Source organism: Rhodococcus sp. ACS1, from assembly GCF_002300155.1.
In the GTDB taxonomy this organism is placed as follows: Bacteria; Actinomycetota; Actinomycetes; order Mycobacteriales; family Mycobacteriaceae; genus Rhodococcus_F; species Rhodococcus_F koreensis.
This window is the reverse complement of record NZ_NSDZ01000010.1, coordinates 111,096-220,603: the sequence shown is the minus strand read 5'-3', so window position 1 is coordinate 220,603 and position 109,508 is coordinate 111,096. Positions and strand designations below refer to the sequence as shown.

At 63.0% G+C, this 109,508-nt stretch carries 137 protein-coding genes, 3 tRNA genes and 2 pseudogenes (2 of these 142 cut by a window edge); 92 read left to right on the top strand and 50 right to left on the bottom strand.

All coding sequences use genetic code 11. The annotated features are described in order from the left end of the window. From CJ179_RS39285 to CJ179_RS39260, 6 genes are all read right to left on the bottom strand, one after another. Window positions 1-8 carry the beginning of a thioesterase family protein gene (locus CJ179_RS39285; RefSeq protein ID WP_095865126.1) on the bottom strand. Its footprint begins 418 nt before the window's first position, so the window shows 8 of its 426 coding nt (coding positions 1-8); its start codon is at window positions 6-8; its stop codon lies beyond the left edge, outside the window. Beyond that, window positions 5-4,906, bottom strand: coding sequence for an NAD-glutamate dehydrogenase (locus CJ179_RS39280; protein ID WP_095865125.1), 4,902 nt, complete (start codon window positions 4,904-4,906; stop codon window positions 5-7). Before CJ179_RS39280 ends, CJ179_RS39285 begins: the two co-directional genes overlap by 4 nt. A 108-nt stretch (window positions 4,907-5,014) precedes the next feature. Next, window positions 5,015-5,437: a thioesterase family protein gene (locus CJ179_RS39275; protein WP_072947066.1), complete on the bottom strand. Its 423-nt coding sequence runs from the start codon at window positions 5,435-5,437 to the stop codon at window positions 5,015-5,017. 4 nt (window positions 5,438-5,441) lie between these two features. Next, on the bottom strand, window positions 5,442-7,121 hold the full coding sequence (gene ettA / locus CJ179_RS39270; protein ID WP_072947065.1) for an energy-dependent translational throttle protein EttA: 1,680 nt from the start codon (window positions 7,119-7,121) through the stop codon (window positions 5,442-5,444). Window positions 7,122-7,254: 133 nt separating this feature from the next. Beyond that, window positions 7,255-7,683 carry a single-stranded DNA-binding protein gene (locus CJ179_RS39265; protein WP_095865124.1) on the bottom strand — a complete coding sequence of 143 codons (429 nt, stop codon included), beginning with the start codon at window positions 7,681-7,683 and terminating at the stop codon, window positions 7,255-7,257. A 168-nt stretch (window positions 7,684-7,851) separates the two neighbouring features. Further along, window positions 7,852-9,882: a cytochrome c oxidase assembly protein gene (locus CJ179_RS39260; protein ID WP_095865123.1), complete on the bottom strand. Its 2,031-nt coding sequence runs from the start codon at window positions 9,880-9,882 to the stop codon at window positions 7,852-7,854. A gap of 103 nt (window positions 9,883-9,985) precedes the next feature. Here CJ179_RS39260 and CJ179_RS39255 point away from each other — a divergent pair, with 103 nt between their 5' ends. The 3 genes from CJ179_RS39255 (at window position 9,986) to CJ179_RS51055 (ending at window position 11,115) form a co-directional block, all read left to right on the top strand. Next, window positions 9,986-10,363 carry a DUF4345 family protein gene (locus CJ179_RS39255; protein ID WP_072947062.1) on the top strand — a complete coding sequence of 126 codons (378 nt, stop codon included), beginning with the start codon at window positions 9,986-9,988 and terminating at the stop codon, window positions 10,361-10,363. A 57-nt stretch (window positions 10,364-10,420) separates the two neighbouring features. Continuing rightward, window positions 10,421-10,496, top strand: a tRNA-Arg gene (locus CJ179_RS39250). 133 nt (window positions 10,497-10,629) lie between these two features. Continuing rightward, a complete protein-coding gene (locus CJ179_RS51055) occupies window positions 10,630-11,115 on the top strand; it encodes a hypothetical protein (protein ID WP_143549037.1) in 486 nt (161 codons plus the stop codon). 57 nt (window positions 11,116-11,172) lie between these two features. Here CJ179_RS51055 and CJ179_RS54265 read toward each other — a convergent pair. From CJ179_RS54265 to CJ179_RS39190, 12 genes and pseudogenes are all read right to left on the bottom strand, one after another. Then, window positions 11,173-12,255, bottom strand: a pseudogene (locus tag CJ179_RS54265) (recombinase family protein); the annotation flags it as partial. 47 nt (window positions 12,256-12,302) lie between these two features. Then, a complete protein-coding gene (locus CJ179_RS39240) occupies window positions 12,303-13,013 on the bottom strand; it encodes an ImmA/IrrE family metallo-endopeptidase (RefSeq protein WP_095865122.1) in 711 nt (236 codons plus the stop codon). A gap of 75 nt (window positions 13,014-13,088) precedes the next feature. Further along, window positions 13,089-13,496, bottom strand: coding sequence for a helix-turn-helix domain-containing protein (locus tag CJ179_RS39235; protein WP_095865121.1), 408 nt, complete (start codon window positions 13,494-13,496; stop codon window positions 13,089-13,091). A gap of 134 nt (window positions 13,497-13,630) precedes the next feature. Beyond that, the gene (locus CJ179_RS39230) at window positions 13,631-14,308 is read right to left on the bottom strand and encodes an antirestriction protein ArdA (RefSeq protein ID WP_095865120.1); all 678 of its coding nucleotides are present in this window, start codon (window positions 14,306-14,308) and stop codon (window positions 13,631-13,633) included. A 175-nt stretch (window positions 14,309-14,483) separates the two neighbouring features. Then, window positions 14,484-14,843, bottom strand: a complete 360-nt coding sequence (locus tag CJ179_RS39225; RefSeq protein ID WP_095865119.1) for a hypothetical protein — start codon at window positions 14,841-14,843, stop codon at window positions 14,484-14,486. A gap of 80 nt (window positions 14,844-14,923) precedes the next feature. Beyond that, window positions 14,924-15,583, bottom strand: coding sequence for an MT-A70 family methyltransferase (locus CJ179_RS39220; protein WP_257016018.1), 660 nt, complete (start codon window positions 15,581-15,583; stop codon window positions 14,924-14,926). After that, complete coding sequence (locus tag CJ179_RS39215) at window positions 15,580-16,578, bottom strand: replication-relaxation family protein (RefSeq protein WP_095865118.1); 999 nt, start codon at window positions 16,576-16,578, stop codon at window positions 15,580-15,582. Before CJ179_RS39215 ends, CJ179_RS39220 begins: the two co-directional genes overlap by 4 nt. Further along, window positions 16,575-18,803 (bottom strand): type IV secretory system conjugative DNA transfer family protein, encoded by a 2,229-nt coding sequence (locus CJ179_RS39210; RefSeq protein ID WP_095865117.1) that lies wholly within the window; start codon window positions 18,801-18,803, stop codon window positions 16,575-16,577. Before CJ179_RS39210 ends, CJ179_RS39215 begins: the two co-directional genes overlap by 4 nt. Next, window positions 18,793-19,086, bottom strand: a complete 294-nt coding sequence (locus CJ179_RS39205) for a hypothetical protein (protein WP_143549036.1) — start codon at window positions 19,084-19,086, stop codon at window positions 18,793-18,795. The genes CJ179_RS39210 and CJ179_RS39205 overlap by 11 nt, the downstream gene beginning before the upstream one ends. Window positions 19,087-19,293: 207 nt before the next feature. Then, a complete protein-coding gene (locus tag CJ179_RS39200; RefSeq protein ID WP_095865311.1) occupies window positions 19,294-19,494 on the bottom strand; it encodes a hypothetical protein in 201 nt (66 codons plus the stop codon). 3 nt (window positions 19,495-19,497) lie between these two features. Then, the gene (locus tag CJ179_RS39195) at window positions 19,498-20,682 is read right to left on the bottom strand and encodes a hypothetical protein (RefSeq protein ID WP_095865115.1); all 1,185 of its coding nucleotides are present in this window, start codon (window positions 20,680-20,682) and stop codon (window positions 19,498-19,500) included. 225 nt (window positions 20,683-20,907) lie between these two features. Then, window positions 20,908-22,065, bottom strand: coding sequence for an OmpA family protein (locus CJ179_RS39190; protein ID WP_179377854.1), 1,158 nt, complete (start codon window positions 22,063-22,065; stop codon window positions 20,908-20,910). Between the two features lie 195 nt (window positions 22,066-22,260). Here CJ179_RS39190 and CJ179_RS39185 point away from each other — a divergent pair, with 195 nt between their 5' ends. Beyond that, on the top strand, window positions 22,261-22,641 hold the full coding sequence (locus tag CJ179_RS39185) for a site-specific integrase (protein ID WP_179377853.1): 381 nt from the start codon (window positions 22,261-22,263) through the stop codon (window positions 22,639-22,641). Window positions 22,642-22,898: 257 nt separating this feature from the next. Here CJ179_RS39185 and CJ179_RS39180 read toward each other — a convergent pair whose 3' ends face one another. From CJ179_RS39180 to CJ179_RS51040, 3 genes are all read right to left on the bottom strand, one after another. Further along, entirely contained in the window at window positions 22,899-24,017 is a 1,119-nt protein-coding gene (locus CJ179_RS39180) for a WD40 repeat domain-containing protein (RefSeq protein ID WP_218834908.1), read from the bottom strand. 215 nt (window positions 24,018-24,232) lie between these two features. Continuing rightward, window positions 24,233-24,454 (bottom strand): hypothetical protein, encoded by a 222-nt coding sequence (locus CJ179_RS51815; RefSeq protein ID WP_218834907.1) that lies wholly within the window; start codon window positions 24,452-24,454, stop codon window positions 24,233-24,235. 727 nt (window positions 24,455-25,181) lie between these two features. After that, on the bottom strand, window positions 25,182-25,565 hold the full coding sequence (locus CJ179_RS51040) for a hypothetical protein (RefSeq protein ID WP_143549035.1): 384 nt from the start codon (window positions 25,563-25,565) through the stop codon (window positions 25,182-25,184). Window positions 25,566-25,913: 348 nt separating this feature from the next. Here CJ179_RS51040 and CJ179_RS54260 point away from each other — a divergent pair, with 348 nt between their 5' ends. Next, window positions 25,914-26,396, top strand: coding sequence for an E2/UBC family protein (locus CJ179_RS54260; protein ID WP_143549034.1), 483 nt, complete (start codon window positions 25,914-25,916; stop codon window positions 26,394-26,396). Window positions 26,397-26,414: 18 nt separating this feature from the next. Further along, window positions 26,415-27,923 (top strand): ThiF family adenylyltransferase, encoded by a 1,509-nt coding sequence (locus CJ179_RS39170; protein WP_095865110.1) that lies wholly within the window; start codon window positions 26,415-26,417, stop codon window positions 27,921-27,923. Between the two features lie 155 nt (window positions 27,924-28,078). Here the strand turns inward: CJ179_RS39170 and CJ179_RS54255 are convergent, their stop codons facing one another. Beyond that, window positions 28,079-28,513 (bottom strand): transposase, encoded by a 435-nt coding sequence (locus CJ179_RS54255; protein WP_373560188.1) that lies wholly within the window; start codon window positions 28,511-28,513, stop codon window positions 28,079-28,081. Between the two features lie 454 nt (window positions 28,514-28,967). Next, a complete protein-coding gene (locus tag CJ179_RS39160) occupies window positions 28,968-30,275 on the bottom strand; it encodes an IS256 family transposase (protein ID WP_095864843.1) in 1,308 nt (435 codons plus the stop codon). Between the two features lie 412 nt (window positions 30,276-30,687). On the opposite strand from CJ179_RS39160, the gene CJ179_RS39155 reads away from it, so the two are divergent. The 3 genes from CJ179_RS39155 to CJ179_RS39145 are packed head-to-tail and all read left to right on the top strand — an operon-like array spanning window position 30,688 to window position 34,893. Next, complete coding sequence (locus CJ179_RS39155; protein WP_095865108.1) at window positions 30,688-32,271, top strand: class I SAM-dependent DNA methyltransferase; 1,584 nt, start codon at window positions 30,688-30,690, stop codon at window positions 32,269-32,271. Continuing rightward, the gene (locus CJ179_RS39150) at window positions 32,268-33,389 is read left to right on the top strand and encodes a restriction endonuclease subunit S (RefSeq protein ID WP_095865107.1); all 1,122 of its coding nucleotides are present in this window, start codon (window positions 32,268-32,270) and stop codon (window positions 33,387-33,389) included. The genes CJ179_RS39155 and CJ179_RS39150 overlap by 4 nt, the downstream gene beginning before the upstream one ends. A gap of 52 nt (window positions 33,390-33,441) precedes the next feature. After that, window positions 33,442-34,893: an NF041680 family putative transposase gene (locus CJ179_RS39145; RefSeq protein ID WP_257015423.1), complete on the top strand. Its 1,452-nt coding sequence runs from the start codon at window positions 33,442-33,444 to the stop codon at window positions 34,891-34,893. 39 nt (window positions 34,894-34,932) lie between these two features. On the opposite strand, the gene CJ179_RS39140 is transcribed toward CJ179_RS39145, so the two are convergent. Beyond that, complete coding sequence (locus CJ179_RS39140; protein WP_179377868.1) at window positions 34,933-35,748, bottom strand: IS5 family transposase; 816 nt, start codon at window positions 35,746-35,748, stop codon at window positions 34,933-34,935. A 161-nt stretch (window positions 35,749-35,909) separates the two neighbouring features. Here CJ179_RS39140 and CJ179_RS51810 point away from each other — a divergent pair, with 161 nt between their 5' ends. From CJ179_RS51810 to CJ179_RS51025, 3 genes are all read left to right on the top strand, one after another. Then, window positions 35,910-36,107, top strand: a complete 198-nt coding sequence (locus CJ179_RS51810) for a restriction endonuclease subunit S (RefSeq protein ID WP_095865105.1) — start codon at window positions 35,910-35,912, stop codon at window positions 36,105-36,107. Next, on the top strand, window positions 36,104-39,214 hold the full coding sequence (locus CJ179_RS39130; protein WP_095865104.1) for a type I restriction endonuclease subunit R: 3,111 nt from the start codon (window positions 36,104-36,106) through the stop codon (window positions 39,212-39,214). Before CJ179_RS51810 ends, CJ179_RS39130 begins: the two co-directional genes overlap by 4 nt. Window positions 39,215-39,280: 66 nt before the next feature. Further along, window positions 39,281-42,082, top strand: a complete 2,802-nt coding sequence (locus CJ179_RS51025) for a TrlF family AAA-like ATPase (RefSeq protein ID WP_143549033.1) — start codon at window positions 39,281-39,283, stop codon at window positions 42,080-42,082. Between the two features lie 176 nt (window positions 42,083-42,258). Here the strand turns inward: CJ179_RS51025 and CJ179_RS51020 are convergent, their stop codons facing one another. Together CJ179_RS51020 and CJ179_RS54250 are read right to left on the bottom strand one after the other, a co-directional pair. Continuing rightward, on the bottom strand, window positions 42,259-42,459 hold the full coding sequence (locus tag CJ179_RS51020; protein ID WP_218834906.1) for a hypothetical protein: 201 nt from the start codon (window positions 42,457-42,459) through the stop codon (window positions 42,259-42,261). Window positions 42,460-42,584: 125 nt separating this feature from the next. Beyond that, window positions 42,585-43,052, bottom strand: coding sequence for an FRG domain-containing protein (locus CJ179_RS54250; RefSeq protein ID WP_095865101.1), 468 nt, complete (start codon window positions 43,050-43,052; stop codon window positions 42,585-42,587). Between the two features lie 132 nt (window positions 43,053-43,184). Here CJ179_RS54250 and CJ179_RS39110 point away from each other — a divergent pair, with 132 nt between their 5' ends. After that, a complete protein-coding gene (locus CJ179_RS39110; RefSeq protein WP_218834905.1) occupies window positions 43,185-43,652 on the top strand; it encodes a transposase family protein in 468 nt (155 codons plus the stop codon). Window positions 43,653-43,820: 168 nt separating this feature from the next. On the opposite strand, the gene CJ179_RS39105 is transcribed toward CJ179_RS39110, so the two are convergent. Then, window positions 43,821-44,345 (bottom strand): DUF6431 domain-containing protein, encoded by a 525-nt coding sequence (locus CJ179_RS39105; RefSeq protein WP_257016041.1) that lies wholly within the window; start codon window positions 44,343-44,345, stop codon window positions 43,821-43,823. A 358-nt stretch (window positions 44,346-44,703) separates the two neighbouring features. Between CJ179_RS39105 and CJ179_RS39100 the strand changes: the two are divergent. Then, window positions 44,704-45,552: pseudogene (locus tag CJ179_RS39100) on the top strand (ISL3 family transposase); the annotation flags it as partial. A gap of 243 nt (window positions 45,553-45,795) precedes the next feature. Next, a complete protein-coding gene (locus CJ179_RS39095; RefSeq protein ID WP_095861532.1) occupies window positions 45,796-46,686 on the top strand; it encodes an IS982 family transposase in 891 nt (296 codons plus the stop codon). Between the two features lie 63 nt (window positions 46,687-46,749). On the opposite strand, the gene CJ179_RS39090 is transcribed toward CJ179_RS39095, so the two are convergent. Continuing rightward, on the bottom strand, window positions 46,750-47,097 hold the full coding sequence (locus CJ179_RS39090) for a hypothetical protein (RefSeq protein ID WP_095865099.1): 348 nt from the start codon (window positions 47,095-47,097) through the stop codon (window positions 46,750-46,752). A 575-nt stretch (window positions 47,098-47,672) separates the two neighbouring features. Then, entirely contained in the window at window positions 47,673-47,975 is a 303-nt protein-coding gene (locus CJ179_RS53420; protein ID WP_257016017.1) for an Ig-like domain-containing protein, read from the bottom strand. 553 nt (window positions 47,976-48,528) lie between these two features. Here CJ179_RS53420 and CJ179_RS39080 point away from each other — a divergent pair. After that, a complete protein-coding gene (locus CJ179_RS39080; RefSeq protein WP_143549031.1) occupies window positions 48,529-48,843 on the top strand; it encodes a hypothetical protein in 315 nt (104 codons plus the stop codon). A gap of 147 nt (window positions 48,844-48,990) precedes the next feature. Continuing rightward, a complete protein-coding gene (locus CJ179_RS39075; protein WP_095865096.1) occupies window positions 48,991-49,659 on the top strand; it encodes an ISAs1 family transposase in 669 nt (222 codons plus the stop codon). 112 nt (window positions 49,660-49,771) lie between these two features. Here the strand turns inward: CJ179_RS39075 and CJ179_RS39070 are convergent, their stop codons facing one another. From CJ179_RS39070 to CJ179_RS39040, 8 genes are all read right to left on the bottom strand, one after another. Next, window positions 49,772-50,011 (bottom strand): hypothetical protein, encoded by a 240-nt coding sequence (locus tag CJ179_RS39070; protein ID WP_095865095.1) that lies wholly within the window; start codon window positions 50,009-50,011, stop codon window positions 49,772-49,774. A gap of 3 nt (window positions 50,012-50,014) precedes the next feature. Continuing rightward, the gene (locus CJ179_RS39065; RefSeq protein WP_257016039.1) at window positions 50,015-50,329 is read right to left on the bottom strand and encodes a hypothetical protein; all 315 of its coding nucleotides are present in this window, start codon (window positions 50,327-50,329) and stop codon (window positions 50,015-50,017) included. A gap of 903 nt (window positions 50,330-51,232) precedes the next feature. Next, the gene (locus tag CJ179_RS51015; protein WP_143549030.1) at window positions 51,233-51,448 is read right to left on the bottom strand and encodes a hypothetical protein; all 216 of its coding nucleotides are present in this window, start codon (window positions 51,446-51,448) and stop codon (window positions 51,233-51,235) included. A gap of 1,416 nt (window positions 51,449-52,864) precedes the next feature. Further along, window positions 52,865-53,290: a hypothetical protein gene (locus CJ179_RS39060; RefSeq protein ID WP_143549029.1), complete on the bottom strand. Its 426-nt coding sequence runs from the start codon at window positions 53,288-53,290 to the stop codon at window positions 52,865-52,867. Window positions 53,291-53,426: 136 nt separating this feature from the next. Next, a complete protein-coding gene (locus CJ179_RS39055; protein ID WP_179377847.1) occupies window positions 53,427-54,395 on the bottom strand; it encodes an alpha/beta fold hydrolase in 969 nt (322 codons plus the stop codon). 28 nt (window positions 54,396-54,423) lie between these two features. After that, window positions 54,424-55,248, bottom strand: a complete 825-nt coding sequence (locus CJ179_RS39050; protein ID WP_072947060.1) for an alpha/beta fold hydrolase — start codon at window positions 55,246-55,248, stop codon at window positions 54,424-54,426. A gap of 230 nt (window positions 55,249-55,478) precedes the next feature. Next, window positions 55,479-56,042 (bottom strand): PaaI family thioesterase, encoded by a 564-nt coding sequence (locus CJ179_RS39045; RefSeq protein ID WP_072947059.1) that lies wholly within the window; start codon window positions 56,040-56,042, stop codon window positions 55,479-55,481. Further along, window positions 56,042-56,758, bottom strand: a complete 717-nt coding sequence (locus CJ179_RS39040) for an SDR family oxidoreductase (RefSeq protein WP_072947058.1) — start codon at window positions 56,756-56,758, stop codon at window positions 56,042-56,044. Before CJ179_RS39040 ends, CJ179_RS39045 begins: the two co-directional genes overlap by 1 nt. A gap of 87 nt (window positions 56,759-56,845) precedes the next feature. Between CJ179_RS39040 and CJ179_RS39035 the strand changes: the two genes are divergently transcribed. Together CJ179_RS39035 and gdhA are read left to right on the top strand one after the other, a co-directional pair. After that, window positions 56,846-57,349: a helix-turn-helix domain-containing protein gene (locus tag CJ179_RS39035; RefSeq protein WP_072947057.1), complete on the top strand. Its 504-nt coding sequence runs from the start codon at window positions 56,846-56,848 to the stop codon at window positions 57,347-57,349. A gap of 101 nt (window positions 57,350-57,450) precedes the next feature. Beyond that, on the top strand, window positions 57,451-58,794 hold the full coding sequence (gene gdhA, locus CJ179_RS39030) for an NADP-specific glutamate dehydrogenase (protein ID WP_095865092.1): 1,344 nt from the start codon (window positions 57,451-57,453) through the stop codon (window positions 58,792-58,794). Window positions 58,795-58,858: 64 nt separating this feature from the next. On the opposite strand, the gene CJ179_RS39025 is transcribed toward gdhA, so the two are convergent. The 4 genes from CJ179_RS39025 to CJ179_RS39010 all read right to left on the bottom strand — a co-directional run bounded on the left by CJ179_RS39025 (window position 58,859) and on the right by CJ179_RS39010 (window position 61,747). Continuing rightward, on the bottom strand, window positions 58,859-59,071 hold the full coding sequence (locus CJ179_RS39025; protein WP_095865091.1) for a hypothetical protein: 213 nt from the start codon (window positions 59,069-59,071) through the stop codon (window positions 58,859-58,861). Window positions 59,072-59,211: 140 nt separating this feature from the next. Continuing rightward, window positions 59,212-59,421, bottom strand: coding sequence for a hypothetical protein (locus CJ179_RS39020; protein ID WP_072947054.1), 210 nt, complete (start codon window positions 59,419-59,421; stop codon window positions 59,212-59,214). A 13-nt stretch (window positions 59,422-59,434) separates the two neighbouring features. Beyond that, window positions 59,435-60,607 carry an acyl-CoA desaturase gene (locus CJ179_RS39015; RefSeq protein WP_095865090.1) on the bottom strand — a complete coding sequence of 391 codons (1,173 nt, stop codon included), beginning with the start codon at window positions 60,605-60,607 and terminating at the stop codon, window positions 59,435-59,437. Between the two features lie 30 nt (window positions 60,608-60,637). Then, window positions 60,638-61,747 (bottom strand): ferredoxin reductase, encoded by a 1,110-nt coding sequence (locus CJ179_RS39010; RefSeq protein WP_095865089.1) that lies wholly within the window; start codon window positions 61,745-61,747, stop codon window positions 60,638-60,640. 118 nt (window positions 61,748-61,865) lie between these two features. Here CJ179_RS39010 and CJ179_RS39005 point away from each other — a divergent pair, with 118 nt between their 5' ends. The 3 genes from CJ179_RS39005 to CJ179_RS38995 all read left to right on the top strand — a co-directional run bounded on the left by CJ179_RS39005 (window position 61,866) and on the right by CJ179_RS38995 (window position 64,104). Then, the gene (locus CJ179_RS39005) at window positions 61,866-62,576 is read left to right on the top strand and encodes a TetR family transcriptional regulator (protein ID WP_072947107.1); all 711 of its coding nucleotides are present in this window, start codon (window positions 61,866-61,868) and stop codon (window positions 62,574-62,576) included. Between the two features lie 23 nt (window positions 62,577-62,599). Continuing rightward, window positions 62,600-63,448, top strand: coding sequence for an alpha/beta fold hydrolase (locus CJ179_RS39000; protein ID WP_095865088.1), 849 nt, complete (start codon window positions 62,600-62,602; stop codon window positions 63,446-63,448). 77 nt (window positions 63,449-63,525) lie between these two features. Then, a complete protein-coding gene (locus tag CJ179_RS38995) occupies window positions 63,526-64,104 on the top strand; it encodes a DUF4203 domain-containing protein (RefSeq protein WP_095865087.1) in 579 nt (192 codons plus the stop codon). On the opposite strand, the gene CJ179_RS38990 is transcribed toward CJ179_RS38995, so the two are convergent. Next, a complete protein-coding gene (locus CJ179_RS38990; protein WP_072947047.1) occupies window positions 64,101-65,426 on the bottom strand; it encodes an MFS transporter in 1,326 nt (441 codons plus the stop codon). The two genes, CJ179_RS38995 and CJ179_RS38990, sit on opposite strands and share 4 nt — an antisense overlap. A gap of 126 nt (window positions 65,427-65,552) precedes the next feature. Here CJ179_RS38990 and CJ179_RS38985 point away from each other — a divergent pair, with 126 nt between their 5' ends. From CJ179_RS38985 to cmrA, 3 genes are read left to right on the top strand one after another with little or no spacing between them, the layout of a single operon-like run. Continuing rightward, window positions 65,553-66,083 carry a PadR family transcriptional regulator gene (locus CJ179_RS38985; RefSeq protein WP_095865309.1) on the top strand — a complete coding sequence of 177 codons (531 nt, stop codon included), beginning with the start codon at window positions 65,553-65,555 and terminating at the stop codon, window positions 66,081-66,083. 16 nt (window positions 66,084-66,099) lie between these two features. Continuing rightward, the gene (locus CJ179_RS38980) at window positions 66,100-68,124 is read left to right on the top strand and encodes an NADPH-dependent 2,4-dienoyl-CoA reductase (RefSeq protein ID WP_095865086.1); all 2,025 of its coding nucleotides are present in this window, start codon (window positions 66,100-66,102) and stop codon (window positions 68,122-68,124) included. An 18-nt stretch (window positions 68,125-68,142) separates the two neighbouring features. Beyond that, entirely contained in the window at window positions 68,143-68,946 is an 804-nt protein-coding gene (gene cmrA, locus CJ179_RS38975; RefSeq protein ID WP_095865085.1) for a mycolate reductase, read from the top strand. A gap of 63 nt (window positions 68,947-69,009) precedes the next feature. Here cmrA and CJ179_RS38970 read toward each other — a convergent pair whose 3' ends face one another. Further along, entirely contained in the window at window positions 69,010-70,746 is a 1,737-nt protein-coding gene (locus tag CJ179_RS38970) for a helicase HerA-like domain-containing protein (protein WP_095865084.1), read from the bottom strand. Between the two features lie 85 nt (window positions 70,747-70,831). Between CJ179_RS38970 and orn the strand changes: the two genes are divergently transcribed. Further along, on the top strand, window positions 70,832-71,431 hold the full coding sequence (orn, locus tag CJ179_RS38965) for an oligoribonuclease (RefSeq protein WP_072947105.1): 600 nt from the start codon (window positions 70,832-70,834) through the stop codon (window positions 71,429-71,431). 86 nt (window positions 71,432-71,517) lie between these two features. Beyond that, window positions 71,518-71,593 (top strand) — tRNA-His (locus CJ179_RS38960). Window positions 71,594-71,653: 60 nt separating this feature from the next. On the opposite strand, the gene CJ179_RS38955 is transcribed toward CJ179_RS38960, so the two are convergent. Then, entirely contained in the window at window positions 71,654-72,889 is a 1,236-nt protein-coding gene (locus CJ179_RS38955; RefSeq protein WP_095865083.1) for an Ig-like domain-containing protein, read from the bottom strand. Between the two features lie 546 nt (window positions 72,890-73,435). Between CJ179_RS38955 and CJ179_RS38950 the strand changes: the two genes are divergently transcribed. The 16 genes from CJ179_RS38950 (at window position 73,436) to CJ179_RS38875 (ending at window position 81,293) form a co-directional block, all read left to right on the top strand. Then, entirely contained in the window at window positions 73,436-73,681 is a 246-nt protein-coding gene (locus tag CJ179_RS38950; protein ID WP_095865082.1) for a hypothetical protein, read from the top strand. Next, the gene (locus CJ179_RS38945) at window positions 73,678-73,896 is read left to right on the top strand and encodes a hypothetical protein (protein ID WP_095865081.1); all 219 of its coding nucleotides are present in this window, start codon (window positions 73,678-73,680) and stop codon (window positions 73,894-73,896) included. Before CJ179_RS38950 ends, CJ179_RS38945 begins: the two co-directional genes overlap by 4 nt. Window positions 73,897-74,264: 368 nt before the next feature. Then, window positions 74,265-74,456, top strand: coding sequence for a hypothetical protein (locus tag CJ179_RS38940; RefSeq protein ID WP_143549028.1), 192 nt, complete (start codon window positions 74,265-74,267; stop codon window positions 74,454-74,456). A gap of 100 nt (window positions 74,457-74,556) precedes the next feature. Next, complete coding sequence (locus CJ179_RS38935) at window positions 74,557-74,766, top strand: hypothetical protein (RefSeq protein WP_095865079.1); 210 nt, start codon at window positions 74,557-74,559, stop codon at window positions 74,764-74,766. A gap of 20 nt (window positions 74,767-74,786) precedes the next feature. After that, on the top strand, window positions 74,787-75,095 hold the full coding sequence (locus CJ179_RS38930; RefSeq protein WP_095865078.1) for a hypothetical protein: 309 nt from the start codon (window positions 74,787-74,789) through the stop codon (window positions 75,093-75,095). A 187-nt stretch (window positions 75,096-75,282) separates the two neighbouring features. After that, on the top strand, window positions 75,283-75,885 hold the full coding sequence (locus CJ179_RS38925; protein WP_095865077.1) for a 3'-5' exoribonuclease domain-containing protein: 603 nt from the start codon (window positions 75,283-75,285) through the stop codon (window positions 75,883-75,885). Further along, entirely contained in the window at window positions 75,882-76,160 is a 279-nt protein-coding gene (locus CJ179_RS38920; protein WP_143549027.1) for a hypothetical protein, read from the top strand. The genes CJ179_RS38925 and CJ179_RS38920 overlap by 4 nt, the downstream gene beginning before the upstream one ends. Further along, the gene (locus CJ179_RS38915) at window positions 76,157-77,230 is read left to right on the top strand and encodes a hypothetical protein (protein WP_095865075.1); all 1,074 of its coding nucleotides are present in this window, start codon (window positions 76,157-76,159) and stop codon (window positions 77,228-77,230) included. Before CJ179_RS38920 ends, CJ179_RS38915 begins: the two co-directional genes overlap by 4 nt. Further along, window positions 77,230-77,418: a hypothetical protein gene (locus CJ179_RS38910; RefSeq protein ID WP_095865074.1), complete on the top strand. Its 189-nt coding sequence runs from the start codon at window positions 77,230-77,232 to the stop codon at window positions 77,416-77,418. The genes CJ179_RS38915 and CJ179_RS38910 overlap by 1 nt, the downstream gene beginning before the upstream one ends. Next, window positions 77,415-77,570 carry a hypothetical protein gene (locus CJ179_RS51805; RefSeq protein WP_179377846.1) on the top strand — a complete coding sequence of 52 codons (156 nt, stop codon included), beginning with the start codon at window positions 77,415-77,417 and terminating at the stop codon, window positions 77,568-77,570. The genes CJ179_RS38910 and CJ179_RS51805 overlap by 4 nt, the downstream gene beginning before the upstream one ends. Then, window positions 77,570-77,866 (top strand): hypothetical protein, encoded by a 297-nt coding sequence (locus CJ179_RS38905; protein WP_095865073.1) that lies wholly within the window; start codon window positions 77,570-77,572, stop codon window positions 77,864-77,866. Before CJ179_RS51805 ends, CJ179_RS38905 begins: the two co-directional genes overlap by 1 nt. A gap of 373 nt (window positions 77,867-78,239) precedes the next feature. Then, window positions 78,240-78,542, top strand: a complete 303-nt coding sequence (locus tag CJ179_RS38895) for a hypothetical protein (protein ID WP_095865071.1) — start codon at window positions 78,240-78,242, stop codon at window positions 78,540-78,542. Further along, entirely contained in the window at window positions 78,539-79,372 is an 834-nt protein-coding gene (locus tag CJ179_RS38890; RefSeq protein WP_095865070.1) for a ribose-phosphate pyrophosphokinase, read from the top strand. The genes CJ179_RS38895 and CJ179_RS38890 overlap by 4 nt, the downstream gene beginning before the upstream one ends. Further along, window positions 79,369-80,838, top strand: a complete 1,470-nt coding sequence (locus CJ179_RS38885; RefSeq protein ID WP_257016016.1) for a nicotinate phosphoribosyltransferase — start codon at window positions 79,369-79,371, stop codon at window positions 80,836-80,838. The genes CJ179_RS38890 and CJ179_RS38885 overlap by 4 nt, the downstream gene beginning before the upstream one ends. Continuing rightward, window positions 80,835-81,179: a hypothetical protein gene (locus CJ179_RS38880; protein WP_095865069.1), complete on the top strand. Its 345-nt coding sequence runs from the start codon at window positions 80,835-80,837 to the stop codon at window positions 81,177-81,179. The genes CJ179_RS38885 and CJ179_RS38880 overlap by 4 nt, the downstream gene beginning before the upstream one ends. A 40-nt stretch (window positions 81,180-81,219) precedes the next feature. Continuing rightward, window positions 81,220-81,293: transfer RNA gene (locus CJ179_RS38875), tRNA-Lys, on the top strand. Between the two features lie 285 nt (window positions 81,294-81,578). On the opposite strand, the gene CJ179_RS38870 is transcribed toward CJ179_RS38875, so the two are convergent. The 4 genes from CJ179_RS38870 to CJ179_RS38860 form a co-directional block, all read right to left on the bottom strand. Further along, on the bottom strand, window positions 81,579-81,884 hold the full coding sequence (locus CJ179_RS38870; protein ID WP_143549026.1) for a hypothetical protein: 306 nt from the start codon (window positions 81,882-81,884) through the stop codon (window positions 81,579-81,581). A 157-nt stretch (window positions 81,885-82,041) separates the two neighbouring features. Beyond that, the gene (locus CJ179_RS53415) at window positions 82,042-82,164 is read right to left on the bottom strand and encodes a hypothetical protein (protein WP_257016015.1); all 123 of its coding nucleotides are present in this window, start codon (window positions 82,162-82,164) and stop codon (window positions 82,042-82,044) included. Further along, entirely contained in the window at window positions 82,157-82,522 is a 366-nt protein-coding gene (locus CJ179_RS38865) for a hypothetical protein (RefSeq protein ID WP_095865067.1), read from the bottom strand. Before CJ179_RS38865 ends, CJ179_RS53415 begins: the two co-directional genes overlap by 8 nt. Window positions 82,523-82,766: 244 nt before the next feature. Continuing rightward, window positions 82,767-83,273 carry a hypothetical protein gene (locus CJ179_RS38860; protein WP_095865066.1) on the bottom strand — a complete coding sequence of 169 codons (507 nt, stop codon included), beginning with the start codon at window positions 83,271-83,273 and terminating at the stop codon, window positions 82,767-82,769. A gap of 221 nt (window positions 83,274-83,494) precedes the next feature. Here CJ179_RS38860 and CJ179_RS38855 point away from each other — a divergent pair, with 221 nt between their 5' ends. Further along, entirely contained in the window at window positions 83,495-83,815 is a 321-nt protein-coding gene (locus CJ179_RS38855) for a hypothetical protein (protein WP_143549025.1), read from the top strand. Between the two features lie 67 nt (window positions 83,816-83,882). Here the strand turns inward: CJ179_RS38855 and CJ179_RS38850 are convergent, their stop codons facing one another. Then, window positions 83,883-84,329: a helix-turn-helix transcriptional regulator gene (locus tag CJ179_RS38850; RefSeq protein WP_179377844.1), complete on the bottom strand. Its 447-nt coding sequence runs from the start codon at window positions 84,327-84,329 to the stop codon at window positions 83,883-83,885. A gap of 289 nt (window positions 84,330-84,618) precedes the next feature. Here CJ179_RS38850 and CJ179_RS38845 point away from each other — a divergent pair, with 289 nt between their 5' ends. The 17 genes from CJ179_RS38845 (at window position 84,619) to thyX (ending at window position 94,088) form a co-directional block, all read left to right on the top strand. Further along, window positions 84,619-84,921 carry a hypothetical protein gene (locus CJ179_RS38845; protein ID WP_095865063.1) on the top strand — a complete coding sequence of 101 codons (303 nt, stop codon included), beginning with the start codon at window positions 84,619-84,621 and terminating at the stop codon, window positions 84,919-84,921. Between the two features lie 107 nt (window positions 84,922-85,028). Beyond that, on the top strand, window positions 85,029-85,235 hold the full coding sequence (locus CJ179_RS38840; protein WP_095865062.1) for a hypothetical protein: 207 nt from the start codon (window positions 85,029-85,031) through the stop codon (window positions 85,233-85,235). Between the two features lie 2 nt (window positions 85,236-85,237). Beyond that, window positions 85,238-86,164 (top strand): YqaJ viral recombinase family protein, encoded by a 927-nt coding sequence (locus tag CJ179_RS38835; protein WP_179377843.1) that lies wholly within the window; start codon window positions 85,238-85,240, stop codon window positions 86,162-86,164. Beyond that, window positions 86,161-86,406: a helix-turn-helix domain-containing protein gene (locus CJ179_RS52340; RefSeq protein WP_095865060.1), complete on the top strand. Its 246-nt coding sequence runs from the start codon at window positions 86,161-86,163 to the stop codon at window positions 86,404-86,406. Before CJ179_RS38835 ends, CJ179_RS52340 begins: the two co-directional genes overlap by 4 nt. A gap of 99 nt (window positions 86,407-86,505) precedes the next feature. Beyond that, a complete protein-coding gene (locus CJ179_RS38825; RefSeq protein WP_095865059.1) occupies window positions 86,506-87,381 on the top strand; it encodes a recombinase RecT in 876 nt (291 codons plus the stop codon). Beyond that, a complete protein-coding gene (locus tag CJ179_RS51800; RefSeq protein ID WP_179377842.1) occupies window positions 87,359-87,658 on the top strand; it encodes a hypothetical protein in 300 nt (99 codons plus the stop codon). Before CJ179_RS38825 ends, CJ179_RS51800 begins: the two co-directional genes overlap by 23 nt. Continuing rightward, complete coding sequence (locus CJ179_RS38820) at window positions 87,655-87,846, top strand: excisionase family DNA-binding protein (protein WP_179377841.1); 192 nt, start codon at window positions 87,655-87,657, stop codon at window positions 87,844-87,846. The genes CJ179_RS51800 and CJ179_RS38820 overlap by 4 nt, the downstream gene beginning before the upstream one ends. After that, window positions 87,846-88,271 (top strand): hypothetical protein, encoded by a 426-nt coding sequence (locus tag CJ179_RS38815; RefSeq protein ID WP_095865057.1) that lies wholly within the window; start codon window positions 87,846-87,848, stop codon window positions 88,269-88,271. Before CJ179_RS38820 ends, CJ179_RS38815 begins: the two co-directional genes overlap by 1 nt. Before the next feature lie 152 nt (window positions 88,272-88,423). After that, window positions 88,424-88,666, top strand: coding sequence for a hypothetical protein (locus CJ179_RS51010; protein ID WP_143549023.1), 243 nt, complete (start codon window positions 88,424-88,426; stop codon window positions 88,664-88,666). Continuing rightward, on the top strand, window positions 88,666-89,571 hold the full coding sequence (locus tag CJ179_RS51005; protein ID WP_143549022.1) for a hypothetical protein: 906 nt from the start codon (window positions 88,666-88,668) through the stop codon (window positions 89,569-89,571). Before CJ179_RS51010 ends, CJ179_RS51005 begins: the two co-directional genes overlap by 1 nt. After that, window positions 89,568-90,047 (top strand): hypothetical protein, encoded by a 480-nt coding sequence (locus tag CJ179_RS38810; protein ID WP_095865056.1) that lies wholly within the window; start codon window positions 89,568-89,570, stop codon window positions 90,045-90,047. The genes CJ179_RS51005 and CJ179_RS38810 overlap by 4 nt, the downstream gene beginning before the upstream one ends. A gap of 3 nt (window positions 90,048-90,050) precedes the next feature. After that, entirely contained in the window at window positions 90,051-91,346 is a 1,296-nt protein-coding gene (locus CJ179_RS38805) for a DnaB-like helicase C-terminal domain-containing protein (RefSeq protein WP_095865055.1), read from the top strand. 314 nt (window positions 91,347-91,660) lie between these two features. Next, window positions 91,661-91,921, top strand: a complete 261-nt coding sequence (locus tag CJ179_RS38795; protein ID WP_095865054.1) for a hypothetical protein — start codon at window positions 91,661-91,663, stop codon at window positions 91,919-91,921. Then, window positions 91,911-92,069: a hypothetical protein gene (locus tag CJ179_RS51795; RefSeq protein ID WP_179377840.1), complete on the top strand. Its 159-nt coding sequence runs from the start codon at window positions 91,911-91,913 to the stop codon at window positions 92,067-92,069. Before CJ179_RS38795 ends, CJ179_RS51795 begins: the two co-directional genes overlap by 11 nt. 160 nt (window positions 92,070-92,229) lie before the next feature. Next, the gene (locus tag CJ179_RS51000) at window positions 92,230-92,436 is read left to right on the top strand and encodes a hypothetical protein (protein ID WP_143549021.1); all 207 of its coding nucleotides are present in this window, start codon (window positions 92,230-92,232) and stop codon (window positions 92,434-92,436) included. Between the two features lie 30 nt (window positions 92,437-92,466). Further along, window positions 92,467-93,306 (top strand): VWA domain-containing protein, encoded by an 840-nt coding sequence (locus tag CJ179_RS38790; protein ID WP_095865053.1) that lies wholly within the window; start codon window positions 92,467-92,469, stop codon window positions 93,304-93,306. Next, window positions 93,303-94,088, top strand: coding sequence for an FAD-dependent thymidylate synthase (gene thyX, locus CJ179_RS38785; protein ID WP_257016014.1), 786 nt, complete (start codon window positions 93,303-93,305; stop codon window positions 94,086-94,088). The genes CJ179_RS38790 and thyX overlap by 4 nt, the downstream gene beginning before the upstream one ends. A gap of 240 nt (window positions 94,089-94,328) precedes the next feature. Here thyX and CJ179_RS51790 read toward each other — a convergent pair whose 3' ends face one another. Next, a complete protein-coding gene (locus CJ179_RS51790) occupies window positions 94,329-94,736 on the bottom strand; it encodes a hypothetical protein (protein WP_257016013.1) in 408 nt (135 codons plus the stop codon). Window positions 94,737-95,225: 489 nt separating this feature from the next. On the opposite strand from CJ179_RS51790, the gene CJ179_RS38775 reads away from it, so the two are divergent. The 31 genes from CJ179_RS38775 to CJ179_RS38640 form a co-directional block, all read left to right on the top strand. After that, the gene (locus CJ179_RS38775; protein ID WP_095865052.1) at window positions 95,226-95,711 is read left to right on the top strand and encodes a single-stranded DNA-binding protein; all 486 of its coding nucleotides are present in this window, start codon (window positions 95,226-95,228) and stop codon (window positions 95,709-95,711) included. A 267-nt stretch (window positions 95,712-95,978) separates the two neighbouring features. Then, window positions 95,979-96,521 carry a hypothetical protein gene (locus CJ179_RS38770; protein WP_095865051.1) on the top strand — a complete coding sequence of 181 codons (543 nt, stop codon included), beginning with the start codon at window positions 95,979-95,981 and terminating at the stop codon, window positions 96,519-96,521. After that, window positions 96,521-97,300 (top strand): PE-PPE domain-containing protein, encoded by a 780-nt coding sequence (locus CJ179_RS38765; protein ID WP_095865050.1) that lies wholly within the window; start codon window positions 96,521-96,523, stop codon window positions 97,298-97,300. Before CJ179_RS38770 ends, CJ179_RS38765 begins: the two co-directional genes overlap by 1 nt. A 92-nt stretch (window positions 97,301-97,392) precedes the next feature. Further along, the gene (locus CJ179_RS54245) at window positions 97,393-97,659 is read left to right on the top strand and encodes a WhiB family transcriptional regulator (protein ID WP_095865049.1); all 267 of its coding nucleotides are present in this window, start codon (window positions 97,393-97,395) and stop codon (window positions 97,657-97,659) included. Beyond that, entirely contained in the window at window positions 97,656-98,033 is a 378-nt protein-coding gene (locus tag CJ179_RS38755; protein WP_095865048.1) for a hypothetical protein, read from the top strand. Before CJ179_RS54245 ends, CJ179_RS38755 begins: the two co-directional genes overlap by 4 nt. Further along, window positions 98,030-98,242 (top strand): hypothetical protein, encoded by a 213-nt coding sequence (locus CJ179_RS38750; RefSeq protein ID WP_095865047.1) that lies wholly within the window; start codon window positions 98,030-98,032, stop codon window positions 98,240-98,242. Before CJ179_RS38755 ends, CJ179_RS38750 begins: the two co-directional genes overlap by 4 nt. Beyond that, window positions 98,239-98,610 (top strand): hypothetical protein, encoded by a 372-nt coding sequence (locus CJ179_RS38745; protein WP_095865046.1) that lies wholly within the window; start codon window positions 98,239-98,241, stop codon window positions 98,608-98,610. Before CJ179_RS38750 ends, CJ179_RS38745 begins: the two co-directional genes overlap by 4 nt. Window positions 98,611-98,613: 3 nt before the next feature. Beyond that, window positions 98,614-98,925: a hypothetical protein gene (locus tag CJ179_RS38740; protein ID WP_095865045.1), complete on the top strand. Its 312-nt coding sequence runs from the start codon at window positions 98,614-98,616 to the stop codon at window positions 98,923-98,925. Then, window positions 98,918-99,109 carry a hypothetical protein gene (locus CJ179_RS38735; protein WP_095865044.1) on the top strand — a complete coding sequence of 64 codons (192 nt, stop codon included), beginning with the start codon at window positions 98,918-98,920 and terminating at the stop codon, window positions 99,107-99,109. Before CJ179_RS38740 ends, CJ179_RS38735 begins: the two co-directional genes overlap by 8 nt. Next, window positions 99,106-99,633 carry a hypothetical protein gene (locus CJ179_RS38730; protein WP_095865043.1) on the top strand — a complete coding sequence of 176 codons (528 nt, stop codon included), beginning with the start codon at window positions 99,106-99,108 and terminating at the stop codon, window positions 99,631-99,633. The genes CJ179_RS38735 and CJ179_RS38730 overlap by 4 nt, the downstream gene beginning before the upstream one ends. 132 nt (window positions 99,634-99,765) lie before the next feature. Then, entirely contained in the window at window positions 99,766-100,041 is a 276-nt protein-coding gene (locus CJ179_RS38725; RefSeq protein WP_095865042.1) for a hypothetical protein, read from the top strand. Further along, a complete protein-coding gene (locus CJ179_RS38720; protein ID WP_143549018.1) occupies window positions 100,041-100,439 on the top strand; it encodes a hypothetical protein in 399 nt (132 codons plus the stop codon). The genes CJ179_RS38725 and CJ179_RS38720 overlap by 1 nt, the downstream gene beginning before the upstream one ends. A 32-nt stretch (window positions 100,440-100,471) precedes the next feature. Further along, window positions 100,472-100,621 carry a hypothetical protein gene (locus tag CJ179_RS51785; protein WP_179377839.1) on the top strand — a complete coding sequence of 50 codons (150 nt, stop codon included), beginning with the start codon at window positions 100,472-100,474 and terminating at the stop codon, window positions 100,619-100,621. Continuing rightward, window positions 100,618-101,364, top strand: a complete 747-nt coding sequence (locus CJ179_RS38715) for a DNA polymerase beta superfamily protein (RefSeq protein ID WP_179377838.1) — start codon at window positions 100,618-100,620, stop codon at window positions 101,362-101,364. Before CJ179_RS51785 ends, CJ179_RS38715 begins: the two co-directional genes overlap by 4 nt. Beyond that, window positions 101,358-101,519, top strand: a complete 162-nt coding sequence (locus tag CJ179_RS51780; protein ID WP_179377837.1) for a hypothetical protein — start codon at window positions 101,358-101,360, stop codon at window positions 101,517-101,519. The genes CJ179_RS38715 and CJ179_RS51780 overlap by 7 nt, the downstream gene beginning before the upstream one ends. Window positions 101,520-101,527: 8 nt before the next feature. After that, entirely contained in the window at window positions 101,528-102,001 is a 474-nt protein-coding gene (locus CJ179_RS38710; RefSeq protein ID WP_095865039.1) for a hypothetical protein, read from the top strand. Beyond that, entirely contained in the window at window positions 101,998-102,417 is a 420-nt protein-coding gene (locus CJ179_RS38705) for a hypothetical protein (RefSeq protein WP_095865038.1), read from the top strand. The genes CJ179_RS38710 and CJ179_RS38705 overlap by 4 nt, the downstream gene beginning before the upstream one ends. Window positions 102,418-102,482: 65 nt before the next feature. Next, on the top strand, window positions 102,483-103,742 hold the full coding sequence (locus tag CJ179_RS38700) for an RNA ligase family protein (RefSeq protein ID WP_095865037.1): 1,260 nt from the start codon (window positions 102,483-102,485) through the stop codon (window positions 103,740-103,742). Beyond that, window positions 103,739-104,314 carry an NUMOD4 motif-containing HNH endonuclease gene (locus CJ179_RS38695; protein ID WP_095865036.1) on the top strand — a complete coding sequence of 192 codons (576 nt, stop codon included), beginning with the start codon at window positions 103,739-103,741 and terminating at the stop codon, window positions 104,312-104,314. The genes CJ179_RS38700 and CJ179_RS38695 overlap by 4 nt, the downstream gene beginning before the upstream one ends. Further along, window positions 104,311-104,490, top strand: coding sequence for a hypothetical protein (locus CJ179_RS38690; protein ID WP_095865035.1), 180 nt, complete (start codon window positions 104,311-104,313; stop codon window positions 104,488-104,490). The genes CJ179_RS38695 and CJ179_RS38690 overlap by 4 nt, the downstream gene beginning before the upstream one ends. Further along, entirely contained in the window at window positions 104,487-104,870 is a 384-nt protein-coding gene (locus tag CJ179_RS38685; RefSeq protein WP_095865034.1) for a hypothetical protein, read from the top strand. Before CJ179_RS38690 ends, CJ179_RS38685 begins: the two co-directional genes overlap by 4 nt. A 25-nt stretch (window positions 104,871-104,895) precedes the next feature. Continuing rightward, window positions 104,896-105,120, top strand: a complete 225-nt coding sequence (locus tag CJ179_RS38680) for a hypothetical protein (protein WP_095865033.1) — start codon at window positions 104,896-104,898, stop codon at window positions 105,118-105,120. Beyond that, window positions 105,117-105,305, top strand: a complete 189-nt coding sequence (locus CJ179_RS51775; RefSeq protein ID WP_095865032.1) for a hypothetical protein — start codon at window positions 105,117-105,119, stop codon at window positions 105,303-105,305. Before CJ179_RS38680 ends, CJ179_RS51775 begins: the two co-directional genes overlap by 4 nt. A 37-nt stretch (window positions 105,306-105,342) precedes the next feature. After that, a complete protein-coding gene (locus tag CJ179_RS38670; RefSeq protein WP_179377836.1) occupies window positions 105,343-106,260 on the top strand; it encodes an AAA family ATPase in 918 nt (305 codons plus the stop codon). Beyond that, complete coding sequence (locus tag CJ179_RS38665; RefSeq protein WP_095865030.1) at window positions 106,260-106,496, top strand: hypothetical protein; 237 nt, start codon at window positions 106,260-106,262, stop codon at window positions 106,494-106,496. The genes CJ179_RS38670 and CJ179_RS38665 overlap by 1 nt, the downstream gene beginning before the upstream one ends. A gap of 130 nt (window positions 106,497-106,626) precedes the next feature. Further along, window positions 106,627-106,941 (top strand): glutaredoxin domain-containing protein, encoded by a 315-nt coding sequence (locus tag CJ179_RS38660; protein WP_095865029.1) that lies wholly within the window; start codon window positions 106,627-106,629, stop codon window positions 106,939-106,941. Beyond that, window positions 106,938-107,519 carry a TerD family protein gene (locus tag CJ179_RS38655; RefSeq protein ID WP_095865028.1) on the top strand — a complete coding sequence of 194 codons (582 nt, stop codon included), beginning with the start codon at window positions 106,938-106,940 and terminating at the stop codon, window positions 107,517-107,519. The genes CJ179_RS38660 and CJ179_RS38655 overlap by 4 nt, the downstream gene beginning before the upstream one ends. A gap of 162 nt (window positions 107,520-107,681) precedes the next feature. Beyond that, on the top strand, window positions 107,682-107,942 hold the full coding sequence (locus CJ179_RS50990; protein WP_143549017.1) for a hypothetical protein: 261 nt from the start codon (window positions 107,682-107,684) through the stop codon (window positions 107,940-107,942). 125 nt (window positions 107,943-108,067) lie between these two features. Continuing rightward, window positions 108,068-108,718 carry a metallophosphoesterase gene (locus CJ179_RS38650; protein WP_257016012.1) on the top strand — a complete coding sequence of 217 codons (651 nt, stop codon included), beginning with the start codon at window positions 108,068-108,070 and terminating at the stop codon, window positions 108,716-108,718. Beyond that, window positions 108,708-108,908, top strand: a complete 201-nt coding sequence (locus CJ179_RS38645; protein WP_095865026.1) for a hypothetical protein — start codon at window positions 108,708-108,710, stop codon at window positions 108,906-108,908. The genes CJ179_RS38650 and CJ179_RS38645 overlap by 11 nt, the downstream gene beginning before the upstream one ends. Window positions 108,909-108,925: 17 nt before the next feature. Then, window positions 108,926-109,508 carry the 5' portion of a hypothetical protein gene (locus CJ179_RS38640; RefSeq protein WP_095865025.1) on the top strand. Its footprint extends 74 nt past the window's final position, so the window shows 583 of its 657 coding nt (coding positions 1-583); it begins with the start codon at window positions 108,926-108,928; its stop codon lies off the right edge, out of view.

The following is a 109,508-nucleotide window of genomic DNA, read 5'->3' as shown; positions in this document are numbered from 1 at the left end:
AACGTCATACCTCCGATCGGGTGCCCATACCGCGCACCATGCTGCGTACCTGACGCGCCGCCACCGAGAGCGTCGCGAGGTCAAGGGTCCCAGACTCGAAAATCTCGGTGAGAGCGGACCTCGCCCTGGCCAGCCGGGACGCGTTCGTCGACTCCCAGTCGTCGATCTTCTCCTGCGGGGTCTCGTGAGGTTCGCCACCGAGGAGCACTTCCATCGTGAGCTGGCGCAGCGAACTGTAGAGGTCGTCGCGCAACGCGAGGCGGGCCAGCGAATGCCAGCGGTCACCGCGCGCGAGGGTGGACACCGCGCTGAGCAGCCAGTCGATGCCGAGGTGCGCGTCGAGTTCGTAGTACAGCTCGGCAACCTCGTCGATATCGCGCTCGGCGATGTCGGCGATGTCGATGATGTCGAGCAGACAGAACTTGTCCAGAAGCCGGAACACCTCGAAGGCGAGGTCTTCGGGCGCTCCGCGGACGACCAGCGGCCGCGCCCGCAGCTCCACGTCGGTGAGCTGATGCCCCCGCACGAGCTGCGGGACCTTCGGCGAGAGGGCCCGGAAGTCGGCCGAGTAGCGGGCGATCTCGGCGCCCACCGCGAGAGGCTGGGGCCGATTGGTCAGTAACCAGCGCGACGCCCGGTCGAGAACCCGGCCCGACTCGAGGATCAGGTCGTCCTCGATGTCCGCGGCGATGTTCGCCGACCGGATCCTCGACCACAGGTCGGGCAGGGCGAAGATCTCGGTGACCGCCGCATACGCGCGGATGGCGTCGGTGCTGCTCGCTCCCGCCTCGTCCGCCAATCGGTACGCGAAGGTGATGCCGCCGTTGTCGATGGTCTCGTTCGCGAGCATCGTGGCCACGATCTGCCTGCGCAGGGGATGCGCCTTGATCGCCGTCCGGAACCGCTTGCGCAGCACCGTCGGGAAGTACCGCGGCAGGCGCGGCGCGAACGTCTCGCTGTCGGGCAGGTCCGTCGCGAGGAGGTCGTCCTTGAGCGCCAGCTTCACGTGCGCGGTGAGGGTCGCGAGTTCCGGGGACGTCAGCCCCTGCCCGGCCTGCCTGCGACGGGCGATCTCCTCCTCGGTGGGCAGGGCCTCGAGTTTCCGGTCGAGGCCGCGGCGGGACGCGAGGTGCTCGATCTGGCGGCGGTGCACGCTCAGCATCGGGACCGCGCTCGTCCGGGAGACACCGAGGAGGTTGTTCTGGGCGATGTTGTTCGCGAGAACAAGGTGGGCCACCTCGTCGGTCATCGACGCCAGCAGCGGATTGCGGTCCTCCCGCGGCAGACCGCCGCTGCTCACCAGCGAGTCCAGCAGGATCTTGATGTTCACCTCGTGATCGGAGCAGTCCACGCCCGCGGAGTTGTCGATCGCGTCGGTGTTGATCCGGCCGCCGTTCTGGCTGTACTCGATGCGGCCGAGCGCCGTCACCCCCAGGTTGCCGCCCTCACCGACCACCCTGGCCCGCACCTCGTTGCCGTCGACGCGCACCGAGTCGTTGCTCTTGTCGCCCACCATCGCGTTGGTCTCGGTGGACGCCTTGACGTACGTGCCGATGCCGCCGTTCCACAGCAGATCCACCGGGGCACACAGGATCGCCCGGACCAGTTCCGGTGGGGAGAGTTCGGTGACGGTGTCGTCGAGTCCGAGGGCGGCGCGCGCGGCGGCGCTGATCGGGACCGATTTGCGGGTCCGGTCCCACACTCCCCCGCCCTCGCTGATGAGGCTGGTGTCGTAGTCGGCCCACGACGACCGGGGCAGCGCGAACATCCGGGACCGTTCCTCGAACGACGTCGCGGCGTCGGGATCGGGGTCGAGGAAGACGTGCCGGTGGTCGAACGCCGCCACCAACCGGATGTGCCTGCTCAGGAGCATGCCGTTCCCGAACACGTCGCCGCTCATGTCGCCGACACCGACCGTCGTGAAGTCCTCCGTCTGGGTGTCGACCCCCATCTCCCGGAAGTGCCGTTTCACGCTCTCCCAGGCGCCGCGGGCGGTGATGCCCATCCCCTTGTGGTCGTAGCCGGCAGACCCACCGGACGCGAACGCGTCGCCGAGCCAGAAGTTGTACTGCTCGGCAACCGAATTGGCGAGGTCGGAGAATTTCGCGGTGCCCTTGTCCGCGGCCACGACGAGGTACCGGTCGTCGCCGTCCCGCCGCACCACCCGGGTAGGAGGCACGATCTCGCCCGACACCTGATCGACGTTGTCGGTGAGATCCAGGAGCCCGGAGATGAACGTGCGGTAGCAGTCCTGGCCCGCCTCGAGCGCGGCGGCGCGGTCGGCCGCCGCGTCCCCCGACGGCGTCGGGGGATTCTTGACGACGAAGCCGCCCTTCGCCCCGACCGGGACGATCACCGCGTTCTTCACGGCCTGCGCCTTCGCCAATCCCAGGATCTCGGTGCGGAAGTCCTCACGCCGGTCGGACCAGCGCAATCCGCCACGGGCGACGGACCCGAACCGCAGGTGCACACCCTCGACGTCGGGTGAGTACACGAAGATCTCGTACTTCGGCCGGGGCTTCGGCAGTTCCTGGATCGAGGTCGGATCGAGCTTGATCGACAGATGCGCCGGCGGCTCCCCTGTCTCGCCGGTGACGAAGTAGTTGGTGCGCAGCGTCGACTTGATCAGCCCGAACAGACCGCGCAGGATGCGGTCCGCGTCGAGGCTGACCACGGAGTCGATGTACTCCCGCAGACGGGTGTCGAGTTCGGCCACCAGGTCGGGTGAGGGCGTTTCCGGGTCGAACATCGCCTCGAACAACTCGACGAGCGTGTACGCCGACCGGGGATTGGCCAGCGCAACCCCCTCGATGTGGAACTGGCTGTAGGGAAAACCCGCCTGGCGCAGATACTTTGCGTACGCACGCAGGATCACGGCCTGCCGCCACGACACTCCCGCCCGCAGGATCAGTTCGTTGAACCGGTCGGCCTCCGCCCGCCCGAACCAGACCGCGGTGAACGCGTCCGTGAACCGTTCCTGAAGCTTCGGTTCGGCCGCGGATGCCTCTTCGGCGGCGAGTTCGGCATCCAGGTCGTCCTCCACCGAGGAGCGCAGCAACTCCGCCGGCACCGACAACCCGAAATCGTAGATCCAGCACGTCAACCCGTCGGGCCGCGGAATCTGGTAGGGCCGTTCGTCCAGGACCTCCACGCCCAGGCTCTGCAGCACCGGGAGCACCTGGCTCAGCGAAATACCGTCGCCGCCCACGTACAGGGTGAACCGCCAGTGCCCGACCTCCGCCCCGCGGTCGCGATACAGCAGCAGGTCGATGGAGCCGCCTTCGAGCGCCTCGAGCCTCGCGAGATCCGACAACGCGCGGGTGGCGTCGAAATCCTCCTTGTACCCCTCGGGCAGCACGTCCGCATACCGCTGCGCCAGAATGGGATCCACACCGGCGGTGACCGGCAGGAGGTCCCCGAGGTGGTCGTCCCAGCTGCGGCTCGCCTCGGCCAGCATCGCCTGGACCCGTTCGCGGTCGGCGTCCGACAGGTCGAGCCGCGACCCCATCTGTTCGGTGTTCTTGCGAATCGTCACGTGCAGCAACGCCAGATCGGACTCCGTGACGCGTGCAGTGTATTCCAAAGTGCCGCCGCCGAATTCCCGCAGCAGGATGTCCTGCATAGCGAGCCGGACCCGGGTGGTGTACCGATCCCGGGGCAGGTAGATCAGGCAGGAGACGAACCGTCCGAGAAAGTCCTCGCGCACGAACAGGCGCACCTGGCGCCTGAGCCCGATGCTGTGCACGGCCGTCACCGTGTCGAACAGGGTGTCCGCGTCGCTGGAGAACAGTTCGGTGCGCGGGAACGACTGGATTACCTCCAGCATCGCCTGCCCCGAATACGAGTTCAACTGGAACCCGGCCCGGTCGATCACCTTGCGCACCCGGCGGGCGATCACGGGAATGTCGAGGACGTTCTCGTGCAGGGCCGTGACGGTGAAGACGCCGAGGAAGCGGTGCTCACCGGTGATGTTGCCGTTCGCGTCGAGGATGCTCACACCGACGAAGAACGGGTAGACCGAGCGGTGCACGGTCGCGGGGAACGAGCCCTGCGTGAGCACGAGCAGCGGGCGGTCGGGGATCTCGGCGGCCGGCGGCAGACTCAGCGGGCCTTCGGTGACCGTGTCGGAGCGCAGCAGCCCGAGACCGCTGCCCGGCACCACCTGCAGGCTCCGGGTGCCGGAATCGTCCGGCTCCCCCAGTTCGAATCGCCGGTACCCGAGCGCCGCGTAATTGCCCTGCGACATCCACCGCAGCAGGTCGGCGCAGTCCTCCAGGTCGTTCTTCGACACACCTGGACAGGTTGCGGAGGCCTCCAGTTCGTCGGCCAGCGTCCGCTCGAGCTTGCGCATGATGTCGGTGTCCCGGACCACCTGGCGCACGTCGGCGAGGACGGTGCCGACCTCCTTCTCGAGCGTGTCGAGAACCGCGGAGTCGGCACGCGGATCGAGTTGGACGTGGATCCACGACTCGGACACACCGTCCTCGCCGGCATCCTTGGCCTTGTCGCCCATGAGGATTCCGCGCAGTGCGCCGATCGGATCACGCCGCACCGAGACGATCGGGTGCACGAATTCGCTGATCCCGATGCCGAGACGGTTCAGCAGCGCGGTGATCGATTCGACGAGCAGCGGCATATCGTCCGTGACGATCTGCAGCGACGCACCGAGTTCGCGCCCGTCGCCCGGCCGGTAGACCCGGGTGATCGCGCGCTCCGGAGGCCGATGCAGCGCCAGTGTCAGGTGCGCGCCGAGCACTGCGTCGGAGGCGCCGTTGACGGCGCTCTCGCTGTCACCGCGATCGACGTGCCGGAAGTACACGGCTGCGAGAGTCGGCACCTGAGACCGGAGACCTTCGGGCAGATTCCGCACCCACTCCGCATCTTTCAGTGCTGCCGATTCCGTCATCGGGGCTCACTTCCTCTTCGTTCCGATCGCCGCGGGCAACTCTCTCGAGACTAGCCCGCGGCGATGGGAACAGAGGGTGAACTTCGGGCACCCCGCGTGCCGGATCCGTCAGCCGGTGGTCACCGGCGCGAGGTACTTCTCGAGCCCGTCGCGTTCCGCCTCGGACAGCGGACGCGACCGTTCGGTCTTCACGTCGAACGCCACCAGCAGGGCGTCGCCCGTCGCGCAGTGGACGCCGTCGCGGCTCGTGACGACGTGCCGGATCGTGTACGACGAATTGCCGACATGGAGCACCGACACGTCGATCGTCAGCGGACCGGAGGCGTCGGTGACCGGACGCAGGAATTCGACGTCCATCTTGCGCACCACCATCGCACCGGGCTGCGCGCCGGCGGCGCGCAACTCGGTGGTCAGGAACGCGATCCGCGCTTCCTGCATGTACTCCATGAAGCGGGTGTTGTTGACGTGACCCAGGCGGTCGGAGTCACCCCACCGGACCTGGATCTCGTACGTGAAGGCCTGCTGCCCCACCAGGTCAGTCCCTCGTCAGCTTGCGGTGCGTCACGCGGTGCGGACGGGCAGCATCCGGTCCGAGCCGCTCGACCTTGTTGGCCTCGTAGCCCTCGAAGTTGCCCTCGTACCAGTACCAGGCCGCCTCGTTGTCGCCGAAGCCCCCCTCCCACGCGAGGATGTGCGTGCAGGTCCGGTCGAGGAACCAGCGGTCGTGGGAGATCACGACGGCGCAGCCGGGGAACTGTTCGAGCGCGTTCTCCAGCGAACCGAGGGTTTCGACGTCGAGGTCGTTGGTCGGTTCGTCGAGCAGGATCAGGTTTCCGCCCTGCTTGAGCGTCATCGCGAGGTTCAGGCGGTTGCGCTCACCACCGGACAGGACGCCCGCCGGCTTCTGCTGATCGTGGCCCTTGAACCCGAACGAGCTGATGTAGGCGCGCGACGGCATCTCCGTCTGGCCGACCACGATGTGATCGAGACCGTCGGAGACGACCTCCCACACCGTCTTGTCGGGATCGATGCCCGTGCGGTTCTGGTCGACGTAGCTGAGCTTGACGGTCTGACCGATCTTCACCTCGCCCGCGTCCGGCTCCTCGAGCCCGACCACGGTCTTGAACAGCGTCGTCTTACCGACACCGTTGGGTCCGATCACGCCGACGATGCCGTTACGCGGCAGGGTGAACGACAGGTCCTTGATCAGGACCCGTCCGTCGAAGCCCTTGTCGAGGTTCGACACCTCCACCACGACGTCGCCGAGGCGCGGCGGCGCGGGAATCTGGATCTCGTCGAAGTCGAGCTTGCGGGTCTTCTCGGCCTCGTTGGCCATTTCCTCGTAGCGGTCGAGGCGGGCCTTGTTCTTCGCCTGTCGGGCCTTCGCTCCCGAACGGACCCAGGCCAGCTCCTCCTTGAGACGCTTCTGCAGCTTCTGGTCCTTCTTGCCCTGGACCTCGAGCCGGGCGGCCTTCTGCTCCAGGTAGGTGGAGTAGTTGCCTTCGTACGGGTACAGGCGGCCGCGGTCGACCTCACAGATCCACTGGGCGACGTGGTCGAGGAAGTACCGGTCGTGGGTGACGGCCAGGATCGCACCCGGGTAGGCGGCGAGGTGCTGCTCCAGCCACAGGACGCTCTCCGCGTCGAGGTGGTTGGTCGGCTCGTCGAGCAGCAGCAGGTCGGGCTTGCTGAGCAGCAGCTTGCAGAGGGCGACGCGGCGCTTCTCACCACCGGAGAGGTGAGTGACCATGTCCTCCGGCGGCGGACAGCGCAGAGCGTCCATCGCCTGCTCGAGCTGGGAATCGATCTCCCACGCGTCGGCATGGTCGAGCTTCTCCTGGAGCTCGCCCATCTCCTCCATCAGCTCGTCGGAGTAGTCGGTGGCCATCAGCTCGGCGATCTCGTTGTACCGCTTGAGCTGGACCATGGTTTCACCCATGCCCTCTTCGACGTTCTCGCGAACGGTCTTCGTCTCGTCCAGGTGCGGTTCCTGCATGAGGATCCCGACGGTGGCACCCGGAGCGATGAACGCTTCACCGTTGCCCGGCTGATCCAGCCCCGCCATGATCTTGAGGATGCTGGACTTACCCGCGCCGTTCGGGCCGACCACACCGATCTTGGCGCCGGGGTAGAAGCTCATCGTGACGTCATCGAGGATGACCTTGTCACCGTGCGCCTTGCGCACCTTCTTCATCGTGTAAATGAACTCAGCCATGGGGCCAGCCTAATGGTGACGCGCGATGAACCCACATCGCGGAGGGTCGGGGACGTGATCGGGGGCTTCCCGGGAAGATGCCGTGGGCATCGGCGCCGGGAACGCGAGGTCGGCGCCGATACCCGCAGGTGCGCTACGCGACGAGGGACCGGGTGGCCACCTCTTCGGTCGCCGGGTTCCCCGCACCGCCGTCGGTCGTTCTCGGCGCACGCTCGAGCACCACCGTGCACCGGGCCAGATCCGGTCCGATCGCGGTGGCGCTCAACTCCAGGTCGGAGCGGGCGATGCCGTCCCGGGTGGTGTATTCGGTGGTGCGCAACTCGCCCGTCACGAGAACGGGATCGCCCTTCGTGATCGAGGCGACAACGCCGGCCATCAGCCGTCGCCTGCAGGTCACCGTGAGGTAGAGCGTGCTCCCGTCACGCCACTCCCCCGTCGCGTGGTCGCGGCGCCGGACCGTGCTCGCCATCCGGAAACTGAGGAACTCGTCACCGGCGGCGTTCGACCGGGTGACCGGGCTGGTGATGACCGTTCCGACGACGGTGCCGTGTGTTTCGTACATGACGTCTACCCCCTGTGAGTGCGGCAAGGTGCGTTCACTCACAGCGTGCCGTCCGGCGGCGCCGTTTTCGGCCTGCAGCGGACATCTGTGGAGAAATCGAGCGGTTGTGGATGGAACCGCGAAAACGGCCCCGAGAGCCCCGAACGTGTCGGGGCGGCGTGCTAACGGTCAGCGCCCGGCCTCGCGGTCCCGTCGCGCCAACTCCGCGAACATCGCGTTGTGCGCGGCCAGATCCGCGTCGTCGTCCCGGTCCGCGGCCCGGTCGACCCGCCGCGCCGTGCGGCCGTCGCTGCGGGACCACTGGATGAGCAGCGCCATCATCACCAGCACCAGCGGGATCTCACCGGTGGCCCAGGCAATGCTGCCGCCCAGTTGCTGGTCACCCACCAGGTCGGCGTTCCAGCCGAGTCCGAGCGATCGATAGTACCACTCGCCCATCACGGCGCCCATGCTCATCAGCGCGACGCCGAAGAAGGCGTGGAACGGCAGGGAGCCGAACACCATCGCGAGCTTCGTCACCGGTTGCAGCTTGCGCGGCGACGGGTCGATGCCGATCGCGACCCAGTAGAAGAGGTAGCCGCTCAGCAGGAAGTGCAGGTTCATCAGGACGTGCGCGGAGTGGGAGTCGACGGCGGCCTCGAAGATCCCGCCGAGGTACAGGGCGTAGAAACCGCCCACGAACAGCACCGCCGCGACGACGGGGTGCGTGATGAACCGGGAGAACGGGCTGTGCAGCGCGGTCAGGATCCATTCGCGCAGTCCCGGCACACCGTTCTTGCCCGCGGGATCGAGGGCGCGCAGGGCGAGCGTGATCGGGGCACCGAGCACCAGGAGAACCGGCGCCAGCATGGACAGCGCCATGTGAGCGCCCATGTGCACGCTGAACACGGCCGGAGAGTAGCGACCGACACCCGACGACGTGGCGATCAGCAGCACCACGCACCCGCACATCCAGGCGACGGTCCGGCCGACGGGCCAGCGGTCGCCGCGCCGCCGCAGTTTGCGCAGTCCGAGCGCGTACACGACGGCCAGCACGATCGCGGCGGTGCCGTAGAGGAGGTCGAATCGCCAGTCCAGCATCAAGCGAGCGAACGTGGGCGGCCCCGCCAGGTTGTAGCCGAGTTCCACCTCCGTGAGGGTGGGCGCCGCGGTCGGGGGCGGCGGGGGCGTGCGGCCGAGTCCCACGGCGAGACCGATCGTCGCGGCGAAGACCATGACCTCCGCACCGGCGAAGCGGATCAGGTTGCCGCGTTTCGTCGGATCCTTCTGCAGTGCGGGCAGCGCCCGGCGACGCTGCGCCCACCCGAACACACCGAGTACGACGAGGGCCACGATCTTCGCGACCACCAGGCGTCCGTACGTGGTGTCGACGAGGTCGCCGATCTGGACGCGGACGAGAGCGTTCACGACACCGCTGACCGCCATGACGACGAAGCAGACGGTCGCGACCGCGGAGAACCTGCGCGCCGCGACGTCGGTGTAGGCGCCGCGCCGACGCGCGTGGGCGAGGAGAGCGAACAGACCGCCCGCCCACAGCGAGGCCGCCACGAGGTGCAGGATCAGGCTGTTCGTCGCCATGTCGTGCGAACCGCCCGAGGACGAGTGCCCGGTCAACGCGAGCGGCATCAGTCCGAGGATGCCGACGACCAGCAGGATCGGCGTCCACCACCAGCGCAGCACGAGCCGGGAGGCGATCGCGAGGACGATGGCGATGATCGCGGTCCAGCGCCAGGCGCCGGCGAGTTCGACCTGATCGATCGAATTGAAGATGTTGGCCGGCTTGACCGCTTCGGCGAAGGGTTGCCCGGACGTGTCCGACAGCGTCAACGGGACGAGGACGAGGGCGGTCGCCGCCCACACGATCGCGGCGTACGACGCGGTGCGGACGGCGCGGTAGCCGTCCACGTCGAGGACGCCGGACTTCTGCGGTGGCACGAAGAACGCGGCGAGCAGCAACGATCCGATCGTGATGACGGCAGCGATCTCCGACACGGCCCGCATGGCGGGCAATCCGTAGGTGGTGATCGGTCCGGGATCCGGAATTCCCAGCAGCACGAGCGCCTGAGCAGCGGAGAGTCCGACGACGATTGCCGCTACCAGGCCGGCGATGAGACCGCCGACGACGAACAGGGCGGTCGAATCGGCACGATTCGGGGGTTTCGAAGCCGGGTCGGACGCCGCGAGCTGGGGTGTAGCCATACATCAAGGGTAGGACCTACGACAGGCCGTCGGAGACGCGAGGGTCCGTCTCGGTTCCGGCTACCGTCGACAGGGACGTGTCGCAGGGAAACGAGAGGCTGAGATGGCGGAGTTTCTGATCATCGTGGTGGCGCTGTTCTTCGCGGGCATGGGCGTCTACGGGCTCGCCCTGCCCGCCCGCCTGGTCGCACCGTTCGGTCTGACCGCGGATTCGGCGACGGCCCGCGCCGAGGTGCGCGCGGTCTACGGCGGCTTCGGTGTCGCGGTGGCGGGCCTGCTCTTTTTCGCGGCCTTCGACGCCCACGGCATCCGATCCGTCGCCGCGGTGACGGTGGCCGTCGCCCTGCTGGGGATGGCATTCGGCCGGATCGTGGCCGCCCTCACCGACCGGCCGACCCGGTTCTACCCCGTGTGGTTCTATTTCGTCGTCGAGATCGTTCTGGCGGGACTCCTGCTCTGCGCGGCGGTCCTGGGCTCGTGACGCACACCCCCCAGCCCCGGTCGGAGCACTCGGGGCGGCAGGTAATATTTGCTGCGCGCCTCCGTAGCTCAGGGGATAGAGCAAGAGCCTTCTAATCTCTTGGTCGCAGGTTCGAATCCTGCCGGGGGCACCAAAACCGTTTCTTTCAAACCTACGACCCCGGTCGTAGGGTTTCTGCGTTCTCGGCTGCCGACCGGTGCGAATGGATCCCCGGCAGGCGCTCGCCTGATCACCTCCATCAGCTCGACCCCGTCAGGTGCCGCTCGTTGATCGCCCTCGTCCACCGTGAGTGCGTCTGCGTGCACAGCGGCGTCACCATCATCGGTCGTCGGATTGAGCATGCTCGCCATCTCATCCCCGAGCAGCGTCTTGAACGGTTCGGCCTGTTCGACCCGGACGTAGTCCTGCTCGACGTAGACCTTCTCGAAGAATGCCTGGTTGAACAGACGCCGGACGTGGTGATCAGCCCGCAAATAGGCGGCATAGCAGTTCACCGCGTAGCCCAGGGCCGTCCGGAGGTTCTGCTCCACCAGCTCAAGGTGCACCATGCTCGTCTCCAAGCGGGCTTCCACTCCGGCCAGTTGGGTTGCGATCCGGTCCTGCTCGGTTTTCAGCAGATCGAGGGGCACCGCGCCTGCGTAGTGAGCTTGGAGCAGCCTGGCGCGCTCGTCCAGCAGGCGTTGCCTCCGAGTATTCAGCTCCTTCTGTTCGCGTTCGGCGGCCTGCTTGGTTGCGCTGAGATCCCGCCGTAAGGCTGTTTCGATGGGCTCGCGCAGTTCCGGGCTGAGGCGGATGGCCCGGTATTCCTCTTCGACCAGTTCTTCAGCTCGGGAGATGAGCACGGCTTGCCGTCGGCAGTCATTGAGCTTCTGATGACGTCCCAGGCAAATGAAATAGGGGTACACCGTACCGTAGCGATTCTTCGCGTTGGTGACGATCAGGCGGGTCCCACAGCCCCCGCAGTACACCGTCGAGCGCAGGTAGTGCGGGTGCTCGCGTTGCTTCTCCCCCACCGCGTGCGAGGCCAAGACGGTCTGCACCTGTTGCCAGGTGATCGGATCAACCAGGGGTTGATGCCGACCGTTGGGGTAATTGACTCCTCGGTAGACGACTTCACCCTTGTAGTAAGGCGTGCGCAGGATTTGGTGCAGCGAGTTGTATTTGAGCGGGCGGGCTGGCCGCTTGGGCGTCGGCCGGGTCGTCAAGCCGCGCGCCTCCAGCTCCGCGGCGAGGCCCTTGAGAGTCCACTGGCCGGTGGCGTACGCCTCGAATGCCCACGCAATGAACGGAGCCCTCTCTGGGTCGACCACGACGGTGCGGACTTCGGCTCCTTGGTCGTTGATGATCCCCTTGTTCAAGTAGCCGATCGGAGCTTTGCCAGGCGTGCCGCCGCCTTTGGCCTTCTCGTTCATGCCCTTGAGCACTTCGGTGGCCAGGTTGCGTGAGTAGAACTCGGAGATGGAGCTCAGGATGCCGTGCAGCAACATGCCGCTGGGGGTTTCGTCGATGTTTTCGGTCGCGGAGATCAGCTCGGCGCCGGCCTTCTTGATCGCCATGTGGATTTCAACGTCGTCGGCCCGGTTGCGGGCCAAGCGGTCGACCTTATGGACGATCACGTAGTCGACGTGATTGTCCTTGATGTAGGCGAGCATCCTCTGCAGTTCGGGCCGGTCTGCTGTTTTGGCGCTTTCACCGCGCTCGACAAACTCTTTCACGACGACTGCGCCGAGCGCCGCCGCTTTCTTGCGGTTGGCTTCGCGTTGGGCGGGCAGTGAATACCCATCAGTTTCGCCGTCTTTCTCGGCTTGTTCTTTCGTGGAGACGCGAGGGTACGAGACTGCCGTCTTGGGCGTAATGTCTTGTAGCTCGGTATCCGCTTCAATGGTTGTCATACGTTATTCCTCCTCATTTGTGCGACTTATTTAGTTCTGCTGAACTGCTACGACGTGTTAGCCGGTACTCGTGTCGCACTCCGGTTAAATTCAGGACGGCGGCGGATGTTGCCTGGGCTGGCTGCTTTGTTGGTGTCGGTTCCTGATCTGCTGGGCCGTACCGCCACCTGCTGGTAGCTATCCATGAGCCCGATGCCTCGCAACCGATCCCGGATAACGTTCTCGCCCACACAAAACAGGGTGGCGAGGTCAGTGGTGGTGAGACCGGCTCGCCGGGCACGCCGGAGGGCACGCGCCGGTACCAGTACGCATCGGGCGAAGTGGTCGGCGGCGAGTTCGGCCTGGTAGGCGGCGCCGAGGTCGTCGGTGCCGTGGTACAGCAGCTGCGCGTGTCCGTCATCGAGGATGTGCTTGAACTCATGGGCAATGGTGAATCGCTGCCGTCTCCAGGGAGTGGTCCGGCTCAGCTGGATCACCCATTGCTTTGCCAGCGTGTCCCAGAAGCTGGCGCCGGGAAGCCGCTGGCGCGCGTATTCCACGCGCAGCCCGGGGAGGTCGGTCATTATTTCGATCGGTACGGCGCCGTCGATGTCGACAGGTGCGAGGAGGCTGTTCGCTTGCCGCTGAGCCAGGTTGAGGGCTGCCGCGAAGGTAACGCGCTGGCGCGGCAAATAGGCGCGAAGATGAGCCAGTCTGGCGCTAGGGCGTACACCCGAAGGCCTGCCGTGGCGGTTGGATATTGTTGGTGCTGTATGCATGGTGCACCTCCTTTCTTCGCGTTATTTTTCGATCAACGGATTGGTGGCTGAGAAATGCGGTGAATACGGCCTGGCTTACGCCGCCGTTTCGTCGTCGCCACTGACTGACTCGTGATAGATATCGAATTTGATGCCACGGCTGCTCGCTATGGCATCGATGGCGGCCTGGATGTCGCGGGCGACTTCGGACGGGATGTCCTGGTAGGTGATGCGGACATGCGGCTTGCCGGTGACCGGCTTCGCTTTCGCGATCCAGCCAGCCTCGGCGAGGAGGTTGTCTCCGGGCAGATTCAGTCCATCCGCAATGGCGAGCAGGGAATGCGGATTGGGTCGAGCAAAAAGGCCTTGTTCGAGCCGCATGATGGTCGAGGGATTGAGTCCGGTCCGGCGGGCCAGTTCGCTGCGATTGAGGCCCAATTCCGTGCGCCGTGTCGTGATAATTGTGGCGATCCGCTTGGATTCGCGGGTGCGTGATGCAGCCATTTCGGTTGTCTCCGTTTATATTTCGCATTCCAAGAGTACCTCACAATTTGCGCAAAAGCAATTTCTTTGGACAATTCCACAACATTAAATTTTCATTAAATCGTGGTGGCGCATCGCATTTCGCACCTCGCCTCCTACGCCCGCTCATCGAATAGCCAGACGCCACCGCCCGGCGCTTTATAGACCTGGACATGCCCGTCGCGGAACAGCCCCTGCGCGACGGCGTCGTAGTCGATGTGTACGTGCTGGCGCAGATCCTCCGGCAACGTCGTGTCCAGGAGCGCCTCGTAGCCCATCTCCTGCATGAGCTGTTGCGCATACGCGGCCAGTGATGCGTAGTGCCCGATGTATGCCCGCGCAAAGTGATCGTAGTGTTCAGATGCTCCCTCGTTGACATCTGCCCAGGCGGCGAAGGCGTGGCCGTGTTCAGCAATGCCCCGCGCGATGGTGCTGACTAGCTCGATCGAGTCGTTCTCGTACACGCGTGCAACCCCGAAGCCTTCGGAGTCTCGGATAGCGAAACGCTCTGCATCCGGTACCGATGATGACTCCAGCATCCGATGGATGTCGTCGTAGATCGCCTCTGGTTCACGGGCGGCTTCGAGCCAGACGCCGTGGGTCCGGCCAGCCTCATAGTCGGCAACGCTGGCGACGTAGATCAGCGGGTTGGGTGCCGGATCCTCCTCGTGGCCGGTTTCGGAGTCCGCAGCGGCTGCCTCTACGCCAGGTTCGTATTCCTCTGCGCCGGACTGCTGTTGGTCCTCGCTCGACCCTTTGTTGCCTGAATTATAGTGCGGTTGTCTATCATTCATGAATTACCTCTCTTTCTTTGTGGTTATCGTTGCTGTGTTAGGCGGCCGGTCGGACGGCAGAGAGTGGAAACCACTCGATCTGCCGACCCTCCCGGCCGCTAGTCACCACGACGGTCGCCGTGGCGTGTGCACCGTGGCTGTGAGCGGTGCCTTTCTCCGGCAGTTCCCCATGGACCTAGGGTTCTTGGGGTGCGTCGCCTTCCTGTTGTCCTCGTCGTTGCCGTGGACGGCTACCGCTGGCTCTCGAACCCTCTGCCTTGGCAGGTGATTCCGGAGCCTCGGTAAACAGGTTTGTGAGCGCTTCCTGTTTCGCCTTGGCCTCGCGCTCCATTTCGGCGCGGACCTGGTCCCGCTTGGCGAGCAGCGTTGGATCGTGCTTCGCTGCCTCGATGTGGGCATCAATCGCGTTCATCGCCTCTGCGCCAAGGCTGTTGCCACGCAGCTGGCTGATCCACGTCAGCTGCGTGTGCCGGTGCGGGTCGAGGTCGATTGCCAGGCGTTTCTTCTGGCCTTCGGCCTCATACGGTGTGGACATAGCTCCTCCTCGGTGCTGTGCGGCCGGTAAACGCTTGGTGCACTTACGGGTACGGCCGCATGACACCGACGAGGCACGGTCTAGGTCCCCGGCGCTGCCGGGTTGGCGCGGGGCTCGCTGTTCGGTGGGTCCAGTGCCCTGATCTTCAGGTCGGAGGGCACCGGGTAGCCGGGAATGCTGATGTGCGAGTCGGTTTGGTCGCCCCAGCAATGCCACCCCGGTTGCGGCCGGCGAGCGAACAGCTCCAGGAACGGACCTTGACTAATGCGCTCGATGACCGCGTACTGCTCTTCGGGCTTGTGCGAGTGATCCTGCAGCGGCGCGAACATCCAGGTCGGCTGCGCCTTGAACTTGACTGGGGCGCGTCCCCTCGTACCAAACAACAAGTGCTCGGTGCTGTTGCGCAGATAGGTGCCAAGCCCGAGCCGGGGCTTGATCCACGTCAATGGCGAGCGAGGCATGAAGCCCCAGGCTTCCATGACGTCGTAGCCGTCGCGCAGCGTGGCGTTGGTGACCCAGAGCCACAGGTGCGCGTCGTCCTCGGCGAGATCGGCGACCGGCATCGCCTTGATCCGGTCGAGAGTCATCAGGCGGTAGTGCTGCGAGGCACCGAGACCCCCCTTCTGCTGGATGTCCCACGGCGGGTCGGCCAGGATCGTCCGGTACCGCTGCGGTGCGCCGAGGGCCATGACGGCAGAGCTGACGACGGGATCATGCTGTAGGGGTTCGGGGTTGGTCATAGCTGGCATCCTTGCTGCATGAGTGGGACGAGTTCGTTTGGGGCGATGATGCGGAATAGGTCGTTGCGCAGGTTTCGGTCGGCGTCGATGGCCTGGCGGAGTGCCTGGCGTCTGCGTTCGGCCTTGCTCGGATCGCTCGCGGTCATACTCCAGACGACCGCAGGGAAGGCGCCGTCGTTTCGATCCTGCTCGATGCCGAGGCGTCGGTAGGCCTCGTATTCCCGGCATTTCTTAACTAGCGTGGGGATGCTCTCGGTGCCCATGTCAACCTCGATGAAGCAGCTGTCGACATACTCGTTGCCGGGTGGCGCGGCGGTTTCGGCATACAGATCCGGCTTCAACGTGAGTCGAGCGCCACCCATGCCGACGTATTGCCGCCAGGCGGTGGGTTCGATGTCGCATTTGAGCAGTTCCACCTGCTCCTGGCGATCAGCCTGAACGAGCGCGACATGGACGTCAGCGATGGCCAGCTGGTGATCGAGGAAGCGGCGGGTCGGCTCGTGGAAGCGTCGCCGGGCTGAGCCGCCGCTGTCGAAGCGCAGCAGCCGTTCTCCAACGTCGTCGATGTAGTAGACGAGCCCGCTGCTGCCAGCCTGGATGCCACCGATCCTTTGCGCCAATCTGCTCAGCAGCCGCTGGTCGTGCAGCCTGGCCAGCACCCGCTGCGCCGCCCGCAGGCCGCTCGCTTCCGGCAGCTCACCAAACTGCAACGCCTGTATCTGCCGGACAGTCAAGAACCGATGGGTGGCGACGGATCGCAGGATCGACCAGTCACGCTCTCCGAGCTGCTTGGCCAGTGCCGAAATGTCCCGGATCGGCTGCCGGGTCTGGCGCCAGGGGCGGTGTGTGGTGCCCGAATGGGCACCATCATTCGCGTCCAGCAGGACGCGATTTTCGGCGTTGACCGGGACAGATGTTGCTGAGTGAGTCGATGCGGCACGAATACCGGCGCGAACAGTAGGTGTCGATGACGCTCCTCCCTCGTTCCCCGTCATGACTGCCTCCTTTTGCGCCGAGTTGCGGCAGTGCCGTCGCCATCGGTGACCTGCTCCAGCAGCTCAGCGAACCCGGCCTCGATCTTGTCCCGGGACTGGCCGTACGCCTCACGGCTGAGACGACGGATTTCCTCTGGATCGCTCGTGATCGGTGGCGGCGGCAGGGTGACCCCCGACGCCCACGGCTGAACCGAGTTGTCGCGCATCAGGCTGGCGTAGACGTGGTGGGCGGGCAGGCTGCCGAAATCTTCCGGCGCCAGCACCGACTGCCCGGCCGCCATGTCCTTGGCGTCGCCCGCCTGGAGCTGGAAGCAGATTCGCGACCGCGCGTTGTTGCGGAAGGCGTCAAGCATCGCCGTCGGCAATTGCTTCTCGTACTGATGACTGAGGTGGAAGCCCGCACGGAGTGACCGGGCCTGAGCCAGGGCATCGCCCAAATCTGTGGGCAGCCTGAGATAGTCCTGGACCTCATCGATGTAGACGAGGACTGGGATGCGGGTGTCTTCCGGTGAGCCAGCCCGCTCCCGAATGGCCTGCCACAGTTCCGCCAGCACGATCGCGCCGAGTAACTGGGCTGACTCGGGGCCGATGACGCCCTTCTGCAGCGGCACCAGCAGCACTTTGTTGTCCCTCAGCACCTGCCGGATATTGAACTTCGGATTGCGTTGCGCCAGGACCGCTCGCAGCTGCTTGGTCAGTAATGGGCGCAGCTTGTTGCTCAGCGGCGCAATCTTGTTGTCCACGGCTTCTGGCGACAGAGCGTCGAACCACTGCCAGAACGGGCCAGCGGCAAATGGATCCTCCCGGACAACGCGCTGGGTCAGCGACCGCCGGAACCCTGGATTGGAGAGCAGAAGCGGCAACATCACCAAGCTGGCGTCGTCCCGTTTGGCCAGCACTTCAAGGCAGTTCCGCAGAATGTCTGCGCTGCGGGGGCCAACGCCGCTGTCGCCGTATAGCGCCTGGAATGTGCCGAACAGCGCGTCAGCGACCACTTCCGGTGTTCGGCCATCGGGCGTGGCGCCGTTCATCCGGCTGAGCGGATTGATGCCGACCGGCGCCGCGTCGAGCGGATCGAGCAGCACCACATCGTTTTTCCGTTGCGCCGGAATCCGCGCCAAAATGTCGGTCACCAGGTCCTTCGGCTCGATGACGACGATCGGCCGGCCCGCCTCCAAATCTTGGACGATGAGGTTGAGCAGCAGGGTCGACTTGCCGGTCCCGTTCGGCCCGATGATCCAGCTGTGCCGCATGGCGTCGGCAACGCCGTACCGGATGCTGCCGTGGATGCCAGGCGCATTGGCGGTGGCAACCACGCGGTCGCCGCTTTGCAGCGCCGTCGAGGGTCGGACCGGCTTGGGATGCAGCGGCGGCTGGCCGGGGAAGCGCTCATCATGGTCACTGACCGGCCAGGCCAGCAGATGACTGACCTCCGGCACGCTGAGCGGCTGGGCGGGCATCAACAGCGACCAACTGGACTTCGGCGTGGTGATGTTGCCGGGCTTTTCGTTGACGAGCTTCAAGTGAACGCCCGCCGTCTCGACCGTCCCGATCGCCGCGGCCAGTCCAAGCAGCAAGGTCTTGCGGCGCTCGGCCGTGGCGGCCTCGACACCGATCCGGATGACCGAAGTGAAGCCGTGCTGGCCGAGCTTGCGCATCAGGGCCTGACGGGCGTTCGGTCGTTTCTCGGGCAGCACCCCGTGCAACAGTTTCGACGCCACGGTTTGGTCACTGCTGGCCGGTTCGGCTGATGGCAAGGTGGGCTGCCGACGTGGCCCCAGGACGACTTGGATCACCAGGCGTTCGCCGGTGTTGACGGCGGTCAACGCGCTGAGGATGGACCGGCTGGAGGCTACCCGGTCGACGGGCTCCAACGGCCAGTCCGTAGTCGTCAGCTTCAGGCGGCGGGCAGTCGTGACATCGCCGCGTTCGTCGGTGTCGAAGGGGGTGACGATGCTGCCACCAACCAGCTGTTCGACGCTGCGACGAACGGCCTGGGCATGGCGGAGCTGGCTGCCGACGAGGTAGTCGACGTCGGTCGTACCACGGTTGCCCTGACTGCGCGCCTCCAGGATCAGCTGCGGGGCGTGCTTCTGCGCCGCCCAGTGACGCAGCAGCGCGGTCGCCGCTGCCTCACGAAAGGGGCTGGGCCAGAACAGGTGTTGCCAGACGAGGGAGTCGGCGGTCAGCGTTGACCCGAGGTCAGCAGCGTCGTCAGGCGTCATGGTCGACCTCCTGACTGTCGGTCTCGGCAACGACATTCGAGGTGAACGTGCCGTTGGACGAGACGCCCCCTGCTGGCGGTGCGCTGACGCCGCTGGTATCGCGCGCAACGTCTGCAGCCTCCTTCGCGTCGGCCAACGTGAGCGTCAGGAACGCTTTGCTCAACAGATCGACATCTGGCGGATCATGCCGCACCGTTCGTACATAGACGCGGCGCTCGGCGCGGGACAGATGCTTCATTTCTCGTTCGCTTCTGCGGTAATTGAATCGTCCTGTTTTTGACATAGCTGTTCTCCTCGCTGAATTACGTTGATAAAATAAATGGAGCTACGCGAATGACGCGTTAGGTTCGGTCATTTGCGTGTGCGCAAAAGATTCCGACCCCAATATGATTTGCTTTTGCGCAAAAATCAATAGTGATTGCAAAAACTACAACACCGACGCGCCGCGTTTTACAGGGGTGAAAGTACGTGAAACTGTGACATATTTTTCTCACCACTGACCATGCATTTTGCGGTACACCGCAACCCCGCCCACCACCAGCCCGATGATCCCTACAATGCCGAGGATGATGACCAGCGTCGGCCAGATGGATTCGACGACTGCCACCGCGCAGTAGATGGCGATGGCGCCGATCAGGATGCTGACGCACGCCCTCCGAAATTTCTCGACCAGGCCGGTGCCGTCGCTCATCACTCACCACTCTCCGATTTCGGCATCGTTGCCCGATTCTTCGGTCGACTGGAGCTGCCTCAGCAACGAGTCCAGCCCGGAGGTGTCGACCGTGACCAGGGGCAGCAACAGGCCGTGTTGCGACGTTCCGTAAGGGGCCACCAATTCGGCTTCCGCGCCACACCCCTGGTGGTAACTGCGCGCCAGCAGCCGCAGCTGATCCGCCCCCTTGATCGGCGCACCCATCTTCGTCAGCGTGGTGGCGAAGACGCGTTCAGCCTTGACCTTGAGCAGATCCAGTTGCGAGGTCAGCTGGTCGATGCGTTGGTGGAGCTGGTGCCGCTTGAGGCGAATCGGTTTCAGCTGCATCGCGTGGTGGTCGAGCTCGTCGGTGTGGGTGGAGCCGTCGCGGTATTGGACGGAGAAAATGACGATGTTGAGCGTCAGCACGATGATCGCGAAGAAGACGCCCAAGATGGCCGCCCCGGTGATGCCGTTACCGGCGGACAGGCTGTCACTGACGATCCGGTAGGCCATAACGATGCTGGCGCCGATCGCCACCGTGATCGACAAGCCGAGATACACCCGCGGCACGACCCCGGCCTTCCCTCGAGGCGGATGCCCCTGTCGATCTTTGTAGCCCCTGAGATCCCGGCCGAAGAAATGCAGCCCGATCGCCACGGCCGCGGTACCGAGGATGGCGAACACCACACTGGTCAGCAAGGGCACGATGGACTGGCCAAGGGCAGCTCGGTCACCGCTGCCGACGCCGCCCCAGTCGACATTGAACACTTCGCCGATGAAGTACAGCAGGACCGGCAGATCCAGGAGCGTGGCGAACGGCACCAAGCGCTTCAACCACCGCGCAACGCGCCGGTGCTTCAAGCTGCCTTCGTCAGCCTCCTTCGTAACGGCTGCCGCGACAGTCGCCATCCGCGCTTCGGCTGCGGTCGCGGTCAGCAGCTCGCCACTCACCCCGGACACGGGATGGTCGTCCAACCGGGCCTCCTCGGCGCGCAGGCTAGCGATCTCGGCCTGCAGCTGGGCGTATGTGTCGGCCAGCCGGCCAAGTTGGTCGGCGCCGTGGTCACGAATCTTTTCGGCTGCGGCGAGGCCCTTCGAGGCCACCAACGCTTCGAGGTTGCTCAGCCGGATGGCCGACCGCTTGATGCCGATACGCCACTGCTCGCTGACGAGCGCCAGCACCATGACCAGCCAGGCGAAAGGGATCGGGCCTCGGCCCGCGAGTGAGGTGACAATGTCGCGCTTCCGTACCCGCGCCCGGACATACGGAGTGGAACGAACCTCGGACGTGGAAGCTGGTATCGATGGTTTTGCCGACCGGCCGTTACGGATGGTCGTGGGGTGAGTGGTCATAAGTACGTCTCCAATCTTGTTGGTATTAAGTGGAATACGTAAGTGAGCGATCCGGGTTTACTTGCCCATCGAACGGTGGAAGGTCAGCTCGACGCGCCGATTCAGCCGAGCTTTGGCTTCGTCGAACTGGCGATTGGTGAAATTCGAGATCACGGGCTCGCTCGTACCGCGGCCCTCCACGGTGCCGAGCGCGTCGGTTGGAAGGCCAAGAGCCGCCAGCCGACTTGATACCGCTCGGGCACGCTGGCCAGCCAAGTCGTGCCGATCACCGTTGCCCGTGTCGGCAATGTGCCCAGTGATACTCACCCGCAACTTGCACGCGCGGGCGTCCGCCACGATCTTGATGAGAAACCCATCGGCGTCGGATGGAAGGACGGCACTGTCCGGCCGAAAGTGCAGCGTGTCGTCACCAAGCCGCTGCCAGACCGGACAGCCGCCCTCCGTCGCGATAGTCGTCACCGGAATGACCGGCACAGGGAGCGTGGCGATCGGCGGCTCGGTCACCGATTCATCCTTGGCGATGGCGCAGCTGTCGGCATGGGCGCGCTGGCAGAGTTGCAACCAGAAGGTCTCGATGGCCTGCCGTTCGAACGGTTGCAGGCGAGGCTGGCTCCCAGCCGTTATGCCGAGGTGGTGGAATGCCACCACGTGGCCGGACAGATTTGGCAGGCCGCCACCCTGCTCGATGCGGTCAATGACGCTCACTGGGTCGAAGTCGAAGCCGATCTGTTGGAACGCAACTGGATCCTCGGTGCTCGCACCCGAGGACAGGACGTTAATGTCCGAGTCCGGCATCTGGCTGGCGCGGTCCAGGAGCGACAATACGTCGAGGCCGGGTGTATTCGCGGTGCTGTTTCGCAGTAGTTCGTCGACGCCGCCGAGCGCGTCCCTGATCTGCCGGTCGGCATCAGCGGCGGCATGCTGGACTCCGCCGTTAGTAGGCCGCAACGGCGTGAGATCGCGCTCAATAACCGGAGCGTCCGGTGAGGTGATGAGGCGGACGGTTGCCTGGCCTGCCTTCTTCGACGACTTCGCCAAGCGCATCAAGTCAGTTCGGAGCGAGTCCGGCAACGAGGGACGGGGTTCGGCGGTGGTGGCGGTGGCGATGAGAGTGACTGTTCGCGGTACGGCACGAACAGGTGCGCAGGCTGAAAGAATGCCTACGCCCAGGATGACGAACGCCAGGACAACGCAGTGTCGGCGAGTGAACTCCATGTTGTTCGCCCATCGTGTCGAGAGTTCTGAGTTTGGGGCCATATGAATTGCTCCTCTCGCTTCAAGGTGTGAACGCCACTGTTGGTGCGGCGGATGACGAAGGTGATGCTGATGACTGTATTTGCGCAGGTAGAGCGAAGAAAACCATTAGGGTGATAGCACTCAGCCCACCCTTCGCGTTGCTAGGGTGGGCTGGTGGGAGACGAGTACTACCCCGACCATCTACTGCCGGTCATCCGGGAGCAGGAGGTCAGGTACAGGCGGTTCGCCGAGCTGCGCGAGCAGGTGCTGCTCGAATACGGCTACAACACCGCGCGAGCGTATTGGGGTGATCTGGAGGACGTATTCCGGTGGGCGGTCGAACGTGACAAGGACGTGCTGGCGCTGACCGAGAAAGACGTGAAGCAGTACATCGCCTTGTTACGGCGGCGGAAGTACAGCCACAACACGATCAGACGGCATGTGACGACCCTGCGTAAGCTTTACGACGAGCTCATCAGCAGAGGTCACCGAAATGACAACCCGGCCAAACGCGTGATAGTCACCTCGGTAGCAACCAAACCCAATGCGGTCTAGCGTGCTGGAATTCCAAAGCGCGTAATCCGGAGTCAGCGCAACCTGGCGATTATCCTGTTTCACACTTCCAGCCGCGATTACCATATCAACCGCCCAACGTCAATCGTCACAATGATAATGAAAGACGCTCGTTCGGCCCGAGACGTCCCTGGTTAGCTTCATGCGTTTGCAGGAGATCGCGCCACACCGTGGCTGGGGTATCTGAAGGAGCCCACCCGCTTCGCGGGATCGTCTTCAGGCATCGCTGTCGCTCTTCATCAGCGATGCTGCTTTAGGTCCCAGACCCATACTTCGGGTGAACTGTCCGCGGTACCGGCAAGCATCGTGGCGTCGGGGCTAAACTGAAGAGAAGTGATGGTGTAACCATCGGTCTGTCCTGTAATTGACCTGCCCACTGTTTGAAGAGTTACGAGATCCCACACTTGGATTGTGTATCCGGAGGTATAACCAATTCCGCTTGCAGTCGCGATTTGCTTTCCATCCGGGCTAAACGCGACCGCGATATTCCCACGGTCGCCCATATTCAGCTCACCGATCTGACGCTGAGCCAGCGCATCCCATACAAACACGGCGCTGTGGTAGCGATCGGACGCACCATCTTTAGACGGGCCCATTCCGGCGGTCAACAGCCGACCGTCATTTGTGTATGCGAGGACTTCACTGGCGATCGACAGTTGATCGACTGATTGCTGTGTTGCAACGCTCCACAACACAACACCAGGAGAACCAGAAGTCGCAATCGTCGACCCGTCAGGGCTGAAGACGCTTCGAGAATAGTCACTGGCACCCTTGTCGAGTGGCTCACCTATTGGCTGCCGACTATTGACATCCCATAGCACCGTTGATGGGCCTGTACCTACTGCGACAAGCCTTCCGTCAGGGCTAAACGCCACCGGCCCCGCACTGCTCCCGATGCCTGTCTTGAGTTGGCCGACCTGACGATGACTTGCAACATCCCATAAAAGAACGGTGCCGTCGTCGGCGCTACTTGCCAGCAGAGAGCCATCGGGACTAAACGCGACCGACACAACGCAGTTCGAGTGTCCAGTTAGCGGACTGCCGTGAGGTGTTCGTGTCTCAAAATCCCAGAGCCGCACCTTGTAGTCGCAACTGCCGGTGGCGAGCAGCGTTCCGGACGCGTTGAATGCGAGCGACTCGACAGTTTGGCCTTGAGATGAACCGATAACTCCGTCACCACTGGCCGCAACTGGTTGCGGCGCTGGCTGGGAACCCGTCGCCGTCGTGGTCGGAGCAGTTGATGCTGGCGGGATGCTTGTCACGCCCACGGACTCTTTGGTGGGCGAGGATTCCGTGCCCACTCGCTCAATAATGACAATGCCTAGCACGACGACGATGACGGCCGCGAGGATTCCCAAGAGCAAGCGCCGCGGTCGTCGCTCTGGCTCAGGGTCCAGAGCGGGCGGCGGTGGGTTCCGCCGAGGCGGAGGGGGTGGGTTTCTGACTTCTCGTGGCGGCATGTATGGATTCGGCAAATCTGGTTCCCACCCAGCATTCGGGTTCCACGGGACGTCCTCAGGCATCGTTGCCTCGGTCGATTTGTTCCGTTGCTGGCACGGCGGACCCTGTCCTTCTAGTCCAAGGCACTTGATATGAGGCCGCCAATGAAGCCGACGATTGCCATGAACACAAGGACCCATAATGCGACAAATAATGCGACGATGATAAGCCCAGCCGCCATCGGGAGTTGGGTTGCGATGCCGGCATAGGTGGTGATGCGAAGCGGTCGGGAATAGCTAGCGGCGACCTCTGTAAAGCCTCGCGTCATGACCGCGAGAAACACGAGCGCAGACACCGCCAATAGCATGAACCATTCCTGGAGTGGTGCCGTTGGCCAGTGCGATACGGCGTAGAGCCAGGATCCGGGCCAGCCGTCTGACGCGTGAAACTTCGGCGATGCCCAGGCGTGGAGGATGAGGCCAGCTACGCAGAGCCCGAGCACCCACCTGCTCCCTCGAACGCTTGCAACTCTTGTAAGGGGACCCGCTGCCGGGCCTGGAACCCAGCGCGGGACGTTCCGGTTGCGGGGTATTGGCTCAGGCATCGTCCCTCCTCGAACTGCTGAAAGGGACATCGATGCCCTGGGCGGTTCGTAGCAACCATGGTAGGGCGCTGCCAGTGGCGACGCGAGATATTCCAACTGCGACTGTGCCCTCTGACAACCGCGCCGGAACCCTCCTTGCGCGATATGAGAACCCGGTATTGTCATTCGCTTGATCTACGGGTCAGCCAATGACGCGGGGTTGCTGGACGGGAGGCATCACTTCGGGCATTATTCATCCATGGGGCAGCTACCGGCGGAAGAGCGGATCATCCTCGCTGCAGTTGCTGAAGTCCGTACGCATCGCGCTGTAGATGTAATAGCCCGTCAGCCCGCCAAGATAGAGAGGCAACCGACCATAGCGGCGCCGTTTCCTAACGCAGATAACCAATTCGGCTCGACAGCGTGAGGGGTCGAACATGGCGACGACCCCGCAGCACGGAAGCCACCCTTGGTTTCCCCACCGCGAACCGTGCGCTGACTACGCGGAAGGCGCTGTGGCCGACCCCGTCGGGTCTGCCGGATCTTCGCTTGGCACGTTCGGGTTCCATGGCACCTCCTGTGGTCCACTGTGCGGCTCGACGATACTGACAGGATCAGACAACGGGGATCTGCCGACCGGCTTCGTTGCCTCTTTAACAAATCGATCGTGCCGGTCGGCAATGAATTTTTCCAGGCGAAGCGCCTCATCGGCCAGCAGTGTAAACGTTACGTGCTTGCCTTCGCGGTCTTCACTACTCACGAAAATCGCAGCGCCGCCGTCGTATATGTCAAAGTTGCCGATCGAAAACATCGTTGCTTCGCTATCCAAATGCGTTGGCTCGAAGTCCGGCATAGGGGTGCCTCGATGTTCGGCTGCATCCATATTGAATTTTCTCCGTTATTAAATTATTCCAGCTAAAGAGTAACACTGATACCGGTAATAGGTCAACATAGAGGGCGCGAAGTAATTTATTCACCAGAAGAGAAAGGCAACTGATGGGAATCCATATACTCAACGGCGAGCCAATCGAGCTTAGGGGCGACAAAGCGACCGCTGGAGACCTAAAACGGGCAGCTGGCATTGGTGACAATCAATGGATCATGGCGGCTATGCCTGGGGAGACACTCGTTGAGCTCAGCGACCACGAAGTCCTACCCGCAGATGCCGAAGACTTCTCCACCATAACTCACTACAGATACGGATACTGCGCGAAAACGGAGTCGGACTAAAGTGGCGCGGGTAAACCTTGAAACGAGGATACGTGTGAGTCGGCTTCGTGCTGAGTCAATCGCATTATCGAAGCTGTATGGCGAAGTGTCATTCGATCGGGACGATGCGTCGTGGCTGTACGTCCCACACTTTCCTCTCCCATCCGGTTGGAACAAGCGCGAAGTTGCCATCCTCGTCGATATCCCATGGCGCGCACCTGACACTTACCCGAGCACTACGCCTCAATGGTTCTGGACAGATAACAATTTGCGCACGCATGATGGTCGCCCCTTAGGCCACTTCTTTCACCATCCGCACACTGCATCCGGCCACAACGAATCGGAGGAGCGCGAACGTCTAGCTCGCGGATGGGGACATTTTTGCATTTATATGGAGTCATGGACCCCAGCGTTAGGGGCGGCGGACTGGCAGAGAGGCACAAGCCTGATAACCTATTTAAACATGATCAAGGCAACATTCAACAACAGGAATGCGATCATCTAGCCGAGAGAGACGATCGTCATGGCGGCAATTCGCGATATTGTCTTTACCATAGATACTTGGAATGAACTCCGTGCGCATCTGCTCGGTAAACCGCGGGATAAGTTTCAGGATGAGCAGTTGGCCTTCATCTTTGCCGCACAGAATGAGACGATGAGCGGATGCAGGCTCGTGGTGCATGATCTGCTGTTGGCATCGAAGGACGACTTCATTGGACAGTCGGCAGTTGGGTTGACCCCATCGGGTGCCTTCGTCGCAAAGGCTTTAAGCCGTTGTCGTGCGGAAGGATGGAGTCTCATCGAGGCCCATTCACACCCGTTTGACGACAGCGACAGAACAACGTTCAGCGCTATCGACTGGGACAGTGACAGGGCGAAGATGCCAGAGGTTGCCCGCATTATTCCTGCGCCATTTTACCACGCGACGATGGTACTGGGGCAGAGGAGTCTGGATGCTCACTACTACGATGCAAGCACAGAGGACATTGTTCCGATTCCACGTGTAACTATCGTCGGCCGTAAGAACAACGAGCAGGCTGGGATCGCCTACGTGGATTTGGTCAGTTCCACATCCAAAAGTTCATTTGAAACGGAGATCCGCCACGATCGGCAAATTCCGTTACTTGGTACAACAACGCAAGAAGCGTTTGCGAGAACGTCGATTGCAGTAGTTGGCCTTGGAGGTCTCGGATCGTTTGTCGCCCTTCAGCTCGCCTATCTTGGCATTGGTGATATTGCGCTGATAGATCACGACCGCGTTGAAGAGACGAATCTTAACAGACTACTTGGCGCGCGGCTTGATGATGTAGGCCGCCCGAAGGTCGAGGTATTTGCCGATGCCGTCGCTTCGATCAACCCACAGGCGCGGATAACCGCTGTCAGCGCGAGCATCATGACAGAGGAAGCCTTAATGGCCGCAAAGTCTGCCGACATCCTTGTTGGTTGCCTCGATAACCATGGCGCACGATTGGCGATAAATCATCTGTCGGTTAGATATCTCATTCCCCTCTTGGATGCGGGTACCGGAGTTCACATTAGCGATCGTACCCTCGCGATGGGCGGTCAGGTGCAGCTCGTCTTGCCTGGCGCCGGCTGTTTAGAGTGTCGGGGACTAATCGACCGACGTCAGGCGGCGCACGATCTGGCCTCCAAGGCGCAGCGTGAATATGAAGAGTCACATGGTTACGGGACCGAGGAAGCTGCTCCGTCAGTCATCTTTCTGAACGGTGTCGTCGCATCGCTGCAAGTATGCGAGTTAGTAAAACTCCTGAGCGGTGAGAACCGAATGGTAGCTGTGGCCGACATCGTGGTCTACGACGCCTTGAAACAGCGGTCGTTCGTAGTGCAAGCAAGTAGTCATCGCGACTGCTTGACGTGTGGAAAGGACGGTGTGCTTGCGCTTGCCGATCTTGCGCCCCTTGAACCGGCGGTGGAAGGCCCGGTTGTGCCGAATTACCTGATTAACCCCCCTCCCGACCCAGCACTTGACGTGTTATCGGTATCGGAGGTTGCCGAGGTTATTCAAGAGTGAATGGCTAACAACGTCCACAAATACGGGAGAAGCAATGGCCGACAACACCGCGGTGCGACGGTCCCCGGCGGCGGCTCACAACCTCCGCAGCTGGTTGGGGTGATCTAGCGTTCACTGCGTGGATGACATCGAGCGCCAAGCGATCCGGGCGAGGGCTACGACCCCGACGATCCAGCGGTCATCGCGGCAATCGAGCGCGTTCGGTAGGAGCTGGCAAAACTGCGCGAGGACGCTGTAACGAGTGACTGGTCACAGCCGATGGGCTGGGCGACCGAGGGCGGCATTCCGCCCGTCGGCTGGCTCGATACGGGGACTCTCGTGTGTGCTTCAAGCGGCACCTCTATGCCGCAAAAGTCTGTGCCGGTATCCGGGCTCTTCAACTTTGTCCAGGCAATCAGCATGAAGTCTGAGTCGCGGCCCGCTATTTGCGGGTGCAGTGGAAGCGTATCCGGCGGGCGTGAGTTCTCACGATTTCGGAAGCCGCAACCGGCGCGCTTCACAGCCTTCACGAGCCGGTTGTACCTCTCGGTCCGTGCATTGGTGATCCCGGTGCTGAGGAACGCGTTGATCTCCGGCGACCACGTGTCGATCGTCTTCGCCAGGGTGAGGAGCTCGGGGATGTTCGAGTCGATGCACCAGGCAGGAACCGGTGCAGCCGATGCCGGGTCAGGTGCGGGTCGCCACCGGACTTCACGGTGGGAGGGCAGCGTGCGGAATTCCTTCAGGTCGACATCAGCGGTGTGAGCGCGCCGTTACGACGCCGGTGTCTGCTGGCGCTGGAGTGATGTTTGAGGTTCTGGTGTGTCGCTGATGCTGGTGTGATGGGGGAGCTGCGGTAGACGACGAGCCTGGCTCAGCATCCGGCTGTCCCGCAAGAGACAGGCATGGGCGGCCCGCCACCGGTGTCCTGGTCGCTAGATTCTTCTTGTGGGTGCTAACGATTGTGAGCCATGAGATGCCTGACACCGGATGCTTCGAGCATCTCGTCAACGTGGGCGTAACGAACGACGGGAGATATTGTCAAATCCTGTGGATGAGGTTGTTTCAAGCGACCTCCGATCCGGTGCTTGCGGGCTCGATCGCCCCGGCGTTGGGGCTGATATCGGTGGGTCGTTCGAGCAGTTTGCCCTTGTGGAACACCGCGCCCGCACGAACGAGCGCGACCAGATGTGGTGCGTTGACCGCACGCCAGCGCGCCTGGGCGGCGTCGATCAGCTTGTAAGCCATGGCAAGTCCCGCCGCACGCGAACCCGGCCCCTTGGTGACCTTCGTCCGGAGCCGCACCGTCGCGAAAGTTGACTCGATGGGATTTGTGGTGCGGAGATGTACCCAGTGCTCGGCCGGATACTTGTAGAACTCGAGCAACACATCCATGTCGTCGGTGATCTTCGCGACCGCCTTCGGATACTTCGCGCCGTAGTCGAGCTCGAAGGCCTTGATCGCCACCTGGGCCTTGTCGATGTCCTCGGCGTTGTAGATTTCCTTCATCGCCGCGAGCGCCCCCGGATGCGCCGACTTCGGTAGCGCAGCAAGAACATTGGCCTGCTTGTGGAACCAGCACCGCTGCTCCCGGGTTTCCGGGAACACCTCCCGCAACGCCCTCCAGAACCCCAGAGCGCCGTCACCGACCGCGAGAACGGGAGCGGTCATACCGCGGCGTCGGCAGCCGCGCAGCAGGTCCGCCCACGACTCGGTGGACTCGCGATACCCGTCGGTGAGGGCGACGAGCTCCTTCCGGCCGTCCGCGCGGACCCCGATCATCACCAGCAGGCACAGTTTGTCCTGCTCGAGCCGCACCTTGAGGTGGATACCGTCGACCCACAGATAGACGAAGTCGGTGCCCGAGAGGTCCCGACCCTGGAAGGCCTTGGCCTCGTCCTGCCACTGGGTCGTCAACCGGGTGATCGAGGCCGCCGACAGCCCGGCACCGGATCCGAGGAACTGCTCGAGCGCCGGCCCGAAGTCGCTGGTGGAGAGCCCGTGCAGATACAGCAAGGGCAGTACCTCGTTCATCTGCGGGGACTTGCGCACCCAGGCCGGCAGGATCGCCGACGAAAATCGCTGCCGCTCTCCGGTGTCCGGGTCGATGCGTTTGTCGTTGACCCGAGGGGCTTTCACGGTGACCGCACCGGCGGCGGTCAGTACACCGCGTTCGTGGTGGTAGCCGTTGCGCACCACCAGGCGGCGACCGTTCTGGTCGACCTGGTCAGCGAACTGTTCGATATAGGCGGCGACCTCCGCCTGCAGGGCGGCTGCGAGCATCTGCCGGGCACCGTCGCGGACGATCTCGTCGAGTAACGACCGCCCGTCGTCGTCGTTGGTCCGGTCGTCGTCGTGTACTACCGTGAGCACGGGCGTACCTTCCCGCCAGCGTTGCCGCGCTGGTCTTGATCAGAGTTCGGATACCTTGCAGATCATCTTCCGGGAAGGTACGCCCTCCCCGATCCACAAGTTCTGATCATTTCTCAACGACGGTGCGGATTCCGATCTAATAGTCAGTGGTCGCGCTCACACGGATAGCCAAATCATGTCGGCGGCTCGCGATAGGGTCTCCGTCAGTCGGGAAGACTTTCGTTGCTTTGAATTTGCATCTCAGAAAGGCTGTGTGACCTGGGAAAACAGGCAAGTCATGGTATAATTGAAAACGATTATCAACTAACTCGATGGAGAACCCGTTCGTGGCACTGACGCGCTCCGACGCATCTGGCTCAACTTGGAAAGAGATCAACAGCGGACTCTGCGTTACAGCGGAGGCGACAAGCTGATGGCTCGTCCCCGAACCGCCAAAGCAAAACCACAGAAATCACTGGAAGGCCGCTTGTGGGATGCGGCGGACGCACTGCGTGGCAACCAAGAGCCATCCGAATACAAGCACGTTGTTCTTGGGCTTGTATTCCTCAAGTACATCTCTGATCGGTTCGAGGAACGACGCAGGGCAATCGAGGCTTCGCTGAGCGACCCAAAATCGGACGACTTCATCCCCAACGAAGCCCGACGCGCCCAGTTCATCGAGGACCGCGACGAATACACAAGCCACAACGTGTTCTGGGTACCTGCCGACGCTCGCTGGGAGGCGATCCAGGCACGGGCGAAGCTGTCGAGCATCGGGCAGGACATCGACCGGGCGATGGACCTGATCGAGAAGGAGAACCCGGTCATCCGCGGTGTGCTGCCGCGCAACTACGGCCGGGAAGGTCTCGACAAGGGGCGGCTTGGTCAGCTGGTCGACCTTATCGGCTCGATCGGATTCACCCACACCGACGACCACGGCAGCGACGACGTGCTCGGGCGCGTATACGAGTACTTCCTCGGCCAGTTCGCAGGCAAGGAGACTGGCAAGGACGCCGGGGCGTTCTATACGCCCCGCTCGGTGGTAAGGACGCTCGTCGAGATGCTGGAGCCGTACCACGGCCGTGTCTACGACCCTGCCTGCGGATCGGGCGGCATGTTCGTGCAGTCTGCCGAGTTCGTGAAGGCCCACGGCGGCAAGCGCACTGACATCTCCGTCTACGGCCAGGAGTTCACCGACACCACCTGGAAGCTTGCCAAGATGAACCTCGCGCTGCGAGGCATCGAAGCCGACCTAGGCGATCGCTCCGCCGACTCCTTCACCCAAGACCTTCACCCCGACATGCGTGCCGACTTCGTCCTCGCCAATCCGCCGTTCAACGTCTCGAACTGGTGGGACGCCAAGCTCGCTGACGACCCGCGCTGGAAGTACGGCACGCCGCCGGAAGGCAACGCCAACTTCGCATGGGTCCAGCATTTCGTCTATCACCTCTCACCAAATGGCACCGCGGGCTTTGTCCTCGCGAACGGATCGCTGTCGTCCAAGAGCAGCGGGGAGGGCGACATACGCCGCAAGCTCGTTGAGGACGACCTGGTTGACTGCATCGTCGCGATGCCCGACAGGCTGTTCTTCAACACGGGAATTCCGGTCAGTCTGTGGTTCGTATCCAAGAATCGCCACGGCAATGGCCACCGCAAGCGCGCTGGCGAGGTCCTCTTCATCGACGCCCGCAAGCTCGGCACCATGGCCACCCGCCGTCTGCGCGAGTTGTCGGACGAGGACATCGCCAAGATCACCAGTACCTACCACGCCTGGCGCAACCACGACGGCGGCTACGACGACGTTCCTGGCTTCGCCAAGGCCGCGTCGCTGTCTGAGATCAAGCAGCACGACTTCATGCTCACACCGGGCCGATACGTCGGCGCCGCGGAGGCAGAAGCCGACGACGAACCGATCGACGACAAGATCGCGCGCCTCACGAAGGACTTGTTTGCCGAGTTCGAGCGAGGCCGAGATCTTGAGGAACTTGTGCGGGACCGCCTCCAGGGGTTGGCATGACGGCTTCCGCACTGAGCTGGCGCGAGGTGACGCTAGGTGAGCTAGAGAGTGAGTCTGGAGGGGTGATTCAGACAGGTCCGTTCGGTAGTCAGCTTCACGCGCACGACTACTCAACGGTCGGGATGCCCGTAGTGATGCCGACGAACATCCGAGACCTTCGCATCTCAATCGACGGCATTGCCCGGGTGTCTGATGAGCACGTCGCGCGTCTAAGCCGCCACAAGCTTATGGCTGGCGACATTGTCTACAGCCGACGCGGAGACGTTGAGAAATGCGCGCTAGTTGTTGAATCGCAGACGGGCTGGTTGTGCGGTACTGGTTGTCTGCTCGTTCGCGTGCAAGGCCCGACCGCCGATGCCCGCTACCTTGCCTACGCGCTATCGCTCCCCGAGACCCGGGGCTGGATCAGCCAGCACGCCGTCGGTGCGACCATGCCCAACCTGAACACGGAGATCTTGAGGGCTGTCCCGGTGTGCCTCCCACCGGTGCCAGAACAACGGGAGATCGCGGCGGCGCTGGGGGCGCTTGACGACAAGATCGAGTCGAACCGCCGCGTGGCGACCTTGACGCTCGACCTCGCTGAAGCGCTGTACCTCGCTGCATGTGAAAGCGGTTCGGAGGCCGTGCCATTGAAGGTGGCTGGCAAATGGCTGTCCGGCGGAACACCGAGCACGTCAGCGAGCGAGTATTGGGGCGGCGATCTGCCATGGATCTCGGCAACGTCGATGAAGAGCTTCTTCATCGACACCAGCGAGCGATGCCTCACTGAAGCCGGTCAAGCCGCTGCGACGAATGTCGTGCCCGCAGGCACGGTGCTCTTCGTCGTCCGGGGAATGAGCCTCAAGTCGGAGTTTCGCCTTGGCGTAGCCCAGCGATCCGTGGCCTTCGGCCAGGACTGCAAGGCGATCCTCCCGACGATTGATGGCAGCGTGCTTGCGGTGGCACTTCTGTCGATGCGCGAGGAAATTCTCGACATGGTCGACGAGGCTGGCCATGGAACAGGAAGGCTGCAGACGGATCTAAGTCTAAGCTTGTCGTTTAACCTCTGCCGTGGCGTGGGGCAGTTGGTGCTGGTGTTGTTCGGCGTGTCGCAGCGGCATGAGGCGACCACCGCCTGATCATCTTGAAGTTCCTTCCAGAGAACTTTCGAGACGAAGACAGGCGGTGGCCGTGAGTATCAGTGTGCCCGATCGGCGGGCGGTCGGGGAAGAATCGGTCCCCGATCCGCGTGTCGACCTGGTGTCGTTCCGCGAAGAGTTCTACCGGTCCCTGCCGGCCCGAGGTGATGCTTTGTTCGAGTTGACCGATGCGCTGCTGTGTTCCGGCACCGCGGTTCGCACCCTGGTCGAGTTGTCACTGGCCGCCGAGCATCGGCGCGGTCACGGCGCCTTGTACGACGCAATCAACTGCGGCCGAATAGATTACACTCGGCTGCGCCGCGCCCTCGGCGGGCTGACAATCCCGCGTGATCGCGGCGGCCGGATCGTGTTGGCCGTCGACATCAGTGCCTGGTTGCGCCCGGATGCACCGACGAGTCCGCAGCGGGGGTTCTGCCACGTCTACGGCCGCGGGAAGAATCAGGCACAGCTGATCCCGGGGTGGCCGTACTCGTTCGTCGCCGCCCTCGAGACCGGCCGTACCTCGTGGACGACGGTGCTCGACGCGGTCCGCCTACGCCCCGACGACGACGAAACCGCTGTGACGGCCACCCAGGTGCGTGAAGTGATCACGCGGTTGCGCGACGCCGGGCACCACCGCGACGGCGACCCGGACATTCTGCTGGTGTTCGACGCCGGGTACGAGCTGGCCCGGCTGGCGTTCGTGCTCGCCGATCTCCCGGTGCAGGTGCTGGGTCGGATGCGTTCGGACCGGGTGCTGTGCTTCCCGGCGCCGCCACCGGGCCGTACCGGGCGCCCACCCCGGCACGGTTCCGACTTCAAATTCGCCGACCCCCAGACCTGGCCCGAACCCGAGACCACCACCAGCACCGACACCGATCGCTACGGAACAGCCACCGCTGCGGCGTGGAATCGGTTGCACCCGAGGCTCGTCCATCGTGGCTCGTGGGCGGACCACCCGGGACCGCCACCGATCGTCGAAGGCACGGTGATCCGGCTGACGGTCGATCACCTGCCCGGGGACCGGCATCCCAAACCGGTGTGGCTCTGGTACTCACATCCTGGTGCGGGAACCGCCGATATCGACCGATTGTGGCAGATGTTTCTGCGGCGCTTCGACCTCGAACACACCTTCCGTTTCTTCAAGCAGACGTTGGGGTGGACCGCCCCGAAGCTCCGCAGTCCCGAGGCGGCCGACCGCTGGACCTGGATCGTGCTGGTGGCCTACGCCCAACTCCGGCTCGCCCGTCCTCTGGCCGAGGACCTACGCCGCCCGTGGGAACGACCCGTCCCACCAACACGATTGACGCCGGCACAGGTTCGTCGAGGGTTTTCGCGCACCCGCGCGACGATGCCTGTTCCGGCCAGTGCACCGAAACCCAGTCGACCCGGACCCGGACGCCCACCCGGATCGAAAAACACCCACCGCGCACCGCATCACCACGTGGGCAAACGCGCCGAAACCAAAGCTAGAAAACCCGTCGGGGCCGCCTGCCCAGGTTAAAGATCAAGCTAAGAGAGCGTCTGAGAACTCCCGTTCGTGTCACGCTGTGCGGGCGAGTCGGCGTGACATGGTCGCGATCATGGCGATGTAGACGACGGCTTCGTGGTGGTCGGGTCTGGTCTCATAGTCGCGGACGCAGCGGCGGTATTTGCAGATCCAGGCGAAGGTCCGCTCGACCACCCACCGCCGGGGCAGAACCTTGAATCCTTTGACATCGTCGGTGCGTTTGACAACCTGAACCGTGAGGGACAGAACATGTTTCGCCCAATCGACTAGCCTGCCCGCATAGCCGCCGTCGGCCCAGACCAAAGAAATCGTCGAGCAGTGGGCGCGCATCGCAGCCAGCAGCCGGACCGCGCCGTCCCGGTCCTGGATCCCGGCCATCGTCACCACGACCGCCAGCAGCAGCCCGCTCGAGTCCACAGCGATGTGCCGTTTACGCCCATTCGTCTTCTTCCCCGCGTCGTATCCACGACTCGACCGGGCAACGGTGTCGGCGCCCTGCACCGACTGGGAGTCGATGATCGCCGCCGACGGCAGCGGTTTCCGGCCGCTGTGGACCCGCACCCGATCGCGCAGCGCGTCGTGGATCCGCTGCCAGACCCCCGCCCGGACCCACCGGGCGAAGATCGCGTACACCGTGGTCGCGGGCGGGAACTCCGACGGCAACTGCCGCCAGGCGATCCCACCCCGCACGACATAGAAGATCGCATCGAGTACAAGACGGCGGCAATGCTTTTCCGGTCGGCCACCGCTGCCGGTGGTGTTGCCGGGTGGAGGCAGCAGTGGTTCGAGAATCGCCCATTGAGCGTCGGTCACCGAGGATGACGAGTACACCGCGCACCGATGCCGGATCCCAGAATCCGGGGTAGGGCATGACGGACACAGTGCGATGAGCGATGATGGCAAGTGAACTCCTGGTCGGGTCGTGGCGTAAGCACCTACTGACCTACCAGGAGTTCACCCATTCCTCACCAGTCACACGCCGATCACCTCGAGTTTTCAGATGCGCTCTAATGGAACAGCTTCCGATCCGCGTTCCGTTTGAACCCGGCGTCGCGCAATCCTTGGACGCGCTCCTGGCGCGCGGCGCGGCAGTGGCGCGCGAGAGCGTGACACTCGCGGCGTTGCGAGATGCGCTCCTGCCCGAGCTGTTGTCTGGTCGCGTCCGCGTGCGCGAGGCCGCAGACACGATTGCGGAGGTTGTCGCATGACGGCCCTCAACGAGTCCACTGTCGAGCTTGCCGCGTTGGAGTATCTGCGCGAACTCGGCTACTCGACGGCGTTCGGGCCGGACATCGCGCCGGACGGTCCGCACGCGGAGCGGTCGTCATACGAGCAGGCGTATCTGCACGGGCGCCTCCGCGAGGCGGCGTTGCGGATCAATTCAGGTGTCGATCCGTCCCTGGTCGACGAGGCGATCAAGCGCCTGGAGCGTGCCGAGTCACAGAGCGCCATCGCCGAGAACCTTCGCGTCCACAAACTCCTGATGGAGGGCGTCCCCGTCGAGCATCGCGGCGGGGATGCAGCTGTTCGCACGAGCCGGATAAACTTGATCGACGTCGAGAGTCCTGCGAACAACGACTGGTTGGCGGTCAACCAATTCACGATCGTCGAGAACGGCAAAAACCGCCGCCCCGATGTCGTCGTCTTCGTCAACGGCATCCCGCTGGGCCTGTTCGAGCTGAAGAACCTGGCCGACGAGCACGCGACGCTGCGGGGGGCGTGGAACCAGATCCAGACCTATCGCAAAGACATTCCGGCGCTGTTCACGCCAAATGCGGTGACGATCATCAGCGACGGCATCAGTGCGGCAATGAGCTCGTTCACCGGCTCGTTCGAGCATTACGCTCCGTGGAAGACGATCGAGGGCCGCGAGGTGGTCACGAACTTGCCCGCGATCGAGGTGCTGGTGAAGGGTGTGTTCCACCAGAAGCGGTTCCTGGACCTGCTACAGAACTTTATCCTCTTCAGCGACGAATCCAGGGGGCTCGTCAAGCGGGTCGCCAAATACCACCAATTCTGGGCGGTCAATGCCGCCGTTGAGTCCACCGTCGAAGCCGCCGGCCCCGACGGTGACCGCCGTGGCGGCGTCGTCTGGCACACCCAGGGCTCGGGCAAGTCGATCGAGATGCTGCTTTACGCGGCCAAGATCATGCGCGATCCCCGGATGGGGAACCCGACGCTGGTGTTCCTCACCGACCGCAACGACCTGGACGATCAGCTCTTTGGCGAGGTGTTCGCTCCCGCCGAGATCCTGCCCGAGAAGCCAGTTCAGGCCGATTCACGCACTGATCTGCGGACTCTGTTGCGACGAGCATCCGGCGGCATCGTTTTTACAACGCTGCAGAAGTTCGCGCCCGAGATCGGCGGTGACGCCAACCCGGTGCTGACAGATCGTCGCAACGTCGTGGTCGTCGCCGACGAGGCCCACCGTTCGCAATACGGCTTCAGCGAGTCGCTCGCCGCCGACGGCACGCTCAAGTCAGGGCTGGCCAAGCACATGCGCGACGCACTGCCGAATGTCACCTATCTCGGCTTCACTGGCACCCCGATCGAGTCGAACGATAAGTCAACCCGCTCGGTGTTTGGCGACTACATCGACATCTACGACCTCACCCGCGCGGTCGAAGACGGTGCAACCGTTCGAATCTTCTACGAGTCGCGTCTCGCGAAGGTGTCACTGGACGCCAAGGTCCACGAAGCGCTCGACGAGCTGGCTGATGAGATCACCGAGAAGGCCGAGCAGGACGACGCAACGCGCGCGAAGTCGAAGTGGGCTCGCCTCGAAGCGATCGTCGGGGCGAACGACCGCCTCGACCTGATCGCCGCCAACATTGTCGATCACTGGGAGAAGCGCAGCGCCGAACTAGTCGGCAAGGCGATGATCGTGACGATGTCACGGCGTATAGCCGTTGACCTGTACAACAAGATCGTGAAGCTGCGCCCCGACTGGCACACGGACGACCCAATGACTGGCAAGGTCAAGGTGGTCATGACGGGGTCTGCCGCCGACCGCGCCGCATTCCAGCCGCACATTTACTCCAAGGACGTCCGCAAGCAGCTCAAGCTCCGCGCCAAGGACGTCAACGACCCGCTCGAAATCGTCATTGTCCGAGACATGTGGCTCACCGGCTTCGATGCGCCGTCGATGCACACCATGTACGTCGACAAGCCGATGCAAGGTGCCGGGCTCATGCAGGCCATCGCCCGCGTTAACCGCACCTTCCGTGACAAGCCTGGCGGCCTGATCGTGGACTACATCGGGGTTGCGACCAACCTCCGACAGGCGCTTGCCGAGTACTCACCGAGCGATCGCGATCAGGCTGGCGTTCCTATCGAGCAGATGGTTGCCGCCATGCTCGAAAAGCATGACATCGTTCGCGGCCTTCTACACGGCTGCGCCTACGACTCATCGCCGCTGCTGTCGGCCGCACAGCGGCTCGCCCAGCATGCCCTGGTCCTCGACTTCGTCATGGCCGACCCCGACCGGACGTCGAGGTTCCTCGACCAGGTTCTGGCGCTCGCGAAAGCGTTCGCCCTGTGTGGCTCTCGCGATGAGGCCGCAGCGATCCGCAACGACGTGCGAATGTTCACCGACGTGCGTGCGGCCATCCTCAAGATCCAGAACCCAGACTCCGGACGCGCCGGAAGCGGTGCGGTCGAGCTGGATACCGCAATCGGCCAGCTTGTCAACGAAGCGGTTACAGCCGATGAGGTGGTCGACATTTACAAGCTCGCCGGCATCGAGACGCCCGAGCTGTCGATCCTCTCCGACGAGTTCCTCGACGGGCTGGCGGGCAAAGAGAAGCCGAATCTGCAGATGGGGCTGCTTCGGCGGCTCATCAACGACCAGATCCGCACGGTCCAGCGAACAAACATCGTCCAGGCTCGCCGCTTCTCCGAGCAGCTGGACGAAGCGATCAACCGCTACACCAACCGGGCGCTGACGACTGCCGAGATCATCGCCGAGCTCGTCAAACTCGCGAAGGACATGCGAGACCAGAACAACCGGCACGACCAGCTCGGGCTCTCCGTCGCCGAAGCTGCGTTCTACGACGCCATCGTCCAGAACGACTCCGCAATTCTGCAGATGGGCGACGACGTATTGAAGAAGATCGCAGTCGACCTGGTCCGGGCTGTCCAAAGCAGCGCAACCATCGACTGGTCTCTCAAGCACTCTGTTCGCGCCGCGATGCGATCCAAAGTCCGCCGACTCCTCGCTAAGTACGACTATCCGCCGGACCACGAAGAGAAGGCAATCGAACTGGTGCTTAAGCAGGCCGAGCAGTTCGCTGCTTCGACGGAAAGTGCATCTTGAGTAGGCAAAGGGTCTGCGCCATGACTAACACGCAAGCCTCGACCATCCCGATGAAGGTTGCATTCGATGAGTGATAACGGTGCGCATTTCTATCGATGCGACTTTCAGGTACATACTCCTCGGGACACAAACTGGAATGGTGCTCGCGCAACAAGCGAGGAAGACAGGAAGGAATACGCACAAAAGTTCGTTGGAGCATGCCGCGCTAGGAACCTAAATGCAGTTGCCATAACCGATCATCATGACTTCGCGATGTTTCCCTATATCCGAAGCGCTGCTGAAGCTGAAGTTGGCGCCGACGGAGATCTAGATAAGTCGCGAAGCCGGTTGGTGGTGTTTCCGGGGCTCGAACTGACGCTAGGTGTGCCATGCCAGGCGATACTGATCCTCGACGCTGATTTCCCAGTCGACCGGCTGCCCTCAGTTCTGGATGTACTCGGAGTCGACCCAGTCGAAGCAGCGGCCGAGGCCTTGCCGCCAGTCATTCGCCTGGATGCGATACAGAACTTTTCGGATATCTACGATCTATTCGATGCCCGACCATGGTTGAAGGGCCGGTATATCGTGCTGCCAAACGTCACAGACGGAGGGCATGGCGGCGTGATGCGCAAAGGCATGCAGACCAAGTACAAGTCTATGCCCTGCGTCGGCGGCTATATCGATGGGACTGTTGAATCAAAGGTCGGAAAAGGCAATCGTCGCATCTTTGATGGCCTCGACGCGAACTGGGGAAATCATAGAATTGCATTATTCCAAACATCTGATTGCCGGAACGCTTCATACGATGTCCTCGGTAAGCACTCGACCTGGGTGAAGTGGGCAACGCCGACCGCCGAGGCGCTTCGCCAGGCATGCCTCGCCGATGATTCGAGAATCTCCCAGAAGCAGCCTCAACTCCCAGGAATATATATTTCGCGGCTTTCAGTCAGTAATTCGAAGTTTCTCGGTCCCGTCGAGCTTCTGCTGAACCCGCAATATACTGCCCTAATTGGTGGGCGAGGTACTGGAAAATCGACTCTTCTTGACTACCTTCGCTGGTGCCTGTGTGATCAGCCGGCGAGCGCGGACACTGATGATGTCGCCAATCCCATGTCTCGACGGCGTCGCCTGATTGAGGCAACGTTAAAGCCGCACGGCGGCCACGTCGAAGTACACTTCACCTTGAATAGAATCCAGCATATCGTTAGGCGGCATGCTGATTCCGGCGACACGTTCCTGAAGGTCGGCGACGGGGAGCTCGAGCACGTCCGTGAAGAAGACGTGCGTGCGCTGTTACCGATCCACGCTTATAGCCAAAAGCAGCTGAGCAGTGTGTCGGTGCGCGTTGAGGAGCTAAATCGCTTCGTGACGGCCCCGATTCGCGCGCATCTCGACAACTTCGATCGCTCGATTAGCGATGTCTCTGGCCGACTACGCGAGAATTACGCGACACTGCAGCGATTCCGGGACCTGCAATCGAACGTCGCGCGTTCGGTGCTATTGGAGAAGTCGCTAGCTGATCAGGCCGCAAACCTACGGGCATCGCTGACCGGTCTGTCCGACGAAGACCGTATACTGCTCGACCAGAAGCCAACCGTCGATCAAGTCCGGCGGGCCATCAGCCAGTGGGACCAGGATCTTGGCCAGTCCGTCGACGCGGTCGACAGTTTGGTGCAGCAACTCGGCATCCAGGCGGACGGCCTTAGCTCAGTCGTTGGCGCGCCCTCGTCGTTGGGTGACGGTGCTGAGGGCGTAAGGACGGAAATCCAGTCTGTTCTGCGCGAGCTGGCTGCCACCCTCACGGGAGCGGTAACCGCAGCTCGGGCGTCGATGGCCGAAGATCATGCCCTCGCGATCCAGAGACACTCCGTTGGTGTGGAAATTAGCCGGTTGGACGCTGCTTACGAGGATGTTAAGGCTCGCTCGACAGCGCATGAGACACGGCTTGCAGAGCTGAACGATGTCGAGTCCCGTCGTACCGCCGCCGGGGACTTACTAAACGAGCAGCGGCGGCAGCTAGCTGGACTCGGTCAGCCGCAAGAACTCCACTCGCGCTTGCGATCCGAGCTGATCCGCTTGTACGGGGAGCGGTCCGACTGTCTCGATGGTCAGTGTCGAGAGGTGACCGCATTGTCGGGTGGCCTGCTACACGCTGAGATGCGTCGCGGTCACGGTCTGGGCGATGTCGAGGTTAAGTTCCGAGCCGTCACAGCCGGCTCGAACGTCCGCGGATCGCGGTTCGAGGACTTCTTCCGGAACATCCGCACGGACTCAGACCCATTGACGACCTGGGAAGCCGTCCTGATCGAGCTTGAGACATTGCTCTTGGCTGGTCCAGACAAGCAGGTGCAATCAGAGCAGACGCCGAATCTGACACGACTCGGTATACCCGAACCAGATCAGAAAAGGATACAACAGAAGCTATCGACAGATGGCTGGTTGGACCTCGCAATGACGCCCATTGCGGACGACCCGATCTTCCAGTATCAGACCAAGGAGAAGGAGTTCATCGCGTTCGAGCAGGCATCAGCTGGACAGCAGGCAACGGCCCTGCTCCGTGTCCTGCTTGCTCAGACCGGAATGCCCCTGATCATCGATCAACCGGAGGAAGATCTCGATAGCCAGGTCATCGAAGATGTCGTAACGCAACTCTGGAAGGCGAAGCGCGGTCGGCAGGTGATCTTCGCTAGCCACAATGCCAACCTTGTTGTCAACGGTGACGCCGAGCTTGTAGTTGTCTGCGACTACCGCGCATCGGGCGATCAGTCGGGTGGGAGGATCAAACTTGAGGGGGCAATCGATATTCCTGAGGTCCGGGAGGAGATCACCCATGTCATGGAAGGCGGCGAGAAGGCGTTCCGTTTGCGGAAGGAAAAGTATGGATACTGATCAACGCTCGTACGCGGTATTGGTAAGACGACTCGATCCTACTTCGCATCGTGCGTCACCTTCAGCTCGATCATCGCCAGACAGCATTCTAGCCAAGCGTCGTTGAACTGAACACATAACCAATCTTAGGAAAGATTTGTTCCCGCGCTACGCACAGTTAGGAAACGCCTGGTCAGTTATTCCAGGAGAGATGTTTCGGTCGACCAGGCATACGGTTGGCCATCGAACCCTGCAAAGTCGGTACCTGCCTTGGCATCGAATGCCCAATGCGTTTCCAGCTCGTACCGCAGCGAGACCGCAAGGCCGTTCAGATCGGGAAACAAGCTCGCATCATGGACGTTCCGGTCATACAGCGAACGCATTGCTTCGTCCCTCATGTCATGATTAAGAACGAGCTTAACAAGCGCGTCGGCCCCGCAGGATCTGTCTATTACGAGTTCGGCCGGCTCATCCAGAACTCCTGGAACCACGAAAGTTCCTACTTGCGCGATCAATCGACGATTTAGACACCGGGCTCGGTGTTCGTCACGATCTGATTCGTACCGGGGAGGAACAACTTCTCGAATGCACCTGTCGCTCTTAGACTCTGGTAAGCTGCGGCTCCGACTCTTAGCTCGGGCTGTAGTTTCCGAGTGTCAAGCGCGAACACGGCTGCGTCTGACGTTGCACTCTCAAGCGCGAAAAAGGCAGCGACGTACGGCGACCACGTGAAGTCCAACAGTCGTGTGGGACCACCATAGTGCTGAATCAGCGCGAGCCACTGAAATGTATCCTTGTCATCAGGAACGTGGTCCAAGTGTAAATGCGCCTTGCGCTTGAAAATCCTGATGATGCGAGCTTCCTGGGGAGGCCATACCGTTGGATTCACGCCAAACCCCCGCAAGTAACGCGACAAGGATGTCCATATTTCCCAATCCGCGTTCTGCTGGCCCCGGAAGGCCCAGCTGGAATAGGGGCCACTCCGACTCATCAAATTGGCTCTTCCGGATCGGCGGTGCGTAGACAGGTGTCCAGCGTGAGAAATGGGGACCAGAAGATGTAGGCGGGTCCTGGGGTGTGACGATGAAGGCTCCTACACGCTCATCTCACGACCACAGGACCCATGACCGACACTACCGCCCTCGTCGCCGACACCATCTGCCGAACCGTCGAATTGGGGGTGACGATCACCGGCGCCGCCATCGCCGAGGACCGCACCTGGATCGACTGCCGACCCGTCGAAGCGGATCCGACCTGCCCGACGTGCGGGCGGCCCGGGCGGCTGCGGGACCACGTCGATCGCGTCCTGACGGACCTGCCGGTGGTCGGGCACCCGACCCGCCTGCGGATCCAGCTGCCACGCTTCACCTGCATCGACGACGGGTGCGAGGTCACGATCTTCCGCCAGCGCATAGAGGCGGTCGCCGCACCGAAGGCCACCACCACCCGGCGATGCGCACGCTGGATCCTCCAGCGTCTGGCGATCGACAAGATGTCCGTCTCGGCTGTGGCCCGAGCGCTGGGGTTGGGGTGGAACACCGTCAACTCGTTGGCCGTCTCACTCGCCAGTGAGTTTGTTGCCGGTCACTGAATCTGCCGACGACGGCGTCATCGAGTTTGCAGACGTGAATATGGTCGATCGTCGGCATGCTGACGGCCTCGTCGGCACCATGACGGCACTGTCACGCGTGGGGGGCTCCCATGCTCGGCATGATGACGGACGCATCTGGGCACGGCAAAGCGGGACGGGGCGGTTCCGTCAGCCGCTGAGTGGTGGGGACAGCAGACGTCCCTGCGTGTAGATCCCGATCAGGTCCCACGACGGATCGGGGAACCCGAAGCGGCGACGATCCTCGACCGCGGCCGCCGCCAGGACACACAGCGCGTCCCCGAGCGGATTCCCGATGAACCGGATATTGGCGAACGCCTCGCGGGCGACGAGGACCAGTCGCTCGGTACCCCGGCGATGCAGCCACTGCACATGCTCACCGGTAGCGCGGCGTAGCCAGCGGCGCACGGTCGATTCCGGGCGTCCCATCCGCTCGGCGATGCTCCGGAACCCCAGGCCGTTCGCCTTGTGGACCAGAGCATTCCCGATCACCTCGGTGGTGTCGGCGCGGCGTACCCGCAGGGCGGTGGGCAGCAGGATGTGCGTGGCGCCGCAGTCGCGGCAGCGCACCCGTTGTGGGCGCACGGTCAGGGTCCTCGCGCCCACCGAGCGGACGGTGCGAGCTCGCCCGTGTCCCCACCTGGCCACCGTTCCCCGGCACTGCGGGCATCGCATGGTGCCGGCGTCGAGAAGGGCGTCGGCCTCCTCGGGCCGGCGTATGACGATCACAGCCGATGACTCCGCTCATGGTGGGACCAGTGTCGACGACTCGCACCAGGGGCCAGTTCGTGTTGGTGGCAGCGCTTCTCGCGGCACGCCGTCACCCTGGATGCCGACGAAGTCGCCGCCGTCACCGCACGGTGGTGTCCGCCCGATCCGGCAGTTCTCATCACGGATGTTCTCGTTCCTCGGCACGGTGACGATGCAGACGATCGGCCCGCTGCCCGGAATCCATCTGCATCACGGGTGACGGTGGATGGCCCCGTGGTCGTCATATGCAGAGACGCTCAACAGTGAGTTGGTCTTCGACAAGCCCGGCCACCTCGACGGTGTCCGCTATCTAGGCGTGGACGAGCACAAGTGGAAACACCGGCGCGGGCAGGGTGATCCGGACTTCGTGACCGTGATCGTGGACCTGACGCCGGTGATCGACGGAACCGGGCCTGCTCGCTTGTTGGACATGGTGGCGGGCCGGTCGAAGGCAGCGCTCGTGGAATGGCTCGACAAGCGGGATGCGAACTTCCGCAGCCGTGTGCAGGTCGTGGCGATGGATGGGTTCGCCGGCTACCGCACAGCGACCGCCGAAGCGCTACCCGCAGCGCGGGCGGTGATGGATCCGTTCCACGTAGTGCACTTGGCGGCGGAGAAGCTCACCGTGTGCCGGCAACGGATCCAGCAGGCCACCTGTGGGCATCGCGGTCGAGTCGGGGACCCGCTGTACGGGATCCGGCGGATCCTGCTCACCCGCACCGACCTGCTCACCGACAAGCAGAAGGACAAACTCGCCACCGCACTCGACGGTGACGATGCACACCTGCCGGTGGAAGTGACCGCGTGGTGCTATCAGGACCTGATCGCCGCCTACGCCGACACCAACAAGCGCGCCGGGAAGCTGGCGATGTTCAAGTGCCTCAAACGGATCCGAACCGGTCTACCCGCAGGGTTGGAGGAGTTGGCACAACTCGGCCGCAGTCTGTGGAAACGCCGTAGTGAGATCCTCGCCTACTTCGATGTCGGGGTGTCGAACGGTCCGGTGGAGGCGATCAACGGCCGTCTCGAGCATCTGCGTGGCATCGCGCTCGGGTTCCGGAATCTCGACCACTACATCCTGCGGTCGTTGATCCACTCCGGGCAGCTTCAGGAGCGAATCAACGCACTCTGAAACGGGAAGAGCCGATTAACCGACGCCGGGGTTCAGGTGGACGAGATCCACGAAATCTCAACGGTCGCGATTGGGGTGGGCCAGCGCCGCCGGAATAACCCAATTCTGCGCGACGACCCAGCGCCTCACCGGGTGTGTCCGGCACCCTCGAACAATGCGCTGACCCGGCCCACAGGCTAGATGGTTGATTCCTTGAAGCGTGTCGCGGAGGAGGAGTAGGCGGAGGGTTTCCAAGATCAAAGCGTGACCAAAGAACTGGAAACCCTCCTGACCGAACTGTATGTGCTCATCGACGATCATGTCGTCGAACCTCGCTCCGGTCGGGGTCGGCGGCCCGTGCTCAGCGATGCCGAACTGCTCACCCTGGCCGTGGCACAGATGCTGCTCGGGTTCGATTGTGAACGCCGGTGGATCCGGCACGCCCACCACAGCGTCGAGTTGCGTGCCCTGTTTCCCTACATTCCCGGACAGTCGGACTACAACAAACGTGTCAGGGCGGCACGAGGGTTGCTGTGCAAGGCAATTCAGACGCTGGCGCGGATCTCACCATCCTGGTTCGACGATTTGTGGATCACCGACGCCACCCCGGTGCCCTGCGGGATGTCTCGTGAAACGGTGAAACGGTCGGACCTGGCCGGACACGCCGGCTACGGCTATTGCGCTTCCCATTCGCGCTTCTACTGGGGGCTGAAGCTGTATCTGGTCTGTGCGGGCGACGGGATGCCGATCATGTGGTGCCTGGCGAATCCGAAGCTCGGTGAGCGTGAGGTGGTGACCGCGCTGCTCGAACGCGATCATCACCTGATTCGGTCGGGGCAGATCTTGCTCGCCGACAAAGGCTTTTCCGGCGCACAGTTCGCCGCCACCACCGCCGCGATGGGCCTGCAGCTGCTACGCCCGGACCGTAAGGACGAAACGTACAAGAACGGCAATCTCGGCGGGGTACGGCAGTGGATCGAATCGGTCAACCACACGTTGAAAGGGCAGCTTGGCCTGGAGGAACACGGTGGCCGTACCACGCACGGGGTGTTCGCCCGCGTCGCCCAGCGTGTGCTGGCGATGGCCGCCGGCATCTGGCACAACTGGAACATCGGCGCCACTGCCAAGCGATCATTGATCGCCTACGACCACTGATCCGTTCAAGGAATCAATCATCTAGGGGGACCCGCATGACGAGAGGCGATATTGTGGCTCAGATCACACCGAATTGTTGCCGTGGTGGTGTCTGCGATGCAGGAACCGTTCCCGCTGCTCGTCGAGAATGATCAAACCCGCGTGCTGAATGCGGTGCTGCTCGTTCGCGATCGGCGGGCGCACGGCCGCCGTGTGTCGCCGGAGGTCGGTGGCGCGCTCTCTCGCGGTGTCGTCGCTGAGCCAATACGCGGCGGCGTTGTCGCAGCCCGTGAGGAACCGCTCGTAGGCGAGGCGTACCGGCTGCTGCTCGTCCAGCTGCGAGACCGCGATGCTCTCGACCATCTGGAGCGGGATGCGGGCAAGCCGGTACTCGAAGCGGAGGAGGGCCATCGGGAGGGGGCCGAGTGTCACTGACGGATCGTAACCCGACCGCAATTTCCTGTGGACAGGATTGTGGACAACTCTATGGATGGGTGTGTACAGCGATCGACCCCCTGGGTGTGCAGCCCTTGGTGGGGGTCGATCAGTTCAGCCCAAAATCTGACAATGACACATCCAATCGACCACCTCCTCGTTGCGTCCTTAATGCGCCTGGGTTGAGTCCCAACCTGCATTTTATCGCCGCTGGCCATGCCGGAATAGGTTCCGAAGCCGACTCCGGCGCGGGTGATGAGAGCCAGCCATGCCGTGGGGTCGGCGATTATGGGCGCGCCTCAACCCACCAGCGGCCGGTACTCGTGGAGGCTCAGCAGTTGCCGCACGTACCTCCATCTCCGCCAGCTTGGTCACCTCGTCCAGCTTGGCTAATTCGGCCGGGGGCTGGCCGTCGCAAGGTCGAGTCGCATCAACTTGGCGACCCACTCCCGGATGTCTTGATGAATCACGCCGGATCACAACCCCGTTCCGGAGGGTCGGCCCCGGAGGGTCTGGGGGAGGCGCGCCGGGGTCGACGGTATCGGGTACCCAATCCGCCGATTTTCATGCGGTCAGCCGATCGGCAGGCAGATCGAGCCGAGATTCAGTCCCATACCGACGTTGACGGTCAGGTTTGCGGACACCGGAGATGGGTCGAAACCGGCGGCTCCGTTGAATTTGGCGGTGATGACATGGGCACCTCCTGTACTGAAGGTGTGGTTGATGCTGGCGGTGCCGTTCGCCATGACCGTCGCTGCGGCACCGATTGCCACAGTGCCGTCCTTGAATTGCACCGTGCCACCCATGGGGTTGGGCGTAACCTGCGCGTTCAGCGCTACCTGACAGGTGGTCGCGGCCACGCCCTGTACGGACACCGTGGTCGTGGTAGCGACCGCAGCGGCGGGGGAAGCCGCGAGGACCATCGCCGTGGCAGCGGCTCCTAGTGTGAACATCACAGATCTCAACCGTCGTGGTGCCGCTCGGCGTGGTGCCAAACCTGTACTAGGACTTGCGAGTGTGATCATGGCCGTACTCCTTCGATTCGCGCTTGGTATGAAACGCGAAGCGGACGACCACACATGCATCCAAACGATTCCCCGACGGCCGCCCGGGCCGCTAGATTTGACGCTACTCGGGGCAGGTAATCGTCATCAATACCCAAAACCGACCGCTCGGCACCAGCGGATTCGGGCGCTTTCGCCCGCGTTCAGTCCCAAGCGTTCGACGAGATCACGGATAGATCAACGGGCAGGTCAGAGACTCTAAAAACGGCCTCTGACCTGCCCTTTTCCTGTTCCCCCGGCAGGATTTGAACCTGCCGGGGTTCCTGATCACAAGGAAGAGCACTGCCATGGTGATGCCGATGAGGCCCCGCGCGTCGTACACGTGTGGATGATGCTGGGGGTACTCGCGAGTATCGTCGAGCCTGTGAGCAAGGTACTTCACCTCACTCAGGGCGTCGTGCAGGACAAACAGCGCGCACTGGATACCGCCAAGCGGGCCAATGCCGAGCACCGCCTGATGGACGACTCGGCAGCGGTCACCATCGCGTCATGGTGGGCGCAGGACTATCCGACCCTTGCCCGCCTCGCCGATCATGAACCGGTAGACCGTCAGGAACTGATCGGCACCATCGAGGACATTCTCAACGACTCTCAGTGGCATCGGTCGAGCGCTGACGCCGACGAGTACGTGGCCCTGGAAGCGCTGAAGCACTTCGCTGGGGAAAGGCAGACCACGTGATGAACAGGCTCTACTACCTAATAATCGTCGCCCCCAATTCCGATCGGTGAGACCCCCGAGCCGATCCGTCGGGGTCGACCTATTGTTTGCAGGGGCGTCAACCACAGTCTGTCCACAGGACCATATGGGCCGGGTTACGATCCGCCGGTGACACTCGGCCCCCTCTCGACCGCGTTTCTCCACGTCAACTACCGGCTCCTGCGCCTGCCGCTGTTGAACCTGTTCGACCTTGATGGTGTGGTGGTGACCATGGATGCGCTGCACACCCAGACCGACACCGCCACGCTGGTCACCGAGGCCGGCGGAGACTACGTCTTCACCGTCGAGGCCAACATGCCGACGTTGCATCGCAATCACAAGGCGCTGCCCTGGAAGGACATCCCCAGGCACACGACGACGGCGAAGGGTCGGCGTGTCACCCGCACCATCAAGGTCGCTGCCGTGCCCGACTGGATCGACTTTCCCGGCGCCGCGCAGGTCGCACAGCTGCGGCGCACCGTCACCCGACGAGGCAAGAAGACCGTCGAGGTGGTCCACCTGATCACCTCCGCCGACCACATCGCCGCACCACCGTCGACTCTGGCCTCATGGGTGCAAGGGCATTGGGGCATCGAGAACAAACTGCACTGGGTGCGCGACGTGACCTTCGGAGGAGACCTATCCCGAGTCCGTACCGGCCAGACCCCACGGATCATGGCCACCTGCCGCAACGTCGCGGTCAGCCTGCTTCGCATCGCGGGGTGGGGCAACATCGCCGCCGGGCTACGCCACTACACGCGACAACCCGATCAGGCGCTCGCACTGGCCTTGACCTGAACAAACCCGACTATTCCGGGGACCTGGGTCGGCACCCTCGACGCGCTGGCCCGGCTCACCTGGCTAGCGGGGCGTCCACGACGAGGCGCGGCGCTGTGACCCGTCTCACACGTCAATCATCCACCCCGTCGCGTCGTCGGTCGTCGCATTGGAGGCGTACCGCCATCCTGGCCGCGACTGCGGCCATCAGTGCGTCCTCGAGATCTTCTCGGCGCTGTCGATATATCCGACGCCAACGGGCATACGTCTGCTCGTCGAGGATCGCGTCCGGCGTCGACGGCTGCTCGCGCAAATGCGCCTCAAGTGCCGAGAATGCCTGCTGCACATCGACGGCCAATTCGAGCGTGTTCATCGGTCACCCCCACGTCCTGTGTCGTCGCGCGTGGAACCGTTCGCGCTGTTCGTCGAGCACGATCACACCACGGTGCTGGATGCGGTGCTGTTCTCGCGCGATGAGCAACCGGACGGCGGCGGTCTGCCGTTTCAGGTCGGCGGACCGCCTGGCCGCGTTCTCGTCGTCGAGCAGATAGGCGGCGGCGCGGTCGCAGGTGATGAGGAACTGTTCGTAGGCGAGTCGGACCGGCTCCCGCTTGTCGAGCCGGGAGACGGCGAGGTCCTCGACCAGTTGCAGTGTTCTAGCAGCGGGTATTTCGTTGCTCTTCGCGTCCACGCAGACCTGCCCGAGTACCGCCCCGGCGTTGTGGTCGAATGCAGCCACCAGGTGCGGGGCGGGGGCGTCGTCCGTCCGATCGCGGGCTCCGCGGACACTCTTGCCGTCCAGTGCGATCACTCGCCGCTGGCCGGCGACAAACGTCCGTGTCCACATCCACATTCCCAACGCGATGTCGAGGGCATCAGCATCGATGCGGGCGAAGAGTTTCCGCAGTGTCGACTCGTCCCGGCGCCGTAGCCCAGGACTCTTGACATGGCGTCTGCCGCTCGGCGCGCAGTCAGTAGTCTGATCTGCGGATTTTCGACGGAAGCCGACGCAAACCTCGCCAAACGCTCAATAATAGATAGAGCTTTTTGTGGAAATTCGCCTTGCTTCAGGCCCCAATGCACCAAGAGTACATCGCAGCCACGGAAGAACTAGGCCAATACTCACCGACACGCCAAGCTGTTCTTCCTAGGCCACCACGTGACCCTGATCGGCCGACGCTTACTGCACCGACGTGCCGCGCATCAATTCCTGAGCTATGTCAGGAGTCCTGGTGACGGGCAACAAGCGCAATGCAACAGACGGCCATCGACCAGCCACTATCCCCATATTTCCAAAATCTCTTGCACAAAGGAATGGTGCGTGAATCGGCTGACACGAGCGTGTTCATCCCCAGAAAGATCTTCTGACGCTATGAAACCAACGCACCAAGACAAAGCTCGATAGATGACGGCCAGGCATAATCTCGGATACTTCTAACCGTAAACGAACAGAACTATCTGGCAGAATTGAATAATACGCCAGCATAGAAGGCGTCAATCTCCGAAGTCGTTAGTCCGCGAAATCCCTCGGCCCACCGTGTAGTTAACCCTTTCGGGGTGATGTTTATTTTACGACAACAAGGCATGCTTCACACTACTGCTGTTCGGCAGCCTTTTCAGGAAACTCAATCTCGGGAGGAATCTTCATCCGCTCATCTTCTTTCATGTGCCCAAGACGAATCAATTCGTCCTCCATTTCGCGTGCATACTTAGCGGACTCGGAGTCAAAATCCGGCGCAAGCACAAGCGGGGAATATTCCTCAGGTTCCTCAGGTTGTCGGTTGAACATTCTTTCTATCATGGCTGGCATTTACTTCTCCTTTGTTAGAGTTTAGCACACACTTACTTACAGGATCCTTTCGACAGCGTCTCCTATGTGATCTGATACCGCACTAGCCTTTCCCTTTACAATCTGCTGATTTAGGTTGATCATGCCAGTACCGGGTGGCTGATCAATGGCGACGCATCCCATAAACTGTGGATTACTTCCATGCCGTGGCCGAAATATTGGTACTACCAGGACACTTCCGTACTTGCGAAAGATCCGTTGATACTCACGATGGCTGAATCCAAGCTTCTCATCTTCGTCTAGAGAATCCCACGTCGACCGGTCAAGTTCGGCCGTTCCCCATAGCGATGACATATCAAAGTGCCGAGAAGCACGGCTGCGCCAACAGCAACCTATTGCTCCCTTGCCCCGCTTCCAATCGATTCCCGTCGGCCCTTCCGGATGAGTGAGCCTGAATTGCGCGGCACGCCACAATGGCGGTATCCAAGAACGATCATGAAAGCGATGGCGGGTAAGTCTTCGAATGGAATGGTGCCTGCTAACTATTCCATACCAGGTTGGCACTAGCCATACATGGACACCGAGTTCTTCCTGAGCTCGTTGGTTACCACTTAGCTTGAAGACCTCATACCAGAGTGGGAACAGGATTTCAGAAACAGCTACGGAAATCCCATCGCGCCGCTGAGCGCGCTTCTTTTCTAATTGAGCGTCGGCCAAATTATAAAGGATCGAAATGAACAGAATGATTGCTGCAGCTAATATTTGATTCTTCCCTGGATGCCAATCTGTCGCGCTGTCACTCCACGCCTTACTCGAATCAAGAGCAAGAACGCCTGCCGCTATCGCACTAAGTAGCGTTACAGCTGTCCGGATCCTCCAGCGCAAAGAGGCCCCTCCTCATCGATTCGTTACACGTGTGGCGCGCTAGGCGACTCTACGTCCACCGTGTGGGACGAGTGTTGTCGTTCAATGGTTGTACCACCAAGCATCGTTTGAAACTCGCATTTTCCATGACCGACAGGTAGTCCGGAGACAACCCACTTCTAACCCGCCTCAATCCTGAGGCGCGAATCCGAGTCCATGGATTGATCGTAGGTGCCCAAACGTGGTGTGCGCGGGTAGTCGGCTACTAAAGTTTCTGTGGAACCGCCGGGCAAGCCCAAGTACTAGCTAGCTAAGCTAGGTTTCGAACAACCGTGGAAACGGCCATCGACAGTGATGGTGCTCGTGAGAGCACCATCACTGTCGCCGCTAGGGCCGGAACGACTGAGGTCAGGGGCAGTTCTGACTCAACGCGAACGGGTGAGCGATCGGGCTACGCAGAGTCGACAGCATCATGTAAGCGTCTGACCACCCTTACAAACAATCGTCGCGGTGGCATGAAACTCGCAAGGCGACGCTGAAGAGCAGGATCACCGAGACCAAGCGGCCTAGCGATCAATCGTCGCGCGACTGATGCCACCGGTCTGCCACCGGCGGCCGCATCGGCACCCCGGCGCGCTTCAACGCTTTACCGATGGTGCTCGGCCCGAGACCAAACTGCTTGCCGATCTGTACCGTCGACCAACCATCTTTGTAGAGTTTCGTAGCTTGCTCGACCCGGTCGGGCGTCATCATCAGCGATGTCCGTTTCGAGATGCCTTCTCGCCGCAAGTGCGCACTCACCGTCTGCCGGTGCAGCCCGAACAGCGCTGCGAGTTCGGTCTCGGTCGTACCGCGGTGATACTTCTCAACCAGTTCACGCAGCTCATCTGGTTGCAGCATCCGGTTCGGCCGATACGACGGCTGCTCGGCGGACAGGGCAGAAAGTGGCTGGTCAACGCCGCGAACCGCTCCCCCAAGCTCGCTACCAAGTTCTTCCACAAGCCGTTTCAAGGGGTTGGGAAGGTTTGAAAGGGAGTCGCGGAGGTGCACTCGTTCGACGGAGCGTCAGACGGCGAAAACCCCCGATCACCTGCACAGTCAGGGATCGGGGTGCCCGTCCGCCCGAGCCCGGCCCTCACGAACCGGGGCCACTCGTTGCCGGGGCGATCACGGAGCAGATCTGCTCGACCACGAGGGCGGGATTCTCGTTCTCGATGAAGTGACCGCTGCCGGTCTGCGTGATGTGGGTGGCATCGAGGGCAGTCGAGAGGAGCGCGGCGGCGTCGAGCCACTGCGGCCAGTACGTGTCGGCGTCGCCGATCCCGAGATAGTCGAACGGCTCGTCCGAAGTCAGGACGGCGGCGGGCATCGCAGGCAGCGGGGGCATGGTCTCGAGCGCCGCGAGCGTGGCGGGATAGTCGGGTGTCTCCGCACCGGGATGGTTCCGGCCGTTCGTCTCGATGTCCCGCATCCACTGGTCCCACACGGCAGGCGGCAATGTCGATTGCAGATACTGCGATCCCGGATCGACGAGGACGAGACCGGACACGTCGTCCGGATAGGTCCTGGCGTACGCCGACGCGATCATTCCGCCCCAGGAGTGTCCGACCAGCACATGGGGTCCCTCCAACTCGGCGACCGTCAGCAAGGCACGAAGATCTGCCGCGTCGCCCTGCGCAGTGGTCGGTTGCGTCACGCCGGTCGATCGGCTCGCGGTGCCGTCCATCTGCTCCGTGCCGGGACGGTCGTAGGCACATACTCTGGTGAACTTCGCGATGTCGGGGTGTACGGCGAGCTCGGTGCGGACGGGCGGGGTCGTCTGATCTGTGGGGTCGCCCGTGTAACTCCAATTGTCGGCGGCGACCCCGGCCCCGGAGACGAGCACGACCGTGGGCGAACCGGAACCGCGGCACTCGAGATAGATGCCGCGGCCCCCACCGATATCGACCAACCCGGAACGGTCACCGGCACCGGGAACGAATCTGCCCGCAGTCGCCGTCGGAGTCGTCGTGGGCGCGGGGCCGTCCGCCGCGGTGCCACAACCGGACACCACGACGCACCCGAGCGCCGCGATGCATCCGGTACGGCGAGCGAGGCGGGACACGCGTCTCACGACGATCGGAACACCGGCGTCAGCCCTTCAGGAAGGCCAGCAGGTCGGCGTTGATCGTCTCCGCCTGCGTGGTGGGCATGCCGTGGGGGAAGTCCTTGTACGTCTTCAACGTCCCGTTGGCGAGAAGTTTCGCGGACAGGGGTCCGGCGTCGGCGTAGGGAACGATCTGGTCGTCCTCGCTGTGCATCACGAGCACCGGCACCGTGATCTTCTTCAGGTCTTCGGTGAAATCGGTCTGCGAGAAGGCGACGATGCCGTCGTAGTGGGCCTTGGCCCCGCCCATCATCCCTTGCCGCCACCAGTTCTCGATGATCGCCTCCGAGGACTCCACGCCCGGCCGGTTGAATCCGTAGAACGGCCCCGACGGCAGGTCGCGGTAGAAGACGGAACGGTTGGCCGCGAGTTGCGCCTGCAGATCGTCGAACACGGCCTTGGGCAGGCCGCCCGGGTTCGCCTCCGTCTTCACCATCAGCGGCGGCACCGCGCTGATCAGTGCGGCCTTCGACACTCGGCTCTCGCCGTGTCGCGCGAGGTAGTGCGCGACCTCGCCGCCGCCGGTCGAGTGGCCGATGTGGATGGCGTCGTGGAGGTCCAGGTGTGCGGTCAACTCCGCGAGGTCGTCGGCGTAGTGGTCCATGTCGTGGCCGTCGCCGGTCTGCGTGGAGCGTCCGTGCCCGCGCCGGTCGTGGGCGATGACTCGATAGCCGTGCTGGAGGAAGAACAGCATCTGGGCGTCCCAGTCGTCGGCCGACAGCGGCCAGCCGTGGCTGAACACGATGGGTTGACCGGTTCCCCAGTCCTTGTAGAAGATCTCCGTGCCGTCCTGCGTGGTGATCGTGCCCATGGGTGTGCCTTCCTTGACCGCTCCGGGAATGACGCTGATGAGGACGGGATTCAGTACATCAAACTTCGGTATGCCGTAGGGCTGCTTCGACCGGCGGCGGTGTCCCGTACTCGCGCGTAGCAAACCGACTGATTAGTCTTGTTCACGCATCGCCCCAACCCGACGGGGCAACGGTGCATCGGGACCCGCCACTCCCCTCCGCGGGTGGCGGGTTTCCCGACCGTCCTGCGTCAGCCCTGTGGTGGAACCTCGAACACCAGCAGCGTGCTGGTGGCGGTGGCCACCAGGCGGCCCTGCGAGTCGGTGACCTCCCCTTCCGCGAAGGCGATGCGGCGGCCCGCCTTCTTCACGACACCGGTGGCGGTGAGCGCCCCGGAGTCGCGGGTCGCCCCGCGGATGTAGTTGACCTTGATCTCGACCGAGGTGTACCCCCACCCGGCGGGCAACGTGGTGTGCACGGCGCAGCCGGCGACCGAATCGAGCAGCGTGCACACGGCGCCGCCGTGGATGGCGCCGATCGGGTTGTACTGTGACTCGTCGGGATCGAGCGCGAAGACCACCCTCCCGGGTTCGGCCTCGAGAAACCGCAGATTCATCAGGCTGGCGATGGGCGGCGCCGGAACGCTGCCGTCGAGGATTGCCCGCAGGTAGGTGAGGCCGTCGAGTTCCCGGGCCGTGCGCGCCGGACCTGCCGGGTCGTGCCATTCGACGATCTTCGACCGGGTCTCGCCCCACTCGCCGGCGTCCGGCAGGCTCTCGACCGTCGACACCTCACCGTTTCCGTACGGCCTCACTATGCGGCTCCCCGCTGCGCCGGCTGCGGATAGAGGACGTCGAGGTCGCCGGACAGCGCCGCCTTGACGGTGCGGGTGGTGTCGTCGGCGAGCACCTCGTGGGCGCCGGACTCGATGCCGTCGAAGGCCAGTCGTGCGACCTCGGCCGCGGAGATCTTCTGCACGTCCAGACCACTCGTCATGTCAGTGTCCATGTAGCCGAGATGCAGCCCGACCACCTGGATGTTCTGCGCCGCGAGTTCGGCGCGCATGGCGTTGGTGGCGCTCCACAGGGCGGCCTTCGAGACGCTGTAGGAGCCGCCGATCGCCAGCCACGACAGCACGGAATGCACGTTGAGGATCGCGCCACCGCCGTTGGCGGCGATGATCGGTGCGAGCGCGCGTGTCACGTTGAGCGGGCCGTAGAGGTTGGTTTCGAGTTCACGGCGCATCCCGTCGAGATCGCCCGTGAGCGGCGACTCGCCGACGAGGATCCCGGCGTTGTTGATCAGCACGCCGAGATCCCCGACGAGTTCCGCTGCGGCATAGACCGATTCGGGGTTCGTGACATCCAGTTGGACCGGCACGACCCGCGGGTGCCCGTCGATCGTGGACGTGTCGCGCGCCGACGCGTAGACCGTGCGCGCTCCTCGTGCGAGCGCCTCGGCGACGAAGGCCCGGCCGAGCCCGCGACTGGCCCCGGTGACCAGCACCGTTCGATCTTGAATCGTGGTCATGACGACCCCTTCGATTGAGTAAGTCTGCTTTTCCAACTAACTATGTCGACGACAGTAACCCCTATCAGTTGGAAAACACAACCCTCTATGATGGAAAGCATGAGCAACGGCGACACCAAGCCAGCAACACCCGAGATCGTCATGGACCGCATGCCCCTGACGCCGAGGCCCTGCGCCATCGCCGCCACCATGGAGTTGATCGGCGACCGCTGGTCGATGCTGGTGATCCGGGAACTGTCCTACGGGGTGCACCGCTTCGACCGGATCGCGGGCTACATCGGCGTCTCGCGCGACATCCTCACCGCACGGCTGCGCAAGCTGGAGGAGGTCGGCGTCATCGAACGCAGGCAGTACTCCGAGCATCCACCGCGCTTCGAGTACCACCTCACCCCCGCGGGCGAGGACCTGCGGCCACTGCTGCTCTCCCTGTTCCAGTGGGGCAGCAAATGGGCCGTCGACGAGGCTCCGTCGGTGCTCGTGCACGAGTGCGGGCACTCGCTGGAACTGGAACACCGCTGCGCGCACTGCGGCGAAGCGGTCGAGAACACCGCTGTCGCAATGCATTCCCGCGCACCGCGACGAGAATCCTGAGCTGCCGGCACGGCCCGATACAGGACGTCCTGACACCGGTCTATAGTTTCCGATGTAAACGTCAGGTAAAGAAGTCCTCACACGTAAGGCAGGGGTGGTCTGTGTCAACGCGCGACCGGGTAGCAGAGATCTACGAGCAGGTCCGTCTGCGGAACGCCGGAGAACCCGAGTTCCACCAGGCCGCCGCGGAGGTCTTCGAATCGCTCCAGGTCGTGCTCGAGCACCGTCCGCACTACGCCGATTCCGGACTGATCGAGCGGCTGTGCGAGCCCGAACGTCAGATCATCTTCCGGGTGCCGTGGGTCGACGATTCCGGCAACGTGCACGTGAACCGCGGTTTCCGCGTGCAGTACAACAGCGTGCTCGGCCCCTACAAGGGTGGGCTGCGGTTTCACCCCAGCGTGAACCTGGGAATCGTGAAGTTCCTCGGGTTCGAGCAGATCTTCAAGAACGCCCTCACCGGGCTTCCGATCGGCGGCGGCAAAGGCGGCTCCGACTTCGACCCCAAGGGCCGTTCCGAAGCCGAGGTCATGCGCTTCTGCCAGTCGTTCATGACCGAACTGCATCGCCACATCGGGGAATACACCGACGTCCCCGCAGGTGACATCGGGGTCGGCGGTCGCGAGATCGGCTACCTGTTCGGCCAGTACAAACGCCTCACCAACTCGTACGAGTCGGGCGTTCTCACCGGCAAGGGACTCACCTGGGGCGGCTCGCAGGTGCGTCGGGAGGCCACGGGGTACGGCGTCGCCTACTTCGTCGCCGAGATGCTGAAGACCGCGAACAGTTCACTCGACGGCAAGACCGTCGTCGTCTCCGGTTCCGGGAACGTCGCGATCTACGCGATCGAGAAGGTGCACCAACTCGGCGGAATCGCGATCGCAGCCTCCGATTCCGCGGGATACGTCGTCGACGAGAAGGGCATCGACCTCGACCTCCTGAAAGAGATCAAGGAGGTGCGGCGGGGACGGATCAGCGAATACGCGGACACCGTGCCGCACGCCCGGTTCGTGCCGAACGGTTCCATCTGGGATGTGCCGTGCGACGTCGCGCTCCCCTGCGCCACCCAGAACGAACTCGACGAATCAGCAGCCAAGACCCTGGTCACGAATGGTGTGCAGGCGGTGGCGGAGGGCGCGAACATGCCCACCACCCCGCAGGGCGTCCAGGTGTTCCGCGATGCCGCCGTGGCATTCGCGCCGGGCAAGGCGGCCAACGCGGGCGGGGTCGCGACGTCGGCACTCGAGATGCAGCAGAACGCATCCCGCGACTCGTGGGGCTTCGAGTACACCGACGAGCGGTTGGCCGGGATCATGAGCGGCATCCACGGACGGACTGTCGCCACGGCCGCCGAGTACGGCATGCCGGGCGACTACGTGCACGGCGCGAACATCGCCGGTTTCGTGAAGGTCGCCGACGCCATGATCTCGCTGGGCGTCATCTAGAAGCAACGTAGGGTCAGGGCCTGGCCGTCGACGCCACGCCCCACGCTCCGACAGCACGAGCGCGTCAGCTCACCTGACACTGTGTCTGACCCCATTCGACCCAGCACATCTGCTTGACGTCGGGCCTGGGGTTCTTGTTGGGCAGGGGCTGGGAACAGCCGGTCTCGCAGATCGGCTTGGCCGAGGCCATACCTGCGGCACCGGTCAGCGAAATGGCAAGGGCCGCAAATCCGGCGACGGCGATGCGCGCCGTGGTGGAGATCATGGTGGGAGACATGGGTTCCTTTCGGGGGGCGGTTTTCGTGCTGCAACCAGCATCGGCCTCAGCCCCGCCCGCAGAAAGGCCGCCGAGGGTGCCATGAACGCACCCCCGGCGGCCCGATCTCTACCCTGGGTCGATACGCGCCGGCCGGCTACTCAGTCGACCGTCTCGCCCTCGCCCTCGTCTTCGCGGGCCTTCTTCGCGGCCTCGCGCATCTCGATTCCGTCGGATACCCAGTCGCCGATCTCCCGGGTGACGTCCCGGACGGCGCCCGCGATGATCGTCGCGATCTTGCCCACGTGCGTGGCCGCGGACTCCGTCAGTTCCTGCACGGTGTCCTTGCGCCGCTCGAACTTCCCCACCATGTGTTTTCGCCTCTCAGGCTGCAGTCTTCTGCCGCTCGACGATAACACCGGGAGGGGTGTCGGACGAGACGAGACCGGGCGGCAGTGCGAACGTGAAGATCTTCCCCCACACGGAGCCGATCTGCTTGAAGAAGCCACCGGTGTTGTACGGCAACCCGTGCTTCTCGCACAGCGCCTTCACGACGGGTGCCATCTCCGGATACCGGTGGGCAGGCAGGTCCGGGAACAGATGGTGCTCGATCTGGTGCGACAGGTTGCCCGACATGATGTGGAACAGGGGGCTCCCCTCGATGTTCGCGCTGCCGAGCATCTGCCGGACGTACCACTCGCCGCGGGTTTCCTCCGCGGTCTCGTCCTCGGTGAAACTCTGCACCCCGGTGGGGAAATGGCCGCAGAAGATGATCGAGTAGGCCCACACGTTGCGGATCAGGTTGGCGGTCACGTTGCCGAGCAGTGTCGGGACGAACAGCGGCCCGGTGAGCGCGGGAAAGATCACGTAGTCCTTGAGCACCTGCCGGCCGGCCTTGCGCCACCAGCCCTTCAGCAGCGGCTTGACGTCGCGCCACTTGCGCTTGCCCTGGATCACGTTCTCCGCTTCCAGGTCGTGCATCATGACGCCCCACTCGAACAGCATCATCAGGAAGAAGGCGTAGACCGGGTTCCCCAGGTAGTAGGGGTTCCATTTCTGCGCCTCGTCGATCCGCAGGATGCCGTAGCCGATGTCCCGGTCCCGGCCGAGGATGTTGGTGTACGTGTGGTGCATGTAGTTGTGGGAATGCTTCCACTGATCGGCAGGGCAGACGGTGTCCCATTCGAACACCCGTGAGTTCAGGCCCGGTTCACGCATCCAGTCGTACTGACCGTGCATGACGTTGTGGCCGATCTCCATGTTGTCGAGAATCTTCGACACGCCGAGGGCGCCGACGCCGGCGATCCAGGCCGGCGGGAAGAAGCCGAGATACATCAGACCGCGGCCTGCGACCTCGAATCCCCGCTGCGCCTTGATGATCTTGTAGATGTATTCGCGGTCCTCGGCGCCGAGGTCCGCAACCGTCCGGTCGCGGAGGGCGTCCAGTTCCCTGCCGATCTCTTCGACCTGGTCGTGGCTGAGCACCACCGGGGCGGCGTTACGGGAACCGTCGGTGCCGCCGACGAACGGGAGGAACGAGAGTGAGAGTCCAAACATGTCGGTCTCCAAACATTGATGTCGTGAAAGTCAGATGTCGAGGGCGACGTCGCCCACCGGAACCGAGACGCACAGTTGGATCGCCTTGTCCGGGTCGGTGTCGGTATCGCCGGTGCGGACGTTCCTGGTGCACCCCGATGTCTTCACCGTGGTGCAGGAGAAGCAGATGCCCATCCGGCAGCCGTACTCCGGATGGAGTCCGGCGGCTTCCGCCTGTTCGAGCAGTGTCGCACCGGAGTTGTCCGCGGTGACGCCGCTGGCGGTGAAGGACACCGCGCCGCCGGCCTCCCCCTCCACCGGGGCTGCGGCGGGAGCGAACTCCTCGGTGCGCAGACGGTCCTCGATGCCGAGTTCGCGGTACACCTCCCGGACGCCACGCATCAGTCCGGGTGGGCCGCACAGGAACGTTTCGGCGTCGGCGTACCAGGGCGCCACCGCGTCGAGGTGCTCCTGACCGAAGAACCCGTGCAGGTGCCCGCCGGCCTCCTGATCGGTGTACGCCAGTACGAGGGAGACGTTGGCGTTCGCGTCCGCGAGTGCGCGCAACTCGTCTAGGTACGCGACATCGTTTTCGGTGTACGCGTAGTGCAGAAAAGTGATGCTTCCGACGTGCTCCTCGTCGACGAGGGTGCGCAGCATCGACAGAACCGGAGTGATTCCGCTGCCTCCGCTCACCAGCAGCAGCCGGCGCGGACGAGGAGACGGAAGGGTGAATTCGCCCGCGGCCTGAGACAGGTCGAGCACGAGTCCGGGGCGCGCCTGCGCGTGCAGGTACTGCGAGACGAGCCCGTCGGGATGCGCCTTGATCGTCAACTCGACGTGCCCGTCGGTGGACGACTGTGCATTGGCAGGCGAGTAGCAGCGGGTGTGCCGAACCCCGTCGATCACGACCCCCACCTGCACGAACTGCCCCGCGCGGAATCCACGCCACTGGCGGGTGGGGCGCAGCGTGAGAGTGACGGTGTCGGCCGTGGACCGCCGGACCTCGACGACTTCGGCGCGAAGGTCGCGCACGGTGACCATCGGCGTGACGAGTTCGAGGTAGCGGTCGAGCTGGTGCGGAGTGGCCATCGCCTCGAACAACGACAGCAGCGAGAACCTGCGTCCCTCCGCCGGACGACTGGTGTGGGCAACTGACACGTCAGCCTCCTCCATTTGAGTGCACGGTTGTACACTGACAATAGTGTGACAGAGGGAGACAGGAACTTGTCAATCGCAATGTGACCGCACGCACACTCGAGGCGGGGATCGGATGCGCATGCCGGACGACGAACGCGAACACCCGGAGGTGGTGGCGGTGCTCTCCCCCGCGAATACACTCACTGCCGTGAGTCAGTCGACCGGCGCCGAACCCGAGAGCAGGGCAGCGCGGAAGGAGCGCACGAGGAAGGCCCTCCTCGACGGCACGCTCGAACTGATGTCGGACCGCAGTTTCGCCGGCGTGAGCCTGCGCGAGATCGCCCGCACCGCGGGAATCGTGCCCACCGCGTTCTACCGCCATTTCGCGTCCATCGAGGAACTCGGCGTGGTGCTCGTCGAGGAGGGCATGCGGATTCTGCGGCAGATGCTGCGCGACGCCCGCCGCACCCCGAGCACAAAGAGTGCAGGCGCGTCGCTCGACATCCTCGTGCGGCAGGTCCGCACCCACGAGGCGCAGTTCCGGTTCCTCAGCCGCGAACGCTACGGCGGTGTCCCGGAAATTCGCCGTGCGATCGCGACCGAGATGAAGCTGTTCGTCAGCGAACTCACGGTCGATCTGTCCCGCATCGACGGCCTGCAGACCTGGGACCACGACGACCTGGAGATGGCGGCCGACCTCATCGTGTCCACCATGTTCGCCGTCGTCGTCGATCTCCTCGAGGCCGATCGTCCCGGAAGCCGAAGCGAGGCCGAGGTCGTCGCGCGCGCCGAGCGTCAACTGCGCCTGATCATGCTCGGCATGAGCGGGTGGAATCCCGGAAAGAAGTAGGTCGCCCGCCGTACGGTGGGGGCATGTCGACTCTCCTCGAGCACACCCACGTCCCGGTAGGGCCGCTCACCTTCGACGTCACGGTCGGTGGCCCGACCGACGGCGACGCCGTCCTGTTGCTGCACGGATACCCGGAGAGCGCGGCGTCGTGGTCACGGGTCGCGACCCTCCTGAACGACGCGGGCCTGCGGACCTACGCGCCGAATCAGCGCGGCTATTCGCGCGGTGCGCGCCCCGACGGTGTCGAGTCCTACCGGATCGACCACCTCGTCGCCGACGTCGTAGGGCTGCTCGACGCCCTCGACATCGACACCGTGCATCTCGTCGGCCACGACTGGGGATCCATCGTGGCTTGGTGCGTGGCGGCCCGCCACCCGGGTCGCGTCAGGTCGCTGACAACGGCGTCGGTTCCCCATCCCGCGGCCTTCGGCTGGGCGCTACGCGAGGACGCCGACCAGCAACAGCGATCGTCGTACATCCAGTTCCTGCGGACGGAGGGCAAGGCCGAGCACGTCCTACTCCGCGACGACGCCCAGCGACTGCGCGCGGTGTTCGGGGACGTCGTGAGCTCCGAACTCGTAAACGAGCACGTGGGACTTCTGAGTGAACCGGGCGCACTGACGGCCGCGCTGAACTGGTACCGGGCGATGACGAAGGACTTCGAGGCCACCCCAGCCGTCACGGTCCCCACGACGTATGTCTGGAGCACCGGCGACCTCGAGCTCGGGCGTGCGGGTGCGGAGAAGTGTGGCGAGTTCGTCGATGCGCCCTACGAGTTCGTCGTCCTGGACGGCGCCACGCACTGGATCCCCGAGGAGTGCCCGGAGGCACTCGCGAAGGCGATCCTCGATCGCGCTCGGGCGGCTGGATAATCGGCAGTTCCCCTCCCCCGGCGGCGACACGTCTGGTGTGATGGCACTACTCGTCTCGTGCACCCTGGGAGGGCACCATGAGTGGCATCGCAATCCTTCTGGTCGGCGCGGTTCTGTGCTTCGCCGGTGTCGGTTCACTGCACGTCGCCGTTCTCGCCTCCGGATTCGGCCTCGGCTGGCTCGTGTCCGACCTGCTGTCGCTGTCGCTCGGAACGACGTTCCTGGTCGCGGCGATCGGTGCGGTCGTGGTGTGGGCGGCCACCACTCTGGTCTTCAAGTTCGCCGCATTCTTCATCGGAATCATCGCGGGCGCGGTGATCGGAGCGAAGCTCAGTCGCGTTCTGCAACCGGATGACGCCAGCTGGATCCTGAGCGGAATCGTGATCGTCGCGCTCGCCGTCGCCTGCGGGTTCGTCGCCGACCGGTACCGGGCGCGGGCGCTGCTGTGGCTCACCGCACTCGGCGGCGCCAGCTTGGTGCTGACCGGACTCGGCCTCGCCGTCCCCCCGCTGGGTTTCTTGGAGGATCCGAACGAGGGCACCCAGCAGTTCTTCGCCACACTGATCTGGATCGTCGTGGCGGCAGCGGGCTGGCTGACGCAGCGGCGGCTATTTCCGGAGAAGCTCCGGATCGACGACAATCGCGCGCGGCGCTAGTCGCGCTCGGGCGCCTTCACCACCGTCAGCGCGGCGAGCCCGATCCCGAGCACGATCACCAGGCCGATGATTCCGGCCCGATCCGCCGCGAACCACCAGGCGAACAACCCGAACAGGGTGGGCGAGAGGAACGACACCGCGCGACCGGTGGTCGCGTAGAGACCGAACATCTGGCCCTCCCGGCCGGGCGGTGTGATCCGGGCCAGGAATGTGCGCGCCGACGACTGTGCGGGACCGACGAACAGGCACAGCAGCAGTCCGAAGATCCAGAACATGACCGGTCCCGACACCGCCGTGAGGACGACACCGACGACGATCATCGCGATCAGGGACGCCATGATCACGGTCTTCGGGCCGATCCGGTCGTCGAACCGGCCTGCGGTGAGCGCGCCGAGCGCGGAGACGACATTGGCCGCGACGCCGAACAGCAGCACGTCACCCGTGCTGATGCCGTAGACGTTGACGGCGAGGACTGCGCCGAAGGTGAAGACACCGGCCAGTCCGTCGCGGAACAGCGCGCTCGCCACCAGGAAGTACACGGTGCGCCGGTCGGCGGCCCAGAGGTCGCGCAGATCACGCCACAGCACCCGGTACGACTCGAGGAAGCCGGCCTTGTCCGCGCCCGGGTCTGCGTGCGGACGGGCCAGCTCGGGGACCTTCAGCAGGACGGGAATAGCGAAGACCGCGAACCAGACGGCGGCCAGCAGCGCGACCATCCGGATGTTCAGGCCGCCGTCGGTGGTGAGTCCGAGGAATCCGCGAGTGTCACCGTCACCGGCGATGAATCCGAAGTAGCACAGCAGCAGGAGCACGATCCCACCGAAATAGCCCATCGCCCAGCCGAACCCGGACACCCGGCCGATGTTCGCCGGCGTGGACACCTGCCTGAGCATCGCGTTGTACGGGACGCCGGCCAGTTCGAAGATCACCGAACCTGCAGCGAGCAGCACCAGCCCGAGCCACAGGTACTGATAGGAGTCGCGGACGAGGAACATCGCCGCCATGCACCCGACCGTCGCGAAGGTGAGGACGCCGAGCGCCCATTTGCGTCGTCCCGCGGCGTCGAATCGCTGACCGGTGACGGGGGCGAGCACGGCGATGAGGAAGCCCGCGATGCCGAGCGACCATCCCAGCCACGTGCTCGCGGAGATCGACCCCGGCAGGTCCTCACCCACGGCGTCCGTCAGGTACACGGAGAAGACGAACGTGAGGATCACGGCGTTGAAGGCCGCCGAACCCCAGTCCCACAGCCCCCACGCGACAACCTGCCTGCGCGTCGCGGCCTCGCCGATCCCGGCCGGCGGACGAACGTCGGTGCTCATGCCCGCGAGCCTATGCGAGTGAACGGAGAGTTCGTGCGGTCTGACGCGACGAGCGTCCCGTTCGGACGGAAGAACTTAGTGTGCACTCAGTTGCATACGCACCTCGTTGCATACATACTTCGGTTCGTGGCACTCGAACATGCGCTTCTCGTCTCCCTGACCGAGCACTCCGGCTCGGGTTACGAATTGGCGCGCCGGTTCGACAAGTCCATCGGCTTCTTCCAGAGCGCCACCCACCAGCAGATCTACCGCGTCCTCAAACGCATGGACGAGGCGGGATGGGTCGACGCCGAGGTGGTGGCGCAGGACGGCCGACCCGACAAGAAGGTGTACCGGGTCAGTGCGGCCGGAAGCGCGGAACTCGCGCGATGGATCGCCGAACCCACCGAGCCCAACCACCTGCGCAACGAGCTGGCAGTGAAGATCCGCGCCGCTCGACACGGTGACGTCGCCGCACTCACGGCCGAGGTCGCCCGCCACCGCGACGGCCACGCCGCCCGGCTCGAGGTCTACCGCATGATCGAAAAACGCGACTTTCCCGCACCGGACCAGCTCTCCGGCGCAGCCCTGCACCAGTACCTCGTCCTGCGCGGCGGAATCCGCGTCGAGGAGGGGTTCGCCGACTGGTGTCAAGAAGTACTCGACGCGCTCTCATGATAAGGACACGCCGCCAATGACACAGTTTCCCCAGCTGCTCGCCCCTCTCGACCTCGGCTTCACGACGCTGAAGAACCGGGTGATCATGGGCTCCATCCACACCGGACTCGAGGACCGCGCCAAGGACGTCCCCCGGCTGGCGGAGTACTTCGCCGAGCGCGCCCGCGGAGGGGTCGCGCTGATCGTCACCGGCGGTTACGCGCCCAACCGGACGGGCTGGCTGTTGCCGTTCGGCGCGAAGCTCACCAACCGTGTCGAGGCCCGCAGGCACCGCGCGATCACGACGGCGGTGCACGACGAAGGCGGCAAAATCGCCCTGCAGATCCTGCACGCCGGCCGGTACAGCTACCAACCGTTCAGTGTCTCCGCCTCGTCGATCAAGGCCCCGATCAACCCGTTCCAGCCCCGCAAACTCACGGGCCGCGGCGTCCGCTGGCAGATCCGCAACTTCGTTCGCTGCGCACGGCTCGCGCAGCAGGCGAATTACGACGGCGTCGAGATCATGGGCGGTGAAGGCTACTTCGTCAACCAGTTCCTGTGCGAGCGCACCAACAAGCGCACCGACGAGTGGGGTGGGACTCCCGAGAACCGCCGCCGGATGGCCGTCGAGATCGTCCGCCGCACGCGCAAGGCGGTCGGCCCGGACTTCATCATCATCTTCCGCCTGTCGATGGCCGACCTCGTGGAAGGCGGTCAGACCTGGGACGAGATCGTCGCGCTGGCACAGGAAGTGGAGGCGGCGGGCGCAACCATCATCAACACCGACATCGGCTGGCACGAATCGCGTGTCCCCACGATCGTGACGTCGGTACCGCGGGCCGCGTTCGCCGACATCACCGGCAAACTCGAGAAGCACGTGACGATCCCCGTGGCCGCGTCGAACCGGATCAACATGCCCGAGGTCGCCGAGGAGATCCTGACCCGCGGTGACGCACAGCTGATCTCGATGGCACGCCCGATGCTCGCCGACCCCGACTGGGTGCGGAAGGCGGAGGCGGGCACCCCCGACGAGATCAACACGTGCATCGCGTGCAACCAGGCGTGCCTCGACCACGCCTTCGTCCGCAAGCACGTGTCGTGCCTGCTGAATCCGCGGGCAGGCAGGGAGACGGAACTGACACTCTCCCCCACCCGGACCGCGAAGCGGGTCGCCGTCGTCGGCGCAGGCCCCGCGGGACTGTCCGCGGCGCTCGGTCTGGCCCAGCGCGGCCACTCGGTGACCCTGTTCGAGGCGGATTCGGAGATCGGCGGCCAGTTCGGCATCGCCCGCAAGATTCCCGGCAAGGAGGAGTTCGCGGAGACCATTCGGTACTACACCCGCCAGCTGCCGCTCGCCGATGTCGACGTCCGGCTCGACACCCGCGTCACCGCGGCCGAGCTGGTCGGCACGTACGACGAGGTGATCGTCGCGACCGGTGTGACGCCCCGCGTCCCGTCGATTCCGGGGATCGACCATCCGAAGGTGCTCACGTATCCGGAGGTCGTCCGGGGCGGCAAGCCCGTCGGACGGTCGGTCGCGGTGATCGGGGCCGGCGGGATCGGCGTCGACGTCAGTGAGTTCCTCACCCACGAGCACTCCCCGACTCTCGATCTGAAGGAATGGAAGCAGGAGTGGGGTGTCACCGAACCCGAGGCCGCGGCGGGCGCGCTCACCACACCCATTCCCGAACCGTCGCCGCGTGAGGTGTACCTGCTGCAACGCAAGAGCGGCCGGATCGGCGCGGGACTCGCGAAGACCACCGGCTGGGTCCACCGGGCGGCGCTGAAGAGCAAGGGCGTCCAGGAACTGTCCGGGGTCAACTACGAGCGCATCGACGACGACGGCCTGCACATCACGTTCGGCGCCAAGCGGGAGAAGCCCCGCACCCTCGCCGTCGACAACGTCGTGATCTGCGCGGGCCAGGAATCGGTGCGTGACCTCGTCGACGACCTGACCGTCGCCGGCGTCACCACCCACGTCATCGGGGGCGCGGACGTCGCCGCCGAACTCGACGCCAAGCGCGCCATCGAGCAGGGCACCCGGCTCGCGGCCCGCATCTGACGCACTACGCTGCTGACCGTGAGCTTGCCGAACCCCACCCCCAGTGCCCGCGCCGTCGTGACCGGCGCCTCGTCCGGAATCGGCGAGGCGCTGGCCGCCGATCTGGCCTCCCGGGGCCACTCCCTGATCCTCGTCGCGCGCCGCGGCGAGGTGATGGAGTCACTCGCCGGGACCCTTCGCGACCAGTACGGCGTCGAGGTCGACGTGCGCGCGTGCGACCTGTCCGATCGGGACGCGCGGGCCGCACTCGTCACCGAACTGGCGGGCCGTGAGGTCAGCGTCCTGTGCAACAACGCGGGTATCGCCACGTTCGGGCCCGTCGCCGGACTCGACCCCGCGTACGAGCGGGCCCAGGTGGAACTCAACGCCGTTGCGGTGCACGACCTCACCCTCGCGGTGCTGCCCGGGATGATCGAACGCGGGTCCGGGGCGATCCTCATGGTCGGCTCGGCGGCGGGCAACATGCCCATCCCGCACAACGCCACCTACGCCGCCAGCAAGGCGTTCGTCAACACGTTCTCCGAATCGCTGCGCGGCGAACTCAAGGGGACGGGAGTGAACGTCACCCTGCTGGCCCCCGGCCCGGTGCGCACCGAGGAGCCCGATCCGGCGGATGCGTCGATCGTGGACAGGCTGGTGCCCGACTTCCTGTGGATCTCCAGCGAATACACCGCCAAGGTGTCGCTCGACGGCCTGGCCGACAACAAGATGCGCGTCGTGCCCGGCATCATCAGCAAGGCGATGTCCGTTGCCGGGCAGTACAGCCCGCGCGCGGTGGTCGCACCGATCGTCGGGACGTTCTACAAGAAGCTGGGCAGTTGACCGTCGGGTGAATGTACCGTTCACCGCTGCCGAGGCGCTGAAAGGTACATTCGCCCAGCGTTTCTAGCGCTTGCGTCGTCGCCCCGTGCCGAAGATGCTGCGGGAGATCTCGCGGCCTGCGGCCGACGCGGCCGAGCGGAGGAAGCTCTTCACCGCGGAGTTCCCGAGGATCTGCTCGGCCATGTTCGGCTCCTCCGGCTGTGTGGGCGCCGGCGGCGGCAAGTCGGGCAGCGGGGGCAGGTCGAGGCCCGGGCCCGCGGCCGGCGCCCCGGCGACCTTGGCCGTCAGCTTCTCGTACGCCGACTCCCGGTCGACGGTCTGCCCGTACTTCGCATACAGCGGGCTCGACGACGCCGCAGCCGTGATCGCGTCGTTGCCGATGGTGTCCATCAGCGAACGGGGAGGCCGAATCCTCGTCCATGCCACCGGTGTCGGCGCGCCCCGTTCCGACAGGACCGTCACGATCGCCTCGCCGATGCCCAATGACGTGAGGGCCTTCTCGAGGTCGTAGTTTCCGGTGGTCGGGTACGTCCGTACCGTTTTGGTCAGCGCCTTCTGGTCGTCGGGCGTGAATGCGCGCAGCGCGTGCTGGATTCGGGCACCGAGTTGCGACAGCACCGCGTTCGGGACGTCCGTCGGCAACTGTGTGCAGAAGAACACCCCCACGCCCTTGGAGCGGATGAGCTTCACGGTCTGTTCCACCTGCTGCAGGAACGCTTTCGACGCGTCCGCGAACAGCAGGTGTGCCTCGTCGAAGATGAAGACGAGCTTGGGTTTGTCGAGATCGCCTTCCTCGGGCAGGGTCTGGAACAGATCCGCCAGCACCCACATCAGGAAGGTGGAGAACAGTGCCGGGCGCGGGGCCTGGGCACCCAACTCGAACAACGTGATCACACCCGTGCCGTCGATCACCCGGAGCAGATCCTCGGTCTCGAGTTCGGGTTCCCCGAAGAACGTGTCGCCGCCGTCGGCTTCGAGATTGACGAGGGCCCTGAGGATCACACCGGCCGTGGCCGGGGATACGCCGCCGATGCCCTTCAGATCGGCCTTGCCCTCGTCGCTGGTGAGGTGCGCGATGACCGATCGCAGATCCTTCAGATCGAGCAGCGCGAGCCCCTGGACGTCGGCCCAGTGGAAGATCAGCCCCAGCGTGGACTCCTGAGTCTCGTTGAGCCCGAGCACCTTGGCGAGCAGGATCGGCCCGAACGCGGTGATGGTCGCGCGGACGGGGATACCCAGGCCTTCCGTTCCCAGCGAGAGGAATTCGACGGGGGATCCCGCGGGCCGCCACTGGTCGTCGCCGGTCTCGGCCGCCCGGGCGGTGATCTTGCCGGTGGCCTCGCCCGGCTGTGACAGACCCGACAGGTCGCCCTTCACGTCGGCCATCACCACGGGAACCCCTGCAGCCGACAACTGCTCGGCAATACCCTGCAGCGTCTTCGTCTTTCCCGTCCCGGTGGCGCCGGCGACGAGTCCGTGCCGGTTGATCGTCGCGAGAGGGATACGCACCCGGGCCGTCCGATCCACGGCGCCGCCCAGAACCACGGTCCCCAGCTCCAGAGCCGCACCCTCCGACGCGTATCCGGCCGCGATGTCCGCGGCGGCACCGGAGGGGGCCGCGGCACCTGCAGGAGCGCGATTCTCCTCAGCCTCCGCGTCCCGGGCTTCCTTCTCCGCCGCCTCCGCAGCGGCTGCGGCCTCCGCCGCGACCCTGGCCGCTTCGGCGGCTGCCGCCCGCGCCGCCGCTGCCCTTTCCGCCGGAGTCGAGGTCGCGCCGCCGTCCTGCGATTGCTGGGTCATCGAAGCCCTCCTCGGATCACGCACGTCGGGAGAAAGTGTCCACCGCAAACCATATCCCGTCACCCACTTGACTACTGTGTTCCGGGTGCAGGACAAACTTGTGTGGATCGATTGTGAAATGACCGGGCTCCGCCTCGGCACCGACAAGCTGATCGAGATCGCAGCTCTGGTCACGGACAGCGAGCTGAACGTGCTCGGTGAGGGTGTCGACATCGTCATCCACGCCGACGACGACGCGCTCGCGGCCATGCCCGACGTGGTGACCAAGATGCACGAGAACTCGGGACTGACCGACGAGGTCCGGAAGTCCACGGTCACACTCGCCGAGGCCGAGCAGCAGGTGCTCGCCTACATTCGCGAGCACGTGCCGGTCGCCGGGACGGCGCCGCTCGCCGGCAACTCGATCGCCACCGACCGTGGGTTCATCGCCCGCGACATGCCGGACCTCGACACCTACCTGCACTACCGCATGATCGACGTCAGCTCCATCAAGGAACTGTGCCGCCGGTGGTACCCGCGGATCTACTTCGGTCAGCCCGAAAAAGGTCTCGCCCACCGCGCCCTGGCCGACATCAAGGAGTCGATCCGGGAGTTGAAGTATTACCGGAAGACGGCGTTCGCGGCCGAACCAGGGCCGTCTACCAGCGACATCGCCGCAGTCGTCGAGGAACTCGGACCCGCCTGAGATACCGATTGGCGTTTTGCGCATCGAACGCGCTAATATCTTCCTCGCCGAAGTTACTGCCCCCGGGCGGTGACAGAAGCGCAATGGTGGGTGTAGTTCAGCTGGTAGAGCACCAGGTTGTGATCCTGGGTGTCGCGGGTTCGAGTCCCGTCACTCACCCCACACGGAAAGCCCCCGGCCTCGGCCGGGGGCTTTCCTCTTTGCGATTGGTCTGACGCCCGCTCAGGCGTTGGCGTTGCCGGCCTTCCAGACATCCCACGGGATGTTCCAGTCCCCGAGGCCGTCCGTGCCCGACAGGGTGCCGCCCAGCGTGTTCTTGACGACGACGATGTCGCCGCGCTTCGTGTTGTCGTACACCCACTTCGCGTTGGACGGGCTGAGGTTCAGGCAGCCGTGGCTCGCGTTCGAGTAGCCCTGCTGCCCCACCGACCACGGCGCCGAGTGGAAGAAGATGCCGCTGTACGACATTCGTGTGGCCCAGTCGACGGGAGTCTTGTATCCCTGCGGGGAGTTGACGGGCACACCGTACGTGGACGAGTCCATGACAAGGTTCGCGAACCGGTCGCCGATGATGTAGACGCCGTTGTCGGTGGGTGTGTCGTCCTTACCCATCGACGTGGGCATCGTCATGATCACTTCGCCGTTGCGCTCGAACGTCACCTGTTTGGTGTTGTCGTCCGCCGTCGCGATCACGGCGTCGCCGATGGTGAAGGCCGTGTGGACGTCCTCCTGGCCGAACAGTCCGTCACCGAGATCACGTCCGTACACGGCGACCTTGACGTCCACGGCGGTGCCGGGTGCCCAGTAGTTCTGCGGACGCCACCGCACCTCGCGGTTGTTCACCCAGTAGAACGCGCCCTCGACGGGCGGATTGGTCGTGACCGTGATCGCCGACTCCGCCGACTTGCGGTCGGGGATGTTCTCGTCGAACTGGACGGCGATCGGCTGACCGATGCCCACCACGTCGCCCTCGGACGGCATGACGTACGGCTTGGTGACGTTTCCGGGCGCGCTGGTGGTGAATTCGGACGTCGAGACGGTGCCGCCACCGAGCCCGTTCGCCTTCACCTCGAGCCGGTACTCCTTGTCGTAGCCCAGCGGCTCCGTGTTGACCCAGGACAACCCGTCGGGGGCGACGGCGCCGTCGACCGGTTCACCCTCCGGGTTGAGCATGGTGACCTTCGCCAGCGTGCCGTCGGCCACTGTCACCGTCACCGGCTGTCCCGGCGAGAATCCCACTGCACCATCGACTGCCGACGCCGTCAGCTTCGGCTTGATGAGTTCGGTGACCGGATTGGAATCGATCGGCGCCTCACCTTCCGTGACGCTGTCGGCACCGGAGACGGTGCACCCTGCGATCGACAATGCGAATACGAGTGATGCCGCCACAATCGTCGCCGTCTTCGAGACGGATCCCACCGATTGCGCCCGCATGCGCCCGCCACGCCCCACACCCATGGATAACCCCACTTCACGTCCTCGCTCCGAATTCACGTTCAAGCCGGCACGTCCCTCGCCTTCGCAAAACGAATCGGCACGTCGAGACCGTGTGGTCTCCAATGATGCCAGCCACTGGAGACCGGTTCCAACCAAGCGCCGGGCCGCTCAATAACGTTCGAATATCAATCGTGACCAGCGGCGCTCTTGTTACGCACCCCCTGCGGATGGGGTCGTCACGAGGAGTCGCGACCAGGCGATTTGCATTCCCGAGAAGCGACCCGCTAATGTTCTGTCTCGCAAGAGCGAGCGCCTATAGCTCAGTTGGTAGAGCAAGTGACTCTTAATCACTAGTGAGACTCCCCTGAGCTTCTTTCAAAAACCACTTCTGACCAGCTCACATGCACGGTCCTGCATGGTTTTTTTGAGGCCTTTTTGAAAAAGATTTGAAAAACGCCCCCCGGCTCAGACCCGATCTCAAGAAGATTGGGCGCTTCGGCGTGTCTCGAAAGCGTGTGACCTGCACAAATGATGTAAGAATTATGAATCATGTGTACTATTGGCCTCATGAACGTCAAAGAACACGCCCGAGCGGTGATCAACGAGACCCAGCGAAGTGGCGGAACAAGCGGCACCGGCAACGCTGACGACATCCTCGAAGCCCTCCACAAGTCCGGCGTCGTCATCCTCACGAACGAGCGGTACGCCGATCTCCTCGAAGACGAGGACTGGCTCGCGTGCCTCGAGGCAGCCGGCGTCGACAACTGGGACGGCATCAGCGCCGCCAGCGATCTCCGCGACGAGGAAGGATGACCGACGCCTACGCGGCCCAGCTCGGCCTGTACCAGATCATGCCGACAACGTTCGTCACCTACCGCGACGAGGACAACAACGTCGTCGGCTGGGACCTGATCGATGACGAGCGCCGCCAGGCCGAGATCGAAGCCGAAGCCGAGCTGGAGTTTCGCCAGCAGCTCCGCGACGACCTCAACCGAGGACGTTTCCGAACGATTGGAACGAGCCTGTGAACTACTTCTTCTTCGCCTTCGCCGCCACGATGACCGTCGCCCTGCTCGTGCTGTGGGTCGTGTCCCTGGTGGGCGGATGAGCACCGTCCTGATCACCCTCGGAGTGATCGCTCTCATCCTCTTCGTCCTGTACGTCGCAGGCGTGCTAGTTATCGTCCGGCTACTCAAAGGAATCTTCTGATGGCTCACCCTCACTGCCAGGGGCCTGCGGGCCACACCTGCCAGGAACCGTCCGGCCGGAAGTGCGTCGACTGTGGCGCGGAAGCCGGAACGCTCTGGGGTCCGTACTGGTGCCCCGCGTGCGACCAGAAGCGACTCGAAAAAATCGATGAAGGATTCAACGAAATCCTGGAATGGAACAAGAACCGATGAAGACCTATGACGTGAGCCTCACCCTCCCCGACGCAGACGGCTGGATCTACGTAGAGGTCCCCGAGTTGGGTGCGCTGACCCAGGCCAAGTCGCGCGGCGAGGCCTACACCGCAGCGTTCGAACTCATCTCCGTGCAGACCGGCGAAGATGTCCGCGACTTCAACATCCGATTCACGAGCGAGGCCTGATGGTCACCGTCCTCGCGTGGATCGGCGGCATCGCAGTCGTCGGCGTCATCGGCTACGTCGTGCTCGGTCTCCTCATGGCCGTGATGTGGACGATCGGCTGATGGACGCTCAGCTCGTCAGGCTCATGCCTGAGAACGTCAAACAGGTCCAGCAGTGGATCTACGACAACGGCGGACTGTCCGTGAAGCGCGGGTCCGGCGACGGCCTGGTGGTCAACACGGACGCCGCGCTGGTGCATGCCAAGTTCGGCGACTACGTGGCTCGCGATGTCAATACCGGCGAGTGGCGCATCATCTCGGACTACTGCTGACCTCATGAACGGAGAACAAATTGCCTGAGCTAATTATCTACGGAGCCTCCGACGACCTCGTTGAACTCGAGGGCTACATCGAAGACGAGTTCTATGTCGATGAGGCTAACGAGTTCCATGGAAGTCTTGTCGGCCCAGGCGGGTCGCTGGGCATCTTCGCCAAGTTTGGGTGGCGCGGCTGGGAGCTGAGTGTCACCGCGCTGGAGAATGACGGTCACGCGCCGTGGCCGTTCCACTTCGGGGACCGGCCAGACCGACCTGAAGATCCGGCCATCTTCATCGACGTGCCCGAGGGAACGAAGCTGCGACGCCAAGGATGCATGGGGTAGTGGGCGTCGAGATCGAGTGGCTGGACGGCTTCGTGAACGTCGTCCTCCCCTGCATCCTGACCGCCGTTGGCATGTTCTTCATCTTCTGGCTTTCCGGAAGGGCGTGACCTGACCGCCCCGCAGGGTTTCCTTTCGTCTCAAATGATGTAAGATTCATGAAGTTTGCATCACAAGGGAAGGTTTGAGCATGCGCTACTACTACGACACCGAATTCGATGAGGACGGCACCAGCATTGAGCTGATCAGCATCGCCATCGTCGCCGAAGATGGCCGCGAGCTGTACCGAGTCGTTGAGGACGCCGACTGGGAGCGCATCAACAAGAACCAGTGGGTCATGGAGCACGTCATCCCGCTCCTGCCCACCCTTGGGGAACCTGAGTGGCAGCTGAAGGACACGATCCGCAAGGAGGTCTACGACTTCCTGTACCCGTACCAGCCGGTCCCTGGCGAGGTTCAGTCGATCGGTTACGTCGGCGATCCAGAGCTGTGGGCATGGTTTGGTGCGTACGACCACGTGGTCCTGGCTCAGATGTTCGGGAAGATGGCCCAGTTCCCCGCCTTCATCCCGCAGTGGACCAACGACCTTCGGCAGGAGGTCCACCGGCTGAAGAATCCGGCGCTCCCGAAGCAGCGTAAGGGTGAGCACGACGCCCTAGAGGACGCCCGACAGGTCAAGCGGTGGGCCGACTGGCTCGCTGGCAAGTTCAACTCCAAGGCCGGTACGCCGATGGAGAACCAGTGCTACGGCGACCGGCACGTGGACCCGCATCGCGGATGCTTCCTGCGTTGACCACCTACCGCGACCTGACACCACTGGCAAAGATCGTTTTCCATCACCTCTATCAGGTGAAGCAGTCATGGAGCTACGAGGACACCGCCCAGCAGGTCGCGGATGAGATCCAGACCATGATGCCGACTGAGACAGCGCTCCTCCTCGAGCGGGAGAAGTTGGTGACTCGGGCACAGATCGCCGAGATGGAGAAGCAGTCCGCGATCTTGCAGCACCAAGCGCACATGGCCCGTGTACACGGAGTTCGACCAGAAACCCCCGGAAGGATGTCATGACCACCGCGACCCGCACCCGACCCGTCGCCTCCTGCGGCACCGACGCCGGATACCAGCGGCACCGCCGTCACAGCACCCCGGTGTGCGACGACTGCCAGCAGGCGCACAACGAGTACGAGGCGAAGTGGCGCGCGCGGAAGGCGGCTGGCATCGCGCCGGTCCAGATCGACCCACCCAAGGTCATCACGAACGCGCAGATCTGGGACGCGGACTGCAAGTGGCTCGTCACCCTGGAGTTCGACGGCACCTGGAAGGCGCAGCGGCGGCACCTGCCGACCGATGCCGTGCTATCCAACGCCGAGTTCTTCCCGACGAAGCAGGAAGCGAACTGGTACACCGACTACCGCATTGAGGGCTACGAGCACCTGGCAGCCCTCGGCATGGTGATGCGCCGCCGCGTGGAGAAGGTTCGCGCCGTGTCCCTGAAGAAGCAGCAGAAGGTCTCCCTGAAGCGCGGGCCGCAGCTGGACATCGACGCCGTGCTGGAGAACTCCTACAAGAACTTCCACACGAAGGGCTTCGACTACATCTGCCTGAAGCGTTCGGATCGGTACACGCAGAAGCTGTACTTCTTCGACGGCGATGTTTCCAGCCTGCCTGAGGTGGTCAATCCACACGATCACAGGTACGACTTCGCCACCACTTGCATTGCGGGTGAGGTGGAGAACGTCCTGTTTGAGCGGTCCATCAAGGCTGCCTACAACGGTGAGCCGGCGCTCCGTTACGAGGTGTTCAAGTACCGGACGCCGCTGAACGGCGGGAACGGATTCGAGTGGTTCGCGGAGTCCATGCTGCGCGAAACCAGCCGGGTCGCGTACAAGCCTGGCGAGACCTACCTGATGAAGTACAACCAGCTCCATACCATTCGGATGGTGAAGCCCGAGACCGTGATCATGCTGGAGCAGTTCGAAGACCGCATCCCGCTGACCATGCCGACTCGGACGTATGTGCGCGGCAAGACGCCCCCGAGCCTGGACGGCCTCTACGACCGCTTCACCGCCGACGAGATCATTGCCCGCCTGACACGCCTGAAAGAGCGCGTGCCCACCTTCGAGCTACCGGAGTTCTGATGTCCGACAACTTCGTCACCGTCCACGTCAAGATAAACAACACCGAGGTCGTCCAGACGGTCGGCCTGTCCTCGGCGCGGACGGGCAACCCGCTCTTCTTCGCCCAGGAGGTCGAGCGCGCGGTGGATGTGGCCGGACGCGCGGTCGGCAACATGGTCGTCGCCCGGTTTGGGGATCACCGGAAGTGAGCAACCACTACCTGCTCGTCTACTGCCGCACCTGCAATCGCCGGGAGATGCCCTATATCGGCGACGTTGATGTGGAGCACTTCGACATCGACATGGTGGACATCGAGATCTACTGCAACGAATGCGTCAAGGCCGGAAAGGCCACTCCCTGATGATCCCCATCGCGGACCTGAAGTTCGAAATCGATGACGAGCCTATCGACTTCTTCAAGCCCGACCAGCCGGACGGAATTGACGAATTCACGCCCGACCTCCCCAATCCGATCAAGGCCGCGCGTCGCGTCATCGAGTACGTCAGCGCGTGGGGCGACGGGATGATTGACGAGCAGGAGGGCCACCCGCTCTTCGCTCGCGATCTGGTCTCGCTCGCCGAAGCTGTCGCCTCTGCCGCCGAGAGAGATCTCGGCCTCACTCCGGAGATCACGCGCCGGATCGGAAGGTTGATGTGAGGGCTCCAGTCGTTCTGCTCACCGGCTCCCGCAACTGGACCGACCGCGACAAGATCTCCCGTGAGCTGTTCGCCATATGGGACGAACTCGGTCGACATCCGCGCGCGCTCCTCGTTCATGGGGCATGCCACCTCGGCGGCGCGGACATCATCGGCGAAGGGATCTGGCGGTCGAAGTACCTCCCAACCCTCGGCATCCCTGCCCTCATTGACAGCAACGGTCGAGTCTATGGACCGGATCGCAATGCGGAGCTGATCCAAACAAAGCCAGACCGATGCCTGGCATTCCCCACCCCCGGTTCGCGCGGCACTCGCAACTGCATTCGCCTCGCCAAAGAAGCCGGGATCGACACACGAATCTTCGAAGGATAGACATGCCCAACCTGACCCAAGAGCAGCAGGAACTGTACGACATTCTCCAGGAGGACTACAAAGAGCTGTGCCGGGAGGATTACGACTGGGACGGCTTCGAGACGATCGACCGCCACGAAGGTGACACCCTTCGGTGGGAGCAGGTCATCACGCTGATCACGCGCGGGCCGTCCGGTCAGCTGTACCGCTGGACCTACCACGAAGGCCTCACTGAGCGCCAGGAGGATGCCTACTACGACGACATTCCCGTGCCGGTCAAGCCTGTCGAGAAGGTCGTCACCATCACCGAATACGTGAAGCAGTGATCGATTTCTACGCGCAGGTCGGTGGCCGGGTATTGCCCAGCTCCGACCTGCCACTCCGCTTCCCGGCTGGCGAGCAGCACATCACGGACCATCCGTACGACGACGAGACTCCGCTGTACGTCGTAATCCGCGGTACCGATGCCAACGACTACATCTCAGCGGCCATGTGGATCGATTTGCAGCGCCAGCGAGGGTTCAGGGTCGCCGCGATCATCCCGTACCTTCCAGGAGCGCGTCAGGACCGTGGAAAGCCGTTCGGGGCACAGGTCTACGCGCGGCTGATCAACGCGATGAGTGCAGACCAGGTGATCACGTTCGATCCTCACTCGCCGGTCATGCCGGGTCTGATCAACAACCTGACCGTCGTGGACTCGACCGAGGCTGTCCTGAAGGGCCTTTCGGGACACGCCCTGGCGCTGGACGGCATCATTGCGCCAGACGCGGGCGCGCGGAACCGGGCCGCGAAGGTGGCTGCCGCGCTCAACCTGCCCGTCTATACCGGCAGTAAGAAGCGCAACTCCCGGACGGGCGAGCTGACCGACTTCGAGTGCGAGTACATCCCGGACCGTGGCGGTCGGTTCCTCATCGTGGACGACATCTGCGACGGCGGTCGGACCTTCATCGGCCTCGCGAACGCCGCCGCGCTGGACCCGGAACAGCTCGTCCTCTGGGTCAGCCACGGCGTGTTCTCCGGTCGGTACGGACACCTTCTCCAGAAGCGCTTCGACCACATCTTCACCACCGATTCACATCCAGGACATCGCAATGAAGATGTCGGTGCCTGGATCGTTCCCGTTCTGCCTTACCTCACCAAGGAGATCTCCCTGTGACCATCGCGTCGCCCATCGCCCCGCTCATGAACGCTGACGGCTACAAGCAGGCCCACCGTGAGCTGTACCCCGTGGGAACGGAATCCGTATACTCCAACTGGACGAACCGTGGATCGCGACTACAAGGCGTCGACCGTGTGGTCCACTTCGGACTCCAGGCCGCGCTCCAGAAGTACCTCGTGGACGAATGGGAGCAGTTCTTCGCCGCCGACGAGGACGTGGTGGTCGCGGAGTTCCAGCGCGTCATCGCCTCGTACCTCGGCAAGCAGGCTCCGTCCGCCGAGCACATCCGCGCACTGCACCGGCTGAAGTACCTCCCGCTGCGGATCAAGGCCCTTCCCGAGGGAACCCTCGTGCCGGTTCGCGTCCCGACGTTCACGATGGAAGAGACCATCCCCGAGTTCTTCTGGCTCGTCGGCTACGTCGAGACGGTCATCTCGGCTTCGTACTGGCACCGCTCGACGGTGGCGACGATCGCCCACCGCTACCGCAGGCAGCTGGACACGTTCGCGGCTTGCACGTCGGACTCGCCGGAAGCCGTGAACTTCCAGGCGCACGATTTCAGCTTCCGTGGGCAGACCAGCGTTGAGGCTGCCGAATCGGCCGGCGCGGGTCACCTCCTGAGTTTCACAGGCACGGACACCCTGCCTGCGATCCTGTTCGTGGAGCGCTACTACCCCGGCGACAACGGCCTGATCGGCGCGTCCATCCCGGCCACCGAGCACTCGGTCATGTGTGCTGGCGGACGCGAGAACGAGCTGGCCACGTTCGAACACATCCTGGATGTCCACGAGGACGGCCCGGTCGCGATCGTCGGAGACACCTGGAATCTGTGGGACGTGGCGCTGAAGATCCTTCCGGCGTTGAAGGATCGGATCATGGCCCGTGATGGCAAGGTCGTCATCCGACCGGACTCTGGCAATCCGTTCTACATCCTGTGCGGCGATTGGGACGCGGACGACAACACCCCTGAGGCGAAGGGCCTGGTCCAGCTCATCTGGGAGCTGTTCGGCGGAACGGTGAACAGCAAGGGCTACAAGGAAATCGATCCGCACATCGGGATCATCTACGGCGATGCGATCACGTACGACAAGATGACCGACATCCTCGAGGAGCTGGAGTTCCAGGGCTTCGCGTCCACGAACGTCGTCTTCGGTGTCGGCTCGTTCACGTACCAGCATGTCACTCGCGATACTTTCGCGTCGGCCGTCAAGGCGACGTGGGCCAAGGTCGACGGCGAAGGCCGGAACCTCCTGAAGGACCCCATCACTGACGACGGCACGAAGAAGTCGGCGACGGGTCGACTCGCGGTCCTGCGGGACGAGAACGGCGAGTTCGTGTTGCTCGAGAAGGCACCGAAGATTGTCGAAGATGGCAGCTTCCTGAAGACGGTCTGGGAGGATGGCAAGGCCACCGCCCCGCAGTCGTTCGCCGACGTGCGCCGCGTCCTCGCGGAGCAGGCGTGACCGAGCAGGAGGCGCTGGAAGCGGCGCTGCATGAGGTCCACCCCGAGGCTCGCCTGATCAACGCACTCCTCGCGAAGGTCGAGCACCAAGAGCAGTCGCTGGGCGTCGTTGCGGTCGCCCTCGGCAAGCTCCACGAGCTGGCGTGGGACATGCAGACGGAACTGCACTGCTGGGACCAGGGCGACAAGTTCCACTGCGCCGAGTGCAGCGAGACCTTCGTGTACCGCACGGAGGTACTGAGCGGCTACGAGAGGCAGCTGCGCGGCATCCTCGGCGGTCAGCTGACCGCGCCGCAGGCACCCTCACCTGCGGATTTGCCTTCAGGCGGATCTGTCCTCTAATGTTTCATCTCGTTGGAGAGCTAGTGACTCCAGCGAGAACGCGCCAGTAGCTCAGTTGGTTAGAGCAGCTGACTCTTAATCAGCGGGTCCGGGGTTCGAATCCCTGCTGGCGCACAGGCGAAAGCCCCAGTCACGTAACGTGGTTGGGGCTTTCGGCATATCCAGGCGAAGGGAAGATCGAATGGCAGACGAACGCAGTTGGCACGGCCTACCTCCGGAACCGCCCTCCAGGATCATTAGCGTCGATCAGTTGAGCGACGACCAGCAGGACAAGCTCAAGGCCTTCATTGCAGACCTCAAGAAGGGTAGGCAAGGAAGCTGGAAGCCGGAGGGCTGGACAGACTAGAGGACAAGCGAAAGCCCCAGTCACGGGATGTGACTGGGGCTTTTTGCTGCCGATCAGACGGTCTTGAACTGGACCGGGTAGCCGTTGAGATACCCGTCCGGCTGGCTCTCCTGCGCCCGGATGACCGAGGTGTACATCCCCTGGTCTGATCGCACGTCCACGCCGATCTTGTCCCCCGTCATGGGGTCCGTGTAGAGGATGGTGAAGGTGTCCTCGCGGAACCACGGCTCGTCCTTGAACGCGAGGGCAACCTGTCGCTCCAGGTTTACACGCCGTTCACTTGGGTAGCTGAATGGGCTGACCCAATCCTGCATGTATTGCTTCAATGCGGCTTGTGGGTCTTTGCTGTGGCTTATCACGGTACGATCAAGCTCCAATCACGAGGTCGAGATGTTGCATACGCGATGCATCTTTTGACTGCATCACCAGCCGTCCCTCCTGATGTCGATGACGGCGGCAGCCAGGGCCGCGCCGAGCAGCGGAATCGCCAGAAGGGCCGCGATCGTTACAGTGGGATCAGTCACTTAGTGTCTCCTTCGGATTGAACACGACGAGGGGCACGCGCGGACCATGGATCGGCACGCTGTAGATGGTGAACCAGCCGTCCGGCCCCGGAGCCAGCCAGTAGATCTCACCCACGGAGGGCACCCAGCAGCGCCTCCGCTTCGCGCACGAGGGTCATGACGACCTCAGGGTCGCGCCGGTTCCTCTCCCACGCGTTGCCAGCTCGCCGGACGGCCTCCTCGCGCTTCTTGATCCGGCCCTCGCGGAGGGCCGCTGCCACGCCGGGGTTGTCGGGGGCTGTGAGATACGAAGTCCTACTGGACCAATGTCCAGGATCGCGGTTCACGAACGCGTCCTTGATTCGCCACCCACTGGTGGAGAACGTGTTCCTGTTGAACCTCACGCCGTTGTCGAGAACGATGTCCCGCTTGAGAATTCGTTCTACCTTGACGTTCGCTGCGGACAAAGATTCGCCGCGCGTTTGTTCGATCACGACAAGCTCGGCTCCGACAACTAGCCAATCGGGCAGTGTTGCAAGGTTTCCCACTGAGCGGGAGCCCCTTTCAAATTGAGCAGTCTCTATCGTCAGGGACTGCGAGAGCGTTACACGCCCTGGTCATCGAGTGTCGCGGCCCACAAGGCGACCTCGTAATGCTCCCGAATTCCGAAGCCAGGCAGTGTCTTCTCTAGGCCTAGTTGATGCACAACCGTGTTCGCCAGGCCCAAGACGAAGAGCTTCACCGGAGGAAGTCCGGCTGCTCGCTGGTCCGCATGAACGGTGCATACGCGTCGATAGCAGGAAGGCCGCACGGAACGAGCCTGCTGAGATGGAGGAACTTGTAACGTGTTCCATGTAGATTGACGAAGCGGCTCACGGTTGACGAGAAGTCAGAGTATCCGTGGTAGACAACGCGATCCGGCACCTTAGTCCATGAATCCCATGGGCCGCTAGGGTCTTTAGTCCCTACTTCGGCTGCCGACCCCTTGCGGTAGCCCACCGTCTCAAGATGAGACAGGACGGCCAGCAGTCCAATTCGCTGCGCTTCGCCGGGTGAGATGGCAGCCGCGCCTCGGTGGTTGCTGACCCCGGCGCGGTAGACACTGACCAGGGTGTCCATCGACTCTGCCAGCGGGGATCGGCCCAGCTCACCGGCCTTCTTCTTGATCGCTTCTTGCACGACGGGACTGTTTCCGAACATGTCGGATACCGCGAGTACGATCTCAGGAGTGATGTTGTGCGTCATGCCTAAATGATGCCATAATCATAATTCTTACGCCATACGCGCGGGATGGTCATGCCGGGGTATCTGTAACCACAATTCACAGGTGTTCGCATGCCGAATATGCAGCTGCACGAACAGGTTTGAGGTGTCGAACAAGATACCTGACCGATCTATACCGACCGGCCTTTATGTGTTATTTTCCAGTTAACGGTTGAACGTTGTTTAACCGTTATCCACCTTGGATGACCCCGCCAGACAAAGCCGGCCGGGTCCGCACGAGAGAGACAACCCCGCCAGTGACGCATCAGAATGTGACCCCGCTGCCTAGCCTCGAGACGGGCGGCGCTGCGCTGTCCACCACCGGGAGGTTGGTGTCAGTGTTTGGGCACGAGATCGAGGGGAAGCCCCTCGTTACTTTTGAGATCGGGACCTGCTGCTTGGTTGACTTCACGATCGAAGAGTTCGACCTCTTCATGGAGGATGCCAAGAAGGCACGGCAGGCGGCGCTAGATAAGAGCGCCGAAGGGCTGGAGGATCTGGGGGATCTCAACCTGGTGGTCTAGCTCAGCAGACAGCAAAGAGGGCCTTACTTCGCGGGGGAAGTAAGGCCCTCTTTTGCGTCTCCGGAAGTTACCGGCGCTTGTGCGATCCCGCGGAGGTGGCCAGTTCTGGCTCATCATCGTCCTCCTCCTTGCCCTCGCCCTTCACGGGGACGCGCTTCTGGAGTTCAACCAGGGCCATGATCATCTCGTCCACGGCCTTGCGTTGGCGCGGCCCGAGGATGCTGGCCTCCGGTGGAGCCACGTACGGATCGTCCGCCGCCCACTGTTGCCCGACCCACTTCGCGATCGTGGAGGGCTTCTTGTTCAGGGCCTCGGCCAGCTTCTCAATGGTGTCCTTGGCGACGCCGCGCGGGCCGATCGCTCGGCCGTAGACGATGCGTTGGATCGTGGTGGCGTGGACCCCGCTTATCTCGGCTAGGGCGTTCATCGAAGCCTGCTTCGTGCGCGGGCTGATGGCTCCCACGTCCTCCATCGCTTTTCGCCAAGGCTCCGGCGCGATTTCTCCTTGCGGCATTATTGCCCCCTTCGTTTCTGCTGCCCGAACCCTGTCCAGTTCGGTGCTGCTGCGTAGAGCATGCATCACACATCAGTTAATTTCAAGCGCTACCGATGAATGATGGATAAAAGTTGCAATAAGTTCACAATTAGACACCCGAATATCGTTTAGACACCCTTGGCAAACCGTTGACTAGGTTTTCTGCCCGTATACCCCTATATCCGCCCAGACCAGCACGGACTTGCGTCAAAAGCTGTAAGATGTATAGTTAATGCAGCACGAACGTACTGCCTGAGGAGGATGTGAGGTGTCTCTCACAGCCGATCTGCGGACACTGATCCGCGACGACCTTGGGGACTCGAATCTGGAACCTGCACGCGAACGCCTCGCTATGGCGATGGACGCTGGCGCAGTGATCGTCTTCTCTGACGAACCAGACGCGGCACAGCGAATCGAATCCCTCGAACGCAAGAACAACGCGCTGGCGATCTACGCCGCCGACCTGGATAAGCGCCTGGAGCTGGCCCAGAAGGGCCTCCCGGCTGCACCAGTACAGCTAACTACCCCTGAACAGCCCAAGCGCGGCTGGTTCAGAAGGCGTAAGGGCTGAACAACTCTCGGAAACGAGAGAAGGCCTGACCGGAGATCAACCCGGTCAGGCCCTCAAGAACCCTCTGGAAGGAATGGATTCCTGTCCAGTATACAAGGAGCGATGCATTGAGCAACACCACCACCGAAGGTTCCATCAACAAGAAGGTCATCCTGGAGGGCGCTGAGGAGCGTTTCAGTGGGGCCACCCCCGCCGTTCTTGGCCTCACCGTCTCTGCCATCGCTGGCCAGCCGGTCTCCGTGAACGACCTGAACGAACTGCTGGAGCTGTCCATTTCTCAGCAGCTGACGATCCGCACTCTGGCCGCTGCCTGACCGTGGAACCGCTGGTCAATAACAGTGCCGTCCTCGTCGGAACCTTTACGTCCGGTTCCGACGAGTGGCACGCCGCTCGCGCCAAAGGAATTGGCGGCAGCGAAATCTCGGCCATTGTTGGCCTGAATGAATACGAATCGCGATTCTCCTGCTATTACCGCAAGCTCGAAAAGCTGCGCCCCGTAGCGGAATCCGACCCGATGAAGTGGGGAACACTTCTCGAGCCGATCATCTTCGCGGAGTTCATGGAGTCGTACGTAGTCCCGCGTGGTCTGCACATGACCACTGGAGATACGTTCCACCACAAAGACCGCCCCTGGCAGATCGCCAACCCGGACGGCCTGATCTGGAACAACGGCGAACTGATCGACCTTCTGGAGATCAAGACCGCAGGCCGCGACGACAAGTGGGGGCCGCGAGGCACCGACCTGATCCCGATCGCGTACCGATGCCAGATGGCTTGGTACATGGACGTGATGGGCATCGAGAGCGGCCTGCTGCGAGTTCTCATCGGCGGCAACGACGCCCGCACGTATCGGATCACTCCGACGCGTGAGGACATCGAATACCTCCGCTCCGAGGGCGAACAGTTCATGCACGACCTCGAGAACCACGTCGAGCCCAACCTGGACGATCACACCGCGACGTACAACGCGATCAAGGAAATGCACCCCCTGATCGACGGCTCGGTGGTTCAGATCTCGTCCGAGCTCGCCGACCGCTGGTGGGCCGTGCAGGACGCGTACGAAGAGGTATCCGACGCTCGCCAGGGCGTGCTCAACGAGCTGGCAATGACGATGGGCCTGGCCCGTGTCGCGATGTGTGGTGACGAGAAGGTTGCCTTCCGCCAGAAGCCGCGCACCGAAGGGAAGGAGCCGTTCGTCAAGTCGGCTCCGCGTCCGAAGTTCTCCACTGCCATTGCGGCATGAGTGACCTGAGGACCCTGCCTGAATGGAACGCCGCACCACTGAAAGGCCTTCCACCGGAGGCGTTCGTCCACAACGGCGTGGAGTACATCACGGTGAAAGAGGCTGCAATTCGGTGCGGCGTTTCCAAGGTCGCGATTTACAGCTGGATTAAAGCGGGCCACATCAAGCAATTCAAACCACCATTCGCGCGCGGACAGATGCTTATGGCATCCAAGGTGCGCGAGTGGAATGACGTTAGGTAATTCCCTTGTTCACTGAAATCCTCGAACACATCGCGGTTCTGGACCTCGTGGTCGCGAACTCGATGGTGTTCACCGCACCGCTCCAGATCGGACTCTGACATGACCCAGAGCATCGCTGGAGCCGTCCAGCAGCAGCAGCGTCACGACCCCGTGGCCGTCCTGCTGCGCCGCAAGGAGGACTTCTTCACCGTCCTCCCGTCGCACGTGAAGCCCGAAGCCTGGCTTCGCATGGCCGAAGGCGCGCTGAAGAAGTCGCCGCAGATCCTCAACGCCGCGTCGAACGATGTCGGCCAGGCCATGCGGGTCCTGCTCACGTGCGCCTCGCTCGGCCACATCCCCGGCTCGGATCGCTTCTATCTGGTCCCGACCAAGGGCAAGCTCGACGGCTGGGAGTCGTACCGTGGCGTCCTGACCCGCATCCTCAACACCGGCAAGTACCAGAAGGTCGTCGCCGAGGCTGTCTATGAGGGCGAGCACTTCAAGTTCAATCCGAACACCGACGAGTTCCCGGACCACGAGATCGATTACATGACTCGTGCCGTCAACGCGAAGCCGATCATGTCGTACGCGTACTGCGTCCACCTGAACGGCACGAACACGAAGGTCGCCATCGCCGACCCGGCTGCCATCGCGCGGTCCAAGGCCGCGTCCATGGGCGCCAGCGGAGCGAACTCGCCGTGGTCGAAGTACGAAGAGGACATGGTGATCAAGGTCGGGGTGAAGAAGCTCGAGGCCTTCACGTCGCAGTCCACCGAGGATCTTCGCCTCAGCGTCACCGCGACGGCGACGCGCCTGGACGTGCCGCTGGCTCTCGACGCCGCGCCGGCCGAATCTGGCCCGCTCGCCATTGAGGCCGCAGACACGCACCGCGTGGACGCCCCTGAGGCTGCCGAACTCACGCCCGAAGGTGATCCTGTGGTCGTGGCCGAACTGCTCCCCCTGGAGTCCACCAGTGACCCCGGAACGGGCCAGTAGCCCCGACCGTCCCGACGAGGAACGCGATCGTGGGAAGTCAGTCTTCCAGACGGTCGCGTTCCTCTACGCGCAGAACCACATGACGCTGGATGAGGCGAACGAGTTCCTGGATTCCATGGAGCTTCCGCCTCATCTGCGTCTGTGGGGGTCGAGTCTGACCTTCACGAAATCGGGACGCGTCAACGTACATCAGCAGCAATGGGTCGACGGTGGCTGGGTAAATGCCGACCGCGCCCACGAGATCCGCCAACGCAACATTCGAACAGGAACACCATGAGCGACCCCATCACTTACAGCTACAAGACCGCCGCCGAGAAGACCTCACTGTCCGAGGCCTTCATCAAGAAGCAGACGGCATCCGGCGCACTCGGCTACACCAAGGTGGGCACGCGCGTGCTCATCCATCACGACGAGCTGATGCGCTGGCTGGGCTCGTTCACGAACGTCCCCGCTCTCCCGCAGTAATGCCGACCGTCAGACAGGCCCAGCTGTGGGCGCTCGAGGACTTCTTCGAGGACTACGCCGACCTCATGGAGATGGGCGAGACGAAGCAGGACGCTCTACGACGGCTGAATGTCAGCCAGGAGAGCGCCGAGAAGCGGTTCAAGAAGGCCGGGAGGTACATCCCGGAGCGGAAGAACTGGGCGACGTACGTGGCGATCTGGGAGCTTCTGCACCGTGGGAAGCCCTGGACGATCAACGACATCCCCCTGGCCTTCGGAACAGGCGAGGACATCGCCACCTGCCTGATGGCCTGCGAGACCGCGAAGTACATCAAGTCGACCGGGAAAGTGAGCGACATCCGTGCTCTTGATCGAAAAGTCAGCACCTACGGCCGTGGATCGGTCGACATGCCAAGCCTCGGATCTGTTTTTCGCCTGCGCGGCTGACGCTACGACCGCCGTGAAGTGGAAGCGTTGGGGATGGCAGGAGCTGTGCGACGAGCATTTCCACGAGTTCACGAAGGACAAGCCCGCGGACTTCAAGGAAATGAGGAAGCTGTGAGGACCGACCGTATTTATTTGTACCTCGAAGTTATTGCGTGGGCGTACATCATTTTCGGCATTATTTTCATCGCGACCTGGTGATGCTGGAATGGGTTGACGTGCCGGGAATGGGCGTTCAACTCAATGGCCTATTCCGACAGTCTTGGGACCTGCTGAATGAGATCCCAGAAATTGAAGATCCCGATGAATTATCGGATGTGTGGGACGAGATCATTGCGATCGAGAAACGCATTCAGAATCTTCGAATGACTCAATCAATGGCTCAAAGGAATGGTTAGTGAGAATCCGCTCGATTAAGCCCGAGTTTTATACATCGCACGATATTGCGTCCATTAAAGACTGGTCGCACCGCCTTGTTTTCATCGGAATCTGGTCCTATGTGGACGACAATGGCGTGGGCCGGGACGACGTAAACCTCATCACCTCGGAGCTGTTTCCGCTCGAGGAGGACCCCGTAGCAGCGCGCCGGCACGTAGCAGAAGCGCTCGATACCCTGGCGGACCTCGGACTTTTGCTACGTTATCGATACGAAGATCGATATTTTCTGGCTGTATCGGGCTGGTATCGGCATCAGAAAATTGATAGGCCGAAAAAGGGACGCTATCCGCTCCCTACCAGCGACGATGTAGAGATTGATACTCGATACGCGCAATACCTTGCAAAATGGGCGTCTGGAACAGGGGATCAGGGATCAGGGGAACAGGGGAACAGGGTAAATAGCGAGCGCGCCGCCGAGGTCGATGCTCTGTTCAAAACCTTCTGGACCGTGTACCCTCGAAAGGTCAACAAACCCAAGAGTCGAGAGGCATTCGAAAAGGCACTGGATCGAATTGAATTTGAGCCGCTGATGGAAGCGGTGACCAAATTCGCCAATGATCCCAATTTGCCGAGTGGTGACGAAAAGCAATTCGTGCCATATGCCTCGACTTGGTTGAATAGAGACGGCTGGGAAGAAGAATCACTTCCCCCTCGGAGAAATAGCAATTCTTCGATAAAGAAGACGGCGACCCAAAGGGCGCAGGAATATCTCCAGGGCCAGTCCATTAAGCCTGAGCATTTCAGCGGATATACCACCGACCCCGACTGGATTATTCCCCAGACGCCTCCCAGCGAATTCACAATTCGAAATGAATCCCTCGCGCTCCCCGCGATAGCGGCCACCCCGATTGTGAATTTCGCATGAGCAGAGCACACGAATGCGCCGCCAAGGTGCTCGCCCTCGCTGCCGTCCTTGACGGACGAATCCCCGAGTACGACCCCGCCCGCGTCGAAGCATGGGCTGACTGCTTCCAGGGCAAGGAGCTGTGGCCCCGCGAGGCGATGCAGGCCGTCCGCGACCACTACTCCAAGCCCAACGCGTTCCAGATCCAGCCCGGCGACGTGATCCACGCCGTCAAGGCCATGCCCGTCACGTCCTCGCCGGAACGCTTCGCGGACTTCCTCGCTCGCTGGTCCATGTACCCGTACTCCACCGTGATCCAGGACATGACCGGCATCTCGTGGCACCCGACGTACCCGTGCCCCGAAGGCATCCAGGGCGACGCCGCCGCTGAGCGCGAGTTCCACATCCGCGAGTTCAAGCAGTTCCTCGGTGAGAACTACAACCTGCTGATCCACAACGCAATCAACCCGACGAACCGCAAGCAGATTGGGCAGTAACCGTTGACCACGATCGAAGTCGACAACTCTCTCCTCCAGGACGATCAGGCCGAGACCCTTCTCGCCAGCGCCCTGCTCTCGTCGGCCATGCGATACGAGCTGCCCGCCCTACTCGAGCGCGTCTCTCCTGACGACTTCTACGACCCCACGTTCGCCGCCCTGTGGGCCGGTGCGCGCAAGCTCAGCGATGAGGGGAAGCGGATCAGCCGCCGCACCCTCATCGCCGCCTGCGAGAGCGTCCCGCGCCGCCAGCACGTCATCGACAGCCTGGCGGGCATGTACGTGAACGAGGCCGAGGTGCCGGAAGCGGCGACCTCCCTCATCGAGAAGTCGAAGTGGCGGAAGCTCATCGGTGGGCTCACCACCGGCATCGAGCACGCCCTCATGGCCGAGAGCTACGACGATGCCCTCCAGATGGCCACAGACAAGCTCCGAGTGGTCTCCGAGAGTGCTGGGATGCCCCTCGGTCCCAAACGGCTCTCAGAGCTGGCTGACGAGTGGCTGGAATGGCTCCAGGCGGAACCGGAGGACTCCCGCGTCTTCGAGACCCCGTGGCCCACGCTGAACGAAGTCCTCGCAGGTGGACTGCACTCCGGACGTGTGTACGTCTGGGGCGGTCGACCCGGAGCCGGCAAAAGTCTCGCGGCCATCAACGTCGCGGCCTACGTCGCCGAAATGGGCCACACCAGCCTGACCTTCAGCCTTGAGATGGGAGACCGCGAGGTCGTCTCCCGTGTCGTCGCGGCCGGTGCCGAAGCCGAGTACGGCCAGATCACCAAGCGCGAGGTCGACCCCTACAACATGGGCAAGATCGGGCTGTACCTGGACCACCGCGTCCAGGACGCCGAGATGTACATCCACGACGGCATGAACATGAAGATCGAGAAGATGTACAGCATCGCCAAGCAGATGAAGGCTTCGGCGGTCGGACTCGACGTGGTGATCATCGACCACATCGGTCTGGCGAAGGCCACCGACCCGCGCGTCACCCGCGAACAGCAGGTCGCGCACATCTCCCGCATGGGCAAGCTCATGGCGAAAGAGCTGGACGTGGTGGTCATCTTCGCGGCCCAGCTGAACCGCGGACCGGCCAACGAGGGCGTCCCGCCGAAGATCTCTGACCTGCGTGAATCGGGTGCGATCGAACAGGACGCCGACGTGGTGATCCTGCTCCACCACGAGATTGTCGAAGGCCTCAGGACCGGCGACATCACGCTCATCATCGGCAAGAACCGCACCGGAAAGAACGACGTACAGGTGCTCTTGCCGTATCGCCCGCACTATGCCAAACTCGGCTGAGCCAAAAGCTGTAAGATTTATGACGCATGCTACTGTTGCGGCATGAACGGCTTGGAAGGAACAACGCGTGTCGAGTGATCTACCTCCTGGCACCTACATACACGTGCCCTGCGGGAACATCTGGACTGGTGGCAACACCAGCCACTGCACCGCATGCCACGAGAACTTCGTAGGGATCACAGCTTTCGACGCGCACCGGACAGGCGGCTGGGGCAACCGCAAGTGCCTTGACCCAGCCGACGCCGGGATGTTCGACGCCGGTCGCAAATATCTCTGCTGGACGCTCACTGACCCAGAACAGAAAGAGGATGTCGATGATTCTGAATAAGGAAGCCCGCGAAGCCCTCGAGTCCGCCCTGGAAGCCGCCGACGAGGCCGCTGACGAGGTTGTGAAGATCGAAACGTGCCGAGCGCTCGCCAATCTGGTCGCCGATGAGCTGAACAAGGACCAGCCGGATGTCACCGACGCCCTCCTTCTGACCAACACCCTCTTCGACCAGCTGAAGTTCCTGGACTTCGATTGGGACCGGCTGCTCGAAGGGGTCACCGAAGGAGACCAACTCGATGGAAGCTGAGATCCTGAAGCGCGCACTAGATGCGCTGTCCGACATCCACTATCGGGCGTTGGACATCACGGACGAAGCCGACAAGATCAGCCCCGATGTCGAGCACATCGACTCACTCGCGATCGACATCGTTGCCCTGGCCAAGCCGTTCATCTGATGATCATGCTCTGGCCGAACATCATTGCCCAGCTGTGGTTCTTCCGGAAGCGCCTCGCGTGCTCCATCGGAAGGCACACCTGGTATCTCGTTCTACGTCCTGACGGCACGATCCCGCCGCTCAGGACCCGAGTCTGTGGAATCTGCCCGAAGGAGGACTAGTGGCCTACCGAAAGCGCCGTACCAAGCGAATCAGCCGTTGTAACAAGGCGTACTTCGAGGATGAGATTGGCGCGCGCCTGACGCTGGCCATGATCCACCGGAAGGACGGCTCCCGGCGCGAAAAGCTCGAAACTCGTGCGTACAACTGCCCCAACTGTGGTGGCTACCACCTGACTTCCGAACCTGAACGCACTCACGCGGCCTAGTCGGAACCTCGAAAGGGAAAAGTAGAAATAATGGGTATCTTCAAGGCATTCCGCAGCAAGACCACGCAGGCGCTCGCCAACGAGGTCGCTGCGAACCAGGGCAACGGCGGCAATATCCGCGTCAGCGCGCCCACGCATAGCACTAACGCCCCGGCCCGCAGCGTCACCCTGCGCAAGGAGTCGGCACCGGCCACCCAGCGCAGCGTCGTCCTTGAGAAGGGCGGCGTCGACCTCGCGAAGAAGTTTGACAAGGCTGGCATTTCGCTGTCCAAGCGCAACCTGGACGGCATCCGCGCCGAGGCAGTCCTGATCGCCGACTACTCGGGGTCCATGCACCGCGACTACGCCAACGGCACCGTGCAGAAGATCGTGGAACGCGCGCTGGGCTTCTCGCTCCAGATCGACATCGACGGCAAGATCCCCGTGATCCGCTTCGGCAGTGACGTATTCGAGCCGGTAGAGGTCACCATGGCCAACTACCAGAACGTCACCGCCACCCAGCTCACCAAGGGCATGATGGGGTCGACCAACCTCGCCGCAGCGCTGAGGGTCCTGCTCGATGAGGCGGCGGTCACCGAGTCGCCGATCTTCGCGGTCATCGTCACGGACGGTGCCCCCGACAGCGAGGCTGCCGTCGAGACCTTGGTCCGCCAGCTGTCGCACTACCCGGTCTTCCTGAAGTTCGTCTCCATCCAGCCGGTCAGCTTCCTGAAGAAGCTCGACAAGCTGCCCGGTCGACTGGTCGACAACGTGAACTCGCAGCACATCTCCGACGTGCAGGGCATGACGGACAGCGACTTCGCTGAAGCGATGACGGCCGAGTGGGACAAGTGGATCGCCGCCGCAACCCTGGCAGGCGTGCTCCGTTGAGAGTTGCGCGACTGAACGTCCAGCTGGTCGGCGTGACGAAGTTCGTCGCGCCGGTCGGCTTCGGGCCGTCTGGAAACCTTCAGCCGATCATGGAGCGCGACCCCGAGCTGGAGCACGACGATGGCCAGCACCTGATGGAGTTCGCCGGTCGTGCCTGCTACCAGAGCTTCGGCAAGACCAACCCGAAGACCGCCACGAACGAGGGTTACCTTCGGAACATTCTGGTGCAGAAGCACGAGAGTGTGCTCGAGCACATGAGTGTGAGCTTCTATATCGAAGGCGTGTCCCGGTCCCTCACGCACGAACTTGTTCGGCACAGGCACTTCTCGTACTCGCAGCTCTCCCAGCGGTACGTCGACAGTGCCGACGTGGCCTTCGTGATCCCCCCGGCCTACGAGGGTGACCAAGAGGCCATTATCGACCTGGGGCTTCTCGCCGGAACCGCGATCGGCGCATACAACCGACGCGTCCAGCGCGGAATGGCTCAGGGTAAGACGCGCAAACAGGCACGTGAAGCTGCGCGTGCCGTCCTGCCGAACGAGACCGAAACGAAGCTGGTTGTCACCGGCAACCTGCGGGCCTGGAAGGAATTCCTCGTCAAGCGGGACAACCCGGCAGCCGACCGGGAGATCCAGCGCCTCGCGCGGGAGATCCGCGACCAGCTGGAGCTTGCCGCGTGCAACGTCTTCAGCGAACCGGCCCGTGAAGCATGGGACGACTCGGCCAAGCAAGAAGCACCACAACCACAGAAGATGAGTAATGGAGAAGTCCTCGCAGGCTGATCCACAACCAGAGCGTCCCGAGCGTGCCGACCTAACCCGTTGGCGTGCTCGGGACGAACTGCGTCGTGGGAGCCGATCAAGTAAGCACCGCGACCGAAGCAAGTACCAACGCAAGAGCAAGTACCCGACCCAGCCAGAGACTCCACCGCCGTGACGCACGAAAAAGCCCCACACTCCGAAGAGTATGGGGCTTCTTCCGTTCCGACCGAGACTACCCCGCCAAGAGCGCTCGGGCGGAGGCTAGGAGCCGAAGATGGACGGCGCGGGGGCCGGTGCCGGTGCGGGAGCGGCCGGCGCGGGTGCCGGACGTGCCTGCGGCTTCGCGGCCGGTGCCGGGGTCCAGGTGCCGCAGCGCTCGGAGGTGAAGTACGCGTCGCTGGGCTTGATGGTCACGACGACCTTCGGCGATTCGGTGAAGCCGTTGGCCAGGATCTCATCGAAATCCCCGGTTGCGCCCGACAGGCGCTCCCAGTAGCAGCCGTACTCGTCGGCCTGGCCGGAACCGACGTACGTGCCGGGTGCGATGTCGACGCCAACCGTGTAGGTGCCTTCGCCGAAGCTGGTTGCTGGCGCTGCCGACGCGACGCCCGCGCCGAGGGCGATGGACGTGAGGATGATTGCGCCGGAAGCGATGATGCTCTTGATCAAGGTTCTGCCTCTCTGTTGCGGACTGTTTGCCGCTCAAGATGAATTATGCATGTTCTATGCATCACACGCAACTCCAGTCACATGAGAACTCCATAAGCTGTATGACTTGCACAGCATGCAGCATTAGAGGTAAAGTATCCGCTGTCGGGTTGATTTCTTCCGGAAGGTTCCGGCAATGGCCGATGCAAATTCGTACTCCCAGCAAGAGTGTGGAGCGACTACCGCTCAGGAAGACACATTCGATTGGGTATGCACTCGTGACGCAGGTCATGAGCCAGGACCCCACGAAATGGAAATCGACGGCGAGATTGGTGGAAGACGATGGCGTTCACACTGCCCCTCGAATGCAACAACTGTGGTCGCGATGTCCACGCTCTAATCGCCGGTTTCTGTGTCGACTGCTCTAGCGCAGTTGATGATTCCGAAGACCGCGCGCACGAACTCGCGACAGATCGCTCATTGTCACTGCTCTGAAAGTAGCTACATCACATGCTCTCTACCCTCACCGGCACCTACCGCGCCGCGACCGACGTGGAACTGTCCTTCATTGGACAGGGCACCGCGAAGGCCACTGTGCGCCTTGTGAATTCGAAGTCCAAGAAGCAGGACGACGGAACATACAAGGACATCGCGACCCACTGGACCACGGCCATCGCCTGGCGCGACGACGCCGAGAAGCTGGCTGAACAGCTCTCCAAGGGTGACGAGATCCACGTCACCGCTCACCCTGAGACCGAGAGCTGGGAGGACAAGACCACCGGCGAGAAGAAGTCGAAGGAAGTCCTGACCCTCGCCCACTTCAAGGTCTTCAAGCGCCAGCAGCAGAACGGCGGACAGTCGTTCCAGCAGGCCTCGCAGCAGTCGCGCGGCGGCTTCGGTGGACCCACCCAGCAGGGTGGAGGCGACCCGTGGGCCTCGGCTCCCACGCAGGGCAGCTTCGGCGGCGGCTACGGCGGCGACGAGCCCCCGTTCTGATCCGTAAGAGCGGATCGGGCGTGCCGGTCAGGTCTTAGGGCCTGCACGCCCCTTGAACCAACTGAATACGGGGGCGCTGGTCCAGATTGCGGCCAGCGCTCCCGGCCCCTGAACCAATTCGCTTGGGCTGTCAACACGATTCCCGCATATACCGCCTCCTACGGTGCCTGGATAGTGAAGCACGCCCATGACTCGCCCCACTTCCCAGGGGCTGAGAGGCGTTAGCTGCGCCCAAGCGAACAGACTTCCCACTACCTCGAAGGAATCATGAGCACTCCAGCGAATCCCTCCAATGAAGGTCACCCCGAAGAAAGCCGCGTCATCATCGCGGATTTCGAGGACTACAAGGACCTGAAGTTCATTGGTCCCGACTGGGATGGCGACTTCGTGGCCACTCGCTTTGAGGGTGGACCCGACAAGACCTGGTTCACCCGGACTTCGTTGAAGAACATCCGCGAGACGGCTGTTATCCCAGTCCCCAAGGCTGAGCGCATCGGCGATCCGGAGCATGAGCGGTACAACTTCACGCTTCCGGGCGGGTCGGGTCCGTACACGTCGCGGCATGTCCCCTGGGGCCACATCGACGCCATGATCCACGAGGCCGGTCTCGCACAGGCGGTTCGGAACCTGATTATCGAAGAAGAGAAGGCACCCCAGCCATCACCACTCGAGTTGGATCTCCGCAAGATCCTGAATCACGCATTCGTTATCTCCGACGCCGTTTCGGCCAAGAGGCGACTCCTGGAAGCCCTGGATTCCGGGCAGCTGAAGTTCGAAGAGCCGCCCGTATCAGACGAGGTTCCGTTCTGATGATCGACGTACTGACCATCCCCGGCACGGGCGAGCCGGGATCACCCAATGGCCGTCCGGTCGGGATGATCAAGAACGTCACGGACCTGCTGCCGAGCAACCTGTTCGACTGTTACCAACTCGACTACCCGCGCAGCTACGGCCCAGTCGGCCCCAACCTGAATCCGCTCGGCATCGACTTCGAGAAGTCGGTCGCGCAAGGCGTGAACAACGCCATTCAGTGGATTCGTGACAGCCCGAACCCTGTTGGCCTGATCGGCTACAGCCAAGGCTCCACCGTCGTCACGCGCATCCTCGAGATGATCGCACGCGGCGAGCTACCGGACATCGAGATCGCCTTCGCCGCACTCATCGCGAGCCCCAACCGTCGTCCCTACGACAGCCTCGGCGGCGTTGCGGACGGCTACGGCATCATGGGTGAGCATGAGTCATGGCCGGTCACCTTCCCGATCTGGGAGCTGGCCAACACCCGCGACCCGATCACCTCACTCGACGCCGGATCTCCACTCCGCGACTTCTACCTCATCACGAAGTCGTTCAGCCTCAGCAATCCGGTGACATGGGGAATCGACCTCCTCGGCTTCGTCCTGGAACAGAAGCGACGGAGCTTCCTCGGTACTTTCAACCTTGGCAAGTGGTCCAAGGCCTGGGAGGACGCCCTGGATTACGCGTTGCGCGGCGAGCACACGATGTATGCCGACGTAGACCGCTACTTCCCCGGCACCACCCACAGCTACACCACCGAGCTGGCACTCACCATCATCGAAGAGTTCGAATAGAAGAATGGCGGTCGCTGCAAGTCGGCGACCGCCATTGCTCTACCCACATCTGAATAAAGGCAACAACTTTGGACAGCTACGCACGAGACTGGATGCTCCGCGCGAAGTGCCGAGGTGATGACTACGACCGGTATGAGTCCGACAACCGAGGACAAGGCCAGGCAGCAGACATCTCCCGCGCATGCGACGGATGCCCTGTCATTGTGAACTGCGCCCGTTACGCACTCGCGAACGAAAACCATGTCGGCATGGTCTGGGCTGGCGTCCCAGTTCCCGAAATGCCGAACACCAAGTACTACCGCGACGCCGTTCGTCGGCTCGAACTCATTGCGCGACTTCCCACGTCGGATGAGCTATGACGAACCGCATGAAGGCCAAGGGGGACCGCTACGAGCGGGACCTGCTGGTCATATCCCGCGTCAACGGATTCCCGGACGCCGCCCGCACGAAGGCCGGATACGAGCGAGACGCTGGCGATCTCCATCTTGATCCCCGCGCCGGCTTGGGCACCGGAGTCATCGTCCAGGCGAAAGACGTGAAGACGCCGAACTGGACAGACTGGCTCGAAGGCCTCGCGGAACAGCGCGACGAAGCCAAGGCCGAAGTCGCCGCAATCACCTGGAAGCGCTCGCGACCAGGCAAATCACCTCACCATCTCGCCGTAATGCCATACGAAGAATGGCTGACACTGCTCCGACGAGCAGGATACGGCCTACCCCTGGAGGAACAATGAGCAGCCTGCTCTACCTCTTCATCGCCATCACCTGGGCCGTCTACACCGGCCACAAGAGCATCAAGAACGCTCGCAAGGCCAAGGGCGGGAACCTGTCCGACCGCGAAGTGCGTACCCGCGCCACGCTGGCACTCGGACTCGGATTCCTGTGGCCGATCATGATCCCGTGGTCGCTCATCATCTACTTCGCACTGAAGGGCAAGAAGTGATCTCCGCTTTCATCCTGGTCGCGTACATCCTCGTCGCGATCTGCCTCGGCTACAGCTCGCACGTCCAGATCTCCGCGCAGGGCGTCTACAAGGTCAAGGCCGCTCGGCGCGTTGCGATCGTCATGCTTCCGATCATCGCGGCGCTGTGGCCGCTCGCGCTGGTCATCGGAACGTGGGCCGTGTTCACGTCCCGCCGTCGCAACAAGGCCAAGGTCCGCACCACGAAGCACGAAGCGCCGACCGACCCGAACAAGTTCATCTACCGCTGCTTCACCTGCGGCGAGATCCTGGTCGAAGTCGACAACATGATCAACGACTCTGATCTGGAACTGCTTCGCGCGGCGCACATCTGCGACACGAAGGGCTAGTCAATGGCGGACGAGACTACCCCCGAAGAGCTGACTGACGAAGAGATCTTTAACCAGAAGTTCGGGGCGCTCGAGACCGCCGTCCGCGAGTACGTCACGTACATGTCGGACGGCGGTTACGCCACGGACTGGGTTCTCTTCTCGGCTCGGACTTCGGTCGAAAACCCGGACAGCACCGGCTACACCCACGCCATGAACCGCGGTGTGCCGTACCACACGATGCTCGGACTTCTAGAGCACGCACCGGATGTCATCCTCCCGAGCTTCCACTCGGTTTACGAGGAGGAATACTACGAAGAGGGAGACGATGAGTAAGCGTCAGCTGACAATCTCAAAGCTCCAGCCAGGCCTGCCGGTCAACGTCGGCAAGGGCTGGATGGTCTGGCAGGTTGATGCCTGGAACCTCGCGACCGGCGTCGTCCGGATCACCCGCGAGGACCCGTACGGCGTCCCGATCTCCCAGAACCAGCCGATCGCGGCCCTGCGAGCCGCACGGTGACCGAACGCGAAGTCGTCAAGCGTATCGAGTTCGTGCCGCCGCAGAAGAAGTCGGAACCGGGACTCGAGGACGTATTCGAGCTGCTGGGTGAGCCGTACGTCGACAACCCTGACCGCGAGTTCTTCTACGAGGGCCTGAAGGTGCTCCGCTGCGAAGGTGAGGGCAACTTCCCGCCCGTGGAGGTCCCGATCATCGGCTGGCAGCGCATCGCGGACAGCCTGCATGAGATGGGCTACCGGCGCATCCCCGAGCTGGTGACCAAGCAGTGGCGACCAACCCCCGGCTTCTCACCCGGTGATCCCGGCGACCGTGGCAAGTTCTACCGACGCCTGCCGGACGGAACATGGCCAAAAGAGATGGAGTCCAACGAGATTGACCTCGGCGACATTGAGGTCAAGCAGCAGGGCGCGGGCTTCATCGCACTCCACGAGCCGACCGGCGTATCCGCTGAGGGCGGCACGAAGCTCCAGGCGCAGTCAGCCCTGCTCATCCGGCTCGAAGAGTTCCAACAACTGAATACGTGATCTATATGGCGTAAGAAGCATGTTTCGTGCTATCTTCTTCATGTGCCAACAACAACCCGCCTCCCGTAACTTACGAGGGGCGGGTTTGCGTTGTGCGCAGAGAGACAGATCTTTGTAGCGCCAAGGAACAGAATGACCATCTCCACTGAGACTCGCGTCTCTCGAAAGACGCGTCTCCGCAAGACCGCTCGGGTTATCCCGTTCGATGACTTGCTGCTCGGCGACACCGTGCAGTTCCGGTCTGGCCTGTCCGACGCCATTCGTGAGTACACCGTCTACGCCATCGACTTCGAAGACGGCGTGTACGCGCTGCACCTAATGCGGGACGGCCAGCCGACGATGCGCTACATCAGCGCAGATCAGGTCTACAAGGGCATCTCCGTAGTGTTTGGACCCAGCGAATGGTGATGACCAAGCCTCAGAAGTACGTGCTTCAGCTCATCGCGAAGAACCCTGAAACGTCCTTCCTCACTTGGAAGTCCACCCACTACGACCGCAGCGGCGCGCTGATCTTCGGCCGCACCGCAGCACGGCTCGCGCAGTGGGGGTACGTCAAGATCACCGAGCTTCGTGCAGGCATGGAGCAGGTCGAGCTGACCGAGATGGGCTGGGCCTTGATCGACCCGAACATCCCGAACTGCGAATACAAGCCGCAATACGAGACATCCCACCAGGCATGGGACGAGGTTCGCCGGTCAGAGAACGACCCGAACCGTCCCGACTGGACCGATGTCTACCTCTGCAAGATCCACAACGCCTGGCATCCCAGCGTCGTGGCAACCTACAAGGAAGAAGTAACAGCGTAATGCCACTGGTTACCCGAAAAGAATCGGCCGAAGTGACTGGGCACCCTGGCACCCCAATTCAGCTCTACCACCTGCGCAAGCTGGTCGAAGACACGCAGAGTTGGGATCAGCACATCCGAGTAGATGCCCGGATCGACATGGAGGACAGGCTGACCGCCATCGCCCTCTCGCGGACGGTGTGAGCGCCCTAGTCGTTCGGGAGACGAACCTCCCAGAAGTTCGCGTTGACTTCGCGGACAACACACTCCTTGCAGGCATCGTCGGATCGACTGCATACGGACTCGCAACACCAGAATCCGATATCGACCGGCTTGCAATCCACGCGACCGAAACGAACCGGCTCTTCACGATCCAGTCGACACCCCCGGAGACGTTGACCGGGCACGACCCTGACTGGGCCTCGCACGACCTCCGCAAGGCGTGCTCGCTGATGTTCGGCGGCAACCCGACCGTCCTCGAGATCCTGTGGCTCGACGCCTACGAGGTCAAGAACCACTTCGGCGAAGAGCTGATCGGCATCCGGGACACGTTCCTGAGCCGCAGCCGCGTACGTGACGCGTACCTCGGGTACGCCACGCAGCAGCTGAAGCGCCTCGAAGAACGCGGTCGCTTCCAGGGCAGCCTGGACACGCGCCGGCCGAAGCACGCCAGGCACCTGCTTAGGCTGCTTGAGCAGGGCGTTCACCTGTACGAGACGGGCGAACTGCGGCTCCGTGTGGAGAACCCTCAGCTCCTCCGCGAGGCCGCCGAAGCCATCGCCGCCAACGACGAGAAGGGTGTCGCGCTCGCGCACGACCTCCTGAAGCAGGCCGAAGAGATCATGGACAACACGATCTCGCCGCTGCCCGTCGCATTCAACACCGCACCGGCCGAAGACCTCATCCAGCGGGTCCGACGCCACTACTGGAAAGACCTCGCATGGTAGCCATCACCATCTTCATCACCTTCCTGTGCCTGTTCGCGTCCGGACTGACCCTCTATGGGGCTCGCCAGCGCGGCTACATGCGCAAGCGTGACCTGGCCGCAGTCATCTGGGACTTCGGAATCATCATCTTCGTGCTCATCGCCCTTTTCCTGTAAGGACTCTCATGACTGAAATCAGCACCGACACAATCGAACAGATGGCATCGTTCCTGGATGGTCGCGGACTCGACCAGCTCAGCGCCGGACTTCGAGAGACGGCCAAGGACATCGCGGCCGAAGAGGCTATCGCCGAGGATGATCGCGTTGTCCTGGTCCCCAAGCTGAAGCACACCTACGAGACCACACCCTCTCACCTGGACGCCGACTGGCACGCCATCATCAAGGCTGTCCGCCAGCATGACGCGGCGAAGGCTGTCCCTGCTGGGCCGGTCTCCACGGATCGGATCTGGGACTTCCCATCCGACATCCCCTTCTATGACCGCGATGCCGACCACCCGTACCTCTGGGTTGGCCCGGACAACGGCGGTCGCTCCGATCGGGTCCTGTACCGCCTCAGTGGCGACCTCGAGCACCGGATCTACGACCTGGACGCCGACGACTACGCGACCTACGGACCCTACAAGGAGATCCGTAAGTGAAGAAGAAGATCCTCGTCGGACTCGGTGTCGTCGCGATCATCGTCGTCCTGGTCCTGATCGTCTCGCTCATCGCGGGCTGTGGCAAGACCAAGACATCCCAGCCGGTCTACAACACCAACTGGGGATCGCACTACAGCAACGGCCGGTATGACCCCGGCTACGACTACGGACTCGGCTATCGGACCGACAACGGCCGACGCGTGTACATCGTCCCGAAGCAGGCACCGCCGACGACGATCATCCAGAACAACACGACCAACAACACAACGGTCGTCCGGCCGCAGACCACCACGCCTGCGCCCAAGACGACCGCCCCGCCGAAGGCGACGACAGCACCCAAGGTGGCTGCCCCGCCGAAGGCGAGTGCTCCGAAACCCGCTGCGCCTAAAGCATCCCCGCCGAAGACCAGCAAGTAATCACCAACCCCGTCCAGGTGAGGACAGAAAGGAACTGATGAACAGAATCAAGGAGTACACCTACTGTGGCAATCGAAGCGCCCGTAGACGAAAACTGGGCCGCAATCGTCACTAGCGTCAAGGCGATCAACCACCTGAAGGGCCGGGACTTCATCGAAGGCCTCCCGCTCTTCGGCAGCCAGGCGATCGTCTCGAAGGGCTGGTCTGTCGGCGACCTCGGCGTCTACATCCCCGCGCTCACGCAGGTATCGGACGAATTCGCCAAGGCGAACAACCTCTACCGCGAGAAGGAACTCAACGACGACCCGACCGAGACTGGGTATCTTGAGAAGAACCGGCGCGTCAGGGCACTGAAGCTCGGCGGGCACCAGAGCGACGCCATGTTCTTGCCGCTGAAGTCACTGGCGTTCACCGGCTTTGACATCACGCAGCTGAAGGAAGGCGACAAGTTCGATCACCTGAACGGTGTCGAGATCCTTCGCAAGTTCGAGGTCAAGGCACCGAAGGACCCGAACGCCGTCCGCGTCGCACAGGCAACGAAGAAGTTCAAGCGCGCCGACGCCAAGTTCCTTCCCGAAAACTTCAAGACTTTGAAGCTGAAGGAAAACAAGAACCTCATCGAAGATGATGACGAGATCGTGGTCAGCATCAAGCTCCACGGCACGTCCATCCGTATCGGCAACACGATCGTCAAGCGCCGGCCGACCTGGCTGGAGCGCCTGGCAGCCAAACTCGGTGTCGCCGTCCGGAAGTACGACTACGACAATGTGTACGGCTCGCGCCGCGTGATCAAGGACATCAACGACCCTGATCAGCAGCACTTCTACAAGGAAGACATCTGGACGCTCGAAGGCCGGAAGCTGGATGGTCTTCTCCCGCAGGGATTCGTCGTCTACGGCGAGCTGATCGGCTGGACGCCTTCCGGCGAAGAGATCCAGCCCTCCTACACCTACGACGTTCCGAAGGGTGAGGCTCGGCTCTACGTCTACCGCGTCGCGCAGGTCAACCCGCAGGGTGTCGTCACTGACCTCTCTTGGGATCAGATGGAGGAGTTCGCACGCAACCTCGGTCTGAAGACCGTCCCGGTGGTCTACAAGGGCCGTGCAGGCGACTTTGACGAGTCGGCCTACATGAACATCCGCTACGCCGACAAGGGTATCCCCGGCGCGCTCCCGCTCAGCGACCCCAAGCTGCCGGATGAGGGCGTGTGCATCCGCCGTGACGGCCTGGTTCCGATCGTTTTGAAGGCCAAGTCCCCGGCGTTCCTCAACCACGAGAGCGTCCTCCAGGACGAGGAAGTCGTGGATATCGAAGCAGCAGCATGATCGAGATCTGGAAGCCGGTCGTTGACTTTGAAGGTCTCTATGAGGTCTCAGTCAACGGCCGGGTCCGGTCGCTGGACCGGGAGGTCGTTCGGAGTGACGGCAAGACGCTGGCTATCCGAGGCCAGATGATCACGCCCTGGATCAACGAGGGTGGATACCTCAGGGTCAACCTGGCTGATGGCGGCAAGAGGGTGAAGCCGAAGCTCCACCGGCTCGTCCTCGCCGCATTCGTCGGGCCGTGCCCGGAGGGAATGGAAGGTTGCCACGACGATGGCAACCCACTGAACAACGTCCTCTCAAACCTGTTCTGGGGCACCCACAGTCGGAATATCCAGGACCAGGTTCGACATGGGACGCACAACCAGGCCTCGAAGGAGGCCTGCCCCCGTGGGCATGCCCTCCGCGAGCCGAACCTGGCCTCGGCTGATCTCCGTCGCGGGAAGCGCAGCTGCCGCGCCTGCGGCCGGGCGCGGGCCTATCTGCGCCGCTACCCCGGCCTGGACCTTCAGGCCGTCTCCGACCAGTACTACGCCGACATCATGTCAACCACGAAAGGCCTTGTTGCCGCATGAGTAAGTCCCGCGAGCTATTCGTACTCGCACAGAAGGTCGCTGGCGTTGACAACGCAACGCTGGGCGACATCCAGGTAGCGCATTTCATTGCCACGCAAGCAAACACGGCGGCGATCGTTGAGATCCACAACGGTGCCGACCTGTCCGACTGGAACCAGCCGAAGGAAACCGCATGAAGAAGAAACTGTTCGCCACCGTCCTCGCCGCCACTGCCGTGCTCGGCCTCACTAGCTGTGCGACCGACAGCGCCGCCGACGTGGTGTCCTACAACCTGTCCGAGGCGGCAAAGAACTTCGAGGTCGCTCGTCGGATTCAGTTCATCAACAACGAGACCGCCAAGTCTGAGCTGGAGATCGTGGGACGCTGCAACATCGAGGCGGAACCTGCACAACTCGAAGTCACCTGCCGGGACGCCTCGGGAGACAAGAAGCACTTCCTGGGCATCAACGGATCGCACTACGTCGTGGAACAGCTCGACCCGAAGAGCGTCAGCGCTGACCACTACCGGGTCACCTACGCCCCGTCCACCCTCATCCCCGACGTGAGCGTGCGCTGACCGTCATCGAATCGAAGGAAACCGAATGAAGAAGAAGGTCCTCGTTGCTGTCATGGCTGTTGCCGCTGCAATCAGTCTGGTTGGCTGCGGCTCGTCCGAAGCGTCCAGCACCCGCGTCGGCGACCAGGAGGCCAGGCCATTCAAGGTCGATCTCCTGGACGGCCGGTTCGTGGAGTGCATCTGGCTGGAGCGGAACTCGAACCGCAACCACGCCACTGGTGGCCCCGCCTGCTGGCCGGTAGCGAAGTGATCGCCTCCGAGCTGACCAAGAAGGATGTGAATCGCACTCTCGTCTTGGGCAAGAACTCGAAGAAGCGACGCGGCAACATCCTGGAGATTCAGAGCAACGCAAGCATGGTACGCGTGCATCTGAATTCCAATGGCAAGAAGTGGATCACGCTCTCACCGTCCGAGGAAATCGAACTCGAGTTCTGACTGGTGTAAGAAGCATGATTCATGTAATGTTACGCGTGTGAGTAACAAGCTGATTCTTACTCGCGGATGGCCCGGAAGTGGCAAGTCAACGTATGCGGAAGCGTATGTTGCCAACCACTCCGGGTCATTTCGCGTAAATAGGGACGATCTCCGCAAGAGCCTCTTCAACGGCGAAGGCGTCCTGAAGCGTGACGACGAGGAAGTTGTCACGGCAGTCCAACAGGCGCAAGCGATTGCGCTCCTGAAGGCCGGTCAGACCGTCGTCATTGACGACACGAACCTGCGCCTCGCGTTCGCTCGCGACTGGGCCGACATCGCCGCCGACCTAAACGTGGAGTTCGAGGTCGTGGACTTCCGGATCGACGTGGAGGAATGCATCCTTCGCGACGCCGAGCGCAAGGCCAACGGCGGTCGCGGCCTCGGCGAGGCTGTCATCCGCAAGATCGCCAAGCGGAACCCCACCAGGGGCTGGCAGCCGGTTACTCCGCGCCCCCGCAAGGCTCGGCCGGCTATCGAGCCGTACGTGCCCAACCTGCGGAAACCCCGTGCCTGGCTGTTCGATATCGACGGCACGCTGGCGCACATGGACGGCGGTCGTGGTCCATTCGATTGGGCAAAGGTCGGCCAGGATCGGCTGGACGAGCCCCTTTCTGATCTCGCCAACCTGATCATGGAAAACGATCGCGACTTCGTGATCCTCATGTCTGGGCGCGACTCCGTTTGCAGGAGCGAGACACGTCAATGGTTGAGCGACAACCACGTCCAGTACGACCACCTGTTCATGCGACCCGAAGGTGACGGTCGCAAGGACTCCATCGTCAAGGCTGAGCTATTCGACAAGCACATCCGCCACGACTACTACGTCCAGGCCGTGTTCGATGACCGCGATCAGGTCGTTGAAATGTGGCGTTCGATCGGACTTCCCTGCTACCAAGTCGCACCAGGAGCGTTCTAATGCCCAAGCCGAAAAGCACTGCGTGGGATGACCTGATCTACGCAATCGCCCTGCTGTCCAAGCATCGCACCAGCGAGGTCAGCCCGTTCCATTGCGAACATGACCAGCTCACCGTGCTGTCTGACCCGAGCAAGTACACGCCCGAGGAGCTGGCCCAGCTCGATGACTGGGGCTTCCACTTCAATGAGGATGCTGAGGACGAGGGCTTCTACTCGTTCCGGTTCGGCAGCGCCTGATGTGGCTGAAGCTGATCCCGGTTCGCTTCTGGTCGCGCCGCTGCAAGGGGTGCTCCGACACATCGCTTCACAACGCACACCTGACATGGTTGGGGCGTCTAGCCCTCTCCTGATCCACTGAGGAATCTCTTTGTCCAACAGCACCATCACTGTCTACTCCAAGCCCGCTTGCGTCCAGTGTGACGCAACCAAGAAGGCCCTCGTCAAGGCCGGTCTGGAGTTCAGGGTCATCGACATCACCGAAGATGCCGACGCCCGCACATTCGCCCAAGGCCTCGGGTACATGCAGGCACCCGTGGTCGTCGTCATGAGCGACCAGCGCATTGACCACTGGTCCGGTTACAAGCCGGATCGGATCAAGGCGCTGAAGGACGGCGGGCCATACGAGGCCCCCGAGTCCTGGACTGCAACGGAATCCACTGAAGAGAAGGAACCAGAAGAATGAGCATCACTCTCGCCAAGGGCGGCAACATCTCGCTCGACAAGCAGGCTCCCGACTTGACTGATGTCGCAGTCGGTCTCGGCTGGGATGAGCGGGTCACGTCCGGCATCGACTTCGATCTCGACGCCAGCGCCATCGCCATTGGTTCGAATGGCCGCGTCCGCTCGGACTACGACTTCGTGTTCTACAACAACCTGCGTTCGCCGGACGGCTCGATTGAGCACACTGGCGACGACACCACGGGCGGCAACTCTGTCGATGGCGACGACGAGGTTATCAACGTCAACCTCGCTGCCGTCCCGCCCGCGATCGAGAGCATCGTCTTCCCGGTGTCCATCCACGACGCCGACGCCCGTGGCCAGTCCTTCGGTCAGGTGTCGAACGCGTACATCCGCGTTGTGGATCGCACCACCGGCACCGAGCTGGTTCGTTACAGCCTGTCTGAGGATGCATCGAACGAGACCGCAATGGTCTTCGGTGAGCTGTACCGCTACAACGGCGAGTGGAAGTTCCGGGCTGTCGGCCAGGGCTACGCTTCCGGCCTCGCGGGCATCGCCCGCACCTACGGCATCAACGTTTAAGCCCGATGGTCGTATGCGAGACGTGCTGGGAGGAAGCTAGCCGCCGCGCCCTGACGAAGGGCTACAGCGTGGTCAAGCACTACCAGCACGTCCTGCTCGACTTCGATCACGGCAACGAACACCCCCCAATATCTGCCCCCTCCAAGTAGAAGGTTGCAACACATGTCTCTTCGTTCATTCTTCGGTGGCGGTCGCGGTCGCCCATCCGTTGGCGCTCGACCGGCAGCGCCCGCCCGTCCGGCCAAGCCCTCGTCGGGCGGCGGCAGCTCCTACAGCTCGTCCGCGTACGACTCCAGCCCGTCGTTCACCTCCTACGCCAGCGGCGGCATCGTTGACAGCGGCAGCTACGGCGGCGGCTACAGCGGTGGCGGCGACGGCGGCGGCAGCTGTGGCGGCGGCGGCTTCAGCGGCGGCTGCGACTAACCAGCCAACCTGGAGGGCCTGGCCTGTCTACTCCGCAGGCCAGTCCCTCTCTCTGGAACGGAATCCCATGATTCACATATTGATTGACTTCCTCGGCTCAGCATTGATCGCGCTGGTCATGGTCGGTGCCTTCGTGTGCTACACGAGAGAGGTCAAAGTTGTCCCCAAGACCTAAAGTCTGGTACATCGCAGACCTGCATTTCGGTGATGAGCGGAACATGGTCTACCGAGGCTACGACGAGATCGACCAGCACGATGAGGACATATTCAACGCCATCGTGGAACGCGTAGCCCCCGGCGACGAGCTGTGGGTCCTCGGCGACATCTCCCGAGGCAACTCCGCTGGCACCAAGCATGCGCTGAACATGCTGATGGAGCTGAAGTGGTTCTCCAAGATGCACATGAAGAGCCCCATCCAGCTCCACCTGATCCCTGGCAACCATGAGCGTTGCCACCCGAAGAACCACGACTCACACAAGCATCAGAAGCTGGCGCTGACCGTGTTCGATTCGGTGCAGCCGTTCGCCCGTCACAAGATCGACGGCCAGGACGTGATGCTCTCGCACTTCCCGTATACCCGCGACCGCCACGAGACGCGGTACAAGCAGTACCGGCTCTTCGATGAGGGCCTGCCGCTGATCCACGGCCATCTCCACACCGAAGACCGCCTGGTCGACCGGGAGATCCAGGTGTCGTGGGAGGCCTGGCATCGACCTGTCGAGCAGTCCGAGATCTCTTCCCTGATACAAGAAATGGACCTTCCCGATGTCGAGTGACAACATCCTGCGCACGCCCACGGAGTGGTCGTACCGCCTGGGCATCACCATCCTGGACCCGGACGGCTGGCGCGGGAAGGACGGCCGAAACTACCTCGACCCGATCGATGAGGACGAGTACTTCCGGCGAATGTCCGTGTCCACCACCTACAAGCAGGGTCCAGTCGATCCGCTTGCTCGCTTTCTCTGACGACAAGGAAACACTCTGTGACTGATCTTCTTACCGGCACCCACATCTTCATGGATGCGGCCGGACAGACCATCGGCGGCGGCTTCGAAGACAAGGCCGAACGCGAACTGCGCCTGGACCTCCTCCGCGAGGAAGTCCAGGAATACCTGGACGCCGAGCAGAAGGGCGACATGGTGAAGATCGCCGATGGCCTGCTCGACATCTCGGTCATCGCGTGGGGCACCCTCCTGTCGTACAACGGCAAGAACCTCGAAGACATCCTCGGCACCGGCACCCTGCTGTCGTTCTTCGGAAACAACGACGGATTCCGCGACATCGCCGCGCCGAACATCGAGAACCTGCGTCCGTACTTCTTCCGGTACATCAAGGGCGACTACGACGCGATTGCCCTGGCCGAAAGCAACAACGACCTGCACAAGGTCAACTGGACCCTCGTCGACATCCTCGCTGAAACCTGGTCGACCCTGATCGCGTACTTCGGTTCCGATCTGGCCCTGGATCTCGCAGCTGAGGTCACCCGGTCCAACCTGGACAAGATCAACGGCAAGCATGGCCCGATCGTCTGGGCTGGCGAACCGAAGAAGTCGAAGGTTCTGAAGC

Coding starts and splice junctions, on each gene's coding strand:
- CJ179_RS39280 (WP_095865125.1), bottom strand. CDS start 4,906: ATGACGGAATCGGCAGCACTGAAAGATGCGGAGTGGGTGCGGAATCTG.
- ettA (WP_072947065.1), bottom strand. CDS start 7,121: ATGGCTGAGTTCATTTACACGATGAAGAAGGTGCGCAAGGCGCACGGT.
- CJ179_RS39265 (WP_095865124.1), bottom strand. CDS start 7,683: ATGTACGAAACACACGGCACCGTCGTCGGAACGGTCATCACCAGCCCG.
- CJ179_RS39260 (WP_095865123.1), bottom strand. CDS start 9,882: ATGGCTACACCCCAGCTCGCGGCGTCCGACCCGGCTTCGAAACCCCCG.
- CJ179_RS39255 (WP_072947062.1), top strand. CDS start 9,986: ATGGCGGAGTTTCTGATCATCGTGGTGGCGCTGTTCTTCGCGGGCATG.
- CJ179_RS39240 (WP_095865122.1), bottom strand. CDS start 13,013: ATGCATACAGCACCAACAATATCCAACCGCCACGGCAGGCCTTCGGGT.
- CJ179_RS39235 (WP_095865121.1), bottom strand. CDS start 13,496: ATGGCTGCATCACGCACCCGCGAATCCAAGCGGATCGCCACAATTATC.
- CJ179_RS39230 (WP_095865120.1), bottom strand. CDS start 14,308: ATGAATGATAGACAACCGCACTATAATTCAGGCAACAAAGGGTCGAGC.
- CJ179_RS39225 (WP_095865119.1), bottom strand. CDS start 14,843: ATGTCCACACCGTATGAGGCCGAAGGCCAGAAGAAACGCCTGGCAATC.
- CJ179_RS39220 (WP_257016018.1), bottom strand. CDS start 15,583: ATGACCAACCCCGAACCCCTACAGCATGATCCCGTCGTCAGCTCTGCC.
- CJ179_RS39215 (WP_095865118.1), bottom strand. CDS start 16,578: ATGACGGGGAACGAGGGAGGAGCGTCATCGACACCTACTGTTCGCGCC.
- CJ179_RS39210 (WP_095865117.1), bottom strand. CDS start 18,803: ATGACGCCTGACGACGCTGCTGACCTCGGGTCAACGCTGACCGCCGAC.
- CJ179_RS39205 (WP_143549036.1), bottom strand. CDS start 19,086: ATGTCAAAAACAGGACGATTCAATTACCGCAGAAGCGAACGAGAAATG.
- CJ179_RS39200 (WP_095865311.1), bottom strand. CDS start 19,494: ATGAGCGACGGCACCGGCCTGGTCGAGAAATTTCGGAGGGCGTGCGTC.
- CJ179_RS39195 (WP_095865115.1), bottom strand. CDS start 20,682: ATGGTGCTGGCGCTCGTCAGCGAGCAGTGGCGTATCGGCATCAAGCGG.
- CJ179_RS39190 (WP_179377854.1), bottom strand. CDS start 22,065: ATGGAGTTCACTCGCCGACACTGCGTTGTCCTGGCGTTCGTCATCCTG.
- CJ179_RS51040 (WP_143549035.1), bottom strand. CDS start 25,565: ATGGATGCAGCCGAACATCGAGGCACCCCTATGCCGGACTTCGAGCCA.
- CJ179_RS39170 (WP_095865110.1), top strand. CDS start 26,415: ATGGCGGCAATTCGCGATATTGTCTTTACCATAGATACTTGGAATGAA.
- CJ179_RS39155 (WP_095865108.1), top strand. CDS start 30,688: ATGGCTCGTCCCCGAACCGCCAAAGCAAAACCACAGAAATCACTGGAA.
- CJ179_RS39150 (WP_095865107.1), top strand. CDS start 32,268: ATGACGGCTTCCGCACTGAGCTGGCGCGAGGTGACGCTAGGTGAGCTA.
- CJ179_RS51810 (WP_095865105.1), top strand. CDS start 35,910: ATGGAACAGCTTCCGATCCGCGTTCCGTTTGAACCCGGCGTCGCGCAA.
- CJ179_RS39130 (WP_095865104.1), top strand. CDS start 36,104: ATGACGGCCCTCAACGAGTCCACTGTCGAGCTTGCCGCGTTGGAGTAT.
- CJ179_RS51025 (WP_143549033.1), top strand. CDS start 39,281: ATGAGTGATAACGGTGCGCATTTCTATCGATGCGACTTTCAGGTACAT.
- CJ179_RS51020 (WP_218834906.1), bottom strand. CDS start 42,459: ATGAGGGACGAAGCAATGCGTTCGCTGTATGACCGGAACGTCCATGAT.
- CJ179_RS54250 (WP_095865101.1), bottom strand. CDS start 43,052: ATGAGTCGGAGTGGCCCCTATTCCAGCTGGGCCTTCCGGGGCCAGCAG.
- CJ179_RS39110 (WP_218834905.1), top strand. CDS start 43,185: ATGACCGACACTACCGCCCTCGTCGCCGACACCATCTGCCGAACCGTC.
- CJ179_RS39105 (WP_257016041.1), bottom strand. CDS start 44,345: ATGCGATGCCCGCAGTGCCGGGGAACGGTGGCCAGGTGGGGACACGGG.
- CJ179_RS39070 (WP_095865095.1), bottom strand. CDS start 50,011: ATGAACACGCTCGAATTGGCCGTCGATGTGCAGCAGGCATTCTCGGCA.
- CJ179_RS51015 (WP_143549030.1), bottom strand. CDS start 51,448: ATGCCAGCCATGATAGAAAGAATGTTCAACCGACAACCTGAGGAACCT.
- CJ179_RS39050 (WP_072947060.1), bottom strand. CDS start 55,248: ATGGGCACGATCACCACGCAGGACGGCACGGAGATCTTCTACAAGGAC.
- CJ179_RS39040 (WP_072947058.1), bottom strand. CDS start 56,758: ATGACCACGATTCAAGATCGAACGGTGCTGGTCACCGGGGCCAGTCGC.
- CJ179_RS39035 (WP_072947057.1), top strand. CDS start 56,846: ATGATGGAAAGCATGAGCAACGGCGACACCAAGCCAGCAACACCCGAG.
- CJ179_RS39025 (WP_095865091.1), bottom strand. CDS start 59,071: ATGTCTCCCACCATGATCTCCACCACGGCGCGCATCGCCGTCGCCGGA.
- CJ179_RS39020 (WP_072947054.1), bottom strand. CDS start 59,421: ATGGTGGGGAAGTTCGAGCGGCGCAAGGACACCGTGCAGGAACTGACG.
- CJ179_RS39015 (WP_095865090.1), bottom strand. CDS start 60,607: ATGTTTGGACTCTCACTCTCGTTCCTCCCGTTCGTCGGCGGCACCGAC.
- CJ179_RS39005 (WP_072947107.1), top strand. CDS start 61,866: ATGCCGGACGACGAACGCGAACACCCGGAGGTGGTGGCGGTGCTCTCC.
- CJ179_RS39000 (WP_095865088.1), top strand. CDS start 62,600: ATGTCGACTCTCCTCGAGCACACCCACGTCCCGGTAGGGCCGCTCACC.
- CJ179_RS38995 (WP_095865087.1), top strand. CDS start 63,526: ATGAGTGGCATCGCAATCCTTCTGGTCGGCGCGGTTCTGTGCTTCGCC.
- CJ179_RS38990 (WP_072947047.1), bottom strand. CDS start 65,426: ATGAGCACCGACGTTCGTCCGCCGGCCGGGATCGGCGAGGCCGCGACG.
- CJ179_RS38980 (WP_095865086.1), top strand. CDS start 66,100: ATGACACAGTTTCCCCAGCTGCTCGCCCCTCTCGACCTCGGCTTCACG.
- CJ179_RS38970 (WP_095865084.1), bottom strand. CDS start 70,746: ATGACCCAGCAATCGCAGGACGGCGGCGCGACCTCGACTCCGGCGGAA.
- CJ179_RS38955 (WP_095865083.1), bottom strand. CDS start 72,889: ATGGGTGTGGGGCGTGGCGGGCGCATGCGGGCGCAATCGGTGGGATCC.
- CJ179_RS38950 (WP_095865082.1), top strand. CDS start 73,436: ATGAACGTCAAAGAACACGCCCGAGCGGTGATCAACGAGACCCAGCGA.
- CJ179_RS38945 (WP_095865081.1), top strand. CDS start 73,678: ATGACCGACGCCTACGCGGCCCAGCTCGGCCTGTACCAGATCATGCCG.
- CJ179_RS38940 (WP_143549028.1), top strand. CDS start 74,265: ATGAAGACCTATGACGTGAGCCTCACCCTCCCCGACGCAGACGGCTGG.
- CJ179_RS38935 (WP_095865079.1), top strand. CDS start 74,557: ATGGACGCTCAGCTCGTCAGGCTCATGCCTGAGAACGTCAAACAGGTC.
- CJ179_RS38925 (WP_095865077.1), top strand. CDS start 75,283: ATGCGCTACTACTACGACACCGAATTCGATGAGGACGGCACCAGCATT.
- CJ179_RS38915 (WP_095865075.1), top strand. CDS start 76,157: ATGACCACCGCGACCCGCACCCGACCCGTCGCCTCCTGCGGCACCGAC.
- CJ179_RS38910 (WP_095865074.1), top strand. CDS start 77,230: ATGTCCGACAACTTCGTCACCGTCCACGTCAAGATAAACAACACCGAG.
- CJ179_RS38905 (WP_095865073.1), top strand. CDS start 77,570: ATGATCCCCATCGCGGACCTGAAGTTCGAAATCGATGACGAGCCTATC.
- CJ179_RS38895 (WP_095865071.1), top strand. CDS start 78,240: ATGCCCAACCTGACCCAAGAGCAGCAGGAACTGTACGACATTCTCCAG.
- CJ179_RS38860 (WP_095865066.1), bottom strand. CDS start 83,273: ATGACGCACAACATCACTCCTGAGATCGTACTCGCGGTATCCGACATG.
- CJ179_RS38855 (WP_143549025.1), top strand. CDS start 83,495: ATGACCCCGCCAGACAAAGCCGGCCGGGTCCGCACGAGAGAGACAACC.
- CJ179_RS38850 (WP_179377844.1), bottom strand. CDS start 84,329: ATGCCGCAAGGAGAAATCGCGCCGGAGCCTTGGCGAAAAGCGATGGAG.
- CJ179_RS52340 (WP_095865060.1), top strand. CDS start 86,161: ATGAGTGACCTGAGGACCCTGCCTGAATGGAACGCCGCACCACTGAAA.
- CJ179_RS38825 (WP_095865059.1), top strand. CDS start 86,506: ATGACCCAGAGCATCGCTGGAGCCGTCCAGCAGCAGCAGCGTCACGAC.
- CJ179_RS38820 (WP_179377841.1), top strand. CDS start 87,655: ATGAGCGACCCCATCACTTACAGCTACAAGACCGCCGCCGAGAAGACC.
- CJ179_RS38815 (WP_095865057.1), top strand. CDS start 87,846: ATGCCGACCGTCAGACAGGCCCAGCTGTGGGCGCTCGAGGACTTCTTC.
- CJ179_RS38810 (WP_095865056.1), top strand. CDS start 89,568: ATGAGCAGAGCACACGAATGCGCCGCCAAGGTGCTCGCCCTCGCTGCC.
- CJ179_RS38795 (WP_095865054.1), top strand. CDS start 91,661: ATGATTCTGAATAAGGAAGCCCGCGAAGCCCTCGAGTCCGCCCTGGAA.
- CJ179_RS51795 (WP_179377840.1), top strand. CDS start 91,911: ATGGAAGCTGAGATCCTGAAGCGCGCACTAGATGCGCTGTCCGACATC.
- CJ179_RS38790 (WP_095865053.1), top strand. CDS start 92,467: ATGGGTATCTTCAAGGCATTCCGCAGCAAGACCACGCAGGCGCTCGCC.
- CJ179_RS38775 (WP_095865052.1), top strand. CDS start 95,226: ATGCTCTCTACCCTCACCGGCACCTACCGCGCCGCGACCGACGTGGAA.
- CJ179_RS38770 (WP_095865051.1), top strand. CDS start 95,979: ATGAGCACTCCAGCGAATCCCTCCAATGAAGGTCACCCCGAAGAAAGC.
- CJ179_RS38765 (WP_095865050.1), top strand. CDS start 96,521: ATGATCGACGTACTGACCATCCCCGGCACGGGCGAGCCGGGATCACCC.
- CJ179_RS54245 (WP_095865049.1), top strand. CDS start 97,393: ATGCTCCGCGCGAAGTGCCGAGGTGATGACTACGACCGGTATGAGTCC.
- CJ179_RS38755 (WP_095865048.1), top strand. CDS start 97,656: ATGACGAACCGCATGAAGGCCAAGGGGGACCGCTACGAGCGGGACCTG.
- CJ179_RS38750 (WP_095865047.1), top strand. CDS start 98,030: ATGAGCAGCCTGCTCTACCTCTTCATCGCCATCACCTGGGCCGTCTAC.
- CJ179_RS38740 (WP_095865045.1), top strand. CDS start 98,614: ATGGCGGACGAGACTACCCCCGAAGAGCTGACTGACGAAGAGATCTTT.
- CJ179_RS38735 (WP_095865044.1), top strand. CDS start 98,918: ATGAGTAAGCGTCAGCTGACAATCTCAAAGCTCCAGCCAGGCCTGCCG.
- CJ179_RS38725 (WP_095865042.1), top strand. CDS start 99,766: ATGACCATCTCCACTGAGACTCGCGTCTCTCGAAAGACGCGTCTCCGC.
- CJ179_RS38720 (WP_143549018.1), top strand. CDS start 100,041: ATGACCAAGCCTCAGAAGTACGTGCTTCAGCTCATCGCGAAGAACCCT.
- CJ179_RS51780 (WP_179377837.1), top strand. CDS start 101,358: ATGGTAGCCATCACCATCTTCATCACCTTCCTGTGCCTGTTCGCGTCC.
- CJ179_RS38710 (WP_095865039.1), top strand. CDS start 101,528: ATGACTGAAATCAGCACCGACACAATCGAACAGATGGCATCGTTCCTG.
- CJ179_RS38695 (WP_095865036.1), top strand. CDS start 103,739: ATGATCGAGATCTGGAAGCCGGTCGTTGACTTTGAAGGTCTCTATGAG.
- CJ179_RS38690 (WP_095865035.1), top strand. CDS start 104,311: ATGAGTAAGTCCCGCGAGCTATTCGTACTCGCACAGAAGGTCGCTGGC.
- CJ179_RS38685 (WP_095865034.1), top strand. CDS start 104,487: ATGAAGAAGAAACTGTTCGCCACCGTCCTCGCCGCCACTGCCGTGCTC.
- CJ179_RS38680 (WP_095865033.1), top strand. CDS start 104,896: ATGAAGAAGAAGGTCCTCGTTGCTGTCATGGCTGTTGCCGCTGCAATC.
- CJ179_RS38665 (WP_095865030.1), top strand. CDS start 106,260: ATGCCCAAGCCGAAAAGCACTGCGTGGGATGACCTGATCTACGCAATC.
- CJ179_RS38655 (WP_095865028.1), top strand. CDS start 106,938: ATGAGCATCACTCTCGCCAAGGGCGGCAACATCTCGCTCGACAAGCAG.
- CJ179_RS50990 (WP_143549017.1), top strand. CDS start 107,682: ATGTCTCTTCGTTCATTCTTCGGTGGCGGTCGCGGTCGCCCATCCGTT.
- CJ179_RS38645 (WP_095865026.1), top strand. CDS start 108,708: ATGTCGAGTGACAACATCCTGCGCACGCCCACGGAGTGGTCGTACCGC.